Below are 115,343 nucleotides of genomic sequence, written 5' to 3' on the forward strand. Positions count from 1 at the left end.
CCCGTTTTACCGGACTGCAAAGATACAAATCTTTTTCTATCCCGCAAATCTTTTTTAATGAAATTTTAAAAGACCTGATGATTTATCTGTTCTTTTTTATTATTATAATTTATATGCTATTTGTAAAAGTCCGTTACATAAGTAAAAGGTTATTATTATATCATATCATCTATAAAATATAAAGTAGAATTAGTTCTAAATGTTTTCGCTTATCTAAAAGCTCTTCTGCGCTACCCCAAACAATCTCTCGTTTTAAGTGGGGCAAAAATACTAACTTATTACCTTACAATCCAAATACAGTTAACATAATATGAATCAACAGCTATGTTTTGTGGGAAACTTCCTTGTCTATTCGCCTGATTGTATTACCATTATAAAAAGGTAATAGTTATCCACAGGAAACCACAGATAACCCTTTCAATATGGAAAGATGTTGATAAAGTAAGGTTTTACGAGGATTTATATCGATTAAAGAGATTGAAGAAACATCTCTAATGATTATTAATTGATCTGATTATTATTTACAAACCCTGTAAATAGCCAAGCTTTTAATATTTATTGTATAGAATGACGCAATAAAACGATTTTACCTGAAAGAATTTGAAATGTGATGAAACCTTTGTAGGTTTTGAAAACTATCAGGGTTGAATGCTATAATATTAATGACATATTATATAATGTAAAGTTTGACTCAAACCACCCTGTCAAAATTTTTTGAATTTTAACACCACTCCAAAGGAGGGTAATTTTTGTATACGGTTATGATAACTGTGGAAGAAAATTATATGATAAAGTGGAGATGGGATAAAAAATGCCGGAATAGTAGATTGATGGATTATAAGATAGCTCCAGTGAAGTCTTCACGCAGAACCTTAGCCCCGATTGCAATGAAAATCCTTTTTTGAAAAAAAAGATTGTAATGGAAAGCGGGATCAAGCTTCAGATAAAAAAATTCTACAGGATGGATAATAAAAGATAGAAAGGAAAAACGATGGTAAAGGGATGAAAATAGATATTAAAAATGATAATAAAGAATTCTAAAATCAAAAAAATCTTTTGATCATCAATTTATATATAGAGTAACCGATCAGGCAGCCGATGGTATCCGCAACGACATCCATTGTTTCCATAGACCGTCCCAGCCCCATCGCATCTTGAAGGATCTCAGTAAGAAAAGCGTAGATGAGGATAATCTGAAAAAAATAAGAAAATCTGATTTTGGGAAAGGCAGCTATAAAAATAAAACCCAAGATGGCAAATATACTGACATGCAAAACCTTGTCAATCCCAGTGAACATAAACCAGTATTCATGGTTTTCTTCTCCCGGTCTGAGAAGCATATAAGTAAGAAATGCCCAATAAATGGGCAAAATCTTACTGAATATATTTGAAATTTTATCCAATTACTTCCTGATATTCTTCTGCAGAAAGTAATTCTGAATGATCTGCACCTTCAGCAACTTCTAATTTAATGATCCATCCGTTTCCATAAGGATCTGTATTCAAAAGTTCAGGCTGGTCTTCCAGGTCTGAATTGAATTCGATTACTTTTCCTGCGATAGGTAAGAATAAATCTGAAACTGTTTTCACAGCTTCTACACTTCCGAAAACGGCACCTCCTTCCAGCTCATCATCTACAGTATCTATATCTACATAAACGATATCTCCAAGCTCGCCCTGTGCGAAGTCTGTAATACCGATGGTAGCTACATTACCTTCGATCTTGATCCATTCGTGATCTTTCGTGTACTTTAATTCTGATGGTGTGTTCATTTTTAAATTTTATTTTGTACAAATGTATTCAAAATTCTACAAGCTTCAAATATCGGATATAAAAAATGTCCTCCAAAATTGAAGGACATCTAAATTTATTACGGTTCTGATTAAAAACCTCCTGAATCTCCGAATGTAAACGTAGCGGAAATTCCTGCTCTGACCGTTGACAGCGGGAATGCTGTAGAGATTTTATATTTAGAGGTCATCTGCTCATAGAATACTCTCAGGTTTAAGTTTTCAGAAACATTATAGTCTGCGGAAACTTTAATATTCATTAACCTCTGACCTCCAGTCACCTGTGAATCATCCAGCAAGATATTGGTAATACTGGTCCGGCTGTCCCGCAGTGAGAAGTCTCCTCTGATGTTCAGATCGGTACCTTTGGCTTTTCCTCTTCCCCTTACATTGGTCATCCCCAATCTGAAGTTTCTGATGATATATCCTACTCTTACAACATATTCATTGTTTGAATCTTCAGTAAGCGTATGGTTAACCAGCCCTAATAACAATGTACGTAATCTGTTGTACTGAATTCCCAGCTGGATATTGTTCCTCATCGTCATATCTACGCCGATCAATGGGGAGAAGTTTTCAACATACCCTACCTGAGCAAAAGTAAACGGATTAATATAATCATCATTAATATCTCTCTGCGTAGCATTAAAAGAGTTAAGCGAATTAAAATAATCGATACTTGACTGTACTCCCGATGCCGTATAGGTTGCCTGGTATGCATGCAGGATATCAAATTTAGAAAACTGTCCGTTAATGACAGGAACATTTCTTAATCCTGAATACGTGATTCTCCAGTTTGGAATCGGAAGTCCTGCCTTTTTAGGATTATCCATCATTTTTACCGTTTTGCCTTCTACTGCAGCCCTGAAAGCAGGAATCAAAATATAGGCATTTGAAATTCCGTATCCGTCTTTAAATCCGTCCGGCTGCAGAGCTCCCGGCATCTGCTGAGATAAAGTCCTTGCATTTTGCCGGATAGCCTGGTAAATGGCTGCACCATCCTGGAATGCTGTTTTAAGCAATACTACAGAATTGGTATAGGTAACCAGATCATTGGCAAAAGTATAATTCGGATTCACGATCCCCGTGACTTGATCCCGGTAATTGAATCCGGTATGGGTGAAATTTCTGTTATAATTATGGATCGCACTGATATCAATCCTCAGATCATTCATCGGAACGACCTGTAAGTTGGCCCGCAATTCACGTGTTGACATCCGGATATAAGGATCGGTCATAAATTGCGAATCGCTTACCCAACCGTTCTCCATCACCAATCTTCTGATATCTGCCTGTGAGCCCAGCAAGAATCCGACTGTAGGCCCTCCTAAAGTCTGTCCGTACCCATACCAGTTCGGAGCAGATAATAATCCAGGAAGAACCGTTCCATTATTTTCAGAATAATTAATGTCCAGTTGTCTTAGTGATGTCAACAGATATGCCATACTCTGGACCGGAGTCAGCCTGTTTTTAAATTTATATTTTTTATAGGCATATCTGTTTTTCTCCCATGCCTGCGTGTAGGCATTGTTCAATGAATCAATTTCCTGCTTACGTTTCTGAAGCTTTGCAGAAAGATTCTTAAAATATTTAAACTGCCCAAAGAATTTCGTAAAATCTGCTGTACCTGTTGCCTGAATCACGTTGGTATTCTGACCGATCGAACCTAAGCTTCCATCGGGACTCAGCAGTAAAACAGTGGATCTCGCATTCCAGTTATAGGTAAATCCATATCCTATTTCCGCATCAATAAAATCAAGATAAGGAAGATACTGGAACGGCAATTTATAATTCAACTGGACCCTGTGGTTATACAATACCGGTCTTCCTGCTCTGAAGACATTTCCGAAAATGGAATTGTTATCCATTGTATTGACATCCATATTGTCGTTCAGTGTTCTTGTTGCAGAGTTGATCTCAAGTTTTAAAGATTTTGTAAAATTAAATCCTAAACCGTACTGCCATCCGAAATAAAAATTCCTGTTCTTAAGTGCCCCGAAGTCGTCTGCGTAATTTCCACTTAAGATCGCATCAATATTTCTGAATTCCAGTTCATTGTAATTTCTGTCCACTTCCGTTCTGAAAGAAAATCGTGTTGGAACCGGATTAAAGTTAAATTCTTTTACCCATCTTAAGTATTTCGTAGACTTCGCAGTATCGCTGATCATTTTATTGAACGGACGGATTACCCATGGCTTGAAGGTATAATTGTAATCTATATATCCTCTTAGATACTGTCTGTAATTTCTTTTTGTATAAATATCCCTGTAGAAATCGTCATTGTAAACCGCCGTTACCGAAAGGTTTTCTACATCATAGAATTTCGGCTTTCTGTTCTGGTTCATTCTCTCTTTGTGCATATTTACAACACCGATGCTTCTTTGCTGTGTATAGGTTCTTGCTACTTTTTTAAGCTCTTCCCTGTTAGCTGCTTTCTTAAACTCAACATCGGTATCCAAAGGATTGTATTTCGGATCTTCTATCGTTTGAGAGTAAGAATAGTTTAACGGGATCTTAACACCGCTTTTTGCCGGTAAGAACTTATCTACATTTACGGCTGTATTGATACTGAACGCAGATTGAGTAGACTGGCTTCTTTCTGCCGGTTTGGAGTCAATATTTCCAAAGCCTACGGAGGTGTAGGAAGCACTTGTGTTCACAGTAGCAAAATCACCTAAGTTGAAATTCAAGCTTGCATTTCCTGCATAACCGCCATCATTTTCAATTTCAGAAAGACGGATTTCGTTGACCCAGAGAATTCTGTCTATTGAAACTGCAGGATCGGTTCTTGATAATCCGTTTCTAATTCCGATCATGATGGTCGTAATATTTCCTAAACTTGGACGACCTTTTATATACAGTTTTTTAAAAGTATCTCCAGGATCAAAAGTTGGATCCATTATTCTTTTTACAATATCATTCGGGAAATTTTTATCTCTCCTGATTTTTGCATCCACAAAATCCTGAATATTTAAATCCACATCATTTTCCATTGGCCATATTTCCATTGGAGCTGTTGCCGAAGTCGGAGTAATTTTTAACGAAGATTCGTACTCATAATAGTTATCCGTAGCATCACTACCTAACCGGATAAAGAATTTTGTTTTCTTATCAATTTGCCCACTAACCGGACCTTCAGTTCTAGGGTCAGTATGAGCATGCACAAAAAGTTTCAGCTTTTTATACCTTCTCATGTCAAGAGAAGTATTTTTGAACACTCCTTTTGCTTGACCAGCTAGTAGTCCATTAGCTTTTAAATATAATGAAGCCTCGTTTTGTCTTTGCGCTCCTGCATTTCCACTGAGAATCTGTCTGTCGATTCCCGGAGGCAGTACATAAGGGGGCTGATTCAAGGCATTTTCTTCAATATTTACACTTCCTACTTCCAGATTTCCAATAGTTGTATCATCAGTTAATCCTTCATCCGTTGCAGAATCAGCTTGTGCATCATTTCCAAATACAGCAATATTTTTCGGATATTTTCTCCAGTCTGATCTTACAAGATCCATGGTACCGAATCTTAACGTGGAAGTCTGGTCGAAACCTTTTAATAGCAATCTGGCAAATCGTACATTATTAAGAATGGAAGGATTGGCATCACCTGCAGTATTCACATACTTCGAAACCGGAATTCTGAACAAGTACCATTTTACCTGTGAAGTCTGACCATTTTGGAAGGTTGCCTGAACTGTTTTAATATCAACAATATTATTATCCGATCCTAAAGTTAAACTTCCGGGAGCCAAATCTACTTCATACTGGTTATAGCTTTCACTTTGATCTAAGTTATAATCTTTGTTAATGTCTTCCGCATCCGGCGTCTGGGAAGCTACCTCCAGAGAGTTGCTCCGTGAGTTTCCTTCCGGACCTCTGAAATATTTGTATCTCTGAACAAGAGACGAAGCCTGGTTTCCTGTAAACCGGTCAGACATATAGAATACAAAATCATCCACCGCAGGGTCAGACAAATTCGTCACCGGGTTAATAAATGTATTCCCAAACAAAGCTGCTTCCTGATCGGAACTTAAACCATCATATCCTAAATCCTGTGCCAACCGGTCTTCTCCTTCACTTGAGAAAGCATATAAAATCGGCGGCTGCTTAGGCTGGGTTCCCCAGTTTGAATTTGTTGTCGTAGACGGAGCCGAAGGCGTAGGCAATCCGTTTTCGTATTGCATCTGTCCGTCCTTCAAGACATCTTCGGATACATTTCCCAATTGTAATAAAAGCTTTGGAGCGGTTCCCAATGTATTTCCATCTGCATAAGGATCCATCATCCAGAATTCCACATATTCTATATTGGAACTTACAAAGTTGGAAACCGAGATCGGCCTCATAATACCAGCCCATCTTTGCGCCGTGCTTTCTGTAGCAGAATTTGAGTTATAAGGCCCTTTTTCTGCAGGATAATAAGAAATATCAAATGTATTGGTATAAGTCTGTTCTCCTGCCACGAAGTCCCTGTTATTAAAAATTTCAGAGAACTGGACTCTTCTTGATGCGTGGTTGGAGACAGATTGTGGTGTAATACCGGTCGGTGCCTTGCCTCCCACTCCCCAGAATCTCGGGTCAATGTTGTACCATGATAACAAACCTCTTCCATACCCTTCTGTAATATCGTTATTTTTACCGGCTCCTGCGAAAAGGGGGTCTGATTGGTTTCTTTCAGGTTTTGAAGCAAGGCTCCATGCCGTAGGTTCTTTTAAAGTAATTTTCGAAGTGGTTTGCTCAAAATCGTCAATGTATGACTGATCGTTAATTCCTTTATTCAGTCCCGGAAGCAGATAAGCGGTCTCCATTTTGAAGTTCAGATTAGAGGGAGCCTCAGTATTTACCAAAGGTATTTTATCCGTAAGCCTTGTCAGGAATGGCAACTGATTGTTATACATCAGGTTGATTCCAGCCATGGTATTGTTTACGGCTTCCTGGCCATAGTTTACTTTTTGGGTAAGCGGTGATTCGGAATAGTTGACAACAGTTCCCCCTAAGATAAAGTTTTCATTAAACCTCCTTTCTAAATTTAAGCCTAAGAAACGTTTTCTCTGGGTATTAAATGTTAGCTGGTTTTCCAATGAAATATTAATAGCCTGTCCGGACTGTTTTACCTGTTCATTAATGATTGTTACCGTTCCAAGCATATAATCTACAGTGTAGTCAATTCCTTCGGTCAGCTGCACTCCATTAGCCGAAACTTTTACCGAGCCCTGAGGGACATTTACTGCTCCCAGAGATATTCCCTGCCCCTGAGTCCCTTTATAACGTCCTTCAATAGTATATCTTTGTGACAGATTGCCATTTGTTGCGACCTGTTTCTGTTGGCTGTAAAGATCTGAGAACACATACTGCGGATCATTACTTCCGATAACAGACTGTATGTAACTACCGAATGGCTGAACTTTGGTGAAAATTACTTTTCCAGTTTCAGGTCTGATGGTAATCCCATTGACAAAGTCAAAAATACCATCTCCGGTTGTTCCTCCGTTACTTTGTAAGTCGCCATTCGCATTCAGTCGGTCCCAGTTTAACAACTTAATTAAAGGCTGACTGCGGATCTGCTCGTTGTTGTTTACAGGAAGATAATTGACCTTTCCTCCTGACTGTGGGTCTCTGTATAAAACATTCAAGATAAATCCGTCCTGGTTAACTTGCCCGGCATCCAGGGAATAGATGTTCTTCATCATCAGGTTCCACATCGGGGAAGATGTTTTTACCGTGGTATTAGGCTTCAAAAGCTTGGTCACCAAAACCGTACTCTCTTCAGAAAATTCCCCTACCTTATACACCTGGTTGCTTCCATTTACGGTATAAGAGAATGAAACTCCCAAAAGCTGGTTATCATTTAATCTCTGATTTAATGAAATATATCCCAGCTGGGATTGTATTGTATATTCATTGGAATTTAATCTCCTTGCTTTCTTATTGAAAATAAAATTCTCACCATCTACATAGGATTCTGCCCCTCCTGAAGCAACCGGAAGACTGGCCCCTTTAATAGCATCGTAAGCTGTACTTGCATCTCTTAATCCGGGTAAACCGTTTACCGAAGAGTAAAGATTTAAACCGGGCTGGTCATTATTCGGAAGAACTCCCGGAGCATCTCCCAAATCCCTGATCCCGACAATACTCTTCTGATACTGCAGGTTGCTATTCCCCTGATCCAGCACCCATACTTCCATTCTTGTGATACTTATCTTTGAGTTGATCTGAGGATAATTCAACAACGAGTTATCATAATTGTCTAAAAAGTAATGCCCGATAAAGTAGTGCTGGTTGTCTTCATAATCAATTGCATTCAGCTTAAAAGTATTCATAACACCACCGCCCTGAACCGTAATATTTCTTGCTTCACCCTGTTGCTGTGAAAGCACCACTGTTCCGTACGTCTTTCCAAGCTGAAATTCTGTTTTCACTCCAAATAAAGACTGGGAACCGCGTATCAGACTGGTTGACAGCGGCATATTCACATTACCGAATTCTACTCTTTTAATAATTTTATCCTCACCTCCCGCACTGGGCTTATCAACATCCTGAAGGCCTTTCTGCTGAAGGTCTTTCCAGCTTCCTTTTGCCTGCCATACCAGATTCATCCTGTTCTCAAAAGCGAAGCCGCTCTGGGTATCATAGTTTGCTTTTAGCTGAAGGTTTTCCCCTACCTTGCCTAACAATCCAAGCTGAATTCTCTGGTCAATATCGAACGAAAAGCTGGTTCTGTTTTGTGGTAAGATTAAAGGGTTATCAATTTTCTGGTATAGTCCTGCAAAGTCAAAAGACGCATATCCAGATGGAATAATTTCAATTTTGTTACTTCCGAAGATTGTTTCAAAAAGCCTGTTGTTAATCTGCAGCGAAGGAATCAAACCTTTTCTTGCCGCATCAGTCTTATCCTTCCGGAACATCAGGCTGTAACGGTCTGATTTTTCTTTGTAATAGGCACGTGTCTGTTCAGCCATCATAAACTCCTTGTAGTCTTCAGGAGACATGGCGGTCGGTGGCCCGGTTATTGTATTTCCAACCTTAGGATATACAAAATACATCCCGGTCTTTATATCATAATAGGCTTCATACTGCGTAGGATCGGCCAGCTGGTAATCCTTTTTGATGATTGCTGTGTCACGGACCGGTGGTCTTTGCTGTGCGAAAGTCATTACTGACACACATAAAAACGACAGGAACAAAAATAGGTTGAGGTACTTATTATTTGCCACCAAATGTTAAATATTTTTTAAAATCTGTTTTACCAATTCTTCTATTGAAATATCAGGGTTCTGCTTTATGATCCTGTCCGCCAGCTTCTCACTCATACGCTTCGGAATTCCTAAAACTTCTAATGCAGATAACGATTCTTCCTTCACTTTATTATTTGCAATGGTAGAAATATTTTCTTCCGAATTGCTGAATTTCTGCACTTTATCATTGAGGTCAACAATAATCCGTTCAGCGGTTTTTGCGCCGATTCCTTTTGCTTTCTGAATCAGTGCACTGTTCTTGGAAAGAATAGCCGAAGCAATCTCTTCAAGACTTAATGTCGATAATAAAATAAGGGCAGAAACAGCACCCACTCCGTTAACACTTATTAACAGATTGAAAAGTTCTTTTTCTGAACGGGTCTTGAATCCGAAAAGCAAGTGGGCATCTTCCCGGATAATCTGCTGGATGAAGAGAAATGTTTCCTGATTGGTCGTCAGTGTTTGCGATGTCATTAAACTAATACCGACATAGTAACCAACTCCCTGGACGTTGATCACTGTGTAGGCAGGCGTAAGTTCCTGAACAATGCCTTGTAGTGAAAATATCATTATTAATTTTTAAAACTCCCAAATATAGCAAATTAAACCAATTAATATTTTCATTTCACTCACGAATGGTTTTTAACTTAATTTTTGTTTGCGATTTTAATGATTCGCCATAAAAACAAAAGACTTCAAAAATTGAAGTCTTAATTTTGTAATTATTGGAAATAATTTTAATTATTTTTCTTTTTTCTCCCTTCTTTGGGCATCCAAAACGGCAATGGTAGCCAGATTGACAATCTCGTCAACACTGGAACGCATCTGCAGTACATGAACCGGCTGCTTTAATCCCATCAGGATCGGCCCGATCACCTGTGCTACTTTCATTCCCCTGATGATTTTGTATGATAAGTTCGCACTTTCAAGATTCGGAAAAATGAAGGTATTGGCAGGAGTAGTTCCTAATTTAGAAAAAGGATAATCACTCAGATGATCAGCATCCATGGCAAAATCCGGCTGGATTTCTCCGTCAACAACCATTTTTGGATGTTTCTCATGAAGAATGCTGACTGCTTTTGCCACTTTTTTTGAAGTTTCGGAAATTCCCGCAAAGTTTTCAAACCCAAGCATCGCAATCCTTGGTTCAATAGCAAAAGATTTTACGGTTAATTCTGCCATTTTAGCAATATTTACCAAATCTTCAGCAGTAGGATTCTGATGGATTGATGTATCTGCGAAGAAAATAGGTTTCTTCTCAGACAAGATCATCATCATAGCAGCTACCTTATCAACCCCTTTGTCTTTTTCGATAATCTCTAAAACCGGTCTTAACACGGAAACATAATTTTTAGAAAAACCGACAATCAAGCCGTCTGTATCCCCATGTCTCAACATTAACGGCCCGAAGTAATCTCTCTGACGAACAAATCTTTTAGCTTTATATTCATTCATGCCTTTTCTCTGACGAAGTTTCCAGAGCGTCTCGCGGTATTTTTTCCGGTTTTCTTTCTGATCATCATCACTCGGATCGATAATCGGAACATCCAGGCTGATCCCGAAGTGTTTCATCTGCTCCTGAATATATTTTTTATTCCCTAAAAGACTTGGATATGCAATTCCTTCTTCGTATAAAATCTGAGCTGCTTTAAGAACGTTATATTCTTCAGCATTTCCTAACGTAATTCTTTTCGGATTGGCTTTCGCACGGCTCTGCATCATCCTTACCAGCTTCTCATCCCTGCCCATTCTGTCCAGAAGGCTGTTTTCATATTCGTCGAAATCAGCAATTGTTTTCCCGGCAATTCCGCTTTCAATCGCTGCTTTTGCAACTGCACTTGATACTTTAGTAATTAACCGGTTATCAAAAGGTTTAGGAATGAAATATTCTCTTCCGAACTGTAAATTCTGAACATTATATGCCAGAATTACCGCTTCAGGAACCGGTTCTTTAGCAAGATCCGCAATGGCTTTAACCGCTGCCAGCTTCATTTCTTCATTGATGCCTTTCGCCTGTACATCCAATGCGCCACGGAAAATATAAGGGAAACCCAAAACATTGTTTACCTGATTAGGATAATCACTTCTGCCTGTTGCCATAATCACATCCTTACGGGTTTCAAGGGCCAAATCATATGCTATCTCCGGATCAGGATTTGCCAGTGCAAATACGATAGGGTTTTCATTCATCGTCAATAACATTTCAGCAGTCATCACATTTCCTTTGGATAAACCCACAAAAACATCCGAATTTTTTACAGCATCTTCTAACGTTTCAATATCCGTATTGGCAATGAAGTCCAGTTTTTCAGGAGTAAGATTCTCCCTTTTATGGTTAATCACCCCTTTGCTATCGCACATCAGTACATTTTCTCTTTTTAACCCTAAAGAAATATAAAGGTTGGTACAGGCAATAGCTGCAGCTCCGGCTCCGTTTACGACCATTCTAACCTCTTCAATATTCTTGTTTGCGATCTGAAGGGAATTAATTAATGCTGCAGCTGAAATAATTGCAGTTCCATGCTGATCATCATGCATCAAAGGGATATTCAATTCCTCTTTTAACCTCTGTTCAATATAAAATGCTTCAGGGGCTTTAATATCTTCAAGATTGATTCCTCCGAAGGTCGGAGCTATACCTTTTACAATATCAATAAATTTATCCGGGTCTTTTTCATCAATCTCAATATCAAAAACATTGATATCTGCAAAAATTTTAAACAGAAGACCTTTCCCTTCCATCACCGGTTTTGAAGCTTCGGCACCGATATCTCCCAATCCTAAAACGGCTGTCCCGTTAGAAATTACCGCTACCAGGTTTCCTTTTCCGGTATAATCGTATACGGTTTCCGGCTTATCATGGATTTCCATACAAGGTACGGCAACTCCCGGGGAATAAGCCAGTGATAAATCTCTCTGGGAAGAATGCGGTTTTGAAGGAATTACTTCAATTTTTCCTTTAGGTTCGGCTTTATGATAGTCTAACGCGGCCTGATTAAAATTTTTCTCGTCGCGTTGATTTCTGTTTGACATATGAAATGTTTTTTATTTATAGTATATATTGAATATGGTAACTGACTAAACTTTCTATAGGTTTCTGTACAATCTGTCCCACATTTAAATTGAGTTCCGCCGCTGCAGAGCGTAGAATATCTTCATAGTAATAAGCGATTGATCCTATAAAATTGATCTCCGCATGTTTTGATTCTTCGTATGGTAGTACCTGGTAATCGAAAAAATTCAGCATTTCGTCAAAAACCATTTGTTGAAAATAAGGATGATGCTTTCTTTCCACAACAAATTTATTGAAATCTGCTAAGTAGGCATTCGGCCGCGACGTATGATACATGTTTTTTAATGCTTCATCCACGGTCAGCTTATACGTTTCTTCAAATTCAGAAGAAAGGTCTGCAGGCAGTTTCTGCATAAAGAATCTTCTCACCAGCTGTTTTCCGATGGAGCTTCCGCTTCCTTCATCCCCAACCAGAAAACCCAGTGAAGGCAATTTAATTTTCACTTGTTCACCATCAAAAAAACAGGAGTTTGAACCAGTCCCTAAAATACAGACAATCGCAGGACTGCCTCTGTATGCTGAATAGGCAGCTGCCGTAAGATCTTCTTTTACTTCTGTCTCTGCATGGATGAAGATTTTTTTAAGCTCCCGCTCAATAATGGTACAGTTTTCAGGAATGCCACAGCCTGAACCATAGAAAAATATTTTTTTAATTGAATTTTTAACTGAGCCTAAACCGATATTTTTTTCAATCTCGGGAACAATAAGTTCTGCTGCAATATTATTAGGATTAAAACCAATGGTTTCAGTTTTTAAGAAGACCTTATTAAAGTCATCCAAAATTACCCAATCACATTTTGTAGAGCCACCATCGACAATAGCAACCATATTTAGATTTTAGTTTAAGGATGCTAAATTATGAATTTATCTTTAAACAGCCTTTACAAAGAGTCCGGAAGCTGTCTAAAATCATCAATGTTTTATATCAGTTTTGTTTTCATTAAACTGTACCAACCAGTCTTCAATTTCTTCCTCAAGATAAGAGGTCTGAAGGATCATGGCATTGATAAAATCATCCGGAACGGGTTTATCATCAGAATTTTCAAGGCTCCAAAGCTCATCAGACATATTTTCGTATTCGGAATAGACCCTTTTGAACCGGGAATTTTCTCTTTCAAGAGTTGCAATATTTTTCTGCTGGAGCTGAAATTTTCTGTATTTGTTTTGATGTTTCATACAAATATTATTAAAGTTTTGCCGTAAAATTTTAGATGATGTGCCTTTGACCAAGCATTACAAGATAGAAAAACCATCAACCCAAATAGTTGACAATGAATTTATTATCAGGTACAGTTTTCTTCGTTCAGAAAATTAAATTTAGAAATTATTTTGAACCTAAAAAAATTTTTAACATCTTTTTTCAGTGTTTAACATATAGTTATAAATTTGCATACCATAATCATTGAATGAGAGATTTACTATTACGTCAGAAACAGATTCTGTTCTTCATTATTGCAGGCGGACTCAGTGCTATTGTAGAAATAGGTAGCTTTAAGTTGCTAAGCTCCTCCCTTCCTCACTTTTTCCCACGAGAGACTGATTTTTACGGATTGCATTATCCCCTAAGTAATATTTTCTCGACCGGCTGCGGAATTATTACCAACTATTTCCTGAGCATCTGGTTTGTTTTTGAAAGAGGCAAACATTCTAAAAGAAAGGAATTCGTTTACTTTATGGTGGTATCCTTTATCTCCACCTTACTAAGCCTTGGTTTTTTCCAGGTTTTTTACAGTTATGTATTTAAAGAAAATATTGATCTTATTGTTTACACACTAAGCCCGGAAATAATCAGTAAGATTGCAGCTATTCTGCTGGTCTCTGTTCTTAATTATTCGATCAAGAAAAAAATAATTTTTAACGGATGATGGTGACAAAGATTTTAAATTATCTCTGGAGATTCTGGCTTTTGCTGCTTGCATTTGTTGTTACCATTTTTTTTGGAATTCCCGTTTACGTTTTATCCTTTAACAAAAAGCATTACCGATATGCTTACCGCTTCATCAGATTCTGGAGCTACTGCATGTTTTTCGGAATGGGCTTACGGTATGAATTGCAGAAGCTTTCCGCGCAGAAGCTTGATAAGAACCAGCAATATGTTTTCATCTCTAACCATACGTCTATCATGGATATCATGCTGATGTGTATATTATGTAAAGACCACCCCGTCTGCTTCGTAGGTAAAAAAGAACTGGTGAAGATCCCCATTTTCGGAACCATCTATAAGAGGATATGCGTGATGGTGGACCGTAAAAGTGCCAGAAGCCGAGCGGATGTTTACAGAAGATGTGCCGAGAAAATGGAGGAGGGAAACAGTATTGTGATTTTTCCTGAGGGCGGCGTTCCCGATGATACTTCTGTTATTCTGGATGAATTTAAAGACGGTGCATTTACGCTTTCTTCAAAACATAATTCCCCTATCGTTATTTTTACTTTTATCGGATTGAAAGAAATTTTTCCATTCAAGAGTTCAGAAGGTTATCCCGGCAAAGCAAAAGTTTTTTTTAACGGTATCCTCAACCCTTCATCTTCACCAAAAGAACTTAAAATGTCTTCTTTTGAGACAATAAAAAAAACCTTGCTGGAACACGATAATCGAAAGAAATAATATATATTTGTTTTTCTTAATTTTTATGATATGGATGCAAATCAACAGCAGACCAAATGGTCTCAATTTCTGTCTTTAATTGTTGTCTTCTTCTTTTGGGGATTTGTGGCAGCAAGTAATGATATATTAATCCCGGTATTTAAAAAATGGTTTGTCCTGTCACAGGTACAGAGCCAGCTTGTCGCATGGGCATTTTATGTGGCTTATTTTGTAGGATCCGTGATATTCTTTCTGATTTCTTTAAAAAGTGATATTCTTCAGAAGTTCGGCTACAAAAAAACCCTGGCTGTGGGATTAGGGCTTTCTTCTTTGGGAGCATTCCTATTTGTTCCGGCTGCCTCTGCTGCCAACTTTTGGTTTTTTCTAACCGCTTTATTTATTGTCGGCTTAGGCTTTTCTGTACAACAGATCGTTGCAAACCCATTAGCAATTAAGATGGGAAGCCCTAAAACAGGGGCTCACCGTTTGACCTTAGCTGGCGGGATCAATTCTTTGGGGACTACAATAGGACCAATCCTGGTAGGTATTGCACTTTTCGGTATGGGAAACAAAGAAGAATCAACTAAAAATGATAACCTATCTAAAATTGAGATCGTAAAAAACGAGTACATCACGCATAAAAATGAACTCAGCACCAATATTACAGAGTTAAGAAAAGACACGCAGGATGATCCTGCTTCTATTAACGAAACGATTACCAAACTGCAACAGAACATTTCTGAACTTGATAACCAGATTGTTTCAATAGATCAAAATCCTTCAGCTAAAGATTCGCAGGTTGACCTGTATTCATCCAAGCTTAGCGAAATCAAACAGAAATCAACTAATATTTCTTATCCTTTGGCATTTGTAAAGGAAAACCTTAAAATGGTTAAGATTCCTTTTATCGTCCTGGGAGTCGCTTTCATTTTTGTAGCAATTTTCATGCTTTTCTCTAAAATTGAAGATCCAGCAAAAGATGAAGAGGAAGTGAAAACAGACGAACCAGGCGGTAAGTTTAATATTTTTAATTATCCCCAGCTGTATCTGGGCATGCTTGCGATCTTTATCTATGTGGGTGTAGAAGTATCTATCATCAGTAACCTTCCTGCGCTCCTGCATACAAAAGAATTCGGCGGAATTTTAGAACATAATATTGCTCCATTCGTTTCTTTATATTGGGGAAGCTTAATGATCGGCCGATGGAACGGAAGTATCAACGTATTCAATATCTCAAAGGCAACCAATATGATCCTGAAATTTATTGTTCCTTTTATTGCATTCGGAATCATTATCGTTGCCAATGAATTAAGCGGTAAAGACGTGTCGTCATTTTATATTTATGCGATATGGATTGTAGCATTTATTATCATGAGCTTCATCGGCGGTAAAAATCCGGGAAGAACCCTTATGATATTCGGTGTAGCCGGTATTTTGATGATGCTTTTAGGACTGGTATATCCTGATAAGGAAATTGCAAAATACTTCTTTATCTCCGGAGGACTTTTCTGCTCTATTATGTGGCCATCCATTTTCGACCTTGCGATTGCAGGACTTGGAAAAAATACAGGAAAAGGATCTTCTTTCCTGGTGATGATGATTCTTGGAGGAGGTATTATTCCTTTGATACAAGGCTGGATCTGTGATTTTGACAAATCAAGTCCGGAAGGAATTATGGGTATTACATGGACACATTTTTCATATGTTATTCCTATCTTATGTTTTGTTTACCTTGCCTTCTATGGATTTGTCACCCCAAGAATCCTGAAAAAACAGGGAATAGAAATGGAAGAATCTACATCAGGTGGACACTAAAAAATATTTTTCACATAAAAGGTTTTGGGCAGGTTTATTACTTGCCCAATTTCTTTTGTTTTATGCTTTTTCAAAATCAGTGATAATGATTTCTTTTTTTGAACATTTCTTTGAGATTCAGAAAGCTGTTCATCAAAAAATATTCTCATGGATTCCCTTCTCTTCCGGAGATATTTTTTATATACTGCTGGGAATTATCCTTATTTATCTTATAGTAAAATGTTTTAAAAAGAAAACCAGAAACAGGAGTTTACTGAAGCTTCTTGTCCTTTTTAATTGTATTTATTTCATCTATCAGGTATGTTGGGGCATGCTGTATTTTCAGACTCCGATTATTAAAAAGCTGCCTGCTCAAAACAAACCGAGCATCGAACGAGCTAAGACCTTAGCTTTGAAATATCTTGAAAAATGTAAAGCAACAAGAAAGCTTGTCCATGAAGATCATCATGGGGTTTTTATTATTACTGACCTGAAGTCTGTTCAGGAAGAGATTCTTTTTCAGCAGAACCGGCTTCCCAAAAATATCACCCACAAAGAAGCTCCGGAAATTAATTCATTTAAGCCAAGCCTTTTCAGAAATATCATGAGCTACACCGGCATCCTGGGATATTATAACCCTTTTACTGCAGAGTCTCAATTCAACCCTCAATTGCCCGATACATTAATTCCGTTTACTTCTGCCCATGAGAGTTCGCATCAATTAGGTTTTGCCAGGGAACAAGAAGCCAATTTCATAGGTTATCTGATAGGCACCCGTTCTGATAATTATGACCTTCGCTATAGCACTGAATATTTTACTTTGAAAAGCCTTTTGAATTTTATTGCTGATAAAGATCCTGAATTTGTGAAAGGTATTCTAAACAACTATTCTCCCCAAATGAAAAAAGACAGATCATACGAGAAGTCATTTATCTTAAAACATCAAGGTTGGGTAGATGATTTTTTTGGATTCACCAATAATCTTTTTCTGCAGAGCAACCAACAGGAAGGTTCAATTACCTATTCTTATTTTATAGATCTTCTTATGAATTATGAAAAGGACTAAAATAAAAGAATCGCACCAAAAGATACGATTCTAAAAACACAAATGATGAAAAAAAATTTATTACCTTGATTTGTTCCCTCATTCAAGGCGTTGTAAAAATACAATATATTTTAAGAAAAAAAAACTATTTCTTAACATTTATAGAATTTTAAGAAAATTTTAAGACTTTTAAGTTAGAAATAAAATTCCTCTGTATCCCAGTATTTTTTTACTGATTATTAATTAGTTAAAATTTAGGCAAAATAATATAACTCTAATAAAGTATTAATAAAATTATCATGGATCAATCGTTTGTTTGAAATAAAATGAATCGAAGTTAGAAATAGGGTTTTATAAATATTAAATCAAGTTTAAAAAACAAAACTATTGTTTATAATACTATAATTCATCCTATTATATATTACCTCTTAGATAATTTTGTTACAATAGTTTAAATAAAAATCATAAATCACTTTAAATAGAAAAAAAATATTTGTTTTTTTCAAACATCTGCGTATTTTAGTTAAAAAAATAATATGCTTTTGGATAAACTCATCAACTATCTTAAACTTGACAAACAAGAGTTCCTGTTTCAGTTCAATTCGCATCCCAATTATCCTTCAGCATTAGCTTTTAGTGATACACTTAATTTCATGGGCGTAAGGAACGATGCATATGAACTGGATAAAGAATATTGGGATGAACTTCCGGAAGAATTCATTGCAATTGTAGACAATTCTTTTTCTTTGGTAAAAAAAACAGGTAACCAATATTCTGTTTATTCAGATAAAGCAAAAACATTAGGTAAAGAGGAATTGCACCAAAAATCCACAGATTTCGTGCTGTTATTTGAAAAAGAAAAAACAGAGAATCATACGGTTACTAGCTATAAACCTTTTATATATTCTGTTTTTGCAATAGTTTTAGTGTACTCACTTCTAACTCTGCAATGGTATGAGGCTGCATTCAATATACTTTCATTGGCTGGAGTCTATATCTCTTTAGAAATTTTCAATCAGAAATTCGGGAATACCTCTGCAGTTATCGGAAGTATTTGCGGGGATACGGCAGGAAATCAAAATGTAAATTCATGTAATAAGATTATCAGCCAGGATAAAACGAGTATTTTCGGATTGAAATTCTCAGATTTTTCTTTAATTTATTTTATCGGGCTTACTGTTCTGGGGTTGTTTTTGCCGGCAACCTCTTTTATCATTAAAGGATTTACATTAGTTTCGCTTATTGCAATCGGTTATTCGGTATATATCCAGGGTTTTGTAGAAAAAACGTTCTGTCGCGTATGCCTTTTAATTATTTCCGTTTTAGTGACTCAATTATTTATCGGTATATTTCTTTTCGAAAACATGTATTTCGATATAAAAATTGCCTTGTTGAGCCTTATTTTATGGGTTGCTGCTTTCTCTTTAGTTTTGTATTTAACCCATACACTTGAACAGAAAGAAAACCTGCAAAAATCAAATGCAAAAAATTTAAGATTTAAAAGAAATTATGATCTTTTTAAAAGAGAGCTTCTTGAAAATGAAAAAGTAAACTTTACCGACAATGAAACCTTTTTTGTTGGAAACCAGGATGCAAAACTTCGTCTTTCCATTGTTTCAAATCCATATTGCGGGTTTTGTAAAGATGCCCATAAAATCATGGAAAATTTGTTGGAGAGATATCCGAATAATATTTCTGTTCAGATGAGGTTCAATTATTCTCCGGACCAGAAAAATGAAAAATTAACCAACCTGATCTCTGACTTTATGTATGTTTACAAAAACAAATCAGCTAAGGAATTTTTACATTTTGTAGAGTATTGGTATGAAACCAGGGACGAAGACAAAATACGACAAAAAGCAGGCATTACTTCAGCCAACGAAAACCTTACTCCTTTAATTAATGTGTCTTCAGAAAACAGGAATGCCGGTCTTAACTTTACACCGATCATTTTAATTAACGGGTATCAGTTTCCTGACAAGTATGACCGTGAAGATATTTATTATTTTATTGATGAATTGACGGAAGATGAAGATATTTAATGAAAATAATTTTTGAAAGATAATATTCACTACATTAGGAAAAACCAAGCGGAATCCGAAAAGCTAAAGAGTAGGAATTTATTAAGCAACTTGTATTATGAAAAATTTAAAAAAGTTATCACGAGTAGAATTAAAAAAAATTGATGGTGGAAAAAAAATTATCATTGATGGAGGAGGAACAACATGTTATAATATCATCTACTGTTACAAAGATCCAAATATAACCATGGGAAGTACTGGCATCGTACCATGGCAAAGTGGATTTATGGGAGATATTCCAAGCGGTGCCACAAATGTTATGCCATGCAGCATGTCTCCTGTTCACCCTTTTCCGGCAGGCTGCCAAAATGTTTAGTAGAATTTAATTGAAAAATTAAAGTAATGTCGAGACATTGTATTTGATAGAATAACAAGACAATTACTAATTAAAGATGAACAAGTTGCCACCCATTCGGTAGCAGCTTGTTTATAAATAAAAGATATATTATTGAAATCCTTTCCTTTCTACCGCCAGCCCGACTCCAAAGACTGCGGCCCCACCTGCCTTCGCATCGTAAGTAAACATTACGGGAAGAGCATTTCCTTACAACAAATCCGTAACCTTTCGGAAACTACCCGTGAAGGAAGCAGTCTGCTTGGCTTGAGTGATGCCGCCGAAGATCTGGGATTCCGTTCGCTGGGTGTTCAGATTAATTTTGAGACTCTTGCTGATGAAGTTCCTTTCCCATGTATCGTGCACTGGAATAAAAACCATTTTGTTGTAGTATACAAAATAGACAAGACTAATAAAATATATGTTTCGGATCCTGGCTACGGCTTAATTACGTATTCACGGGAAGAATTCATCAAACTTTGGATCGGTGAAAATGCAGATGAAAAAACAGAGGAAGGAATTGTTCTCATTTTAGAAACAACCCCTGCCTTTTTCCAGTCTGAATTTGATGACCAGGAAAGTAAGGCCAGCTTCAGCTTCTTGTCAAAATATCTGCTGAAATACAAATCACTTGTTGTTCAGCTTGCCATAGGACTTTTAGCGGGAAGTTTATTATCGCTTATTTTTCCTTTTCTTACCCAAAGTATTGTCGATGTCGGCATCCAGAACCAGGATCTCAATTTCATTTATCTTGTTCTGTTAGCACAAATTATGCTTTTTATCGGCAGAATGGGAATCGAAGTTATCAGGAGCTGGATCTTACTGCATCTTTCGGCAAGGATCAACATCTCCATTATTTCCGATTTCTTTATCAAATTAATGAAGCTTCCGATCAGTTTTTTTGATACGCGGATGACGGGGGATATTATGCAGCGAATCAACGACCATCACAGAATAGAGCAGCTTCTAACGAGTTCATCTCTGAACACGCTCTTCTCATTGGTTAATCTCATTATCTTTAGTATTGTACTTTTACTCTATGATTACAGGTTGTTTATTGTTTATCTGGTAGGAGCTGCCGCATATATCGGGTGGATCAGCTTTTTTCTTGGAAAAAGGAAGGAGCTTGACTATAAAAGGTTCTCGCAGGTTTCACAAGAGCAGAGTAAAGTGATTGAACTGATCAACGGAATGCAGGAGATCAAAATGCACAATGCCGAAAAGCAGAAACGCTGGGACTGGGAATTCCTGCAGGTAAAATTATTTAAAATCAGAATTAAATCGTTATCTCTGGAACAATGGCAGTCTGTGGGAGGAAACTTTATCAACCAGATGAAGGATATCCTGGTAAGTTTCCTTTCTGCAAAACTTGTTCTCAGCGGAAATTTAACTTTGGGGATGATGCTTTCCGTTCAATATATTATCGGACAGTTGAACAGCCCTTTGTTGCAGCTTATTGATTTTATAAAACAGACTCAGGATGCCAAGATCTCCCTTGAGCGATTGGGAGAAATTCACGATAAAGAAGACGAAGAAAGCAAAGATGAGCAATATGCACAAGACCTTCCTCAAAAAGATATTGAAGTAGAAAATCTTTCATTCCGGTATATCGGATCAGACACATATGTATTTGAAAATTTAACCCTTACCATTCCTTATCAGAAAACTACGGCTATTGTAGGATCCAGCGGAAGCGGAAAAACGACCCTGCTAAAACTGCTGATGAAGTTTTACGAACCGACAGAAGGAGATATTAAACTTGGGAATACAAAACTTAAAAACATTTCGCCCAGATTCTGGAGAGATCACTGCGGTGTTGTGATGCAGGAAGGGTATGTATTTAATGATACGATAGCCAATAATATTGCAATAGGCGAAGATTATGTGGATAAAAATAAACTGAGAAGAGCTGTTGAAATCGCCAACATTAAAGATTTCATTGAAGAATTACCACTAAGTTACAACACAAAAATCGGGAATGAAGGATTGGGAGTAAGCGGCGGCCAAAAACAAAGGTTGTTTATTGCGAGAGCCGTTTATAAATCTCCGGAATATATTTTCTTTGATGAGGCCACCTCTGCTCTGGATGCCAACAATGAAAAAGTAATTATGGAAAACCTTGAACAGTTTTTCAAAGGCAAAACGGCCATTGTTATCGCACACCGGCTTTCTACAGTCAAGCATGCTGATAAGATCATTGTTCTTGATAAAGGCAAAGTGGTGGAAGAAGGAAACCATGCTGAACTGGTAGCACTGAAAGGTGAATATTACAGACTGGTAAAAAATCAGTTAGAATTAGGAAATTAATTGATATTTTTTATTAAATTTAAATAACCAACTCAAAATCTTACAGTTATGAAAAATTTAAGAAAAATTGAAAGAAGAAATTTAAAAGAAGTATATGGAGCAGGTCCAATTCCGGCATTCCCGTGTAATTGTTTCTGTTACATTAATAACGTTAAGCAGTGGAATGCCTGTAACCGATATTGTCCGGGTGGAGAAGTAATTCCGGGTGTAGAGGAAGGCAACGATCCCAAATGTGATTACACATTACCATTGTAAAGATTATTTTTAGAACCTGCTCAATCATTTTCAATGGTGAAGGTGATTGAGTTTTTAAGTATATGGAAAAAGACATTTTAGATAACATAGAGCTACGTTCAGAAAGCGTTCAGGATATCCTTACCCAACCTCCGCACTGGATGATCCGCTGGGGGAATACCATTATATTTTTAATTCTCATTCTCATCCTTATGATGAGCTATGTAATTAAGTATCCGGAATTTATTCCGGCTCCTATTGTGGTCACCTCACAAAATCCGCCGGAAAAACTGGAGGCAAGAACCAATTCCAAAATTGAAAAAATATTTATCAAAAATCATCAGCAGGTTAAAAAAAATGAAGTCCTGATGGTCATGCAGTCTACGGGTAATTACCAAGATATTTTAGCTCTTAAAAAAATTATTGATTCCATTAATCCCAATCAACTGTCTTCTTTTCCTTTATCTGAAACCTCCCATTTTAAATTGGGTGAGCTACAGGGAGATTACAACAGCTTCGCCAAGGCATTTCAGGATGAAGCCCTGTTTACAAGACTTCAGCCATACGCTCCGGAAAACGTTGCGGCTAATCAAAGCCTTTCGGAATACAGAGTAAGGATTGCCACTTTAAAACAGCAAAAAACCCTGGAACAGGCAAAATATGATCTTACCAGGAAAAGCTACCAGCGTTCCCAGGAATTGTACAGCCAGGGAGTGATTGCAGCTGTGGAACTGGAAACTGAAAAAATAAAGTATATCCAGGCTCAACAGAATCTGGAAAATATTACCCTTTCCCTTTCTCAGATCGAAGAAAGTATTTCCAATGTTAACAAAACAAAAAGCGGAACTGCTATCAATACGGAAAAAGATAAAATCAACTATTCTTCTCAGACATTACAGTTGTTTGAGCAGTTGAGAAAATCCTTAAAGCAGTGGGAGCAGAGCTATCTTATTGTTTCCAATACAAATGGTGTGGCAAGTTTCCAGCAGTTCTTTGGAGAGAACCAGTTTATAAAGGCCGGAGATGCTATTTTATCAATTTTACCCAAAGATAGGGATAAACTGGTTGGCAGAATGTCTGTTCCGGCTACCAATTCGGGGAAGATCGTGGCAGGAGAAAAGGTGTTAATCAAATTGGACAATTATCGCTATCAGGAATATGGAATTGTGGAAGGAAAAGTGCAGAATATCTCGCTTTCTCCGGATAAAGATGGAAATTATTACGTCGATGTAATTCTACCGAAAGGCCTGAAAACGTCTTATAACAAAAATCTGACTTTTGACAAGGAACTCAAAGGCAGTGCAGAAATTGTCACTCAGGATTTAAGGCTCATCGAAAGGTTCTTCTATCAAATGAGGAAACTTCTGGGATATCAAAGCTGATAACACATTAATTTATATATAAACCATCTTCATAAGAGGTGGTTTTATATTTACTCTGATTGAGTTTGACATGTTAACAACTTACATATTAGTATTATATGTTGATACAATAGATTAATAATCAATCTGTAGTAGTATTACTACAAATCCAAAGATTTTATTATGATTATAAATTTCAATACTATTTTTTATCTATCTTTAGTGAGATAATATAAAAATACACACGAAATTATGAAAAAAAGCATCTCCAATTCTGACCGGATTTCGGAAAATCATATTTCAGGAATCAACCGTGTGGTAAAACTTGATATTGTAATTAATGGAAAACTCATCAGCCATTTTAAATACTTCCTTCTCCAACAAAGTGCAAGAAGACATCATCACTTTGAACTTACTTTAGCTCATGATTCTTTAGGAGAAGCACAAAATCATAATCTGGAAGAGGCCAGACAATTTTTGGGAAAACGCCTGACCGTTACTTTTAGATATAAAGACGCTGAGAATGAAAGCCCCGAACGCACATTCGTCGGTGTGATTACAAAAGTGGCATTTAGTCAGGAAAAAATGAGTTTAGGAAATGTTGTACTGAAAGGAAAGAGCCCTACCATCCTGATGGATTCTGCGCCACACACCCAGAGTTTCGGGGGCAGCCAGACTGTGAATACCTCTATTATTGCTGACCGCATTATTAAAGAGACATTAGGAACAGGTAAGTTTGATTTTAGAATAGATACTCAGAATAAAAGCTTCATTAATTATAGTGCCCAATATTGCGAAACCCACTATAATTATCTTGCAAGAATCGCAGAAGCCTATGGAGAGCAGTTCTATTATGACGGTTACCTATTACATTTCGGAAAACTCCCATCCTGCGAGAAACCTATTCAGCTTATTGACGGCAGTAATGTTGATGATATAGCAATAGAATTGAAAGCTGTGCATATCAAGCCTCAATATTTTGGATATAACAGCAGTAGTCATTCAAAAATGCTAGGTTCAGATAATAGTATCAAGCATGTAGGAGACTTATCATCAAAGTCTTATGAACTTAATGACGACATTTTTAAAACACGATCGCTAATCCCGGCTCCGATTAATTCCAATATGGCTCTTGATGTGGATAATTCACAGAAGAGCGCAAGAGGAAGTGCTTCTGTAGAAGTTTTTACCGTATCAGGAAATACTTCAGTTCCTTTTCTTCATACGGGATGTGTTGCCGAATTGTCTATGAGAAAACCTAACAGTAATCACACTGCACATTTTACTACGCTTATGATTACAGAAGCCACTCACGAAGTAGATGCCAGAGGTTATTATAGAGGAAGTTTTGAAGCGATAGCAGAGGGAACAGGTTTTATGCCTAAGCCTGATTTCGTACTGCCAAAAGCAGAACCGCAGGTTGCAACTGTTATTTCTAATGTTGATCCTCTCAATCAGGGAAGAATACAGGTACAGTTCGACTGGCAGTTAAATGACACCACTCACTTTATCAGAATGATGAGTCCAGATGCTGGAGGAACAGATGCGGTGAGCCAGAACAGAGGATTTGTGGCTATCCCTGAAATTGGAGACCAGGTTATGATAGGTTTTGAATATCATAATCCAGATTTCCCTTTCGCAATGGGAGGAATGTTTCATGGAAAGGTTGGTTTGGGTGGAGGTGCTGACAATCATCTTAAATCCATACAAACCCGTAGCGGAATCAAAGTTTTAATGAACGATGCAGAAAGAAGCGTAACCATTGAAGACCCAAGTGGTAATATTTATTTTATGGACGGACACGGAAACATTAATGTTACCGCACCAAATAAAATAACAATGAATGCTACAGATGTTGAGATTAATGCCAACAATAATTTAGACATCAATGTTGCCAATAATATGACTTCAACAGTAGGAAATACTGCGTTAATGAATTATCTTCAGAAAACATTGGTAAATACTCCCATTATGCTGCAGATAGTATCTGAATTATTTCATACTCAGTCAGGGAAGGCAATCTTTAACTCAGAAAATGAGATCAAAATTGAAGCGCCAGAAACGAATGTATCCGGAACAAAGAAATTATTCATGCATTCTGATGAAAGCACTATTGTTAATAGTAAAGGTATCGTTGATATACATGGCAAGCAGGGAAATAATCAGACTAACAGTCCGCTGAATTATGAAACGGTTCCCTTAGAGATAACAGCAAAATGCATTGTCCATTTCCGACCGAAAAAAGATTGGAAAGGTTTAGGGTACGGTTTTGATTATATGAGAAAAGGAGATACTTCTCTTATTAATGGAGGAACTGCCGATTTCGGAGATATAGATTATGAAACAATTATTTCTAAACAATACACTGATGCCACATTTACTACATTAGTTACTGATGGTAATTATTATAAAGGTTCGTTTAAAAAAGATCCTGCAAAATATGCAGCTCTTAAATCAGAATACAGTGCTCATATCATTCCATGGAAAACTAAAAAAGATTCGTCTGGCGCCGATTTAAAAGATTCTGCCGGCAAAATAATTCCCGATGAATATTTTTGTTCATGGTTAGCCATTTACCCGCCTTTTCAAGCACCTGTACCTTTTGATGATTCTCTGGAAGGTTCTAAAACACCTGCTCCATTCAGACCAAATACCACAGCAGTTATAAGTATTATAATTGATATCGAAGAAGAGCCTGATGTATTGCGTTTTGAAGACAATCAATATTTTACAATTACGCCAAAAGAAATTAATGTAAAAGGAAAAGGGAAAGGGAAACACGTTTTTGCTGATCACATTACCATAGAATGCCTTAGGGAATTTTCATCTGATCAAACTCTTATTATTAATTCAATAAAAAAAAATATAGCTGGAACAGAAGAAAAACTACCTGCAGGAAAACTTAAAGTTTGGGCTAATGATTCTTCAAAACAGAAAAATAAAAATGTTGTATTTGTAAAAATTAAAACCAAACTGTCTCCTACATCTACTATAAAAGTACCTGTTGTTAATGACGAAAAAGATAGAATTAATAATTATTTATTACAGGCCTACATTAATTTATCTGACAATTCTGATATTGTCGAGCTTGATCTTACTGCTGAAACTGATTTCATAAATTTTGTAACCAGTAACGAGGTAGACCCAAGTAAAATTAGTGGATCTCATCAATTACATGATTATCTTAAAATTAAATTAGAAAGGGATTTTCCAGGTAAATATGGCAGCCATTTTAAAGCATTTTATTTTGAAGAAAACGGATATAGCTCTGGCGGTGGACATATTTCCGGATACTCGCGATTTCATGCAGATTATGTTGTGGTTTTCAAAAGTAAAAATAATCAAACTGCTGCTCACGAGTTTCTTCACTCATTCAACTTACCTCATACATTTGATAACAGTGGTAGTTTCACTTATGAATATAAAATGACTGATAATCTTTTGGACTACTCTCATCATCCTGACAATAACAATAAAAGATGCGCATTATGGCATTGGCAATGGAAACAAGCAAATTCTTCTGTATAATAAAATAATAATCGTATGAAAAAAATATTAATCTTGACCTTGTTTAGTATATTCACACAATGTCATTCTCAAAAAAACAGTAAAATTATGATCCCGACAGTAAATAAAGAATCTGAAACCATAACAAAAAAAATAGAGAATGGTAGAGCGGATGAAATAAATGGTAAAAATCGCATTATATATACTTCAGCAAAAATTGGTTTTGGAGAAGTAAAATATAATGAAGACTCTTATTTTTCAATTATCAAAAATTTTTATCCCACAAAAAAAATTCAGAATAAAGGAGTTGCCTTTAATGAAGGAGCACCTATCGGTATATGGTATTATTTTGATCAATCAGGGAAACTAATAAAAGAAGAAAATACAGATGAAAATTATGCATTTACTTACCAGGATATTATTGCATATTGTGAATTAAATAAAATTAATCTTTCAAAAGGATATAAAGATTCTGGATACCAGACAAGAGTATTGAAAATAAACTATGAAAATAAATATGCATGGCAGATTTCACATCAAATTACAGCAGATCAAATTCAGGAAATAATTCTGAACGGTAAAGACGGCAAAGAAATAACGAGAAAGAAAGTACCATTTATTAATAATTAAGTGATAACCAATTATTATACAAACTTACACTCGCAAATATATAAATGCCCAATTGTTAGGCTATAAAAAAGATTAGCAAAAGAAAAGCAGAGAATATATATTTACACATAAATAACGACGAAATGCCGCAGAAGATCACACATACCGCTCAATTATCATGCAGCCAAGGAACAACACCAAGTAATTTAAGTGTTACTAGCCAGAACTTCTCTACGGCTGAAGGAAAGCATATTGCTACGGAACAGGATAAACAGGCAAATACCAATATAAAACCTTTTGGACAATGTAAATTAAAGCCTACTTCGGGAGGTTACTTACCATGCATTCCTGCTCCAATAATCTGGCAAAAAACAACAGAAAAAGACACTATTAATAATTACAAAATTCTTACAGAAGATTCATTTTGTATGTGTGCAATAGGAGGTAAAATCGAAATTGCTCAAAAAGGACATGATGAAGAACATAACATTTCTTAATAGGGGCGGATTTGATGCTGATTCTAAGATCTCGGTTTTATATAAAAAGACTTATCATAAAATTAAAAACCGCAACTATTGAAATCAATTAGTTGCGGTTTAATATTGTAGCGAAGACGGGAATTGAACCCGTGACCTCAGGGTTATGAATCCTGCGCTCTAACCAACTGAGCTACCTCGCCGTTTTGGTGGTGCAAATATAGAAAATATTTACACATCACCAAAATTATTTTAGCTTAAAATATTCTAAAACATCGCCTACATGCTCGGGTTTGCTGATTATCTTATTGTTAGCATCCAAAATAAAATACGTTGGAGTTGCATGAACATTATAAGTATCCGCATAACTGCTGTTCCATCCTCTAAGTTCAGAATCATTTACCCAGGGAAAAGCACTGATTTTTTTGGAATAAGAATCTTTATCAACATCCAGGGAAAGACCAACCACCTGGATATTTTTAGCTTTTAAATCATTATATTTTGCTAATAACTGCGGAAGCTCAGTTTCACAGTGTGAGCAGGTAGAAGACCAGAATACGATAATTTTCTTATCAGCTTTAACATCATGAAGGGTTTTTGCCGTAGTGTTTACAGGTGCCTGGAACTTATAATTAGGAAATACAGCACCCATTTCAACATTGGCATTGGATTTCAGGGTTGTAGCCAGCCTATCCGTAATGGTGCATTTTAAGTTTTTTGCAAGTCCAAGATATTTATCTTTAAATTCCTGCATATCGTATACATCAAAAATGTCGATCAGTTCAGAAAGCACCGTCTGTCCTCTTGGCGTTTCAACTTTCAGCTTGTCCAGAAGTTTATCCACAGAGCCCGCTACATTGGTATTGCCCCCTGTATTAAGGTAGGATACTAAAACAGGTCTCAGCAGAGATGAAGTTTCAAGCATGTCATTGGACTTATCGATAAAACTGATGATGTCATCCTGACTTACTTTTTTGGAAGCATCGTTAGAAAGGAATTTGCTGTAATTGGTATTATAATAATAAATAAACGGATGCTGTACCTGATCAATTCCATGTGAATTCCCTGACAGCCTGTTTATTTCATTTATTAAAGCTTTGCCGAATTCTGTATTGTCTTTATAATATTCTTTAATTTGGGAAAGAGCCGGAAGGATAAGTTCTTTTTTCTGTGATCCTTCCTGAAGACCGTTCATCAGATTATTCGCTTCATCCAAATAAATGATATTCTTTATTTTATTAGCCTGTGTTTCCAGCTTAACATTGACATTTTTATTTTCAGAGATAAAATTGAAGGTATTATTAGATCCCGGAAAATAAACTTTCATCATCCCCATATAATTCTTAGGATACTTAAAAGTCCATGTATTGTTCTTACTTTGCTCTTTTGAGAAAATAATATCTTTGGAACCATTTAATGTATAGAGAATTGCATCGGGGTCTTTGAAATCGGCAGGTGCCTGGATAGTGACAGTAAACTGTGCCTGCAATGAAAATACAGCCAGGAAAGCTGATAATGTAAAAATCTTTTTCATATCGTAAAAATAAAAAAACTCCCTGACTAATCAGAGAGTTCAATGTTATTTTAATAAAATTTTATACTTTTCCGCATGTGTTCTTTTTAATAAAATAATCAGAATAAAAGCAATAGTATCTAATCAATATACTGTTTTAGTGAAATAAATATTTATTTACTGATAAACATATTTTCTTCAGACAAGATAATCTCTTTGTCTTCACCTATTGAAAACATATAGTCTTCAAGAACCTTTTCTGTTGTTCCTCTCAAACCTCTTGCCCCTAAACCTTTTTCCATGGTTTCCTCTACGATTTTTTCAATAGATCCTTCTGTAAAGACAAGGTTGGTTCCATCCATTTTAAAAAGCTCAATAAACTGATTGACAATGGAATTTTTAGGCTCCGTCATAATTCTTACCATCGTTTCTTTGGTCAGTTTCTCAAGATACGTGATGATGGGAAATCTTCCTAAAAGTTCAGGAATCAAACCGAATGACCTAAGGTCTATCGCATTGATATTGGTAAGTATATATTCATCCTCGCCGGTTTTATTAATTTTCTCCGAACTGAAGCCGATGGCCTGCTTATTCATTCTTCTTTCAATAATTTCCTTGATCCCGTCAAAAGCACCTCCGGCAATAAATAGGATGTTCTGCGTATTGACCTGAATATATTTCTGGTCCGGATGCTTTCTTCCTCCCTGAGGCGGAACATTGACAATACTGCCTTCAAGCAATTTCAGCAATCCCTGCTGTACCCCTTCTCCGGAAACGTCTCTCGTAATACTTGGGTTATCAGATTTTCTTGCAATTTTATCGATCTCATCAATAAATACAATTCCTCTTTCTGCCTTTTCCACGTCATAATCTGCTACCATCAACAGCCTGGAAAGAATACTTTCCACATCTTCTCCTACGTAACCGGCCTCCGTTAAAATAGTTGCATCCACAATACAGAACGGAACATTAAGTTCCCTTGCAATGGTTTTGGCCAGTAAGGTTTTTCCTGTTCCGGTTTCACCGATCATGATTATATTTGACTTCTCCAGCTCTACTTCCCTGTTTTCATCCTTCGCATGAAGCAGTCTTTTATAATGGTTGTATACTGCGATCGACAGCTGTTTTTTTGCCTGGTCCTGCCCGATCACATACTGGTCAAGGAATTCCTTTATCTGTTTAGGTTTTTTAAGTTCATCTATATTTTCCGCGGGGGAATATCCGGATTCCGAACTGCTGTCTTTTACAATGGCATGGGCCTGCTCAATACAGTTTTCACAAATGAAACCGTTTTGACCGGAAATCAGCATCTGAACTTCATTTCTCTTTCTTCCGCAGAAAGAACATTGGTTTGAATTCATTTTTTTATCTATAATATATAAGATATAGAAACTCGTAAAGTTTGTTTACGAGTTTCTGCATTTCTTAGGAATTAATAATTGAGTTCTGAATCTCTTTATATTCTTCGTCCGTTAATTTCAGTCTTTCATTTCTGAAATTCATCTCTTCTACTTTATTCAGGGGAATTAAATGGATATGGGCATGAGGAACTTCAAGTCCTACTACCGCAACTCCTACCCTCACACAGGGAATTGCATTTTTTATTTTCTTGGCCACTTCCTGGGCAAATCCCCAAAGGTTTTTATATTCTTCAGTTTCCAGATCGAAAATAAGATCTGTCTCTTTCTTGGGAACGACTAAGGTATGTCCTTTTACCAGCGGCATTGCATCCAGAAATGCAATAAAGTTTTCATCTTCGGCAATTTTATAAGAAGGGATCTCACCGTTAATGATTTTAGTGAATATCGTACTCATTTTTAAAATTAATTTGATACAGAAATCTGACTTGAATATTAAGTTATAACAGGGCTAAAATTACAGACTGATGTCCAATACCTGGAAGGATAATTTATTTCCATTCGGTAATGTGATATCTGCCGTCTCTCCGATGATTTTACCTAATAGGCCTTTTGCAATCGGAGTGTTCACAGAAATTTTTCCTGCCTTAAGATCACTTTCGTTATCCGGAACCAAGGTAAATACCTGCTCCTGATTGGTTGCATTGTTTTTAAGCTTTACCGTCGTAAGGATGGAAACTTTTGAAGTATCTAACTGACTTTCGTCTATAATCTTGGAAGTGGAAATGGCATCTTTAAGCTTGGAAATTCTCATTTCAAGCATGCCCTGAGCCTCTTTTGCCGCATCGTATTCTGCGTTTTCAGACAAATCTCCTTTGTCTCTGGCCTCTGCAATCTGCTGGGTGATTTTCGGTCTTTCCACAGTTTCCAACTGTTCCAGCTCACCTTTCATTTTCTCCAGCCCCTCCTTTGTAACATAGCTTGCCATAATTTTCAAAATTTAGTTTTAGTATAAAAAAATAATCCGACATTTGCCGGACAATGTTTTCGTGTTGTAATTGTTTACTTTCTACAAATATATAAAAATTTAAATTGAAATGAAAAAAACTTTTTCAATCCTATCCATAATAACATTATTGATTTTCAGTAATTTAGCTATACATTCCTGCGGAAGCCGGGAAGATACCGTAAGTTGTTTCCCGAACAATCCTATTAATGTTACCTTGAATCTTAATCTTCCTGCTTATTATGTTTTAAACCAGGTGGGAGGCTGGGCATATATCAACGAACAGCAATCCGGAACCAGAGGCCTGATCATCGTAAGATCTTCTGATACGACTTTCAAGATATATGACAGGAATGCCCCGCATATTTGCCCGGATAACAATACAACACTTGAAGTTCAGGATAATATCAGGGTATTTTGCCCGAAAGACAACGCCCAATGGATCTTATTGACCGGCCAGCCTACTGCCGTGGCCAATGTTCCCCCGAAAACCTATCTCTATAATTACGATCCTTCAGGGAAAATTTTAAACATTTATTTTTAGATGAAAGTTGTTATACAACGGGTTCTGGAATCCCATGTAAAAGTTGACGGAAAAACGGTTGGTGAAATCGGAAAAGGGTTAATGCTTCTGGTAGGTATTGATGAATATGATGAGAAGACCGATGTGGAATGGCTTGTCCAGAAGATTATTAACCTGAGGATTTTCGGCGATGCAGAAGGTAAACTCAACCTTTCCGTACAGGATATTAAAGGAGAAATCCTGTGTATCAGCCAGTTTACACTGATTGCTGATTATAAAAAAGGAAACCGTCCGTCTTTTATTAAAGCGGCCAGGCCGGAAAAAGCAGTTCCTTTATTCGAATACTTTAAAGAAGAAATAGCAAAATCCGGACTGAAAATACAGAGCGGAATTTTCGGAGCAGATATGAAAGTCTCTTTAATCAACGATGGCCCTGTAACGATTGTGATGGATTCTATAACAAAAGCTTAAATTTACAAACAGATTATAAAAAATGAAAAAAACATTCATTACTTTAGTTTTGCTGACAGCATTCAACGTTTCTTTCGCTCAAAAAACATATACGGACGATCAGAAAGCGTCCTATTATATTGGGTTGGATATTGCCCAGAATATGAAGAAGCAGGGATTCCCTGTAGACCCGGATCTTTTAGCCCAGGCGATGAAAGATGAGTTTTCCGATAAGCCGAAATTATTCCCGAAAGAGGAAATGGGAACCTTTTTACAGGGTTTCATGCAGAAGCAGAATGAAAAAAGACAGGTGCAGGCAAAAGCAAAAGCCGACGAAAATAAAAAAGCTGGCGCAGAATTTCTTGCTAAAAACAAGCAAAATAAAAAGATTGTCACTACCACAAGCGGGCTGCAGTATGAAGTACTGAAAGAAGGTGACAAAAAAGCCAGGCCAACCGCTTCAAGCACTGCAACGGTAGCCTATACAGGAAAACTGATGGACGGCACCGTATTCGATTCTACGGATAAAAACGGCGGAAAACCGGTGGAACTTAATTTATCCGGTGTGATAAAAGGCTGGACGGAAGGAATCCAACTAATGAGTAAAGGAGCTAAATACAGATTTTATCTGCCTTCTGACCTGGCTTACGGAGATAACGGGGCCGGCAATGTAATTCCTCCTGGTGCAACCTTGATCTTTGATGTCGAACTGGTAGACTTCAAATAGTAATCCCATCTTGATTATTAATACAAATAACAGTAGTGTTATCAGACCAAATAAAAACGTCTTTCAATAATCTGAAAGACGTTTTTTAAATAAATAAACTTTATAAAAAAATTAATTCGCAGGAATACTGCTGAAATTAAGGGCAATTCTAAGATTCATATCTGAACTGGTCTGATTTTTCAATTCATATACCGTTCTTACAGTAACACCGGTACTTTTTACTACACTGTCCAGAAAACCTGAGTTTTCAACATCAAGATTTAAGGTTGAAGCATCTGTTGAGATGTTTGATCTTGAAGCCACCAGTCTCTCTCCCGTACCACTTGATGAAATATATACTTTAATGGATTTGAAAGCATTTAGGCTTCCTCCAGACGGAGATACTACAGATACTTTTGCATCCGAAATCCTGACATCTTTAATCTGTGCATTGTTATTACCGCCAAACCAGGTCTGGACATTAGATGCCGTTGAGGATGATGAAACTTCTTTATTGGCAGGAACTCCGGTAGATACCAGAACATTAGCCGTATAGGGAAATGTATTCTGAACCAGAGACTGTACCGTTCCGCAGCTTACCAAAGCTGCTGAGGCCACTGCCGCTGATAAAAATATATTTTTCATAATGATAAATTTTAAATTGTATTTGCAGAAATTATACCAAATTATTTCATGCTTATTCTACACTTACGGTGAAGCTTCCTTTTGTATTCCCTGAAGCCATATTGCTTTTTCCAATGATCAGCCACACTTCACCATTCCCCTTTACATCATAGGCAATCTCTCTTCCGAAAGGTCCGTCATAATCACCATTTGGAAGCTTAATCTGGTTAAAGCGTATATTAAAATCCTTTTGTTGTGTTGCTATTTTAGCCTTGAGGTTCGGCTTGTTAAAATTGGTGATTTTAAGGATGAACTCCTGTCCGTCTTTAGTAAACTCTTCCCCTAAGGTAACGGGAAAGTGCTCCGCATCTACCGTTCTTATAATCTGTCCGTCTTTTACCTCTCTCATTACTCCTGTCCGTAAGACTTCTTTGGTTTTCGGGGCATTGTTAATGACCGAATCTTTCATCCTTAATGCGGAAGAATCTTTTCTTTCTGAAGAAACAGGTTGCTCTGCCACTACCGTTGAATCCCTTTTTGAAGTTTCGTAAACGGCCGGATCCTTTTTACATGAAATGATAATCAAAGGGATGAGCAATAGGGATTTTTTCATAATAATTCTTTTTGTTTAAAGTTTAAATGGTATACGTCATAAAATCAGCATAACATTACATTAATTGTGAAACGGCAGCATTACTGTAGTAAATATTTTAATGTAGACCGTGCCGATATTAAAACCATCTGACTTTGCGGATGTAAAAAGCTAAAACTGTTCCATCTGCTGTATTTTATCCTTAAAAAAATATTAGAATTTAATTTCATATCTCTGCAATCATATTGATTTTTCCATTGAATCCCCTTTTGATTATTTTAATTCTATAGCTTCATAATACATCAGTCTGGAAAAGAACCTTTCGTTTTGCTGCGCTTTTACCTTCTCCAGGATTTCTGCTTTCAGCTTCGGATTCTTTTTTTCTTCTGCATACTTTAGAAGCTGTGTCTCATTGAAATTGATTTCTCTTTTGTGATAATTAAAGACGAAGTCTTTACGCTTCATATTTTCCGAAGTGATGATGCCTCGCCAGTTGATATAGCTGCAGATCAGAATCACACCATATAGATACCAACTCATGGTATTGAAAAGAAAAGCATTTCTTTTCTGGAGCTGAATTTTAATAAATGCGGTGATTAGACCTGCCAATGATAACACCAGAAATACATATACTCCCAATCTTTTATATGTAAATCCATAGTTGATAATATATTCTGAATTTTTTACCATGGCAGAAATAACAAGTACTGCGTTCAGAAGAATCCAGGTTTTAGCCAGTATTTTAAGCAGTCCTGCTTTAGGATCAAAATTAAAACCGGATTTGAAATAAAACATAATGACCAGAATCGCCATAATAATAGACACGATAACGGCATTTACCCTTTCATGGGTTTCTTCTGAAAGCTGGACCGGAGTTTTTACCGTTTCATAAAACTGTTCATAATTATAGGTGATGATGAAAAAAATCAGCAGGATATTTAAGGTAAAGAAAGAAATCACGCCACTTGTTCTTTCAGTGTCCAGATCCAGAAATGAATAGGTTGGCTTTACAACCTTATCCCTTTCTTTAAAATCATTATCCAGAACCGTATTGTTTTTATAGATTAATTTTTCTACCGTATAATTCCAGTAATTGAATGCAATGAAAAATCCTAGAACAATCATTGCCAATAACTGCCAGAAATTAATATCAAATTGTACATTCGTAAAAAGTCCGGCAAAATGGTCGCTTCCCACTGAATAGATGCCAAAGAAAACAGAGACCAGGATCAGCGGAATTAAGAAAAAAGCCATGATTTTCTGACATAATCCCGGAATATTTTTTTTCGGCAGCCATTCATCAAAGCTGAAGAACCTGCAGAAAGAGGTAAATGCATTGACGATGATCACCGGAATAAGCAGAAGGATTTTCATTCTTCTGTTTTTTGACCGGTATCCTAATAATAAAAGTGAACTTACCACCGCCAGGAATGAGGCAAAATCCCCGAACCACGCAAATGCCACACTTGAAAGCACACTGGTTATAAAAAGAAACAGGAAGGTTTTTGTCCTGTTTTTTTCCGGAGTTCTGAAAAAAGTGAGCACTGAATAGATGATTCCGATGATCCCGAGATTCAAGCCTACATTCTGGTCGTAAAAAACGACAACAAACAAAGCAGTGGTAAGGAATATATAATGATGTGTTTTCATAGTATAGAATTTAAAATGGTAGATTAATATAGAACCTGAGTTTCTTTCTGACGGATAAAGTCTTTCAAATGCTCAAAGTTTTGCCACAAAAGCCTCTCGAAATCCCAGTGATGAAAAACCCTCATATTCTGACCTTTACGAAAGGCTTTTAAATATGTTTTGAAGTATTCAGGGAAAATAATGGTTCCCAAAGCCAGCACCCCGAGAAGATAGGCGCTGCGTTTTCCATTTCCGAAAAGCAGATACTGCATGGCAATTTCATCCTGAATATTGGTACTGAAATCTGTGATCAAATGGTAAACATCATGGTTTTCCATCTTGGGAATCATCCGAAAACCATGATTGTAATAGAATTCCCCCAGCATTCTTCCAAGAGAATCTTCTTTGAAACTTAACAGTTGCTCTTCATTGAACTGCCATTGTCTTTTTTTCTTTTTAAAATATTTCCTGTACTGTTTCTGAGAGTTTTCGTACATGAAAATGATGAATTTTGTGCGTAGTTTTTTCATAGATTTTAGTTAATTTTAGTGTAAACATGGTTCATATCTGCATTCAAAATAATTTTTGGCTCCTCAAAAAGTTTATTTGAAAAATAAGTATTGAATGAAGCTGACTTTTCATAACTTTTATAATGAAATTCAATTCGAGAACTGATTCCATTATAAACCTCAAATCGTCCTTTACCGAAAAATCTACTTTCAAAATTTCCATTGCTATATAAAATCAAAGTATCTGGTTCGTGAGGAGCTTCAACACAACAAATAAGATGTTGATAATTTGTATTTGCATACTTACCATATAACGTTTTGCCTTTTAATGAATAATCCATCGTGAAAATTATAATTATCAATAACCCAAAGATTGAAATACTTAATGCTTTTTTCATAATTTAAGCTTGAGTTAAAGTAAACACTGTAATTTCCGGGCGCACCATAAAACGTATCTGGAAAGAATGACCTAAAGCACGATTGATATACAGCATTCTTCCGTCTTGCAAATCGATTTCCCCGGAAATATAGTTTTTGTTTTCAACGGGCAGAATGGGTGTGACTACTCCTGGGATCCGGCATTGCCCACCGTGAGTATGACCGCTTAGAATCCACCCCTGATAACCATTCCAGACATCTTTATCACAGACATCGGGATTATGGCAAAGAACCAGATTCGCTTTTGCCGGATCATAATCTTTCATCACCTTCATCGGATCAAAATTAGGTGACCACAAATCATCAAAACCGATAATGTTTAACCCATTAGATTCTACCTGCTCATTTTTAAGCATCGTCACTCCATTTCTTTCAAGAATGCGGCAAATCTCTTCTGAAGAGCCCAGGTCTTTCCAGTTGGCTCCGTAATCATGATTACCGAGAATTCCAAAAGTTCCCAACTTTCCATATATTGCTTTTTCCATCACTTTTAACAGGTTTTTATGATCTTCGGAAGTTCCGTGATTGATATAATCTCCTGTGTACACTACAAAGTCAGGATTAAATTTTTGAGCTTTCTGAAAAGATTCAATCAGGAAATTCCAGTCGAAACGGTTTCCTACATGCAAATCTGAAATCTGAATTAAGATTTTTCCCTCCAATGCTGTTGGCAAATTTCTGATAGGCAGTTTTCTTTTGACAAATTCAACCCAAAACGGCTCAATCTGCCAGGCGTATAAAAATGGCAAAGTCCCAACGGCAGAAAGCTGTAAAAGCCTTTTAAGAAAATGTTTTCTGGTCATAATCAAAGTCTGCTTTGTTATATCTGAATTCCGGATATTTTAATGATTAAAAGAATCGGCTATGTTTAATTTCCTGAAAATGAAGTCCCGAAAATACCCACCGCCAATTCCGCCCAAACCAAGACCAGAGCTGCTAGGACTATGAGACTGATGATGAGTTTTGTTTTAAATGTCTTTGTAAAACGCCCGATCCAATAGATCAAAGATGCAGTTCCAAATAGAAGAATTCCTGCTATCAGAAAATCGGATCCCGACCAGTCCCATCCTGTCACAAAATGATTTCCGGCTAATGCGATTACCATCAAAAGAGAAGGAATGCCAAAGATTGCTGCTGTTGTTTGTTGTTGCGTGATCATAATTTTTAATTTAAATTTATAAAGTACTTTGTATTTCAAAGTAAAATTTTAAAAAAATATAGCTTATCTTCCAATCAGTTTTTCCAATGCATTTAAATGTTCCGTAAATGCAGTTCGCCCGGACTGCGTCACCCGGTAAGAAGTCTTTGGCTTTTTTCCTACGAATTCTTTTTTCACTTCAATGTAGTTCGCTTTTTCCAATGCATTGCTATGGCTGGCCATATTTCCGTCTGTAATCTCCAACAGGTTCTTCATCTCTGAGAAGTCAACCCAGTCGTTAACCATCAGCACAGACATAATGCCCAGTCTTACACGGCTTTCGAATTCTTTGTTGAGTTGATTTATATTGATCATAATCAGAGTTTGGTTTGCAGGTATTTCTAAAATTTCCCGGTCTGCAATTTATTATTTATATTTTTTATGCATAATCAGGCCGTACACAATATGCAGAATGCCGAATCCGATGGTCCAAAAGAGAAGCCCCCATCCCAGAATGAATAAAGAAATCAATCCTAAAACAATCTGGCAATACCCTAAGTATTTTATATCGGTCAGGGTGTATCTTTCAGCACTCACCAAAGCCAGCCCATAAAAGATCAGCGTTGCCGGAGCAATAAATACAAACAGATGATGATAAAGAAGCGCCAGGCAAAATATGCCGCCTGCAACTAATGGGACTGCAAAAGTAATTAAAAGCCGCCTTGTTGTAGCATCCCAGATCTTAAGTCCTTTCCTTTTGCTTTTGTTAGCGGTAAAAATATATCCGCTGAGTACAGCAAACACCAAAATTAAAATCCCTATAATCAGAAGTTCTTTGACAAGATAAATCCCGAAAATATTTCTGTCCCCATCAAAATAGTCAATTCCTTCCCTCTTGAATGCAAAATAAACGTAGACAGCACCGATAACCGCTGTCAGGCCTGCAACAACACCGGACAATCCGCTTAGTGAAATAAATCTGGAAGACCGCTCCATCATGGAACGGATATGCGATAAGTCTTCGTGATAGTTTTTTGAATCCATATAAAGAACTTTGAAATACAAAGTTATAATTATATTTTACATTTCAAAATATTTTTTTGCCATTTTTATTTATTTTTAATTCTGACTGTTTGATTAAGTATTATCTTTAGAATAAATCTGTTGCCCGGAATATGAAAAGATTTTTTAAAGTTGTCCTGATAGTATTGGCTATTTTTTTCGGAATTATAGCAGCCATCATCATTGCATGGAATGTTTCAAGCTGTCAAAGGAAAAAGAAAGCGGATGAAGATTCTATTACCTTTTCAAAAAAATGCGATTCTCTTCTATCAATAACCGAACAGCCGGAAATCGGGTTTTCAGATTTCAGCTATAAGGAAATAAGCACTCTCAGGTTTCAGATTTTACGAAATAATAAATTAATTGAAGATTCAGTTATTAAAACTCACTTCAAAGATAACTCATTGATGCGTGTGAAGATTCCGTACAGGGAATTCCTGAAGACCGATACCATTGTAGTCACAACGCCGAACAACCTTAAATATTACATCTCAGGTTATCAGCATGTGGCAAACCTGCATTACGGAATGATGGGCTATGTAGGGAGCCACGACTGTTCATTATCAGAAAGCTGTATCATTAATAAAAGCGAAACCGATGGAGTTATCTCAAAGACGCATGCATGGCTGGAATCAGAAAAAGAAAACAGAATAAAAATCATCAGCCCTCAAAGCGAAGAGTATGAGGAAATTTCAAAACGGTCGAAAATAAATAAGGATAAGGCAAGCAATATATTTCAGAACAACAGAAAAAATGAACATCTGATGTCTGAAATCATGTGTGGGATGGAAGTCCGGCTAGACGGAACGTTCTATATTTTTATGGAGGAAAGAGAAGATTCGAGGAAAAAAGATGTCATTAAAATCAATACCGAAACGGGAAGTTTCAAAAGATATACCGATTATCCTTTTCATTAAAAAACCGTTGATTGAGCTTCTCAACGGTTTTCACATATTTTTAAAAAACCTGTTATACTATTTTGCCCTCAGCTTTTCTTTAATGGAAGCTATATTTTTCTTGGCAGAATCCTCAAGAATTAAGCTGGCACTCATATGAATCCTGGCCGGCATCAGTTCATTGAAATGTTCGGTCCCTTCCCATGACACTTTTTTAATCAGAGCCAGAGCCTCGCTGCTTCTTGAAGACAAAGTTTCTAAAAATCTCTCAAGCTTCACATCCATTTCTGCAATATTCTCAGAAACGGAATGGTAAATATTATGCTGTTCTGCCCAGGCAGCAGATCTGAAATCGGCATCAATAGCCATTGCTGAAAACTGGGACTTCCCGATTTTTCTTTCCACATAAGGCCCGATCACGAATGGTCCGATCCCTAAATTAATTTCCGTTAAGGCCAAAGCTGAATCCTTTGTTGCAAAACAGTAATCCGCTCCGCATGCCAAACCTACTCCACCTCCGGTTGTTTTTCCCTGAACTCTGACCACAACAATTTTACCACAGTTTCTCATTGCATTCAAAACTTTTGCAAATCCTCCGAAAAACCGGGTTGACTTTTCCAGTTCTTCAATTTCTAACAGCTCATCGAAGCTTGCCCCCGCACAGAAGGCTTTTTCGCCTTCACTTTTTACAAGAATAGCTTTTACCTCATCGTTAGCACCTTCTTCCAGGATAGTCTGTGCCAGCTTTTCAAGAATGGCTCCGGGAAGTGAATTGCTCTTAGGGGTCCCGAAAGTAATCTCGGCGATATGATTTTTACGTTCAGATATTACGAATTCGTTCATTTTACTAATAGTTGGATTACTGCAAAAATAGTAAATTGAACCTGTTTCGGTAGTATAAAATTAATATAGTTCCCTCATAAATATAAAAATAACCAATCACTGGATTCAGTCATTAATAAACATAAGTTTTTTATATACCAACATGTCGCGAAGGTTGTGGTCATAAACTGAATAATAAATTCCCTGACAATTACTTTCAGGGAATTTATTTATCCTTCAGAGTTAAAAGATATTTGTCAATATATAATGTTTTCTCCTTTGATTTATACTGCTGAATGTATCTTGGATGCTCCAAGACTGTCATTTTTTCAAAAAGATCGGCTTCTTTATTTAATTTTGAAATAAAATCTGCATTCTTCTTTCCTAAAATAAAAACTTCGGAAGTATCAAGATTTAAACTGATATGTTTCTTCAAACAATCAATCATAAAATCTTTAACATCATTGAACAATTCTTTATCATCGTAATAATTAGCGTTGATCCATTTTCCTTTTGATTTTCTTACAATCGCCAGGGGAAAAGGTGAATTGATATAAATATCTTTATAAAACTCTTCTGCACCACCGTATTCTGCAATCATATCGTAGATAAAAACGGAAGAAACTTCATGAGTGTAGGCAGATTCCATCTTGATTCCGCAGACTCCCTCCAGACGTTTTGTATCGGTGAACGGAACACCGGTCACTCCCGCTCCATGGCGGCTTGGATTTATCCCGATTAAAAATTTTCTTTGATGGGAATCGTTGTAATATTTTTCATAAAACCTCTGCATAACAACTAATGTTTCAGGATTATCCAAATACGGATTTAAAACCTGAAACTCAGCCGGTAATTTACCGGAATATTTTAAATTCTGATTAAATTCTACAACTTTTTCGGCAAAAGTTTTATTCATTTCTAATTTTTAAGGAAAATAAGATTTTCAGGCTGATCATCATTATCATCTTCATTGTAATCCTCTTCGTCACCTTCTTCGTTTAGAGCCAATTCTATATCAATAAACTGAATATATAAACCACAAATGTTTTCATTGGCATCATACCCGAAATATACAGGATAAGTCCCATCACCAAAACCACTTGCAAACATCGGAATCTGATAATTCGTGCTGGGAACCGTCCAGTTGATCCAGTCTCCCGCATCTCTCTGATTGTTGGGATGCTCTTTATAGCTTTGGGCAAAAAGTTCTGCAAAATAGTCATCATACATATTGTCGACCTTTGATTCATCTACAAACTTTTCCACAAAAGGAAGTACTTCTGCATCGGTAATACAGCCTAAACCTGCATCCACACCAAATCCAAAAAAATCGTCTTCGGTTACGTCTTCCAGTTCTTCAATTCCGACTAAAGCTTCTCTGTAAATAACAGGTTTTTCTTTGGTAAATTCAACCTTTACTACAGCATAACGGTTGCCCCAATCTTCAGATTTCACCACGGCAATCGTAACCGGAAAATTCCCTTTTGGAGCCTGAATAAAATACGGAGATTGATTTCCGTTCAGAGAAACCAACGGATCTCTCACCACTACTTTTCCCGAAGGAAGAGAAACATTTCCGATTTCCATAGTCTCCAATTGCTGACCCTCGATTTCATCTGAAGTAAAATAAGTCTCCAAATCGGTCGGGCACACCAAAATATCTTTTACTTCCTCATACTTCTTCATCCAGTTTTCTTCCATAATAAATAATTTTAGAATTGATTTAAGCTGGAAAATAAGGAATTAAAATAAAAGACATCAAACGTAGTGAAGCTTTTAACAAAAGATTATAAAAAAACAGTGTAGCAAAATTGCTACACTGGTAAACTGTTATATTGATAAATTTAAAATATTAAATCAATCCAAACTGCTCAAAATGATGGGTAAAATGTTTTCTGTGCATCAGTTCCCACATTTCCTTATTCAGTTTTCCGAAAACAAAATTCATGTGTTCAGCCTGAGGGTTTTCTTTATAATAAATAGAGAATCTCTTCAGGTTATCCATAAACGACTGTTTTGCTGCTTCAAGATTTTTATGTCTTAATTCTAATAATTTTTCATCTTCAGCTAGATATGGTGCAGGAAAGTCTTTTGGCATTTTTCTGTGATTGTACAAAGAATCCTGCCATTTTTCCAAATGCTCTTCAGGAGTAAAGCATTTTTCGGCTTCAGGCTCACCCAAACTTACCAAAACGCCGTGCTCCAAATGCTCAATCATTTGCTGAGGAGACATTTTACCCCAGCTTGGCTGAGTGGATTCCGTTAAACCATTCAATGCTTTCTGAATGTTTTTTAAGTTTAAATCAATGAAAGGAGACTGCTTTGCCACTAATGTCAAAATTGTAGCTACACAAACGATCTCATCTCTTTGATTCACCACTTCAACCAACCATTTCACAACACCGGAAGGAATATTTCTTCCCTTAACTCCACGGTTGATCTTTTCTTTCGCCGTTAAATAAACCGTAATCGTATCTCCTGCATAAACAGGTTTGAAGAACGAACAGTTTTCCAATCCGTAATTGGCGATAACAGGTCCTTTTTTCCCTGAAACGAACAATCCTGCTGCGGCAGAAAGGATAAAATATCCATGAGCAACCGTTTTAGCGAATATAGTTCCCGTTAAACTTGTTGCATCGGTGTGCGCATAGAAATGATCCCATGAAACATTGGAGAAGTTTACGATATCCGCATCGGTAACCGTTCTTCCTGCTGTTTCCAAAGAATCTCCAACCTCAACTTCCTCGAAATATTTCTGGAAAGGATGTTTATCTGAATATTTTTTCTCAGCACCTTGCTGATAAATTTTAGTAACTGCCGTTAAAATATCCGGAGAACCTTGGATGGCTGTTTTCTGGAGGAAGAAATGAAGACCATTCAATCCCCCCATTTCCTCTCCTCCTCCTGCTCTTCCTGGACCACCGTGCATCAATGTCGGAAGCGGAGAACCGTGACCTGTACTTTCTTTCGCACTGTCCCTGTTCAATACAAAGATTCTTCCGTGCTGAGAAGCCATTTTCCAAGAAGTTTCTGCCACAAAATTGTTATCATGAGAAACAATGGAACCTACCAAACTCCCTTTACCTCTCTTTGCCAACGCTGCAGCCTCTTCCGCATCTTTATATGGCATCAACGTAGAAACCGGACCAAAAGCTTCGACATCGTGAGAAATATTTTTTTCGAAAGGCTTGTCATTTAAGAACAGTTTCGGACTCATAAATGCTCCATTTTCATAGTTGGCATCTACCAATTCGTGTTTTCCGTCGTAGATCAATTCATTTTCAGTTTTTAGAATATCAACTTTTCTTAAAACCTCATCGTACTGTTGTTTTCCAACCAAAGAACCCATTCTTGTTTCTCTGCTTAACGGGTTTCCGATTTTTGTCTGATCCAAAGCTTTAGACAACGCATTCTGAACATCTCCAATTAGATTTTCAGGAACGATGATTCTTCTGATCGCCGTACATTTTTGTCCCGCTTTCGTGGTCATTTCGTTACGAACTTCCTTGATGAACAAATCAAATTCCGGAGTTCCCGGTTTTGCATCCAATCCAAGAATTGAACAGTTCAAAGAATCTGCCTCCATATTGAAACGAACGGCATTTCCTGCAATTGACGGTAAAGATTTCAATTTTCTACCTGTTGTTGCAGAACCTGTAAACAATACAGAGTCTCCATCCTGAACATAATCCAGAATATTTCCCGGCTCACCACAAACCAGCTGAACGGCACCTTCCGGAAGAATTCCACTTTCGATCATATCCTGAAAAACTGCGTTTGTTAAATAAGAACCAAACGGAGAAGGTTTCACGATTGACGGAACTCCTGCCAATAAAGAGGTAGACAGTTTTTCCAACATTCCCCAAACCGGAAAGTTGTACGCATTGATCTGTACAGAAACTCCTTCACTTGGCGTTAAAATGTGAGTTCCCAGGAAAGTTCCGTTAGCCGAAATTTTCTGAGTATCTCCATCCACCCAGAACGGTGTGTTCGGAAGCATTCTCTTTGCCAATCCTGAATACGTAAAGAAAGTACCAAAACCCCCTTCGATATCTACCCAGGAGTCAACGTGAGTTGCTCCAGTTTTATATGATAAATCGTAATATTTTTTCTTTCTTTCTAATAAGTAAAGGGCTACTTTTTTTAACATTTCTCCACGGTCGTAGAACGTCATGGATGAAAGGTTTTTGTAACCTATCGTTCTTCCGTAATCCAAAGCCTGCTCAAAATTCAGACCTTCAGTATCGGAAATAGCAACCTGCTCTCCTGTCACAGCGTTGTACAAAGGAATTCCGTTTCCGGTACCTTCTATCCATTCGCCGTGAATGTAATTTTTTAACTTTTCCATATAGTTTTTTACTTTTTACTAATATTTTATCTTTAGACTTTTATTGACTTGAGAATGCTTATCCAACAAATAAAGAATTCTGTCAGATTTAGAAAAAGGAATATTATAAGTAATACAAGCCTTTTTTAAATCAATTAAATATTTTTTATATAATTCAATTTTCTTTGGTTTACTGAATGGAATTTTCAAATTTTCTCCATACAAGATTCTGTAAACTCTTTGATCAATAATTTGAAAATAATCCGAATCAATAAATCTTAAAAAAGTTGATGCCATCGGCAAATCAAAACCTTTTGAATCTAACAGTTTAGTTAAAATATGATTTGATAAACCTTCGTCATATTCTTTCCTTAACTCATTAATTTTTACAATTAAGTCCTCATCAATTTCGGGAAATCTATTAGTTTTCCAAAGAACAATTTCCAAAATAGTTTCATAAGTGAAATCGTTTTTTTTATTATCCAGTTTATCTGTTAATCCTTTTTGATATTTAAATTCGGGAAGTTCATTAAGAAGATCCTGAATATTTTCTAAATTCTTAATATTTTTAATTTCATCATTTTCCACGAAACAAAATTATTTAGGTTCCTGATACGGAAACAATTTTACCAAACCTTCATATAAACTTCTGTGAAGAATGGTTGCGTGATTGTCTGTTTCCATCATTTTATATTCTACTGTCCAGTTTTTCTTGTTTGATTTTTTCAGAACACCGAATAAATCTTCTGCATCTTTTACCATCACCGGATGCTCACCTTTTCCGACAGAAACATAAATAAATTTCTTAGTATCCGGAATTTTAGCCAATAATTGAGGAGCCTGTTTTAGAAGACTTTCATCATCCCACCATAAACTCGGACTAATGATAAAATAGTTATTGAACATTTCAGGTCTTTTCAACAAAATTTCCGTTGCTAACAGTCCGCCCAATGATTGTCCGAATACATATTTATCGGTAGTTTTAAACTGACTTTCAACATAGGGTTTTAATTCTTTTTCCAAAAAACTGATAAATTTATCCGAATGTCCCGTTGTAGGATAATCTTTCTGTAAATCTTTTAAATCGGTATGAAAAGTGAAATCTCTTTTTCTATCAATATTGGCAATTCCGACCACGATTGTTTCCGGCATGGAATACATTTGATTGAAAAATTGAACTAAACCTGTCACATGAATAAAATCTTCATTCATACTTCCATCCAAAAGAAAGATGATTGGGTAAGATTTTGTTTTGTCGAAATTTTGCGGAAGATAGATATTTAACGTTCTTTCTTCGTTTAAAATTTTAGACTTTATAGTTCTTATTTCTCCAATAGTCAGAGGTTTTACATTAGCAGTCTGGGCAAAAATTACCGATTGAAATGCAAACAAAATACTAAAGAAAATAATTAGCTTTTTAATCATATTTAATTTTGTGTGGAAAAATTATTTCACATCATCCCAAATGCTGTAATCAACAACCTTCGTAGGAATCTGCTGAACATATTCTGTAAAAGGTTCGCAAGGTAAAATCGCGTTTTTTCCTTCTCTTGCCAATTCCTGATACAATCTTGTTCCTTCTGTTTTCCATTTGATCATTTCATCAGAAACATCACGAATGATTTTTGCAGGGCTTCCAACAATCAATTTTCTTGCATCGCATTTGAAATTTGCAGGAACAAAAGCCAAAGCTCCAATAATGCATTCGTCACCGATAACGGCTTTATCCATTACAACAGCGTTCATTCCAACCAGACAGTTTCTACCGATATGCCCGGAATGAATAATCGCTCCGTGACCGATGTGGGCAGATTCTTCTAAAATGGTTTCAATTCCCGGAAAAACGTGAAGGGTACAGTTTTCCTGAACATTCGCACCGTCTTTGATGATAATTTTGCCCCAGTCACCGCGAATAACCGCATTGGGACCGATATAAACTTCTTCGCCAATTTCTACATTTCCGATAATCACCGCTTGTGGATGAACATAAGTGGAAGGTTTGATGATTGGGCGAATTCCGTGATATGAGTAGATATTCATAATTTTAATTTGAAAATTTAGAGATATGCTAATTTGAGAATGAAAGTTGTTTTGAATAACATTTTCAAATTCTCAAATTAGCTCATTCTCAAATTAGTTTAAACTCTTTCAATTACCATTGCATAACCTTGTCCGACACCGATACAAAGAGTACACAACGCATATTTTTTATCTTGTTTTTGGAGCTCCATGGCTGCAGAACCAACGATTCTCGCCCCGGAAACTCCAAGAGGGTGACCAATTGCAATAGCTCCTCCGTTTGGATTTACTCTTGAATCATCATCTTTTAATCCTAAAGTTCTCGTTACTGCTAAAGCCTGAGCTGCGAAAGCTTCGTTCAATTCAATGATGTCCATATCATCTAATGAAAGATTCAGTCTTTTTAATAATTTTTGAGTTGCTTCTACAGGTCCGATTCCCATAATTCTTGGCTCAACACCGGCAACTGATGAACCTAATATTTTTGCTTTTGGTTTTAAACCATATTTTTTTACCGCTTCTTCGCTTGCTAAAATTAGAGCAGCTGCTCCATCATTCATTCCTGATGCGTTTCCTGCGGTTACGGTCCCTCCTTCTTTTCTGAAAGCAGGACGCAGTTTTCCTAAGCCTTCCATTGAAGAAGTTGGTTTGATAAATTCGTCTTTATCGAAAATTTTAGGTTCTCCCTTTTTCTGCGGAATCCCGACTTTTACAATTTCTTCCGCCAGTCTTCCGCTTTCCTGTGCTTGTGTTGCTTTCTGCTGTGACCAAAGGGCAAATTTATCCTGATCTTCACGGCTGATGTCGTGCATATCCGCTAAATTTTCGGCCGTCTCTCCCATTCCGTCTACACCGTACATTTCTTTCATCTTCGGATTCACAAAGCGCCATCCGAAAGTCGTGTCAAACATCTGGCTGTCTCTCCCGAAAGCCGTAGCTGGTTTTGACATTACATATGGCGAACGTGTCATGTGTTCTACTCCACCGGCAATATAAATTTCTCCTTCTCCAGCAGCAATCGAACGGTAAGCATTTGCCACCGCTGACATTCCTGAAGCACACAATCTGTTTACGGTTTCACCTCCGATTTTATAGGGAAGCCCCGCCAGTAAAAGTCCCATCCTGGCTACATTCCGGTTATCTTCTCCTGCTTGGTTAGCACATCCGAAAATAACGTCTTCAATTTCCGCTACGGGAACGTCAGGATTTCTGGCTATGATTTCTTTTAAAACAATGGCAGCCAAATCATCGGCTCTAACTTCTGAAAGACCTCCGCTTAGTTTTGAAATGGGAGTTCTGATATAATCTATGATGTATACGTTGTTCATAATTTTTGCTTTAGGCTTTAGGCTGCAAGCAGCAGGCTTTGCCAGCTTCGAAAAAAGCTTATCGCCTATTGCCTGAAGCTTACTGCTTATTTATAATTCTGTTACTTTTTTTCCGATTTTATACACTGTTCCGACAAATTTTGCAATCAACTCTTCGTTTTGATTGGTAATTTTGATGTCGTAAATCGCTGTTTTTCTGGTATCGTTTACCAAAATGCTTTCTGCTCTGAATAGATCACCCTCTTTTCCTGCTTTGGTAAAATTAATGATACAGTTTAAGGCAACGGCTGCATCTCCTGAATTGTTAGACGAAAATGCCAGTGCAGAATCTGCAAAAGCGAATGTAACACCTCCGTGAACCGTTTTAAGCCCATTAATCATATCCTTTTTAATAGGCATTTCGATTAAACAATAATTTTCTCTCACTTCAATCATTTTGATATTCATCCATTGTGAAAAATAATCCTGATCGAACATGTATTCTGCAACCTGTCTTGGATTCATTCCTTAATTTACGTTGTTTATTTTATAGGTAGATATTTATTGTTTTTAGGTCATATATAATCTTCCTCATCAATATTAATCTTTACGAAACAGGGCAATTTCTTCATAGAGTTCATCAGCCAATTGGTCATAGATATTCATGGTTTTCCCAAAAATAATCTGCTCATAAGTAAGCTGTTCTGAATCTGAATCCGGTTTACTTTCATCATGATAAGGAGCATATAAATCAATTCCGAATTCATTGGCTAGTCTTTTGATCAGCTCCTTATATTTTTCATTAAATTTCCCTAACAATTCAAGCTTTTCTTGATCATCATCTATCAAAGAAAGTTCTTGAATCAAATATTCTTTTTCTATGAGAAGCCTTGTTTCTAATTCAGCTCTGAATGCGTCTATATCCATATTTTAATGTAAAAATGTAACAATATAACAGTTTACCAATGAGATTCTTCGCTTTGCTCAGAATGACAAATAAATTGCCACATTATTAGATTGGTATATTGTTACATTTTACGCAGTAACGGGCTTTGTCTGTATCTTTCTTCCTGATATTCTTCGTAAAGATTCTGTAACGTTTCGGAGATTTTAGCATATCCGATTTCTTTTCCCCATGCTAATAATCCTTTGGGATAATTTACGCCTTTCTGCATTGCCAATTCAAGATCTTCATCGTTGGCAATACCTAATCTTTTTGCTTCAACCGCTTCGTTGATCAACATTGATATAATTCTCAAAAATATTTGTTGAAAAAGAGTATCGTCTTTTTCGGCAACAGGTTTTTCTACACCTTCACTGTAATCGTAGAAACCTTTCCCTGTTTTTCTGCCATGAAGTTTTGCTTCAGACATTCTTTGCTGAAGAAGAGACGGTTTGTATTTCGGATCATAAAAATATTCGTTGTATACGGTCTTAGTCACCGAGAAATTCACTTCAACTCCGATTAAATCCATTAATTCAAAAGGTCCCATTTTGAAGTTTCCGATGGTTTTCATCGCTTCATCCACCTGTTCTACCGTTGCGATGTTTTCCTCAACAATCCTCAACCCTTCACCGTAGTAAGGACGGGCGATTCTGTTAACAATAAATCCAGGAATATCCTTTGCAATAACCGGAGTTTTCCCCCAATCTTTCATCAGACTGTAGATTTTTTCCGCTAAATATTTTTCGGTTAGTAAAGAAGGAATTACCTCAACCAATGGCATTAATGGTGCCGGATTGAAAAAGTGAATTCCGATGAAACGCTCCGGCTTCTGTAGCTCCGCACCAAGAGAAGTGATGGAAATGGATGATGTATTGGAACCAATTACGCAGGTTTCCGAAACGTGTTTCTCAAGTTCTGTGAAAACTTTGGCCTTGATTTCTTTATTTTCGATGATGGCCTCAATGATCAGTTCACAGTCTTTGAAGTCCTTCAATTCTGTAGCAATGGAAATATTAGATAAAATTTCAGTCATTTTTTCTGATGAAATTTTCTGTTTATCAACCAATTTGGTTAATGTTTTTTCCAAACCTACGGTTGCCGTTTCTACCTGTTTTGCGTTGGCGTCATATACCCAAACTTTGCATCCGTTCGTTGCTGCGACCTGTGCGATGCCGATTCCCATGGTTCCGGCACCGATAATTCCTACATTCATTTATTTGTAAAATGTATTTATGTAAAAAGTATTCATGTAAATATCAGATCCTAAGTTTAAATTTATTCAAAATCCACATCAGAATCATGAATACCATTTACATGAACACTTTAATACGAAGTTTATTTCCCTTTATATTCAGGTTTTCTTTTTTGTAAAAAGGCATTGACACCTTCAATAAAATCTTCTGTTTCTGCGGCTTCCTGCTGTAAATCTCCTTCTAATTCTAACTGTTCCTTCAAAGTATTGTTGTAAGAGGCTGCAAATGCTTTTTTAGTTAATTTAATGGCAGCAGTCGGCATATTTGACATTTTCTCCAAAATTTCCATTGATTTTGAATTGAATTCTTCCTCATTGAAAACTTCTGCCACCAAACCATACGATTTGGCTTCTTCTGCAGATAATTTTTTTCCGGTAAAAGCCAGATAATTGGCCAGCTGTCTTCCCAATAGTTTAGGCAAGAAATACGTTCCGCCTGTATCAGGGATTAATCCGATATTGGAAAATGCCTGGGAAAAATAGGCTTTATTGTTTGCTAAAACAAAATCACAGATCAAGGCAAGCATGGCACCAGCTCCTACAGCAGGGCCGTTAACCAAAGCGATCACAGGCTTTCTGCATTTTGTAATTTCCGTAACCAGCGGATTGTAATAATCTACTACAATTTTCCTGATGATATCCTGATCATGATGTTCTTTACCTGTTACAAAAGCATCATCCAGATTCTGGCCGGAACAAAAAGCTCTGCTTCTACCAGAAATTGCCACACACCTTACTGTTGGGTCGTTGCTGCATTCATAAACGAAATCTTTCAAATCGGCCAATGAAGGTTTTGTTAACGCATTCATAGTTTCAGGCTGGTTGAGGTAGGCAATTTTCAGCTTTCCGTCAAAATGCGATTCAATATCAAGTTGTGTATACATAGTTTTAATTTTTATAATAATGTACCAATTTACGCATAAAAATGCAGCAATATACCAGTTTACCAGTGTAACAATATTTACAGCATTTAAAATTGTTACATGATTACATTTTTAGATTGTTATATTAATTCTAATGGCATTTAAAATAATCAAACGGCTCCAGACAGTCTAAACATTGGTAAGAAGCCTTACACAAAGTAGACCCGAACCTGCTGATCTGTTTTGAGTTCATCGAGCCGCAACGGGGACATTTTTTCGGTTTACCGATGTGATGTTCGTCTGCGCCTTTTTCCGGCGGGGTAATTCCGTATATCCTAAGTTTTTCTCTCGCTTCATCCGTCAGCCAGTCTGTTGTCCAGATCGGAAACATTTTGGTGACTACTTTCGCCTCCCAACCATTTTCCTTCATGATCTTGATGATGTCTTCCTCGATGGTAAACATAGCGGGACAGGCAGAATACGTCGGCGTAATGGTAACCTCGACAGAATTCGAACCTGTCACCTTCGCATCTCGTACAATACCCAATTCCACGATATTGATCACCGGGATTTCCGGATCGGGAATGTGTTCTAATATTTCTAAAGGATTTTTCATAATTAATTTGAAAATTTGAAAATTTGGGTAATTTGAAAATTTAAAGCACTCGCCCATTTTCAAATTAGCATATTTTCAAATTAACTCATTGATTTTTACCAAGTACACCCCGGATATGCTCTCTGCATATATTGCAGTTCGCAAAGTATAAACCCGAAATATTCCGTATGGTAACCCGTTCTTGATTTTGGCTGCATAAAAGGATTGGCAGGATATTCTAATCCAAAATCTACAAAATCTTTTTTCGTGATGGATAGAAAATCGTCATACAAAGCCTCAACATTCGGAGCAATATTCAAAGCGATCAAATCATCTTCACCTTCTACCTTTGAGAAAAGACTTTTTGTATATTCCCAGATATTTTCTATTGATCTTTCTACACGCATTTTGCTTTCTTCAGTTCCCTGTCCGAAAATTTTCATCCAAGACGCAGCGTGCGTATAATGATACCTTACTTCTTTTAAAGATTTCTGAGCGATAGCAGAAAGTTCCTCATCTGCAGAATTTGATAATGCCTCGTACATCAGTTTCTGATACACAGAGAAAACATATACTTTCAAAATCGTCTGTGCATAATCTTCGTTGGGAAGTTCTGTCCAGTGCGCATTTACATATTCGTGTTCGTATCTTAAAAATGCCAAATCATCTTCACTTTTTCCGTTATCGATTACTCTTGAAGCATATACATAAAAGTTATTGGCCTGACCAAGTTCATCCAATGCAATGTTGGTCAATGCAATATCTTCCTCAAGGTAAGGACCTTCACCGCACCACGCAGACAAACGCTGTCCCATAATGAAACTGTCGTCTGCCAATTTTAATAAATAATTATATAATGGGTTCATTGTTTTTTAATTTGAAAATTTGAGAATTGGTTAATTTGAAAATTAAAGAATTGCCTTAATTGAAAGTTTGTGAATGATTAATGTGATTATGGTCATTTCCAAATTTTCAAATTAGCACATTTTCAAATTATTAATCTACATATTTTTTACATCATTCGGAATGTCGTAGAACGTCGGGTGACGGTACAATTTGTCGTCAGCAGGATCGAAGAATGCTTCCTTATCTACCCCTTCCGAAGTCACAATATATTTACTGGGAACCACCCAAACGGAAGTTCCTTCTTTTCTTCTGGTATACACATCTCTTGCATTCTGCAAAGCCATTTCTGCTGTTGGCGCCTGTACAATTCCAACATGTTTGTGGGACAATCCCGGTTTAGTCTGAATAAACACTTCCCACATATCTAAATTTGCCATAATTAATTTGAAAAATTAGGTAATTTGAAAATTTGAGAATTAGGCAATTTGAAAATTAATTATGGCATTTTCAAATTAGCATATTTTCAAATTAGCACATTATTATATTACTTCTTTTTGTTGTTTTTCTGCAAAAGCCACCGCCGCTTCTTTTACCCAAGAATTCTCCCTTTGCGCTTTTCTTTTGGTTTCAATACGTTTCTTGTTTGCCGGACCGTTTCCTTTTAAGATTTCCATGAACTCATCCCAAGGAAGTTCTCCGAAATCGTAGTGTTGTCTTTCCTCGTTCCATTTTAAATCTTTATCCGGAACGGTTAATCCTAAGAATTCAGCCTGGGAAACGGTAACGTCGATAAATCTCTGACGAAGACTGTCATTGCTTTCTCTTTTCACTCTATAATTCATCGAGATTTTAGAGTTTGGCGAACTGTCGTCATTTGGACCGAACATCATTAAAGCCGGCCACCAGAACCGGTTTAACGAAGCCTGAGCCATTTCTTTCTGCTGTTTTGTTCCACGGCAAAGCGCCATCAAAATCTCATATCCCTGTCTTTGGTGAAAAGATTCTTCTTTACAGATTTTCACCATCGCTCTTGAGTAAGGACCATAAGAATTCCCCATCAGCATGACCTGGTTCATAATCGCAGCACCATCCACCAACCAGCCGATGGCTCCGATATCTGCCCAACTTAATGTCGGATAATTGAAAATACTTGAATATTTTGCTTTTCCTTCCAACATATCTTCGTAAGTGGTGTCTCGATCCGCTCTGATTGTTCCGTTTCCTAACGTTTCAGTAGCGGAATACAGGTACAAACCGTGACCTGCTTCATCCTGAACTTTAGCCAAAAGAGCCATTTTTCTTCTGAGTGAAGGTGCTCTGGAAATCCAATTGGCTTCAGGCAACATTCCAACAATCTCGGAATGGGCGTGCTGTGAAATCTGACGAACCAATAATTTCCTGTAATCATCAGGCATTACATCTTTCGGTTCTACTTTATTTTCATCGTGTACGTATTGTACAAATTTTTCTAAATCCATTTTTTTTGTTTTTTGTACTAAAGTAAAATGTCGGTTGTACAATGTATTTTCGATGTACTTTTTACATTATACATTTTACATTTTACAAAAAATTAAACATCATAATTAAGCATCACCACATTCGTTGTCGGGTGGCACTGGCAGGTAAGAACATAACCTCTGGCTACTTCTTCTTCGGTAAGCGCGTAGTTTTTTTCCATGAAAACTTCTCCTTCGAGAACTTCCGCTTTACACGTACAGCACACTCCTCCTTTACATGCAAAAGGCACAGGAAGATTGTCTTTTAATGCTTTATCTAAGATACTTTCTTTTTTGGAATTCAGGTGGAACGAATATTCATCATCATCAATAATGACCGTTACCATACTTTCAATATTTGCAATGGCTTTAAATTCGTCGCTCATTTCCTCCGTATTTTCTTCATCCGGAGCGGTAAAATATTCAAATAAAACCTGAATGGCAGGTACTTTTTTGTCTTTCTTTAGATAATCAGAAATTCCTTTGATCATTTCAGAAGGTCCACAGATAAAATAAGTAGCTTCCTTAACGTCAATATCAGTATATCTTTCAAACAAATGATCTAATTTTTCAGGAGAAATCCTTCCTTCAAAAATAGGATCCTTATGCTTTTCACGGCTTACCAGATAAACCACTTTCAGCCTGCCGTTGAACTTTTCCACCAAGGCATCAATTTCAGCCCTCTTCATCACATGGTTCATGCTTCTGTTGCTGTAGAACAGATAAGCGTTGCTATCAGGCTCCTGATATAAACTCTCTTTAAGATTGGAAAGAATCGGGCTGATTCCGCTTCCTGCTGCCAGGCCTACATAGGTTTTCACATTCGTAGGATGATAAGACGTATTGAAACCGCCCATCGGAGGCATCACTTCCAGTACTTCATCCATATGGAGGTGCTCATTAAAATATCCGGAAACCTTTCCGCCTTCCAGAAGCTTAACCAATACTTCCAGCGTGTTGCTTTTTTCACTCGGTGCATTGCAGATCGAGTAAGAACGGCGTTCTTCATTCCCGTTAACCATGAGTTTAAAGTTAAGGTACTGACCTTGCTTGAACCTGAATTTGTCTTTCAGTTCTTCAGGAATTTCCAATGCAACATTAACGGCATCGTTGGTATCTTTCTGAACCTTTACCGTTTTTAATTTATAAAATGAATTCATTTTGCTTTTAGTATTCTGTTAATCTTTCCGCCTTCGCATTTAGGCAGACTGTCCTGAGCATGTATTTTTATGGTGGTAGTAATTCCTACTCTTCTTTTTATTTCGTTTTCGATGCTTTTACCAAAGTTCTCCGTAAAATTTAAATATTCACCGGAATTAATCGTTAAGTTTTCCGCTGTCACCAATTCATCATCAATTTCGACATCAATATGTAATGCCACGCACATCTGCTCTTTTTCAATCGGTGTTAAATAATAGTTCGGCACCACTCCTTTTATGTGAGAAAACACTTCTTCAATCTGGCTTGGATAAATATTTACCCCTCTTACGATCAGCATATCATCTGCCCTGCCAAGAATCGGTTTCATTTTAACCATAGTTCTTTTAGCATTTTTGTCGTAATACAAACTTGTGATATCGTTCGTCCAATACCGTAAAAGCGGCATTGCTTTTTTCGTTAAAGTCGTAATCACCAAGACACCTTCTTCTCCAAATGGAACTGGTTGTTTTGTAATCGGATCTAAAATTTCAGGGTAGAAATGATCTTCCCAAATGTAAGATCCTCCTTTTTCCTCAAAATCCTCCATGGAAACTCCGGGTCCTATAATTTCACTTAAACCATAAATATTGGTCGCATGAACTCCTAATTTTTTTTCAATATGATGTCTGATCAATTCCGTCCATGGTTCCGAACCTAAAACGGCATACTTCAAACTGATTTCGTCTGCGGAAATTCCTCTTTTAGAAAATTCATCAGCAATGGTCAAAGCATAAGAAGGTGAGCAGCAAAGAACTTCCGGCTGGAAATCGATAATTAAATCCACCTGTCTGGTGGTCATGCCTCCTGAAATAGGCAGAACACTCATCCCCAGTTTTTCAGCACCGTAATGAAGGCCGAGACCACCGGTAAAAATACCGTAACCGTAAGCATTGTGCAGTTGCATTCCAGGTCTTGCTCCGGCTGCATGTAATGACCTTGCCACAACTTCACTTAATAAGTCGACATCTTCTTTGGTATAGCCAACTACCGTCGGCTTCCCTGTAGTACCGCTTGAACAGTGAATCCTCTGCAATTCATTTTTAGGAACGGTAAATAATCCGAACGGATAATAATCTCTTAAATCCTGCTTGTACGTAATCGGAAGTCTGGAAATATCTTCTATGGATCTTATATCGCTGAGCGACAATCCGGATTCAGTAAATTTTCCTTTGTAAAAATCAGATTTTTCCTGAAGATAGACAACGAGGTTCACCAATCTTTCCGACTGGAGCTGTCTCAATTGATCCAATTGCAAATATTCAACAGAAAAATCCATAACCAACTAACTAACATTTGTTAGGTGTAAATTTAAAAAGATTCCGGGACCTGGCAAAATTTTTATGATTTTTATCACTTATCAATTTAAATATAAGAAATATTGCTTAAGCATTTTTTTGATTTCCCAAAAGCCCGAAAAGCACTTTATCTCTGATCTCATCGGTAATTTCAGTGGTGGATTCAGTATTTCTTTTGAACCAGAAATATGAATTATTTAAAGTATGAAGGATAAATCTTGTATTAAAAGCAGGAGATTTCAGTTCCCAGTCTTCTGCTGTATAGATCTGAGAAATCAGTTCTTCAACCTCCTGCTGATAGTTTTTCCTCAGTTCTATAAATTCAGGCAGCCGTTCTTCCAGGTGTTTCCATTCGTTGGAATAGATATGGGTTACATCACGGTTTTTAAGAACAACGGAAAGATGTTTATCAATAAATAAATTCAGCTTTTCTTTAGGGGGAATATCCGTAATCTTCACTTTCTGAAGCTCGGTAAAGAAATCATTGGCAATTCCGAAACAGATCCATTCCAGAATTTCTTCCTTGGAACGGATGTGTGCATACAAAGAAGCAGCTTTGATATTCAGCCTGGTTGCCAAATCCCGTACAGAACTGCCCATATACCCTTTCTCTTTAAAAAGTTCTACGGCAATCCCGAGTATTTTTTTTTGTTTTTCTTTTAATTCCATCAATGTCCGCAAAAGTAATTATTTTGATTTTAATATTCTGATTTTGAGCGAATGATTTTTAGAGATAAACCGTAAACCATGTTTCCTTATTGTTGTGACGATCTTTCAGTTAATTTCCATGTATTCTACAAAAAGAGGAAAATCTGTCTTTACAACATCATTTCAAAATACAGATTTCGGAAAATTTGTCCTTTATTTTTAAAAAATAGATAATTGAATACTTTTTGTAATTATGTATTTGAATTAAATGATTGAATCAGATCAAGGACATCAGGCTTCATACAATTTAATTTGATTTTAATATAAAGTCTTAGGTATGGTCTGGAATCTGATGTCTTAATCTGAAATAAACAAATAGCAAATCAAAAAAATAATACACATATGAATCTTAACCAATATACCGTAAAATCACAGGAAGCCATCCAGGCTGCGCAACAGGTCGCCATGGAATTCGGCAATCAGAATATAGAACCTCAACATCTTCTGGAAGGGATCTTTCAGATTGATGAAAATATATCACCTTTTTTATTAAAAAAATCTGAAGCCGATGCTGCTTTGGTAAGGGAGCGCAACCGGGAAAATCTGGAAAGACTTCCGAAAGTACAGGGTGGGAACATCTACCTTTCACAATCCGCAAACAAAGTATTGCTGAATGCCCCGAACATTGCAAAAAAAATGGGCGATGAATTTGTTACTATCGAACATCTGTGGCTGTCTCTTATAGAAACCAGTTCCGAAGTTTCAAAAATGCTGAAAGATATGGGCGTGACCAAAAGTCTTTTGGAAGGCGGAATTAAAGAATTAAGAAAAGGAAGCAAAGCAACTTCTGCCAGCTCAGAAGAAACATATCAGTCTTTAAACAAATATGCAAAGAACTTTAATGAGTTAGCTGCTGAAGGAAAATTGGATCCTGTAATCGGCCGTGACGAAGAAATCAGACGGGTTCTGCAAATTCTTTCAAGAAGAACAAAGAACAATCCTATCCTGATCGGGGAACCGGGTGTTGGTAAAACTGCCATCGCGGAAGGGATTGCCCACCGGATTATTTCCGGAGATATTCCTGAAAATTTAATGGATAAAACATTGTATTCATTAGATATGGGAGCTTTAATTGCCGGAGCAAAATATAAAGGTGAATTTGAAGAGAGATTAAAATCCGTTGTGAATGAAGTTATAAAATCTAACGGACAAATTATTCTTTTCATTGACGAGATCCACACGTTAGTAGGAGCCGGAGGCGGCGAAGGTGCAATGGATGCCGCTAATATTTTGAAACCGGCACTGGCAAGAGGAGAATTAAGGGCTATTGGTGCCACTACATTGAATGAATACCAGAAATACTTCGAAAAAGACAAAGCTCTGGAAAGACGTTTCCAAAAAGTGATGGTGGAAGAACCGGATACGGAATCTGCTATTTCAATTCTACGGGGTATTAAAGATAAATATGAGGCTCATCACAAAGTAAGGATCAAAGATGAAGCGATCATTGCAGCGGTGGAGATGTCCCAACGTTATATCTCAGACCGCTTCTTACCTGATAAAGCCATTGACCTTATTGATGAGGCATCAGCTAAGCTTCGAATGGAGATTAACTCGAAACCGGAAGAGCTGGATGTTCTCGACAGAAAATTAATGCAACTGGAAATTGAGCTCGCAGCCATTTCAAGAGAAGGGAACCAGACGAAAATTGAACATTTAAAAGAAGATATTTCTAAAATTTCCGAAGAACGGAATGAAATTAACGCCAAATGGTTAAAAGAAAAACAGAAATCTGAGGACTTAACCCAGATTAAAAAGGATATTGAATCCCTTAAACTGGAAGCTGAGCGTGCATCAAGAGCAGGAGATTATGCGAAGGTTGCCGAAATTCAATACGGGAAAATAAAAGAGAAAGAAGACGCTTTGCAGACCCTTGAAATAGAAATGCAGAACCATCAGAACGAATTAATTAAAGAGGAAGTAACCTCAGAAAATATTTCGGAAGTCATCGCCAAATGGACAGGAATTCCTGTTACAAAACTTCTTCAGTCCGAAAGGGAAAAGCTGTTACACCTTGAAACCGAACTTCATCACAGAGTAGTAGGTCAGGATGAAGCCATTCAGGCTGTCGCAGATGCGATCAGAAGAAACAGGGCCGGATTAAGCGACGAGAAAAAACCTATAGGATCATTTTTATTCTTAGGAACAACAGGGGTCGGTAAAACGGAACTGGCTAAAGCGTTGGCTGAGTTTTTATTTGATGATGAAAACAACATGACGAGAATCGATATGAGTGAATATCAGGAAAGACACAGCGTGTCTAGGCTTGTTGGAGCACCTCCGGGATACGTAGGATATGATGAAGGTGGACAATTAACCGAAGCTGTGAGAAGAAGGCCTTATTCCGTCGTGCTTTTAGATGAGATTGAAAAAGCGCATCCCGACGTCTTCAATACCTTATTACAGGTTTTGGATGACGGCCGCCTGACAGATAATAAAGGAAGAGTCGTAAACTTTAAAAACTCGATCATTATTATGACTTCGAATTTGGGTTCACATATCATCCAGGAAAATTTTGAACATATTACAGAAGAGAATCAGGACAAGATTGTTGATAAAACTAAAATTCAGGTTTTTGATTTGTTGAAACAAACCCTTCGCCCGGAATTCCTGAACAGAATTGATGAAACGGTATTGTTCCAGCCTTTACGCAAAAAAGAAATCGGAAAAATTGTTACGTATCAACTGAGAGGATTTAATGATATGCTGGCCAAAAGAAATATTATCATGACGGCAACGCAGGATGCTCTGAATTATTTGACCGATAAAGGTTACGACCCTGTTTTCGGGGCAAGGCCACTGAAAAGAGTGATCCAGCAGGAAGTCCTCAATAAACTGTCAAGAGAAATTCTTGCAGGGACAGTAAATGACGGTGACAGAATCACGCTGGATTATTTTGAAGAAACAGGTTTGGTTTTCAGGCCTGCTGAATTATAAGTAGTTTTTTTCATATATATTATTTTGTAATAAGTGCCGCAGACAAAACCTGCGGCACTTATTTTATTTATAAACGTATCACAAAAGGATAATATCCTAAACAGCAGTTTCAATCAATCATACGTTTTGTACAAAAATCATCAGAATAAGGCATTATTTCATAACATATAATCACATAAAACATAAAAGTATTATTGAATGAATAATAAAATAATTCAACAATTAAGTGAAATACTTGCATATGAAGTTCAAATAATTTAATTTCATCATCGTAACAAAATATATGTATATGAAAAAATTATTGTTCGGAGCTCTTATGCTGAGCTTCATGTCTGCCTGCACCAGCGACAACATTTCAAACCAAAATGAAGAACCGGATAATCTTACTGCGGTACCAGTAGGATCCGCATTACAGAGAGGCTGTGCTTCCGAAGAAGTCAGGAAGATAGCCCTTCAGAAAAGCTCTGAGCTCAGACAGAAATATTCAGAATTGGAATCTAACACTGAGAAATTTGAGAATGACCTTAAACTCGGAAAAGTATTGTCTGATGGTACTGTAGAGATTCCTGTAGTGGTGAATGTGTTATACAGGACTTCCACTGAAAATATTTCAGATTCCCGTATAGCAGAACAGATTGCTGTTTTAAATGCAGATTATGGAGGCACTAATAGTGATGCTTCTAAAATTCCTACTGCATTTCAAGGAATCAAAGCCGGTGACGTTAAGGTAAGGTTCAGATTGGCAAATACGGTAAGAAAATCGACTACCAAAACCAGCTGGAGTACTAATGATGCGATGAAGAAAGCATCCAGCGGAGGGATTGATGCCACCAGCCCATCCAATTACCTGAATATCTGGGTCATAGGGAACATGGGACAAACATTAGGTTATGCGACGTTTCCTGAATCTTCCGGATTATGGAATGACGGAGTCGTGATTGCAGCTCCATATTTCGGGAAAACAGGCGCTTCATCTCCTTTCAACCAGGGAAGAACAGCTACCCATGAAGTAGGGCACTATCTGAACCTTAGACATATCTGGGGAGATGCCAACTGCGGAAATGACCTGGTATCGGATACCCCTACCCAAACTTCAGCCAATTACGGAAAACCAACCTATCCGCTTTATAACACCTGCAGTGGCGTGCAGAGATCCGTTATGTTCATGAATTATATGGATTATGTAGATGATGCTGCCATGTTTATGTTCTCTGCAGGACAAAAAACAAGAATGCAGTCTGTCGTAGCTTCATCGGGTGCCAGATCAGGACTAAGAATTTATTAATCTTTTCATTTTTATAATTAAAATTGCGGCTGTTTCAAAATTGAAACAGCCGTTTTTAATTAAAGGATTTTCTTATTGTCTGCCGGAGTATAATCCATAAAAAGGCCGCCGTCAAGATTCACAGACTTTACTTTTTTCCTGATCGGGACCGTCAGCATGGCTTGCTTCTGATCTTTTTCCCAGACAGATGGTGAAAAATGCAGTTTTTCAGTTGCTCCGTCGTCATAAGTAATTTCTGCATCGAAAGGAATAGCAAAACCTCCCACATTATCAATGTGCACGGTAAGAAGATCATTCATCTGGGAAGTGCCTGAAATTTTAAGGTCAATATAATTATTGGTATAAAACCAATTATTAAAGAACCAATTCAAATCTTTTCCCGATCCTGTATTCATGGAATTAAAATAATCCCAGGGCACAGGATGCTTTCCATTCCAGTTATTCATATAATAATGCAGTGCTTTTTTAAACAGCTCATCTCCCAGATAATCTTTTAAAGCCAGATATGACAACGAAGATTTCACATAAGAATTGTTACCGTATCCTGCTCCGCTCACCTGGGTACTCATGGTAATGATCGGCTGGTCCTGCTCTGCAGAAGGATCATTGATCCATCTTTTCACTCTGAAATTCTGATAAAATTCTTTTGCTTTTGCCTCGCCGTTTTCATCAATTCCGATCAGATATTCCAGCGTAGTCGCCCAGCCTTCGTCCATAAAAGCATATCTTGTTTCATTGATTCCCATATAGAAAGGGAAATAAGTATGTGCAATTTCGTGATCTGCCGTAAGTCTCGAATCCTGAAAGTCATCAGGAATACTGGTATCATTGATCATCATCGGATATTCCATATCTGCATATCCCTGAATAGCCGTCATTACATTGTATGGATACTCCACGCCGGGCCAGTTTTTAGAAAACCAATCCAGATTATACCGCATCCACTCTACATAATGTTCAAAATCTTTGGCTCCGGCTTTATATCCGGCCTGAACGCTTGCTCTTTTGGTCTTGAGCTGTACACTTGCTGCATCCCACACATAATGATTGCTCAAAGCAAAACAAAAATCGGTAATATGGCTGGCTTTGAATTTCCATACATTCCATTTATTTTGTTTCGTCACCTTTCCTGACTTCATTTCATGCTCAGAAGCCACATGAATAACTTTATCGCTTTTTAATGAAGCTTTATATCTTTTTAAAAATTCAGGCTGAAGTACGGCATCAGGATTCAGGAAATCTCCTGTCGACCAGACAACATAATTTTTCGGAGCGGTAATGGCAAAATTATAATCATTAAAGTCATTATAAAATTCCTGCCGGTCCGAATGAGGGATCATATCCCAGCCGTTGTAATCATCATATACTGAAATTCTCGGGAATGAATATGCAACAAAAAAGGTTTCAGGATCGATCTGTCCTTCGCGCCCGCTTTGTACGGAAAGCGGATATTCCCATTCTATTTTGACTTCCGCTTTTGTCTTGGATTTTAAAGCGGTATTAAGCTTTACTTTTTCTACGGTTCCCCAATCATCCGTATTTACTGTATATTTTTCACCATTCACAATGAACGATTTAATATGTAAACCTGATGACAAAAAATCTTTTGAGACCATTCCTGATCTCGGAGCCTGCGGCTTATGCAGATTGTTGACAAACCTGATTGCCAGTTCATTCAGGTTGTCAGGGCTGTTATTGCTGTATATGATCGTTTCTTTTCCTGAAACGGTTTTTGAAGCAGCATCGACCTTTACCTCAACATTATAAATCCCTTTATTCTGCCAATATTTTTTTCCCGGTGTTCCTGACAGGTCGCGTGTTCCGTTTTCATATGCTTTTTTGATATTTCTGGGCATATACAGTTCCTGAGCGAACGAATGCCATGAAGTAAAGAGCAATAAACCCAAAGCCAATTTTCTCATTGAAATCTTTGTTATAATATGTATTTAATTTAACATAAAAATAAGAAAAAAACGGCAATGCAATAACGGCCGCTTTCAATTTTTATCTTGTCTAATTTAAGAAAACAATATGGTTAGTTTTTAAGTTGAAGTTCTGCCAAAACCGGAAAATGATCCGACGGATACAGCAGGTTCTCACGCCTGTCATTAATGTGCCTGTGAGACTTAATGGTAAATCCTTTCGTAAAAATATAATCAATCCGGTCTTTTGGAATTTCATTGATATTGAAACCGGTGAATGTTCCTTTTGGACCGTAATGTTTGGTTTCCGAATGGTAAAATGTATCCTGTAGATTTTGCGACATGATTTTAATAGGTTCTGAATCTTCAGTTAAATTAAAATCGCCGCTTACGGTTACCGGCAGATTCTTAGGATTGATTTCTCTGATTTTTTTTAAAATCAGTTCTGAAGATTTTACCCGGGCCATCTTTCCGATGTGATCAAAATGAAGATTCAGCGCCATGAATTCTTTTTTTGATTTTTTATCTTTAAAAACGGCATAGGTGCAGATTCTGTTTAAAGCGGCATCCCAGCCTCTTGAAGGTTTTTCAGGGGTTTCCGAAAGCCAGAATGTTCCTGATTTCATCACCTGAAGCCTGTGTATGTCATAAAATATCGCTGAAAACTCTCCTTTTTCTTCACCATCATCTCTGCCGACACCGATGTAATCGTAATTTTTCAATCCGTTTTTAAGATCTTTCATCTGCTCAGGAAGTGCTTCCTGAACGCCAAAATAATCCGGGTGATAATACGTGAGCAAATCTGCAACATCCTGTTTTCTGTTTGTCCAGGAATTTTCCTTGTCAGAATCTACATTCAGCCTGATATTGAAACTCATTACCTTTAAGTCCTGTGAAAAATTCAATACAGAAAACATCAGGAATACAATTGAACATCTCAAATTCATACTCTTTATTTTAATTAATAAGAAAGCAAAAATAAGGCTTCTGCATCAGAGGATCATAATGAATATGCCGTTTATTATTAAGTTAAGTTCATAATAAACTCCGGAATTTCTGGAGTTTTCAGTAATTATCTCAAAGAAAATCTATTCTCTGGTAAATTTAAACGATCTTCCTCCCTGCATAAAAGTAATGGTTTTTTTATCCTGGCTGAAGGTCATTGAAATCTGTGCCTGGTCGAACGTAAAAGTATTGTTTCCGTTATATTCCAAAGGAAATTCGGGCTGCCCCGTTCCCTGTCCGAAAAGCTGATTATTCCTTTCTGAAAAAGTGATTTTCAAAGGAATTTCCTTACTGGCGAATGTTCCTGTGAAATCTTTGGCATTAATTTTCTCTACGGGTTTTGCATCTGCAGAAGTCCATTTATTGTTCTGGATATTGACATCCGGAATCTGCGAATCAGGATCAAGCTTCACCTGCTCAATCTCTTTGGCAGAATCGATTTTGAATGTCCATTCCGTATTTCTTTTCCAGATTTCGATCGGAAGTTTTACAACCTGTTCTGTACCATCTCTGAATTTTATCTGAACCGTAGTAGGCATAGGCAGCTGGCCGATATTTTCAACCGTAATCTGAGCTCCGTTTTTAAAATCTCCATTGACATATTTTACATTTTTCACAGCCTGGTCGATCTTCCATTTATTGATAAACCATCCTCTCCAGAACCAGTTCAGTTCTTCTCCGGAAACATTCTCCATGGTATGGAAGAAATCCCAGGGAGTAGGATGCCTGAAGGCCCAGCGCTGAATATAGGTTCTGAATGCTTTATCAAATTTCTCCGGTCCTAAAATAGATTCTCTCAACATTCCAAGCCCAAGCCCCGGTTTATAATAGGCCAGAATCCCGATGCTGCTTTCCTTCATATTGTCCGGGCCGACCATGATCGGCTCAAAGCCGTCGTTCATCAGAAAAGCTCCGGTCTGCGCTATATTTTTCTTCCGGTAATATTCTCCTTTGTTAAATGCTTCTGTTGAAAGTTCATTGATAAAAGTATTAAACCCTTCATCCATCCATGCGAAAAGCCTTTCATTAGACCCTACGATCATCGGGAACCAATTGTGTCCGAATTCGTGATCTGTAACACCCCAAAGTTCTTCGCCTTTAGAAGTCATATGGCAGAAGACAATTCCCGGATATTCCATTCCGCCTTCGTTACCGGCAACATTGGTCGCCGCGGGATAGGTATATTCATACCATTTCGACGAGTAATGTTCGATGGCTGCTTTTGTATATTCTGTTGATCTTCCCCAGGCTTTTTCCCCCGCACTCTCTGCAGGATAAGCTGAAACTGCCAATGATTTTTTTCCGCTCGGGAGATTAATTTTTGCAGCATCCAGTATAAATGCTGCTGAAGACGCCCAGGCAAAGTCCCTTGCCTGAGTAATCTTAAACTTCCATGTCTTTGTTCCTGACTGCTGATTTTTGCCTATTTCAGATTCAGAACGGATCATGACTGTTTTATCACTTTTTTTCGCCTGTTCCCAACGGTTATTTTCTTCTTTGGTATACACTTCTTTTGCATTGAGCAATTCTCCTGAAGCCACCACATAATGGCTGGCCGGAACTGTGATGTTTGCCGTGATATTTCCATATTCCAGGTAAAATTCAGAAGCGCCCAGATAGGGCATCGTATTCCATCCCGATACATCATCATATACACACATTCTGGGATACCATTGCGCTATCGTGAAAATTTTCCCGTTTTTTGTATCTTCTATTCCCATCCTGTCGGAACCGTATTTCGGGGAAAGAAACGAATATTCTATTTTAATTTTCGTCACGCCGCCCTGCGCTTTCAGCTCAGAAGGAAGATCGATCTGCATTCGGGTATCAGTAATGGTATATTTAGCTTCTTTACCGTCAAGCTTAACTGATTTTATCTTATATCCGCCTTCGAATTCCTCTCCATGTGATCCGTTACGGCTACCGGACATGGGAACTACAGCATTTCCTCTTGAATCTTTTTCAAATAAGTTCTGATCCAACTGCAGCCATAAAAATCCCAGCTGATCGGGACTGTGGTTTGTATATGTGATTTCAGTGGTTCCTGTAATTTCATTTTTAGCCTCATTGAGGCTTACATTCAGATTATAATCTGCAGAATTCTGCCAGTACGCATGTCCCGGCTGGCCGCTTGCGGAACGTGTAGCTGTGCCGGTCTGGGTATAAAAAAATGGCTTAAAAGCTTCTACATAATCATATTTAGGAGCTTCCTGTGCATATGCGGCCTGTGAAAAAAACATTACGGCACATGCTGAGACAAGGATTGGGAATTTAAATTTCATTAAAATTATTTTATATTTGTGTCATAGCTGAAGAGGCTACCGCAATCAGTACATCACGGCAGCTTTAATGGTATAAAAAGAATCAGTTTGATTTTTTCGCTTTAATCATGGTTTCCAGTGCATCCCACATTTCCTGCGGAATATCTTCCAGCATATTAAATTCGCCGGCTCCCTGTAACCATTCCCCGCCATCAATCGTTACAACTTCACCATTGACGAAGGATGAAAAATCTGAAACCAGATACGCAGCAAGATTGGCCAGTTCCTGATGTTCCCCGACTCTTTTGAGCGGATTTTTTTTAGCTAAATCGAACTGGTCTTTCATATCTCCGGGAAGCAATCTGTCCCATGCTCCTTTTGTAGGGAAAGGCCCCGGTGCAATGGCATTAAAACGGATATTGTATTTTCCCCATTCCACAGCCAGAGATCTTGTCATAGCCAGAACTCCCGCCTTGGCACATGCTGACGGAACTACATATGCAGAACCTGTCCAGGCATAGGTAGTAACAATATTTAAAACGGTTCCGGGAGTTTTTGAATCGATCCAGTGTTTCCCAATGGAAAGCGTACAGTTTTTAGTTCCTTTCAGTACAATATCCAAAATGGAATCAAATGCAGAATGCGTTAACCGTTCTGTCGGTGAAATGAAGTTTCCTGCTGCATTATTTAAAAGAATATCAATTTTTCCGAATTCCTTTAAAGTGGCTTCCTTCATGGCTTCCACTTCATCCCAGTTTCTTACGTCACATGCCACACAAAGAACTTTTCCACCGGTCTGTTCTTCCAGTTCTTTCGCAGTTCCCTGTAATTTATCCAGATTCCTGGAGGTAATTACTACTTTTGCTCCCAATTCCAGGAAATATCGGGTCATGGCTTTTCCCAAACCGCTTCCTCCTCCTGTAACAATTGCTACTTTATCTTTAAGTGCGTCTTCTCGCAGCATTGGCTGTGTATATACATTCATACTATTATTGTTTTAGTAAAAATAGGGTTTTTAGTTATTCAGAAAGTTATAAATCATATGTATAAAATAAAAAATTGGGTTATCATTTTGGGTTTCGGCGGCGAAGTCGCCGAAACCCAAAACGAAAATAAACAGGAATGCATTTTAAATTTAACTAAATTTAAGACTTAAAAAATTGATCATTCATGAAAAGGCCTTCAATTCCTGTATTTATATTTCTTTTATTTTTAAGTGTGTATGGAAAAGCCCAGCGCTTTGAAAAACTCTGTCAATATGTAAATCCGTTAATCGGCACTGAAAAAATGGGACATACGTATCCCGGAGCAACGGTTCCTTTTGGAGCTGTACAGCTAAGTCCGGAAACCGATACGATTTCTTATGAAATGAACGGAAAATACAATGGTGAGGTTTATAAATATTGTGCAGGTTATCGGTATGAAGATAGAACAATTGTTGGATTTAGCTCAACGCATTTCAGCGGGACAGGACATTCTGATTTGGGGGACTTCCTCATCATGCCTACGGCAGGAAAATTACAATTAAACCCCGGAACGGCAGGTCATCCTGAAAGCGGCTACAGAAGCATGTTTTCCCATCAAAACGAAAAAGCTGAAGCCGGACATTACCAGGTAAAGCTGGACGACCACAATATCCTGGCAGAATTAACCGCAACAACCAGGGTCGGTGTACACCGGTATACATTTCCGAAGTCGGACCAGGCACACATCATTCTGGATCTTATGTCAGGAATTTACAATTACGACGGTAAAAATATCTGGACCTATGTACGTGTCGAGAATGGGAATACAGTTACCGGCTACCGGCAGACTAATGGCTGGGCAAGAACAAGGACAGTATATTTTGCCATGAAATTCTCGAAACCCTTCAAATCATACGGACAGAAAAGCTATGATGGGAAACAGGTATACAACGGATTCTGGAGAAAATTTGACCAAACAAAAAACTTCCCTGAAATCGCAGGAAAAAATCTGAAAATGCATTTTGATTTTGACACCTATGAACATGAACCAATTGAAATCAAACTGGCTATTTCTCCCGTAAGCCAGGCCAATGCATTGGAAAACTTAGAACAAGAAACCGGAAATTTATCTTTTGATCAGGTTAAAGCAAAAGCCCAGGAAGACTGGGACAGGGAACTAAATAAAATTGTTATTAAAGGCTCTGACAGCCAGAAGATAAATTTCTATACGGCGATGTATCATACTTTTATCAATCCGACAACTTACATGGATGTTAACGGAGAATATAAAGGCTTAGACCAAAACATTCACAAAGCAGAAGATTTTACGAACTACACAACATTCTCTATTTGGGACACCTATCGTTCGCTCCATCCCTTTTTTAATATCATTCAGCCGAAAAGAAATAATGACATGGTAAAATCGATGATGGCCCATTACAATCAGTTTTCGATGAAAATGTTACCGATCTGGTCCCATTATGCCAATGATAACTGGTGCATGAGTGGCTATCACAGTGTAAGTGTGGTTGCCGATGCAATCATTAAAGGAAATTATACCGGCAATGCAAAAGAGGCATTACTGGCCTGTATTGAAACTGCTAACAAACGTGATTATGAAGGCATCGGACAATACATAGATTCAGGCTATATTCCTGCGGAGAAAAACGGAACGTCGGTATCCAATACATTGGAATATGCCTATGATGACTGGGCAGTTGCACAGCTGGCAAAGCATTTGGGTGAAATGGAAATTTATAATCAATTCATCAAACGTTCTGAAAACTGGAAAAATAATTTTGATAAAACAATAGGGTTTATGCGGCCTCGTTTAGCAGACGGAAGTTTTAAAAAAGACTTTAATGCCTTAAGCACACATGGACAGGGCTTTATTGAAGGGAATTCGTGGAATTACAGTTTCTTTGTTCCTCATAACCCGGACGAGCTGATCAAAATGATGGGCGGAAAGAAAAAATTTGCTTCAAAACTGGACAAATTGTTTACCATGCATTTGCCGGACGAGTTTTTTGCAGACACTGAAGACATTACGCGGGAAGGAATTATCGGTGGATATGTTCATGGGAACGAACCGGCCCATCATGTAGCCTATCTCTACAACTGGGCAGGTCAGCCCTGGAAAACCCAGTCACAGATCAGAAAAATTTTAGACATGCAGTACAAAGAAGCACCTGACGGTTTGGGTGGAAATGATGACGCAGGGCAAATGAGCGCCTGGTATATTTTAAGTTCGCTTGGTTTTTATCCGGTGGCTCCTGGCTCTGAAGATTACGCCATTGGAAGTCCGGCAATTGAAAATACTGTTTTACATTTGGAAAACGGGAAAATATTTGAAATTGAAGCCATTAATCAAAGCCCGAAAAATGTTTATGTAGAAAAAGTTCTTTTGAATGGAAAAGAAATTAAAAACTTTATCCTAAAACATACTGATCTTATGAATGGTGGAAAATTAAGCTTTTACATGAGTTCAAAGCTTAGGAAATAGATATTAAAAACAGCAATCCGTATTTTGCATACGACAATCTTTGTTTTGCATACACCCGGTTTTTAAATTCTTCTGAATTTTGACTTATTAAAATCAATACTAAAAAGATGAATAAAGTAAAATTAGGAAATCAGGGTTTAATCATTCCGAATATCGGTTTGGGATGCATGGGAATGACCGGTTTTGGGGATGCTGATATGTATGGCAAATCTGACGAACAAGAAGCGATTGCCACCATTCACCGTTCTTTGGAATTGGGTGGTAATTTTCTCGACACGGCTGATTTGTACGGTCCTTTTAAAAATGAACAGCTTATTGCGAAAGCCATTGAAGGAAATCGTAACGAGTATATTCTTGCCACGAAATTCGGTTGGGAGATTGATGACAATGAACAAATCACCTGGAAAATCAATGGACAAAAAGATTATGTAAAAAAATCGATTGAACGTTCTCTGAAAAATCTGAAAACCGATTACATTGACCTGTATTACATGCACCGCCTCGATAAAAATGTTCCTGTTGAGGAAACGGTAGGCGCGATGAGTGATTTGGTGAAAGAAGGGAAAATCGGGTACATTGGCTTGTCGGAAGTTTCTTCTGAAACCGTGAAGAGAGCGCACGCGGTTCATCCGATTTCTACGGTGCAAAGTGAATATTCTTTATTTGAAAGGACGGTGGAAGAAAAAGGGGTGATTGAAACTCTGAAAGAATTGGGGATTGGTTTTGTAGCATATTCTCCGCTGGGAAGAGGATTTTTATCAGGACAGATTAAATCGATTGACGATCTGCCTGAAAATGATTTTCGAAGAGGAATTCCGCGTTTTCAGGAACAGTATTTCCACAAGAATATTGAATTGGTGGAAGCGATTGAGAATTTGGCTAAAGAAAAAGAAATTACACCTTCACAATTGGCTTTGGCTTGGATTATCAGTAAAGGAATAATTCCTATTCCGGGAACGAAGCGCAGAAAATATCTTGAACAGAATATTGAAGCCAGCCAAATTGTTTTGAGTGAAAGCGATATTGCAAAACTGGAAAGTATTGTACCTTTAGGAACGGATACGGGTAATCCTTATGATGAGTTCAGTATGGGACTTTTGGATTATTAATTTTTATCTGAAATTAAATTATTGTAGTTGGTCATTCTGACGATGGAAGAATCTCAGCTTTATGGTAGGGATTCTTCACTCCATTTCTGTACTGTTCTTAAACGCAATTCCATTGTGTCCCGTCTTGATCGAACTTCTTTTTATACAGAGGTATGAAGAATAAAAAAGCGAGAATGGAAGAAGGATAAAGGCGACCAAAACTACGAAATGGTTCGCCGTCAAATAATTATTACTTTTACTATTTAGAATTTCAAATTATGAACACGATACAATCTATTTCCCAGTTTCACAGGTTATTATCGCTTCCGGAACCGAAGCACCCGATGGTAAGTGTGATTAATCTTTCGGAAGCCGTTTTCTCTGAAGATGAGGTTTGGAAAGGCTTCGTGAGCCGTTATTACTGCGTTGCGCTGAAACGTACTGCGACCGGAAAAATAAGATACGGACAACAACATTACGATTATGATAAAGGTGTTCTGAGTTTTACGGCGCCCAATCAGGTTCAATATCTCGATGTGACCGCTATGGATTGCAGGAACACAGGCTATTTGCTGATTTTTCACGAAGATTTTTTGCTGAAACATTCTTTGGCGACTACGATTTCAAATTATGGATTTTTCTCCTATGCAGTGAATGAAGCCTTACATCTCTCTGAAGATGAGGAAAATGATTTACTTGAAATTCTGAATAAAATTGACAAAGAATGTAGTCATATCGATAAATATACGCAGGAAATTATCCTTTCGCATATTGAAACTTTGCTCCAGTACTCCAACCGCTTTTATGAGCGGCAGTTTATTACGAGGAAAAACAGCAACCATCAGTTACTGGTAAAATTTGAAAAGTTTCTGAATAAATATTTCGATAAAGAATCGTCTGAAAAAGGATTATTGACCGTTCATCAAATTGCTGAAGCAATGAATCTCTCTCCGAATTACCTAAGTGACCTTCTGCGTGTTCACACCGGACAAAATACGCAGCAACACATTCACGAAAAACTGATCAGCAAAGCGAAAGAGAAACTTTCCACGACTGAACTTTCAGTAAGTGAGATCGCTTATGAACTGGGATTTGAGCATTCGCAGTCTTTTTCTACCCTGTTTAAAAAGAAAACAAGTGTGTCGCCTTTGGAATTCCGGCAGTCGTTTAATTAGGTTTTATGCTCTCGCAGGTTGAACTGATGACGCAGATTTTTTAATTATCTGTTTGATTTGCTCAATCTGCGAGATTTTATTTATTTTCAAAAACATCTTCTCTGATATTTTTTTTATGCGTTCTTCCCCATTCTGAAAGTGCCATAATCACATGTTTCAATGTTCTGCTGTAATCTGTGGAAATATATTCTACGACCACAGCTATCTGTTTGGAATCTACTACTTTTTGACGAAACTATTGAGTTCTAAATTCTTCAACTCATTTGAAATTAGTTTTCTAATTTTACTTTCCAAAACATCTTTCTTTATATAGTTTCATGCCTTCTGCCTGCTCCAATTCATTTAACTTTTTCAAAGCGACACAAGCAACATCTGTTTTGTTTTGAGAAAGTGAAATAGAAACTACATTATACAAGGCATCAGTATTAGTATTATCATATTCAAAAGCCTGATTGAAAAAGTGAACGGCATTATCAAATTTTTGACTTTCAATCGCTTTATAACCTTTACCGAAATTTTCTGAAGAAGTAAATTTATTTTTTATCACAGGAATAAATACTTTGGTTTCTTTTAAAGGAATTCTGCCGGAAAAAGAAATACTGGCAGTACCTTCATCCTGTTTACTGTGAAAGCGATATGGAATAATTATTTTTTCAAATCGCTCAAATCCCATAACATTCCAAGCTTTGAAGTTTTCCTGTAAAGCTGTTTTGAATACATCAACAGTGGCTTGATTGTTTTTACTTAGCTTTTTATTATCCGTTATTACCTCAACTTTCTGTGCTTTGGGAAAAATAAAAATCTGCCCTTCCAAAGTAACATCGTGATTAAGATCTTTTTTCATAAGAATACTGGTAATGTCGGAAATAAGATCTTTTTTCAAAGCAGGAGTCATATCCCGAGCAGTAATTACGATTGAATCACTCTTTTCGTTCTTCACAAAATCGTTCATAAGAATCTCCGTATTTACAAACCGCATTCTTTTTATTTTGTCAGGAGAAGTTTTTACCTCCCAGCTTTCTACTACAACTAATGAATCTGCTGTAAGCTTTTCAATCTGATAAACTGTCTTACCAGACATCTTTATAAAACTGTTTTCAACTTTAATGTTATTGCATTTATTTGCTGCTAAAAACCACGGATCAATATTTTCACACAATTTATTTCCATTAAACTTCCACACTAAAGGTCGATAAGATTCTTGCGACAGATCTCTACTGCCATCCACCATTTTAGACTGTATCCGTGTCCATGATGAGTTTGAAAGAGAATTCGTGTTATCTTGCGAGCTGACAGATAATGAAATGGAAAGAAATAAAATCAATAAAACTTTAAACATAAACATGGATTTTTTCAGCACAAAACTACACAAAATTGTGATTTGAAAATTAGATATTGTGTGTTTTTTAGATTTTATCTGACACTTTTACCCAAATAAAAAGCGGGTAAAAAACCCGCGCCTATTGATATTTATTATTCCACTTCAAAAAGCAACCGCTCTCCGAATTTTTTTTCGTTGATGTTTCCGTTTTCATAAACCAGATTTCCATTGACGAAAGTATGCGTCACTTTAGAATGAAATTCAGTTCCTTCCAGCGGGCTCCAACCGCATTTGTAAAGAATATTTTCTTTTTCAACCGTCCAGTTTTGATTCAAATCAACCAAAACCAAATCTGCTTTATAGCCTTCTCTGATAAAACCGCGTTTTTCAATTCTGAACAAAATCGCAGGATTATGAGCCATTTTTTCAACGATTCTTTCCAGAGAAATTTTGCCGTTTATATAGTTTTCCAACATCACCATTAAAGAATGCTGCACCAAGGGTGCTCCGGAAGGACATTTTGTATACACATTCTGTTTTTCTTCCCAAGTGTGAGGTGCGTGGTCAGTTGCAATCACATCGATTCGGTCATCCAGCAACGCTTTCCAGAGTGCGTCTTTGTCTTTTTGAGTTTTTACAGCTGGATTCCATTTGATCAACCCGCCTTTTGTTTCATAATCTTCATTGGTAAAAGTCAAATGATGCACACAAACTTCTGCTGTAATTTTTTTGTCTTTTAAAGGAATATCATTTCTGAAAAGTTCCATTTCTTTCGCAGTCGACAGATGGAAAACATGAAGTCTGGCTCCTGTCTTTTTGGCCAGCTCCACCGCTTTCGAGGAGGATATATAACAGGCTTCTTCACTTCTTATCAAATGATGAAATTTTACGGGAATATCTTCACCATATTCATCCAGATATTTCTGAGTATTTTCTCTGATGGTCGCTTCATCTTCGCAGTGAACCGCAATCAGCATTTTGGTATTACTGAAAATATTTTCCAGAGTTTCAGGGTTATCAACCAGCATATTTCCTGTTGATGAGCCTAAAAACAATTTAATTCCGGGAACATTCCTCGGGTTGGTTTTTAAAACTTGCTCTAAGTTATCATTGGTTCCACCCATCATAAAACCGTAATTGGCAAAAGATTTTTGAGAAGCGATTTCATATTTATCAGCCAATAATCCCTGCGTTACCGCGTTCGGAACGGTGTTCGGTTGTTCAATAAAACTTGTAGTTCCACCTGCAATCGCAGCACGGGACTCCGTTTCAATATCACCTTTATGTGTCAGACCTGGTTCACGAAAATGTACCTGGTCATCAATAACTCCGGGTAAAATATATTTTCCTATTCCATCAATAACCTGGTCTGCCTCTTCAGAAATATGAGGACTTATTTTAGAGATTAAATCATTTTCAATAAGAATATCGCTTTCAAAAGTTTGTCCTTCATTAACGATTTTTACATTTTTGATTAAGGTCTTCATTTTAACTTAGAAATTAGATGTTAGATCTTAGAAGTTAGTTTTGATATTGAAAATTAAAAAGTGTAATTACTAATTTCTAACTTCTAATCTCTGACTTCTATAATAAAACAAAATTAACGTTTATGAATGAATTTTAATGACGGTGATCAAAATCAATTTCTAAATATTTACATTTGCAGAAAATTTCACATTTTGAAATCAGAGATTCCATCTGACTGAGAAAAATAAAATAACAGATGAAAAAACTGCTGAACGAAACCATTATATATGGAATTGGGGCCATTATGCCCAGAGTGATTCTATTTATTTTAAATCCCTTATATATTGACCAGATTGATAAAAAGGATTTTGCCATATTCTCAAATCTTTATGCATTAATTTCTTTTGTCAATATTCTTTTATCTTTTGGGTTTGAGACCGCTTTCTTTCGGTTTTCATCCGATAAGGATAATCAAAAGAAAACATTTAATACCTCATTTTGGTTTTTGTTTGGATTATCAACACTTTTCCTGCTAAGCTGTCTTATTTTTGCACAACCAATTGCAGACACTTTAAAATACTCTTCGAATCCGGAATACATCATATGGTTTGCATGGATTGCATTTTTTGACAGCCTTTGTGTGATTCCTTTTGCCTGGCTCCGTTATAACAATAAGCCAATAAAATATTCATTGGTAAGAGTATTACAATCTCTCTTCCAGACTGTTTTAACACTTGCATTATTTTTATATATCCCACTGCACCTATCCCAAAATTTTGGTTTAAAGGAAAAAGTTTCTTTTCCTTTCTACAGTAACCTGGCAGCAAGCTTTTTAGGCGTTGTTCTGTTAATGCCTGTGATTTTCAAAGTCAGATTTGAGTTTTCCGCTGATCTTTTCAGGAAAATGATAAAGTATTCATGGCCCATTATGATTGCCGGATTAGCTTTTATGTTTAATGAAAACTTTGATAAAGCCATTCAAATCTGGTTCATTCCTGAAGAAGATGCCGGAGCTTATGGTGGTTGTTATAAATTAGCCGTCTTGATGACCTTGTTCGTAACAGCCTACAGAATGGGAATTGAGCCTTTTTTCTTCAAACAGATGAATAATGAAAATGCGAAGATAACCTATGCCAAAGTTACTGAGTATTTTACATTTTTCGCATCAACCGTTGCCATGGCAATCATTGCCAATATCTCATGGTTAAAACAAATACTGATCCCCAACAGCTCATATTGGACAGCAATTGATATTATCCCGATTATTGTAATTGCCAATTTGTGTTTTGGGATTTATTACAACTTTTCAACCTGGTATAAAGTAACGGACAGAACTAAAATAGGAACTGTTATTTCCTGGCTGGGAGCCGGTTTAACCATTGTATTAAATTTAATATTCCTGACAAAATTCGGATTTATGGTCTCAGCTTGGGTAACTTTTATCGCATATTTTGTCATGATGATAACATCTTATTTATTAGGTCAAAAATATTATCCTATTCCTTATCGCATTAAGAAAATGACATTGTTTTTAGGAATGCTGATGATATTCAGCTTTGTACTCGTAAGGTATTTTGACTATAATTTATGGATTGGAAACCTGTTTTTCCTAATCTATTCCGGAATTTTAATGTACTCCGAAAAAGACATGCTCTTATCAAGAATCAAGAGATAGATACCTGACTCTTACAATCCATTAAAAAATATAGATTAAAAGAAATATAATCGATCGGTAATCCATCGTTTTATCACTATCTTTATCAGAAATTAAGACTGACTAAACAAAAACATACTTACATATTTATGAAAATTATTGTTCCAATGGCTGGACGGGGTTCCAGATTACGTCCCCATACATTAACCGTTCCTAAACCCCTTATCCCTATTGCCGGGAAACCGATTGTACAGAGATTGGTAGAAGATATTGCGAAAGTTGCAGGAGAGAGCATTGAAGAAGTTGCATTCATCATTGGGGATTTTGGTCCTGAGATTGAAAAATCCCTCCTTCATATTGCTGAAAAATTAGGAGCGAAAGGGAGTATTTATTACCAGAATGACCCTCTTGGAACAGCACATGCCATTAAATGTGCCGAACAGTCAATGAGCGGAGATGTGGTTATTGCCTTCGCCGATACACTTTTCCGTGCAGATTTCGTTTTGGACAAAAATTCAGACGGTGTTATCTGGGTAAAAAGCGTTGATGACCCTTCCGCTTTCGGCGTGGTAAAATTGGACAACTATGGATTTATTACAGATTTTGTTGAAAAACCCCAGACTTTCGTTTCAGATCTTGCCATTATCGGCATCTATTATTTTAACAGTGCTGAAACCCTGATGAATGAAATCAACTATATCATGGATAATGATATTAAAAACGGAGGAGAATATCAGCTGACAACCGCATTGGAAAACCTCAGGGCAAAAGGGGCAAAGTTCTCTCTTGGTAAGGTAAACGACTGGATGGACTGCGGAAATAAAAATGCAACTGTAGAAACCAACAGTAAAATCCTGGAATATGAAAGAGAAGAAATGTCAACATATCCTACGTCTGCCCATATTGAAAATTCCCTGATTATTCAACCATGTTTTATCGGAGAAAACGTAAAGATTTCCAATTCAAAAGTGGGACCCGGCGTTTCTCTGGGAAATAATACCATTGTTATCAATTCAAACATTGAAAACTCTTTGATTCAGGAAAACACAAAAATCAATCACGGAAACCTATCCAATTCCATGATCGGGAATTCCGCACAGTATTTTGGAGTATCCAGAGAAATTTCTTTAGGAGATTATTCTGTACTTGATTTTTTGTCTAAATAGACTGATCTATAAAAATTTAATTCAGATAAGTATAACAAACCACACAAAACATTTTGTGTGGTTTGGCGTTAATATTGCAACATTTTTTAATTTGAAAGATAATAAGATAAACAGATGAAAAACTGGATTATAGCACTGTCATTGATTCATTTGGTAACTTCCTGTAAAACGAGAAATTCTGCTAAGAAAAATGACAGGAGCATCAAAGCGGATAGTGCTTTCGTTTTAGATGATAATAAGAGCCCTAAAGTTGTAAGTGAGCCGGTGAGAGATAAATTCACATTCTTTGAACATGTACTAATACCGCCTGCATTTGAACAGATTAAAATCAGCAGTAAAGTAAATGTGCAGACGGGAAGTTTTGTTCCTGCACTGGATGCTACGATTTATATTGAGAAAGATAAAAAAGTATGGATGAATCTTCAGGCTTTTATAATAACAGTTGCCCGGGGAATAGCCACCCCTGAAGGCATCAAAGGGCAGGATAAAACCAGTAAAACCTATATTGATTCCGACTTTGATTATCTAAATAACCTATTAAATGTTAATTTCATCGATTACAAAGCTCTTGAAAAAATTTTAATAGGAAGAACTTTTGTTAAAATTAATGACTCACAATTTACCCTGACTAAAAATGCCCAGGGCTTTAAAATGGAATCCAATGTCAATCAGAAAATCGTGACTGATGAAAAAACGAGGGAATATAAAATTATACTGCAGTATGATACAAACTATGATTTGTTATCAGTAAGTCTGAAAGATGTTTTAACGCCTGATGAACTTGAAATATCATACAGCAATTGGGAAGAAATCAATACAATCCGTCTGCCTAAAAATGTTAAAATAATTATAAAAGGCTCAAAAAGCAGCCAAATTCTACTGGAAAATACGAAATTTGACTTTTCCAGGATAGATACACCTTATTCTGTCCCATCCAGTTATAAGAAAATTGAGATTCGATGATTAAAAAATTTAGCTTTTTAATAGGTATTTTATTGTTCGGGCTGCATCATGGACAAAGCGGTAAAAAGGAACAGTTACAAAAACAAAATGCCGAATTAAAAAAACAAATTGCTCAGATAAATACAGATTTAGCAAAGACGAGAAATGAATCTAAACTTTCGGTAGCTTATCTTGATAATGTTAATAAAAAATTGGCGTTGAGAGAAAAAGTGTACACCAATACCCAAAAAGAAAAAAGATTTATTGAAGACGAAATCTATCTTCGTCAGTTAGATATTAACCATCAGAACAAAGAGCTTAAAATACTTAGGGAAAATTATGCCAGGGTTTTGGTAAATGCTTATAAAAACAAAGGAGTCCAGAACAAAGTGACTTTTATTCTTTCCGCTAAAAATATGGGAGAGGCCATCCGAAGAGTTCAGTATCTGAAGCAGTATTCTGACTACCAGGATAAAAAAGCAGCAGAAATCTCCAATGTTGCAGCAAAAATAAAACAGAGTATCGCTCTAAAACAGAATTCTGTTAAAGCAAAAGCCAATTTGCTGGTCAATCAACAAAAGGATCTTACTACTATTAATGCCGAAAGAGCTCAAAAAGAGCAATTGGTATCGGATTTCAAAAAGAACGAATCCAAACTGACTTCAGAACTTAGGCAGAAACAAACCCAGTCTAAGACATTAGAGGGGCAGATCAGAAGTATTATCGCGGAAGAGATAAGGATTGCAAAAGCTGAAGAAGAGGCCAGAAAAAAGGCAGAAGCAGAAAAGATCCGTTTGGCAAAAATAGCTGCCGAAAGAGAAAAAGCAAGAATAGAAGCAGAAAATAAAATCAGGGCTGAAGCACTGGAAAGAGAACGTCTGGCTGCTGAAGCTGAAGCCAAAAAAGCAGCAGAACTCGTTGCAAAAAGAGCAGCGGAAGAACGCAAACGTAATGAAGATGCTGCTAAAGCTGAGGCTACCACCAGAGACGAAGCCCGAAAGGTGGCTGCTAAAAAGGCTTCCGATGAAGCAACTATGAGAGCCAAAGAAGCGACCGAAAAATTAGCAGCTGCCAGAGCTGCAGAGGCTGCACTTACAAGAAAAAAAGAAGATGACAAAAAAGCAGCTGAATCCAAAGCCATGACAAGCTATGGTGTTACAACGGTTGCCGGAAGCAATTTTGCTGATAATAAAGGGCGCTTAGGATATCCTGCAGATAAAATAGGGCAGATTACCCACCGTTTCGGAAGACATCCTCACCCGGTTTTTAAAAATATTGATGAGGAAAATAACGGTATTAAGATTTCAGTTCCTTCCGGAACACGTGCAAAATCTGTATTCCCAGGAACTGTTTCTTCAGTACTCGCAAATAGTGACGGTACCAAAACGGTTATTTTAAAACACGGGAATTACTTTACAATTTATTCCAATCTGGGAAGTGTAAATGTATCCAAGGGACAACAGGTTTCGGCCGGAACTCCGGTTGGAGTGATCGGACAGGATTTTGACGGTACTTATACACTTGATTTCCAGGTATGGAACGGAAGCACACCAGTAGATCCATTAGGTTGGGTTTCCTATTGATAAAAAGATTAACTTTGTAAAAAAATTAAGATGAACACATTAACAATACTTTCCTTATCGTGGCAGCATATCCTGATTGTAGCCATACTTCTTTTATTACTTTTCGGAGGTAAAAAAATTCCTGAATTGATGAGAGGCGTAGGTTCCGGTATTAAAGAATTCAAGGATGCGGTAAAAGAAGAGGACAAACCGGGCTCTGAGAACAAAACAACCAACAATAACTCTTCAGGCAACTAAAAATTCTCTATACCGAATGAATTTTACAGAAACTGCATGGCAAGTTTTCAATCGATCTATTGAAGATTATCATGTGTATGATGACGTTAATACTTTAATTAATAACCCGTTCGAAAAAGATACTTTGGAACGGATTTTGTATGCAAAGAACTGGATTGATACCGTTCAGTGGCATTTGGAAGATATAATTAGAGATGAAAATATTAATCCGGCTGAAGCTCTTCAACTGAAAAGAGCGATTGATGCTTCCAATCAGAAAAGAACTGATCTGGTAGAGTTCATAGACAGTTGGTTTTTAAATAAATACAAAAATATAATTCCTAAACCTGAAGCAAAGATCAACACCGAGACTGTCGCATGGGCGGTAGACCGGTTGTCTATTCTTGCACTCAAAGTTTATCATATGTCATTAGAGGCCAACAGAGATTCGGCATCAGAAGATCACAGAGCCAATTGTCAGGCAAAGCTGGATGTTCTTCTTGCCCAGCATATGGATCTTTCAACTTCTATTAATCAGTTGCTTTCTGATATTGAGAACGGTGATGTTAAGATAAAGGTGTACAAACAAATGAAAATGTACAACGATGAAAGTCTTAATCCAATCCTCTATCAAAAGGGGCAAAAATGAAAAGACTATTTTTTTATGGAATTATACTGATTATAACATCCTGTGCAACGGAAAAACCTAATTTTTCTCCGCTGTCAGCCAGTTTCTATAGTGAATCCAAAGGATCTGATTCCGACAGAAGTACAAAAAACAACATCGACATCAGCATAAAAGGAAATGTAAATGCATCTGAGATTTCCAATCTTATTGCTACCTTTCCGAATTTTAAGAATAATGCTTTAAATAATGAAATCACTACATTAAAATATAGCCTGCAGAATTATTTGTATGCGATTGACATAAATAATCCAAGCGGAAAGAAAAAGGCTATCCGTGATTTTGAAAAGTCTTATAAAAAAATTCAGCAGTTGAGAAAAAATATTGACACTGATGATAATGAAGTACTTAACCGATATCTGGTAAGGTTAAAAACCAATATTTCTGTGATTGAAGATTATATTAAAGAAAATCAAAATTAATTAAGAGGTATTAATCGATGATTAAAATTCAGGCAGAATCCAATGTGCCTACTGAATACGGTACGTTCCGAATGATTGCATTATCCGAAAACGAAAATGACTGGATGCCTCATATGGCCATCGTTGCTGAAAATACAGATTTCTCAAAACCTGTTAACGTACGTTTCCATTCAGAATGCATTACCGGAGAAGTTTTCCATTCAAAAAAATGCGAATGTGGTCAACAACTCGATGCAGCAATGAAATATGTCCATGAAAATGGAGGCATTATTATCTACCTGCGCCAGGAAGGAAGAAATATTGGTATCATTAATAAGCTTAAAGCATATTCTTTGCAGGAACAGGGCTTTGATACTGTAGAAGCCAATTTAAAACTAGGACTTCCCGCTGATGACAGGAACTTTAATGTGGCTATTGAAATTTTAAATTTACTTGGTATTAAGGAGATCAATCTATTGACCAATAATCCTGAGAAAGTAAAATTTGTTGAGGAAAGCAATATCCATCTTAACTCAAGAATCCCTTTACAAATTCCGGCAAATGAAATCAGCAGAGGATATCTTCAGACCAAGAAAGATTATTTCGGTCATTTTTTAATTGAAGATAATAATAAATAGCCAAAATATAATTTAAATAAAAAAGCTCCGAAATCACTTCCGGAGCTTTGTAATTATAAAAAATTGAAAGGATATTCTTAATTAACTTTTACATTTTTTACATTAGAATCATTAAGATTATAATATTTGATTACTGCATTGTAATCACTTGTATCAACTGCAGAAGTCCCTTTTGCTGCACTTGCAGGAACAAGAACTATTCTGAATCTTTGGTTGCTAAGATATTGAGTAGCTTCAGAAGCGTTTAATGTAGCCAAATCAAAATTTTCATCATCTATTCTTACCTGTACATTTTTACTGTCAAAAACAAAGTTATACTGAAACTCTCTGTTACTTGAAAGATACATCATTTTAGGAATCTGTTGCCATGAATCACCTAACCACCTGTATACAAGTACCACATCTGTACCCTGAATATTAATACCCTGCGTAAATGCATAGCCATTTCCATTATTGAAAGACCCTGTAACGTCAGCAACTTTTGAGTAGGTATCGAAATCCTCATTATCATCTTTACAGCTGAATATAAATAAGCTAACAAAAGCCAGCAACAGCATTGGAAGAAATTTTTTCATTTTATAAAAGTTTGTTTATTATATAGATCGTATTCAAATCATATACCAAAAATTAAAAAAACATTGTTTTCATCCTTTTTTTAATTGTATTTTTGTTATTATTGAATATTATGAAGAAACTGGTTTATACTCTGGTCTTTGTTTCCTTATTCTTAAGCCTGAAACTCATGGCTCAATACCAGCCAGCAAACCTTTCCAAAAAAGATGTAAAGAAGGCACATCACTGGGTCGAAAAAACGTATCAAAATCTTTCACAGGATGAAAAGCTCGGGCAATTGTTCATTGTAGCTCTTTATACCAATAAAGGAGAAGCTGAGATCAATGCAGTCAGGAATATTGTGAATAATGATAAAATAGGAGGATTAATTCTCATGCAGGATGATGCAGCAAGAGAGATTAACCTTGTTAACGAATTCCAGCAAAAATCAAAAGTCCCTATGATGATCGGGATGGATGCAGAATGGGGCGTGTACCAAAGAATTCCCACAGCCCATAAATTTCCTTGGGCAATGACTCTGGGAGCCATACAGGATAAAAGCTTAATTCAACACATGGCTGCTAAAATCGCCGAAGACTGCCACCGTATGGGAATAAACTGGGATTTTGCACCTGTAGTAGATGTCAATACCAACCCAAACAATCCGATTATCGGCAACCGCAGTTTTGGATCAGATGTTGATAATGTGATCACTTCTGCTTTGTCATACTCAAATGGGCTTCAGAATAGCAATATCTTAGCGGCAATCAAGCACTTTCCGGGACATGGTGATACAAGCACCGATTCTCATTTGGACCTACCGGTCGTTTCGCATAATTCAGAAAGATTAAATACGGTAGAATTAGCACCTTTTAAAGCCTTGATGAACAAAGGGATCGGCGGCGTCATGGTGGCTCATTTGTATGTACCTGCCCTGGAATCAGGAAAGGGGATTCCGGCTTCGGTTTCAACAAATATCGTTACAGGATTACTGAAGGAAAAGTTGGGTTATAAAGGCCTGATTATTACCGATGCCCTGAATATGGGAGCGGTAGCCAATAAATATAAACCCGGTGAACTTGATGCCATGGCTTTTAAAGCAGGCAATGATATTATGCTGTTTTCACAAGGAGTTTCAGAAGGAAAAAAATTAATTCAGAAAGCGATAGATAACGGAGAAATCCCACAATCAAGAGTAGAAGAAAGTGTAAAGAAAATTCTTCTTACCAAATATTTTTTAGGACTGGATCAGTATACACCAAGAAATCCGGAAAACATCAATACGGATCTGAATAATGATTCACATCAGATTTTGGTGCAGAATTTATATTCAAATGCTTTAACTTTATTGAAAGATGATAAGAAACTGCTTCCTTTAGATGGAAAAGAAGTCTATTATGTTCCGTTAGAAGAAGCTCCTTATCAGACTTTTGCCAGCCGGTTAGGCTCTGGTATACTCATTAAAAAAGCAGGTGAAATTAATACCATCCCTGTTAATTCTACTGTACTTGTCGGTTTCCATAAAGATAATTCCACCGCATATAAGCCCTATAAAATTTCTGAAGCGTCTAAAAAGATACTATATGACCTGGCAAAGAACCAAAATGTCATCCTGAATGTTTTCGGCAGCGCGTATGCATTAAAAGACATTGATATCTCTAAAATTTCTACGGTTCTTGTAGCTTATGAAAACAATGATGACTCGATGAAAGCAACAGCCGATGCCCTTAACGGAAAAACAAAAATAAGGGGCAGGCTTCCTGTTTTGGTCAATGATCATTTGAAAGCGGGATCCGGGATAGACTTTAATCCGAAAGCTATAAAATAAAGTGAGTACACAGCAGTTACATCAAAAAACAATTATATAGTAATGAAAATAGGTATACTTTGCTATCCGACCTACGGAGGAAGCGGAATTGTAGCAACGGAGCTGGGAATGTCCCTGGCAAATAAAGGCTACGAAGTTCATTTTATAAGTTCCGCCCTTCCTGCAAGACTGGATATTACCAATCCGAACATTTTCTTTCACCGCGTGAATGTTCAGACCTACCCTCTTTTCCAATACCAGCCCTATGATATTGCATTGAGCTCAATGATCTACCGGGTTGTTAATCTTTATAAATTAGATTTACTACATGCCCACTATGCAATTCCTTATGCATATGCTGCTTTTACGGCAAAACAGATGCTGAAGGAAGACAATACCGATATTCCTCTGGTTACCACCCTTCACGGAACGGATATTACGCTGGTAGGACAGCATCCAAGCTATAAACATGCAGTAGAATTCTCTATCAACCAGTCGGATGCAATAACGTCCGTATCAGAAAGCCTTAAAAGAGACACGCTTCAGTTTTTCAAAATAAAGAAAGAGATTCAGGTCATCACCAATTTCATTGATAATTCGGAATTTGAAGAACGCAGCGATTGCCAGCGGACCCAGTTTGCGAATCCTGATGAAAAAATCCTTATTCATGTTTCCAATTTACGCCCGGTAAAACGTGTAGACGAAGTGCTTCAGATTTTTAAAAATGTCCAGAAAAAGGTAAAATCAAAACTTATCATCATCGGCGAAGGGCCGGATATGGAAAAAGTAAACCAGTTCCTGGAAGAAAATCCTGAACTGATTTCTAAAATCCGCTTATTGGGTAAGGTCAATGACCTTTATAAAATCCTTCAGCTTTCAGATGTGTTTTTATTACCCTCTGAACAGGAAAGCTTTGGTCTGGCTGCACTGGAAGCAATGGCCGCCAATACACCTGTAATCAGTTCCAATGCAGGAGGAATTCCTGAAGTGAATATTCAGGGTGAAACAGGATTTCTGGCAGAAATAGGAAACGTGGAAGCGATGAGCAATTATACCATTAAGCTGTTGAGCAATGAAGAACTTTTGGTCCAGATGAAGAAAAATGCAAAAGAACAGGCCATTAGATTTGATCTGCAAAATATACTGCCCGTGTATGAGGAAATGTACAGAATAACGATAGAAAAGTTTAAAAAGGAAGTTACCCTTATGTAGTTATACAATAAGTTTTCTAAAGTATATAATAAAGCATCCTTTTGGATGCTTTTGCTATTGTAATTTCTGAAATCTTAAAGATAGCATCCTTAATTTAGCAGCTTAGCTTTGTTTTTAAAATAACTTATTAATAGTAACTACTAAGAAATGAGCAAAATATCTTGAATCTTGAATTAAAAAATTTCCTAAATTAGTTGTAACACAAAAACACAACTGATGACCGAAAAATTATTACAGTATCTCTGGAATTTCAAGATATTCAGCAATTTCGACTTTAAAGATGTTAAAGGCAATGATGTTGAAATTATAGAATATGGAAAATGGAATACCAACGCCGGCCCGGATTTTCTAGATGCGAAAGTGAAAGCCCGTAATATCCTGTTGGCCGGTCATGTTGAGCTGCATGTAAAATCTTCCGACTGGATTTTCCACAACCATTCCCAGGATCCCAATTACCAAAATATTATTCTGCATGTGGTTTTTCATCATGATACTGAGATTGACGAGCTTACTGACAATCATATTCCGACCTTGGAACTTAGAGATTATATTGATGAAAATATCCTGCGGAAATATGAAAAGCTGACAGCCGGCAGTCAATTTATCCCTTGTGAACCTATTTTTAGCACTTCTAAAATATCCATTAATTTCCATGAGGGAAATGTCCTTAAAAAACTGGAAGAGAAATCCATTGAATTTGAAAAAAGTTTAGAGCAGTTTAAAAATAATTTTGAAGCCGTCTTATTTCAAAGTCTTGCCTATTCTTTCGGATTAAAGGTGAATGCATTTATTTTTAAACAGATTGCAGAAAGCATTGATTTCAGTATCATCAATAAAATCAGGCAAAATCAGCTTCAGTTGGAAGCCTTATTATTCGGAATTTCCGGTTGGCTTGAACATCCTGAAGACGAACAAATGACTTTATGGAAACGGGAGTTTGACTTTATCAGAGCGAAATTCAGCATTCCGGATGTACAATTCCGTCCCAAATTTTTAAGGCTCAGGCCGCCAAATTTTCCCACCATCCGCCTGTCCCAGTTAGCAAGCCTTTACAACAGGCATCAAAACCTGTTTTCAAAAATCATTCATATCAAACATGCTGATGGTTTGTCTGAATTATTTAAAGAGGTAAAAGCTTCGGAATACTGGAACAATCATTTTAATTTTGGAAAAGTTTCAAAGGTAAAACAACCTAAAACCCTGACGAAAGATTTTATGGAACTGGTTATTCTTAACACTGTCCTCCCACTGAAATATACTTATCATAAATACCATTATGAAGAAACGGCAGATGAAATAATCCGTTTTTACCAAAGCCTGTCTGCAGAAAAAAATTCAATAACAGATGAATGGAAAAGATTAGGCGTACCGGTAAAAACCGCGCTGGAAAGCCAGAGCCTCATTTTTCATTACAACCACTCATGCGAAGAAAAAAATTGCTTAAATTGCAGCATCGGATTCAAACTTTTAAAAGATTCTTCAGATGCTTGACAATATGCGCCATAAAATGGAAAGAGAATGGTTTGGTGTTCTTACGAGAACAGGTGCCAAATTGGGAATTCCTGTATCTAAACTGAGGATTTTCTTTATATACTCCACATTTGCAACCGCCGGTTTTTTCTTCCTGATCTATCTTGGGCTGGCATTTACCCTTTGGGTAAAAGATATTTTTATTACCAGAAGGCCCAATGTTTTTGATTTATAAGTATGGAATTCTTACAAATTACATCACCTGAAGACTATAGATTCCAGGAAATCTATGATTCTTATTGCTCTTCCTTCACTGAAGATGAGAGAAGAGACAGAGATAAGCTGGCTTTGCTTTTTTCAAATCCGAAAGTAAAAATAATTTCCGTTTTACATGAAACAAAAAATATAGGTTATCTGATCCTATGGCAACTGAGTACCTATAGCTTTGTAGAACATTTTGAAGTATTTGAGAAATTCAGAAGCCAGAAATTAGGCTCTCACATCACCCGGTATTTATTTGAGAATCATCCCCGGATTATTCTTGAAATCGAGCCTGAATATTTAGGAGAAAATGCCAAAAGAAGATATTCTTTTTACCAGAAAAACGGATTCAGCCTGATTGATGAAATGTATGTACAGCCAAGCTACGGAAAAGGAAAAAGACCTTTAAATTTATGGTTATTGGCAAATTATACTCCTGAAAATCTACAGGAAGTGAAGGATGAAATTTATGATATTGTATATCACTAAAAATAAAACCGAAGCCTATAACTTCGGTTTTACTTTATAAACTGAATTGATTTTAGCAGATGATGCAAATAAGCCTCTTAAATCAATCCACTTCATATTCCAGTTTAATGGTAATGTTTGCTTCTTTTTCTTTAGAAGAAGTATTAAAAGTTCCGCCATAAGAATACTCTTCATTTGAATTGGGTGCCGTAATCTGAATCACGCCTGTGGTTGCTTTCTTAAGACTTCCAAGATGACTTCCGGAATTTTCCGCTATTTTTTCGGCACGCTCTCTGGCATCTTTTGTTGCAGAGGCAATCATTTCCTGTTTAACAGTAGCCAGTTTTGTATAAAAATAATTTGGAGAGGAAGAGGTAAATTCAATACCACGATTAATAATTTCAGTAATATTTCTGGAAAGATTTTCAATTTTTGCCACTTCCTTACTTTCAATCGAAACTTTCTGAGTCAGATTATATCCCGAAAATTCACCCTGAACATAATTTCCGTTTGTATCATTATAACTTCTGAACTGCTTTTGAATATCAACTGAAGAAAAAACAATTTCGCTTTGCCTGATCCCTTTGGAGACGAGATAATCATTAATTATTTTCCTATCCAAAGCCAGTTCATCATAAGCCGCCTTCAGATCAGGATTATTTTTAGAAAAGCTTCCTGACCAGGTAATCAGATCGGAAGTGAATTTCTTAGTACCCAAACCTGTTACCGAAATCGTATTTTCAGATTTATTCCTGTTTTTAATCGCATTCCCTAAGAAAGCAAGACCGATGATAAATCCGAGGGCTCCCGTAGCAACGGCAATAATATTCTTATTCATAAATCATTGATTTTAAATACCTAATAATGATTGATTAATTTTTCAATGCATCAAATTTTATTCCAGTCTTCATGTATATTACCGTTTACTTTCGTTAAGCCTTGTGGTAAATACCTTAATCATTCCATCCATTCTGGACAAAGCACCCGCCAGGTTTTTCGCTCTTACAAAAGTTCTTGTCTGTGGTCGTGTAAGAAATGAAAACCCGATGAATTCTGAAATTCTTTCTTCAGGAATTCCTTCCTTTGTAAAATATTCATCATCTACCCTGTTTCTTATCCATGCAATATCTTCCTGAAGATCATCATATCTATATTGCCGCTTCTGTCTTCTGGCCTTTCCGCTGATGAGATCATACATTCCCTGAACATTCAGCTGGCCCAGAATTATCGGCACTAAAACTTCTTTTACTTCGGCAGGCTTTTCACGCATTTTTCCGACAGGCTGCGGAAGTCCCACTGCATCCTGAACCATTTTTCTCTGGTCGGTTCGAGCCGCAGCTTTAGCATCCTTGTTAAGGTCTCCTGTTATCTTGGTTACCTTTACTTCTTCAATATCACGGGCCACTCTAATCAACCTGATCAAAAGAAATTTCCCGACACCATGACTTGCTTTTATGGAAGCTCTTTCATAACCGGTTTTTACAAACCTGATTTCATCATCATGCAAAGCCGCTATAGAAAAAGTACCGTCAGCTAATGTAGATACCTTTTCATCGGTAGACATATTGATTACTGCAACAGCAGGAAGATCAATTCCCTCTTCATCGGTAATCTTCCCTTTGATAATTTGTGAAAAAGCAGGACTAAACAATACCGTAAAAAGCAGGATTATTAAAAACCTTAATTTTTCCATTGGTCAGTATTATTGATCATTCAGGTTATCTTTGCGTTTGCGGTGCTCTGTAGGATGAAATTCTCATGAGAACCGCTCTCTGAAACCTCATCAGATCGGCATCACTGCAGAAACCATATTTCAGGATTTTCTTTCTCTCGAAACCTCCGGCTAAAACATAATGAATAAAATGCGGGACCAGTACTTTGTCAATTTTCAAATCTATAAAATACTGTTCTCCGAGAGCATTGGCCAGGTAATTGGTAAGATCTATATCATCCCACTTGTTTTTTACTTTTCCGATGGAAAATCCCTGCCCTTTCGGCTGAACAAATTCGCCGGGCCTTGCAGCCATTATTCTCGGATCAGATTTTTGTGACATATAAACAGCCAGATCACTTTTCAGTTTCTGAACTTTCTTCGGCGGATTCATATTTCTGGAATCAATCCTGATGTCTCCCGTTATTTCTTTTTTGATTTCAACTTCGGCAATCAGCGTGGCCGCCCTTACTAAGGTGACATTGACGGGAGCGCTTATTGTTTCTTTTGTTATTTTCCGGTTAGAACGCTCGTATCCGTTTTTTACGAAACGCAGTTCATCTCCTGCCCTTCCCGAAATCATGAAATGTCCGTCACGGTTGGTGAAGACCCTTTCGTCTGTCCGGATATTGATAACGGTTACATCGGGAAGCTCATTTTGGTCTTCAGAAGTAGTTTTCCCGAAAATATAATCCTGGGCATTGGTGTGGACGAAAAAAAAAGTAAATAGAATAAAGAATAGTTTAAGTTTCACAGGCTGTTTTTTATGAGACAAAACTAAAGTTATTTTTTACTTTTTCCACAAGTTTAACCACAGTTAACGTGTTTTAGGATTTCTTTTAGAGTTTTGGTTTTAAAACTGTTAAATAGCCTTTGCAAATTGTTAAAGTTTCATTTAAAAATTAGCTAACTTGCATTCTCAATTCCTTCTCAAATGCAAAATTCTTACACTGTCATCAATGCTTCGGCTGGTTCGGGGAAAACATATGCGCTCGTTCAGCGTCTTCTGATGATCTGCCTGCGTTATCCGAATCAGCAGCATTCGATCAGGAATATTCTGGCGCTGACGTTTACCAACAAAGCGGCAAATGAAATGAAGGAAAGGATCTTGACCTGGCTGGGCAACTTTTCCGCGGATAATTTTGCAGAAAACGGAGATCTGAAAAACATTCAGAAAGCTTTTGAAGAACAGGGCTTAAAAATTACCATTGATGAGCTGCACCACCGTGCAAAAAAAATGCTGGATTATGTGCTCCACAATTATTCTACACTGAACATCGGAACCATAGACCGCTTTAATTCCCGGCTGGTAAGAAGCTTTTCACATGAGCTGGGTCTGGCTAAAAATTTTAATCTTGAGATTGAGGCAGAGCCGTTTTTGATTGAAGCGGTTGACAAAATGCTGGACCAGATCGGGGAAAATGAAATGATCTCCGATTCATTTATGGATTATGTGGATTACAGCCTGGAGAATAATGAAAGGATCAATTTAAATAAAAGCCTCTACGGCTCAGCAAAAGAATTTGTAAAAGATATTCATTATGAACATCTTAAAAACAACAAAGACTTTGATACGGCCAATTATGAAAATATAAAAAATACATTGCGGAAAGAAATTTCAGCCGGCAAAAAACAAGCTGTAGAATTGGCTCTAGAATCCATAGAGCTATTCAAATCCAGAAATATTGAAATCGAGGATTTTGCGCAGGGAAAAAACGGGATAGGCGGTTTTTTCACAAAAGTCATCGACTTTTACCAGCAAAAAAGGCCGGGGTTTCCTTTCCCGACAACAGCAGAAGAATCAGTGGTGAATAATTACCGGAAAGGGGCTTCTTCCAAAGCAAAAAATAAGGAATCTGATATTTTTGAAATCCTGGATCAGCTGCTGGATAACAGGATGAAGCTGATTTTGCTGTATATTGAAACACAGAAAAAAGAGAAAATCTTATCGGCGCTTCTTCCCCTGAAAGTAAACAAGGACATCCAGGATGAGCTTAAAAAGATTGAAGAGGAAAATGATCTCGTTTTACTTTCAAAATTCAATATTCTTATCAATGAGAATCTCAGGAACGAGCCGTCTGCCTTCATTTATGAGAAAGTGGGTTCACAGTTCCAGCACTATTTCTTTGATGAGTTTCAGGATACTTCTGAGCTTCAGTGGCAGAATTTCCTTCCGCTGAGAGATCATTCCGTATCCACGGAGAATACTTCTTTTACCCTGGTGGGCGACCCCAAGCAGAGTATTTACCGTTTCCGTGGCGGAGAAAGCAAACTGATGCTCGATATCATCAACAAAAAAGAGATTTCTCCTAAAGAAGCCGAACTGTTTGTGCTGAAAGACAACTGGCGAAGTGCAAAAAACATTGTAGCATTCAACAATGATCTGTATCGGTTTCATTCAGATACTTTGGAGGAAGAGCATAAAAATATTTTCGGGACAGATGCTGAGCAGAATCCGAAATCCTCAATTGAAGGCCGGGTAAAAGTAAATCTGATTGAAAACTTAACTAATGAAGATTTTTATACTGATACTTCTGAAAGGATGCGGAAAGATATCCAGGAAATTTTAGACAACGGTTTTAAATTTTCAGACATCACCATTCTCTGCCGCGGCAATTTTGATATTTTCAGTTATTCACAGAAGCTGGGAAATCTTAAAGTAACTTATAAAGGAGAGAAAACCAACATCAAAACCATTTCAGACAAAGGTCTTACTTTGGAATTGTCCAATACCTTGAAAGCGGTGATTGAGTTTTTAAAATGGGAGACCAATCCGAAAAACAGGCCCAATCTGATTATGATGATGTATTATCTGAATAAATTGGGAAGAATCCACATGGCAGATTTTACCTTGGAAATGAAAGAAATCCTGAATATTGAATCACATGAAGATGTATTACAGTTTATTCACCATACGTATGCATTACGTCTGAAACAGGATAATTTTCCAAGGTTCAATTTGTATAATTTTGTGGAGTATTACATCAATGAATTTTCAGTAGAGCATAAAGAAACGGATTTTCTTCTCAACTTTTTGGAAATGCTCTTTAACTTTACCCAAAATGCAGGGGCCAGCACAAAAGAATTTCTAAAATATTGGGATGAAGAAGCTTCGACCTATACGATTCAGGCTTCAGAAAATATTGATGCAGTACAGATTATGACCATCCACAAGGCAAAAGGATTGGAATTCCCGGTTGTCTTTATCCCGATGATGAATAAAAACCGTGATTCAGAATTCACCAATTGGTTTGACACCACACAGGATACTGCATTAAAATCGGTAAATATCAATCATTTCAGCAAAAATCTGGAAGTATATGATGAAGAAATACAACACTTTAACAGGCAGAATTCCTATAAAAATTTTGTAGACAGGCTTTGCCTTCAATATGTGGCTACAACACGTCCGGTTGAGCAGCTGTTTTTTTATATCCAGAAAGCCAATAAAACCTCGAATAATTTAGAGCTCTTAGAATTTCTGCAATCTAAAAATACAGACAACCTGGATGAGTTCGACCTGTATGACACCCATCCTGATATGCTGAAAAAGCGTACAAAGGATAAAACCTCATCCTTCAAAACAAAAGACATTCGGATCCTGAAAAATATAGATGAAAAAAGCACATCGATAAAAATTGCTACTCCTTCAAAAAACTACCAGGTAAAGAATAAAAAGGTAAGAATAGGCCTTTTTGTACACGAACTGTTGTCACAGATCAATACGGCTGCAGATATCAGAAAGGTATTGGAATGTTATGTACTGGAAGGACAGATCAGTGTTGAAGAGAGCTTGCAGATCAGTCACGATTTACATCAGATCATCGAAACATATGCTGAATTCTTTGACGGAAAATGGGAGATTATCAATGAAAGGGACATTATGATTTCAGAGAACGGCGAGAGCCGGGTTTACAGGCCTGACCGCCTGCTGAAGAATAATGAAGGCTACATTATTGTTGATTTCAAAACCGGAGAAGAAAACCGCAAAGATGAAAGGCAGATTGAAAACTATAAAAATATTCTGGAAAAATTAGGAAGAAAAGTTCTTAAAACACAGCTCATTTACTTATAATACATTCTACGTAAAGTCCAGACATTCATTTATTATCTGCTATTGACCTATATTTTGATGTGATTAAAATATAAAGGTCTTATTACTGAATGACGAACAAAACCCAACTTAGAAAATCCTTTCATTTCTGAGTGTTACACTTATCCTGATATTTCCAACACTTACACATTATTTCCTCGCATTTAATTAATGCTGCTATCTCTTGTGATTTATTTCCAATAACTTTATTTATCAATCTTTACTTATTGACTTTGAGCAATTTAAAACATAAAACTAATTATTAAAACATGATAACAAATTCTATGCATCCACCCTGATTTTTTCATTTTCAGATTTTTAAAACAGTTAACCATTAAACAAAAAAAATATGAAAACTAAACTACTATCCTTTATCCTGTTGCTTCTTATGTTTATAAGCGTAGACGCGCAGTCCAAATACTTTTATTACTACAATGGAAAGAAGTATAATCTACAATTGGATAAATCTTCAATTGCCATTACATCCACTACTACCGATGCCGCAAAAGTATTTAAGGCTAAGACCCCCGTTGTAGAAACCTTTGCCAGCAACTCACTTTTAAAAGAAGGGAAAAAGGCAGATGACCACACCAAAACATTTTATGTGGAAATAGAATCTGATCCCACGATTTCAGATGATCAATACATTGCCAGCATAGCAGAAAAAAACATACATAAAGACATTATTATCGCTTCTCCTTGCTTCTTGACTTCTGAAGGCCAGAAGATGGGTCTGTCTAATAATTTTTACGTAAAACTCAAATCAAAGAATGATATAAACCGATTAAATGAACTGGCCGAAAAACATAATGCAGAAATATTAGGATATAATGAATACATGCCTTTATGGTTTACTGTATCCTGTACGAAGAACTCAACTTTTGCCAATGCAATAGAAATGTCCAACCTATTCTATGAAAGCGGTTACTTTGAAGTTGCGGAACCTGAATTTATGTATCATAATCTTGAAGCATCTGCCGATCCCTCATTCGGGAGCCAGTGGTCGCTTAAAAATACAGGACAATACGGATCAGCTTACGCAGGAATAGACATCAAGGCAGAACAGGCCTGGACTTTATCTACAGGCGCTAATGTAAAGACTGCTATTTTTGACCATGGCTTTGAAATGAATCATCCTGATCTTGCCGCTAATGTTTTCGGAACAGGATATGACGCACAGACCAATACCTCGCCATCTGTAGTAAGAGGAAATCACGGGACTGCGTGTGCAGGAATCACAGGAGCTGTCCAAAACAACAATCTAGGAGTAAGTGGCGTGGCTCCGAAAACAAAGCTCATATCCATAAGCATCAACCTTACTTTTGCAGATACACCCCAGCAGCTGGCGAACGGCTTTAACTGGGCAACAGCCAATGGTGTTGAGGTCATCAGCAACTCATGGGGAGGATATGCTCCGTCTGTTATTATTGAAAATGCGATTACCAATGCTTTGGTTAATGGAAGAGGCGGAAAAGGAATGGTAGTTGTCTTCGCAGCCGGCAATGAAAACAACACCAATATCCGATATCCAGGAGGTTGGGATCCCAGAATTCTTGTGGTAGGAGCAATGAGTCCTTGTGGACAGAGAAAGAGTCCTACTTCATGTGATGGAGAAGGCTGGGGAAGCTGTTACGGAACACAACTTGACATTATGGCTCCGGGAGTAAAGATGCCGACAACAGACCGGCAGGGAAGCAACGGCTATACTTCTTCCGATTATACTCCGGATTTTAACGGAACTTCATCTGCATGTCCTGTTATCGCAGGGGTTGCTGCACTGATCCTATCTGTTAATCCGTGCTTAACCGCTCAGCAGGTTCGTGATATTATTGAGCAGACTGCCCAAAAAGTAAGAACCGACCTTTATTCTTATGCAAGCACTTCCGGAAGATCCAACGGTACATGGCATAATCAGATGGGTTACGGATTGGTAAATGCCTATGCTGCTGTTGTTAAAGCAAAAAGCATCTACAGTCTTGCTGCATTTGACAGTGCTGCAGATATAGGTTTGGAGCCCAACCCTTCTGCTACGACCTGGGCCAATATTTACCAGAGTCCGGATCTTTGGAACAGACGTACCAACAGCGCTTTCCTGAACCTGACACATCAGGATCCGGGATATATTGGGCCTGGACATAATGTGATGAGATTCAGGGTAAGAAATATCGGATGTACAACCTCAGCACCAGGCTTTGCAAGACTGTACTGGACAATGGGATCAACAGGTGAAACATGGCCTAATTCATGGAACGGAATCCAGCTAATAAACGGATTTTCTGCAGGCGGAGAACTTACGACTCCATACACAGGATTCAATTCTTCAAATACCTATGCTACAGGACAGGGATTCAAAATTCCGGCATTGGCTCCGGGACAGACCTATATTATTGATGCTAAATGGACTCCTGTCAATCCTGCAATCTATGGCGGCCTGACTGATAACGTAGTATGCTTCCTGGGAAGAATTGCAATGCCGGGCGATCCTATGTACAATGAAAACCCAGGCCCTAATGCTCCGATACAGCCTAATGTAACCAATAACAATAATGTGGTGACCAGGAATACCAAACTGGTGAGCCTCAGCGGGACTTTCCCTAAAAAATCAGGATTTTTCTTCGGAAATTATCTTGAAAATGATAAGCCGTTTGATATCAGGTTTAACCTGATAAAAGATTCCAACGTACCGTTTAAAAGTATAACGCGTATTATTATCAAACTAAATCAGCTAGGATGGGAAAGATGGGAAAGCGGTGGTAAAAAGCTCGATGGCATGGAAATATTTAATTACGATGAACGTGAACTGATGATCCTTGATCCTACAAACGCCGTTATAGGAAACATCATGTTGAAGTCTGATGAATATCTGCCTGTTGAAATAACCTTCCAGACCTCGGCAAGCATTTCAAGCACTGAAGAGTATGATTTAGCCGTGACCCAGACTCTTACAGATAATTCAGATGAACTGTATGGAAGTGTATGCCATTTTCTTGTCACAATTAATGAGAAAGATGTTGAAGAAGGTGAGCCATACTGTGATGAAAAATGCAGACAGGCAAAAATGCAGTCTTTGGTATTACAGGATATAAAATTATCTCCAAATCCTGCTTCTTCTCAAGCGGCTTTAGAATTTCACCTGAGAGAAGATGCAAAAGTTACCGTTCTGTTAGCAGATTACAATGGAACAACGCTTAAAACCATTTCGAACTCGGAAATGATGAGAAAAGGAACCAGTAAAAAGAATTTTTCCATCTCAGAACTTCCAAATGGAGTATATGTAATCAGTATTCTGGCTAATTCTGAAAAGAAATCCATCCATCTGATTGTAAAGCATTAATCAGTTTTTATTAAACAAAATAAAATCTGTCTCAATATGAGGCAGGTTTTTTTGTGAAAAAATCAGACTTATTATCAATGCTGGATATTTTTAATTCTTTCTCTATAACATTACAAGCCTCTTTTATAATAAAGTTTCGGGAATTATAGATATTCCCGAAACTTTTTTAACGTGAAAATAAATGTATATTGATAATTTAAGCTTTCGGGTCCGGAACAAAAGTCCGCTGTGCAAGCTCCTGGTCAAAAAGATATAAAGCGGAAGGGTTATCACTTACCATTTTTATTTTTGTTACCAGCTGGGAAGCACTTGCCTCTTCTTCTACCTGCTCATTAATAAACCATTGTAAAAAAGAAGTCGTGGCAAAATCACCTTCATCATTAGCATTTTTTACAATATTGAATATGCTTTTTGTTACTTTTTTTTCGTGTTCAAGTGCTTTCTCAAAAATATCAATGGCCCCGATGAACTCATGTGGAGGTTTCGGAATTTCCCCGATAATAATTTCCCCGCCTACATCATTAAGATAATCAAACATTTTATCAGCGTGCATCAGCTCCTCTTTGCTTTGAACCCTGAAATAATTGGCAATTCCGTCAAGATCCTTTGCTGAAAACCAGGCAGACATTGACAGATAATATTGTGCAGCATATTGTTCGTGAGCTATTTGTTCGTTAATTAACTTTGCAATTTTCTCGCTAACCATAAGTAATAAATTTACAGTCAAAATTAGGGAATAAAACCCTAAATCAAAAGTTTTAATACAAGTTTAATAAGAAAGGACGGAATAAATCCCGTCCCTTAACACACTAAAAACACTTAAACTATAAACTACTTATTTTTATCCGGAGCTGCCATATCCATTGGTTTATGCCTTTTTTCTCCCTTCAATCCTTTTTCTTTCATCGCCATTCTCCGTTGTTCCATTTTAGCTTTTCTGTCAGCCTGCCATTTATCATATTGCTGGGGAGTTAAAATTTGCTTCATATCTGCATCCATCTGCGCTCTTTTCGCTTTCATCTCCTGCATTTTAGCTTGTCGCTGATCTTTGTTTTTCTCAAAATCAGCTTTCATCTCAGCTTTTCTCTTATCATGTAGTGCTTTGATCTGTGCTACCTGAGATTGATTTAAATTGAGATCCTTTTGCAGCTTGTCCAAATGTTCCTTTTCTCTTTCCTGAAATCTCTGGTGCATCTCCGCTCTTCTTTCTCCTTTATCCTGTGGCGGAGTTTGTTGAGCCATTACAAAACTTCCTGTTCCGATAAACGCTATTGCTAAAACTAACTTTTTCATATTTTTAAAAATTAAATTAATTGTCATATATCTTTTTGATTATAAGTTAAAATAAAAGTTAAACAACAAAATTCACAAAATATGTTAAAATTTATTATTAAATAACCAAAGCACAAAAACAAAAGAAGAGCAGATCATAAGACCTGCCCTTCACACCACTTAAATATAATATATGAAAATTAATTTTTTGCAAATCCGGTTCTGAAACCACGGTTACCATTTCTTTCTCCATTACTATTCTGCTGTCTCGGTGCTGAATTTTCACTTCTTCTGAAACCTCCTTCATTCCTAAAGCCGCCGCCGTTATTCTCTCTTCTCGGGGCTTCCTCTCTCCTTACTTCGCCATTCCCTCGAAATCCTCCTCCATTATTATTTCTTATGCCTCCGTTATTTTCAGCACGCTCTGTCCTGAAGCCTCCGCTGTTTCTTATCCCACCGCTATTCCGAATCCCGTTGTTTTCATTTCTGAAACCGGTATTGTTATTCCTGTTCTCAGCCTGTCCACGGAAACTTCCGCCGTTATTTCCATCTCTCACCGGTCCTCTGAAACCGTTATCAGGTCTCTGGCTTCTTACAATATTAATCGTCGGGTTATCCATTCTGCGAAATCTGACCCGGTCTACCCTGTATAAATTGATGTTAATATTTCTGTAGCGCGGCATTGGTCTGCAGATGGCAGCATAATGTGATCTTCTGTAATTCTGGAAATACACTACCGGGCTGTATCCTCTGTAATAATTATTCTGGAAAATCACAAAGACCCTTGGCCCCATAATTCTTTCCAGTGCATAGAATCGGTCATAATACCATCTGTCAGGGTTGTATCTGTAAAAATTATTCCAGGTGGAAAAACCTGAATACAGATTGTTCAGCCTTATAATCTGATCGATCTGCCATGGCGCCAGTCTGTTTTGATTAAAGAACAAATTCCAGTTGATGCTTGAAATACTGTTCCTGTAGTCATTGTAATTGCTTTGATAATAAGTATTAGGATAATAATCCTGAGGATAGTTGTAATAATAATCATCAGGGAAGTAATTCTGGTCATCCTGGTCACTGTAATATCCTCCATCATTCTGATAATATCCTCCATCATCCCATCCGTTATCCGGATACTGCTGAGCAAGAGCTAAAGTCGCTATGCCCAAAGCAAAACTGATTAATATTTTTTTCATTTTATAGCCGTTAATTGGTTAGTATATAATAGAATATCCTATTTCTATCTTTTTGATATAAATAAAAAAAAGAAGTTAAATCCTATGATAAAACTTCTTTATATTTGTTATTAATTAATTGATAATCAAATGTTAAATTTACGATCTTCCACTGTTGATCACCCAGTCTGCGATCTTTCGGTTAAAATCTGACCGTCCTTTCAGATCTTCCAATTTAAGGTGCATTCTATACCTCCAATAGTGTGGAAAAACCGCCGGGTTATTGATTCTTTCATTATGCATTTCGATATTCGTAAGTTCTTTATCGGTTGTCAGGAACTCCTGGATCGGGAAAATAGCCAGCATGGCATCATTATAAAGATGCTGTTTCATAATGATTTCAGCGAGACGGGCATCCATTTCCTCAGGAGCTTTTCCGTACTGAACCAGTTGCTCATTAAAGTAACGTTGCGTTAAAATCGGATTTTCCTGCCACCATTGCCTCAATGTAGAGCTGTCATGAGAAGAAGCAGTCACTACATTCATATAACCGGCCTTTTCAGGACTGTAAAAAGGAAGGTGATCTGAAGGCATACGCTGCACTTTAAGCGCAATAATAGCCAGCTCATCCATCACTACCGGAACACAGTCCGGAACCAGGCCAAGATCTTCACCACAAATCAGCATTTGGGTTGCGTTAAGGATAACCGGAAGTTTCTCCATGGCTTTCTCATACCATAGCTGGTCCTGCCGTACGAAGAAATAATCCTGATAAAGATCGTAGATGGATTTCTTTTCCCAGTCTGAAAGATGCTGGTAAGAATCCGTATGATAGACATTGAATCTCGGATGATATACAATCTGCCCGTTTCTTTCTTCAATTAAGAATAATACATTTGCGCACAATGCAATCAGCTGCTCTTCAATCGGGCCGTGCGGATTTTTCTTAAAGAAGTCAGTCAATTTCCGTTGGGTGTTGAATTCTTCTTTAAATACGTAGGTTCCATTCTGATGATCGTCCATAAACACCAGCGCATCCTCCTTATTATCCCCAAAATAATTCAATAAGATCTGATCATTAATAAATGGTTGGCAGTATCGGTCAAAATTAAACGGAATATGGCGGGCGTTGAATTCTTCAAGCGTTACAGGAACGGCAGGATAAAAATATCCTAAAATTCCCTGTGTAGCGGAAACCGGCATTCTCCAGATTCTGAAAAATCCTAGAATATGATCAATCCTCATCGCATCAAAATACTGTTCCAATGCTTTGAACCTGTTTTTCCACCACTGGTAATCATTGGCTTTCATGGCTTCCCAATTGTACGTCGGAAATTCCCAATTCTGCCCGAGCTCCGTGAACTGGTCCGGTGGTGCTCCTGCCTGAAAATCCATCCCGAATAATTCCGGCTCTGTCCATGCTTCCACAGAATACCTGTAAATACCAATCGGCAGATCTCCTTTCACAGAAACTTCTAAACTATGAATATAGTCGATAGCATCTTTAAGCTGCTGATGAAGCTGGTACTGCACCCATGCATGAAGCATAGAAGTTTCGTACTCTTTACTTTTAATGTTAAAAAAAGGAGCGATCTTTCCTGCTACGTATTTTTTATGGGTTTTCCATTCGGTAAAATTCGGCGTTTTATATTTATCCCTCAATACACAAAATGCAGCATACGGGATGAGCCAGCTTTCATTGTCTTTAATAAATTTCTTAAAGTTCCTGTCTTTATAAATTTTATCCTTGTTGGTCGTAAAAACCGTCTTCAGGTATTTCCACTTTCCGGAAATCATTTTTTCGTAATCAATTAATTCCAGGGCATTAAGCTCTGCTTTTTCTTTTTCATATTCCTGAAGAATATCTTCCGGTAATTTAAAATCAAGATTCTCTAAAGAAATATACTGTGGATGCAGCGCGTATACAGAGACTGCTGCATAAGGATAGGAATCCGTCCATGAATAATTGGCCGTGGTATCATTAATAGGTAAAATCTGAATGATCCCAAGCTGCGTTTCTTTTGTCCAGTCTGCAAGCTTTTTAAGATCAGAAAATTCCCCGACTCCAAAGCCATCCTCTGTTCTTAATGAAAACACAGGAATAGCCACTCCCGCATCATGATACATCTGGTAGAGCTTAAATTTAAAATAGTGATCTGAAACGATCTGTAAAGCATCTTTTGAGGAGTTGGGTAAAGCAAAGCGGTTTTCACCTGTTTCAATATCGATTACTTCCTGTTTTTCAATATCATAAAGCCCATATTTATACTGGATGAGCTCATTTTCAGGAATTTCTACAGAAACTTCCCAGACCCCAATACGGGTCTGATATAAATGAAGAACATTTTCATATTGCCAGCTTCCTAAAGAAGGCGTGCTTCCAAACAGCACAATTTTCCAGTTAGGGTTATAAACAGGAGCTTCAAGCCTGAATAAATGGGTATGCTTTTTTAACACTGAAATTCTCTCAGGTTTAAATGCATTCAGCTTATTGTGAAGGATTTTATTATTTAAATAGTTCTCCGGGAAATTTTTATTATTCCACTTGTCAAAAATTACAAATTCCTTATAGTTATGGGGAAAATTAAGATAATGATGAGCAAATTCTTCTCTCAGGACATTCCCTTTTTCACCGACCAGCTGATACCGGTAAGAAACGGATTTTGAAAAGTAATCGATCTCGCATTTCCATAAATCATTTTGGGTATAAAACATAGGATAAGTCTTGAATACAGCACCTTCTTCAGTGACTATCAACTGTAGTTTTTCTCCCGCTTTCACGCTGTAACCTACATTAAAGTATAGCTTCATTATCTATTTTTTTATAAAAATACATCTTAATATTGAAAAATAAAACTTCATGAATATCAAATATTTATTAAAAAAACCTTCTCAATACTGAAAAGGTTTCATTTTTTAATTGAAATGACAGATTATTCTGTCACCATAATTTTTTTGTTTAACAATATTTTTCCTGATTCATCCGTAATATTGACTAAATATGCTCCGCTCACCAGGCCTTTAAGATGAACCTGCTGATTTAACAATCCTCCTTTTACGGATAAATTCTGGCTGGTTACCTGTTTACCGGACAAATCAAAAACGGCAAATTTAATATTTCCCTTTACTGATGTATCATTAACGCTAACATTGATCATCTGTTCATTTACTCTTGTCGGATAAACGTCAATATTAGCAAAAACGCTGCTTGAAACAGATTTATCATTCACAAAATACTTACTTGCCAAATCATAGATATGAAGATTTTGTTCACCTGCCAATTGAACAGCCTGTAAAGTATTCATTTCTACCTCGTATAAAGGAGCTCCTTTGGCACTGGCAATTACGACTTTCCCTTTTGAATTCACGGCAGAACCGTTGACTGAATAATTATCCGGAATCCCTGTAATTTTACCTATAAATTTAGCGTTAAGCTCTTTCGTTGAAATTTTAAAAACATTTCCTGAAGTGGAAAAAACATAGAAATTATTTTCTGCATCCGCAATCATATCTCCTCCGAAACCGCTTTCAATAGTGGTAAAAGAATTTTTCCCATTGGAAGCGTCATCCCTAATAATACCAAGATCATTTACCGTATATTGGTTTCCTTTTCTGCTGATCTGCAGAAATTGGGTTCCGGCATTGTTAAGAGCATAAATACGTCCGTCATAACCTGTTGCCATTCTGGTCATATGAGAACTGATGTCACACGGACTGATCCGGGCCACATTGTTTTCCACCAAAGTAATTTCTTTGGTTTTTGAATTTAAAACATAAATATTTGAAGAAAACATCGGCATATAAACCAGGTTATTATTAAAAGGATCATAAGCCAGTGTTGCCATATTGACTGCCTGGGAATTATTATAGGTATTTTTATCTTCCGTAACTGTCGCGCCCCGGTTTTGCGAAAATACTTTTGCAGGCGTATCAGCGGTAAATACCTTGTCTCCGGAAACACCGGTAGTTCCGTCAATAACCCTGAAATCACTGAAGATTATACTGGGCGTATCTTTTCCTGTGAGCGCAAAAAAATCTTGCTGTGCATAGATATTAGCGGCTGATAACATTAAAAATAAAGGAAGTAAATGTTTTTTCATAGTACAGTTATTTGGATTCGTAATGATTTTACTATGACTAAGTTACGCATTTTTCAGATCGCTTGATAGAAATTTTCAGATTTGAACTCTAATTTTTCAATTAATCATAAAGAAGAATCTTAAGTGAATATTAACGCAAATTAAATAACTTATCCATCATGCAATTTTATGAACTTTCTTTCAATAAAGAAAAAACTCCCACAGATTTGCGGGAGTTGATATTATCAATCGTTACTATTTTTAGTTCAGAATGTAAAACGTTCCGTCTCTTCCGTCTTTCAGCTCGATCCCTTCAGCAAGAAGCTTATCACGGATCTGATCTGAAAGCTCGAAATTCTTAGACTTTCTTGCCTGGTTTCTTAATTCAATGAGAACTTTCAGCGTCTGGTCCAGCTTTTCATTGTTATTTTCTTCGATGGTCTGTAAACCTAATACATCGAAAATAAGAGCATGTAAGGTTGACCTTAAATCTTCGAGGTCTTTCGTCGTAATAGTTTCTTTTCCGTCCTTTAAAGCAAAAATGTATTTTACTGCCTCAAATAAATGCGCGATCAGTACCGGAGAGTTGAAATCATCCGTCAAGGCATCATAGGCTTTATTTTTCCATTCTTCTATACTGAAACCGGATTGCTTCTCATCAGCAGGGGTTACGTTTCCAAGCACTTTAACAGCCTCCATTAATCTGACAAACCCTTTTTCACTGGCAATCATTGCATCATTAGAAATATCCAGTACGCTTCTGTAATGCGCCTGCAAAAAGCAGAAACGCACAATCGACGGATGGAAAGGCTTTTCAAAGAAATCATTTTCTCCGGTTACCAGCTGCATCGGCAAGATATAATTTCCTGTTGATTTACTCATACGCTGGGAATTCATGGTCAGCATATTCGCATGCATCCAGTAATTTACCGGAGCAGCATCATTGCAGGCTTTTCCCTGGGCAATTTCACATTCATGATGGGGAAATTTTAAATCCATCCCGCCTCCGTGGATATCAAAAGTTTCGCCCAGATATTTAGTGCTCATCGCAGTACATTCCAGGTGCCATCCCGGAAAACCTTCTCCCCAAGGGGAATTCCATCTCATGATATGCGCTGGAGACGCTTTTTTCCAAAGGGCAAAATCCTGAGGGTTTTTCTTTTCACCCTGCCCGTCCAGATCACGGGTATTTGCGAAGAGCTCCTCGATATTTCTTTTTGACAATTCACCATAGTTCAATCCTCTGCTGTTGTATTCCAGCACATCAAAATAAACGGAACCGTTGCTTTCATAAGCAAATCCTTTTTCAATGAGCTTTTGAGTCAATTCAATCTGCTCAACAATATGCCCCGTTGCTGTGGGCTCGATATTCGGAGGCAATAAATTAAACATCTCCAATACTTTATGAAAATCAACCGTATATTTCTGTACGATTTCCATAGGTTCCAGTTTTTCCAGACGGGTCTGCTTCACAAACCTGTCATTATTAACATCTCCATCATCGGTAAGGTGGCCGGCATCAGTAATATTCCTTACATACCTTACTTTGTAACCCAAATGCGTCAGACTCCTGTAAATAAAATCAAAAGAGAGAAATGTCCGTACATTTCCCAAATGCACGTTGCTGTATACGGTAGGCCCGCAGACATACATTCCAACGTTTCCTTCAAGAATGGGTTTAAATATTTCTTTTGCTCCTGCGAGCGAGTTATATATTTTTAATTGCATTGATTTAAAATTAAAAGATTAATGATTATAAGATTTAAAATTAATTGAAACAAATTGTGTCGCAACAAATAATTGTCATTACAAAAATCTTATATGAAACTTTTTTAAATTTTATCATCAGTATTGAATTTAATAGTCCAGTTTCGCATGGCTTCCCACATAATGCAGGAATTCCTGACGGGTGATAGGATTGGTCCTGAAAATGCCGCTCAACTCTGCCGTAATCGTAGAACTTGCGGTGTCTTTTATTCCCCTGCAATTTACACAAAGGTGTTTTGCATCGATGATACAGGCCACATCTTTTGTTCCCAACGCTTCTTTTAACGCATCTACAATCTGCATGGTCAGCCTTTCCTGAACCTGCGGTCTTTTTGCATAATAATCAACGATTCTGTTGATTTTTGAAAGACCGATCACTTCACCGTTCGAAATATAAGCAACGTGTGCCCTTCCGATAATCGGCAAAAAGTGATGTTCACAGAATGAATATACGGTAATATCTTTTTCTACCAGCATCTGCCGGTATTTATATTTATTGGAAAAGGTAGAAATTCCCGGCTTATTTTCCGGAAGAAGGCCTCCGAAAATTTCATTGACATACATTTTGGCAACACGCTTCGGTGAATCCTTCAAGGAATCATCAGTCATATCAAGGCCTAATGTTTCCATGATTTCGCTAAAAAGCCCTGTAATTTTCTCTATTTTCTCCTCTGGCGATTTATCAAAAGCATCTTTCCTGATAGGCGTATGTTCCTTTCCCGTGAAAATATCATCGTCGTTATCCGTAAAATCAACCATTTTTATTTAATTTGCAGCAAAAATACGGATAATATCTGTTTTGTTTATTTCAAATTAAATTAAAAATCACCTTTCAATCTACGCCTTATGATTATTGCTGAAGAAGTACAGAATGAAAATCAGAAAAAGGAATTTTTAGAGTTCCCGTTAAGGCTTTATCAGCATGATAAGAATTATATCAGACCCTTGAATAAGGATATTGAAGAATTCTTTGATCCTGAAAAAAACAAATTCTTCAAAAGCGGGACCTGTACACGGTATTTATTTAAAAACAAACAAAATCAGATCGTTGGAAAAGTCGCTGTTTTTGTGAATCCTCTATATAAACAGGCTCAGCCAACCGGAGGGATCGGTTTTTTTGACTGTATTAATGACCAAGAAACAGCAAACTTTATTTTTGACCACTGCAAGGCATGGCTTCAGCAGCGGGGAATGGAAGCAATGGACGGCCCGATTAATTTCGGAGAACGTGACAAGTTCTGGGGATTGCTGACCGAAGGTTTTATCGAACCCCTGTATGGAATGAATTATAATTTCCCTTATTATAAAGATCTTTTTGAACACTATGGATTCAATATCTATTTTGAACAACTGTGTTTTTCAAGACCTATTTTTGCTGAAGTATCAAGGGTATTTACCGTAATGCATTCCAAGCACACAAAAAACCCGAATCTTTCAGCAATACCCATGCAGAAAGACCGTCTGGAAAAATTTGCAAAGGATTTTACGGAAATTTATAATAAGGCATGGGCAACACACGGGGAAGGGAAGCAAATAGAAGAAGCAAAGACCATAAAAATGTTTAAAATGATGAGACCTATTATCAATGAACATATTTCCTGGTTTGTCTACGAAAATGAAAAACCTGTTGCGATGTGGATAAATATCCCGGACCTGAATCAATGGTTTAAATACCTGGACGGACAATTCGGGCTTTGGGAAAAACTGAAGCTTTTATGGCTTAAAAAATTTAAGAAAAACGAGAAGATGATTGGTCTTGTTTTTGGTGTTGTTCCTGAGTGGCAGAAGAAAGGCCTTGAAGGCTATATGATCTGGGAAGGGACGCAGCATCTGAGAAAGCATACGGATTTTAAGGTAACCGAGCTGCAATGGATCGGCGACTTCAATCCTAAGATGATTAAGATTGCGGAAAGCCTCGATACCACCGTAACGCGCAAGCTAGCCACTTACCGTTATCTTTTTGACAGAAATAAAAAATTTGAGAGACATCCTGAATTATAATATTAAAAAAAACAGCAACTTATGGATTCATTAATTATTTTACTGATTTTATTTCTCTTTATCGTCTTCTCTATTCCAGCGCTTATTTTCCTAATTGCCTATCTTGCCGCCAGAAGCAGGAAGAAAAAGCAGCAACTCCTGCTGGAGCAGATCGGTACTCCCGAATATTATGCTTTTGTACGCTATAACATGGGAAATGCGCAAAATGAGTTCTTTAAGATTAAGGCATTCCAGGGAAGCGGAATGATTTATGTAGAAGGCCGCAATATTCATTTTGTAGATACTTTGCATAGAAACCCGCATGTATTTGCTATGGATGAAAGCTTTATAAAATGGGAAGACATCAATATCGTCAATGGCCTTTTAAAATGGTTTTCCATAGCAGATCAGGAGAAAAAATATTATTTCAATATTGAGAGCGGGATGTTTATTTTCAACACCAATTCTTCAAAGCCTACGACAAAAAGTGTTTTCGACAGGCTGGTTATGTATCAGAATGAAATGCCTGTCACGCATCAGATTTAAAGCAATTCGGCGGGGCCTTTGGCTCCGCCGAATTGCTAAAACATCCTTTATTATTAAAAAAGCCTTGTTAAGAACAAGGTTTTACAATTAAATATCATTTTACGTTATCAGAATAGCTCACCGGCTACTTTTTTAATATTGTCGCTTTTCCCCATTGAGTAAAAATGTAAAACCGGAACTCCGAAATCCAGCAGTTCCCTGCACTGGCTGATCGCCCATTCTACCCCAATCTGCTTTACAGCATCGTTATTCTTTGCTTTCTCAACTTCATTGATCAATTCTTCAGGCAGATCGATCTTAAAAATCTGAGGTAATATTTTCAAATGTTTTTTGGTAGCAATCGGTTTAATTCCGGGGATAATCGGAACAGAGATTCCCATCTCGCGGGCTTTCTGTACAAATTCAATAAACCTTTTATTATCAAAAAACATCTGTGTTACGATATAATCGGCCCCTGCATCCACTTTCTGCTTGAGCCATTTTAAATCATAATTCATAGACGGTGCTTCCATGTGTTTTTCAGGATAGCCGGCTACGCCGACACAGAATTTATTATGCTCTTCACATTCTTTTTCTTCATTGTGCAGATACTTACCTCTTCCCAGATCATTGATCTGATTGACCAGTTCCATGGCACTTCCATGGCCGCCAACACTGGGCTCAAAATACTGGTGCCCTTTCATGGCATCTCCTCTTAAAGCCATCACATTATCAATTCCCAGATACATACAGTCGACCAAGAGGTATTCTGTTTCTTCTTTGGTATATCCTCCGCAAAGCAGATGGGGAACGGTATCTACATTGTATTTATGCTGAATCGCAGCGCAAATCCCCAAAGTTCCGGGGCGCATTCTGGTGATCCGGCGTTCCATTAAACCATTTCCTTTATCGATGTAGATATATTCTTCTCTGGAAGTCGTCACATCAATAAACGGCGGCTTGAATTCCATCAGCGGGTCAATATTTGTGTACAGATCTTCAATCCCGATCCCTTTCTGTGGCGGAACCACCTCGAGGGAGAATAATGTTTTTCCGTTTGCTTTTTTTATATGGTCTGTGATTTTCATTATTTATTTTATGATAATATCTTTAGTTATTTTAAATATATCTTTAAAAACTTCAACTAAATCCAAAGTTTCTATTTTGAAATTATCGGTGATTTCATAGTCTCCATAATTGTTTGATTTCATATTTATGCCTTTTACACTAAAAATAGTATTAGCTTCACTTACTACTTTCAATTCAGAAAACATAAGAAAAGAAATTAAGATTTCCTTTAAGTAGATTAACTGTTGCTTTTCAATTATATTAATAAAATTTAAGATTATTTTTTCATCTCCAAAAAAATACAGCAATGTCTTCGCTAAAGAATATGGATTCCTAAAACTTGAAAAATTATTTATTTTCCTGCCGTTATAATAGGTTCTATTTAGATCTACATTAGAGAAATCATCACATTTATTCAATATATTTTGGAATGAAAAATCATTACTAAATAATTGCCTTGCTGTAATAAAATTATTCTCAATTGCATCACTAAAAATAAATTTAAAGAATTCTTTCTTGTTTTCATCCCTAAAATTACTTCTGCTTAATTCAAAATCATCAGCGAATGCAAGTAAATAATCCGTATTTTTATAATGATAAACTTCTGAAGAATAAAATTTATTTATGTATCCAAAAAAGTCTACATTTTCGCCATAAAAATGATGATAAATATGTTTAATATTATTTATATCACAAACTAAAATAACTTTCTCAAATCCAAATTTATTCTCACCTAATTTATCGTGTGCAGAAAAGATATTTAAAATTCTAAAAATATGTTCAGGATCAATTCTATCTAAATCATCGATGACCAAAGTCATTTTTTTCTTAGTTTCTTGTTCAATATTTTTAATAAGCTCAAATAATAATTGGGTAATAGCATTATTTTCATAAAAACTTCCAATTTTTCCTTCATGCTTTTTGAAAAAATTATTTATAACCTCTAATTCTGGATTTTTTTGAATTTCATTTTCAAAATTTTTGAAATCCCGTGCACTCAGTTGTGTAAGTTTTGCTATTAATTTCCCTAAGTTTTTAAGTATTCCATATGAACCAGATGCATTATCCTCAACAACGCTTTCTCCAATTAAATCAGAGGCTGAAACAAAGTCTTCTAAAAATTTATTCGAGAAATATTGATGAATAAGATTTCCTTTTGAAAAGTTTAAATTTTCAAAAATAATTACATCTTGACTTAAGATTTGGAATAAAATATCAAATTTTATTAGCTCAAAAATATCTTCGTTTGAAGCAATTGAGTAATTTACCGGATTTATAAAAATTGGAAAATACTCATCGTTATATTTTTCATCATTAAAAAATTCATTTAAAAAATAAGACTTACCAATTCCAAATTTCCCAGAGAAAACAATTCTATTATTATTCTCAATATTTAAATGATTTTCAAATTTTTGAAAAACCTTTTCTATTAATTCTCTTCCCATAATTAAAGTTTTTAATCCGCTAAATTCGGTGACAGCCATTTCCTTGCTTCCTGAAGAGAAATGCCTTTTCTTTTTGAATAATCTTTCAGCTGATCTTCTGCGATTTTTCCCAGTCCGAAATACTTGGCGTGCGGACTTCCGAAATAATATCCCGAAACTGAGGCAGTGGGAAACATGGCAAGACTCTCTGTTAAATATACCCCGATATTTTCTTCCACTTTCAGAAGATCCCAGATCGCATGCTTTTCCAGATGATCAGGGCAAGCGGGATAACCGGGTGCCGGGCGGATTCCTTTATACTTTTCGGCAATCAGTTCTTCGTTGCTTAGGTTTTCCTTGTTGGCATAGCCCCAATATTCAGTCCTGATTTTTTTATGCAAAAATTCAGCATAGGCTTCGGCAAAACGGTCTGCCAGAGCTTTTACCATAATGGCATTATAGTCATCATGGGATTTTTCATATTCAGCAGCCAGTTCATCGGTTCCGAAGCCTGTCGTTACACAGAAAGCTCCCATATAATCCGTTTTCCCTGAACTCTGAGGGGCGATAAAATCACTTAATGCCAGATAATCTTTACCTTTTGACCTTTGGGCCTGCTGCCTTAATGTTAAAAACTTAATCTGTTCATTACGGTGCTTATCAAAGATGATAATATCGTCCGTTTCATTAGAGTTCGCTTTGAAGATTCCGAAAACAGCTTTGGCCGTGAGTAATTTTTCATCAAGAATCCTTTCTAAAATAACCTGAGCATCTTTGAACAGTTCTTTTGCCTGGGTCCCAACTACCTCATCTTCCAAAATAGCCGGGTATTTTCCGTGCAGATCCCAGCTTCTGAAAAACGGTGACCAGTCGATAAAAGGCAGCAATTCATTTAAATCCTGATTTTCAATAACGGTAATACCTAACTGATTGGGAGTAAAAATCTCTTCATTTTCCCAGTCTATCTTAAAATGGTTATTGCGAGCTTCTTCAAGGGTTGCATAATCTTTGTCCACCTGCCGGTTCAGGAATTTTTCCCTGAAATCCGAGTAGTCATTCTTTAACTCCGAAACATATTCTTTGTTACGGTCTCCCAGCAATGAACTTACTACATTTACTGCTCTTGAGGCATCATTTACATGAACAACGGCATTTCTATATTTCAAATCAATCTTTACTGCCGTATGGGCTTTTGAAGTGGTTGCACCACCAATCAATAAAGGAAAGTTCAGGTTTTGCCTTTCGAGTTCTGAAGCAATATACACCATCTCATCCAGGCTTGGCGTAATCAATCCGCTTAAGCCGATTACATCAACGTTATGCTCAACAGCTGCCTGAATAATTTTTTCGGCAGGAACCATTACGCCAAGATCTACGATTTCATAATTGTTGCAGCCTAACACCACACTCACAATATTTTTACCGATATCATGAACATCACCTTTTACGGTTGCCATTAATATTTTTCCGTTGGCCGGCCTTGAACCGTCTTTTTCCGCTTCAATGAAAGGCTGAAGATAAGCAACTGCTTTTTTCATCACCCTTGCTGACTTTACGACCTGTGGCAAAAACATCTTTCCGCTTCCGAAAAGGTCACCGACAACACCCATCCCGGTCATTAAATTAATTTCAATAACATGCAACGGCTTTGTAGCAGCCTGTCTTGCTTCCTCTACATCATCTTCAATAAAACGGTCGATTCCCTTTACCAAGGCATGTGTGATCCTGTCCTGCAAAGGTTTGGTTCTCCATTCAAGGTCTTCGGCTTTTTCTTTTTTAACGGATTTATGCTTTTCCGAATAATCCAGCAGCCGTTCTGTGGCATCCTCCCTTTTATCCAGGATAACATCTTCAACCAATCCGAGAAGTTCTTTATTAATCTCATCATATACTTCCAGCATTGCAGGATTTACGATTCCCATATTCATTCCCGCCTGAATCGCATGATACAGAAATACGGAATGCATCGCTTCTCTAACCGTATCATTTCCACGGAACGAAAAAGAAACATTGCTTACGCCGCCGCTAACAGAAGCATATGGAAGATTCCGGCGTACCCACCTGGTGGCTTCGATAAAATCGACGGCATTTCTTCTGTGTTCATCCATTCCTGTAGCCACAGGAAATATATTTAAATCGAAAATAATATCTTCAGCAGGAAAGTTCAGCTGATTGACCAAAATATCATAAGACCGTTTTGAAATCTCAATTCTGCGCTGGAAAGTATCAGCCTGCCCTTCTTCATCAAATGCCATGACAATTACTGCCGCACCATATCTTTTAATGGCTTTTGCCTGTTTGATGAACTCTTCTTCACCACCTTTCAAACTGATGGAATTGACCACACATTTTCCCTGCGCTACCTGAAGTCCGGCCTCCAGAATTTCCCATTTTGAAGAATCGATCATGATCGGGATCCTTGCGATATCGGGTTCGGAAGCAATCAGGTTTAAAAATTTAACCATGGAAGCTTTTCCATCGATCAATCCGTCATCAAAATTAACATCGAGAATCTGCGCACCGCCTTCTACCTGATGGCGGGCAATATCCAATGCTTCACCAAATTTTTCCTCTTTAATTAATCTTAAAAACTTTTTAGAGCCGGCGACATTGGTACGTTCTCCAACGTTGATAAAATTACTTTCCGGCGTAATAATCAGAGGCTCAAGCCCTGACAATCTTAAATATTTCATTAATTTTTTATTCTTCTAAAATATAATAGGCATTATTTGCATTCTGCTTCAGCAGATCAACATGTTTACCTAAAGCGGTAACCATCGGAAACCGTTTGTAGCCCAGGTTGTGTTCCCGGGCAAATTCCTCAATCTCCTCGGTGATTTCATTATAATAAGCGTAACTGTAATTCGGGAACAGGTGATGGGCCACGTGGAAATTAAAATTCCCCAGCACATTTCTTACGAACCAGTTGTTTTCCTTCAGATCATTGGTTACTTCCAGCTGATGACGCAGCCAGCTGAACGGAAGTCCGTTTTTCTCATTCAGTTTCGGAAAAGCATTGTCAGGAAGCGGATGTAAAGGCAGCAGTACAAAAAGAGCAAAAATACTTGCCGCAATGACCTGCAAAAACCATGCTCCCAAAGCCAAACCAACAGATATTTTAAAAAACAAAACCGGAATTCCGACCTGATAGAAAAAATAAAACAGCTTATAGGTTACCATTTTTACCTTTTCTCTTAACGGAATAGCACCCTGTGTTTTCAGAATCACTCTGTCTTTATCAAAAAAATCCCTGAAATCCCTGATAAACATCCAGTTGAACAGATATAAAGGATAGACCAGAAAGAAAAAATAGTGCTGGTATTTCTGAATGCCTTTTGCTTTGATCCAAGGAACAATTAATAGGAGGCCACTCTGTTCAATATCCGTAT

At 37.1% G+C, this 115,343-nt stretch carries 99 protein-coding genes and 1 tRNA gene (1 of these 100 running past the window's edge); 38 read left to right on the forward strand and 62 right to left on the reverse strand.

From position 1 onward, the window contains the following. Positions 1-1,043: 1,043 nt before the first annotated feature. The 7 genes from MKJ01_RS10465 to MKJ01_RS10495 form a co-directional block, all read right to left on the reverse strand. Positions 1,044-1,370 (reverse strand): VanZ family protein, encoded by a 327-nt coding sequence (locus tag MKJ01_RS10465; RefSeq protein WP_241614036.1) that lies wholly within the window; start codon positions 1,368-1,370, stop codon positions 1,044-1,046. A gap of 25 nt (positions 1,371-1,395) precedes the next feature. Next, a complete protein-coding gene (gene gcvH, locus MKJ01_RS10470) occupies positions 1,396-1,773 on the reverse strand; it encodes a glycine cleavage system protein GcvH (protein WP_241614035.1) in 378 nt (125 codons plus the stop codon). A 110-nt stretch (positions 1,774-1,883) separates the two neighbouring features. Next, positions 1,884-8,936 carry a cell surface protein SprA gene (sprA, locus tag MKJ01_RS10475; protein WP_241614034.1) on the reverse strand — a complete coding sequence of 2,351 codons (7,053 nt, stop codon included), beginning with the start codon at positions 8,934-8,936 and terminating at the stop codon, positions 1,884-1,886. 66 nt (positions 8,937-9,002) lie between these two features. Further along, complete coding sequence (gene ruvA, locus MKJ01_RS10480; protein ID WP_241614033.1) at positions 9,003-9,587, reverse strand: Holliday junction branch migration protein RuvA; 585 nt, start codon at positions 9,585-9,587, stop codon at positions 9,003-9,005. 171 nt (positions 9,588-9,758) lie between these two features. After that, the gene (locus MKJ01_RS10485; protein WP_241614032.1) at positions 9,759-12,050 is read right to left on the reverse strand and encodes an NADP-dependent malic enzyme; all 2,292 of its coding nucleotides are present in this window, start codon (positions 12,048-12,050) and stop codon (positions 9,759-9,761) included. A 16-nt stretch (positions 12,051-12,066) separates the two neighbouring features. Next, a complete protein-coding gene (locus MKJ01_RS10490) occupies positions 12,067-12,918 on the reverse strand; it encodes a BadF/BadG/BcrA/BcrD ATPase family protein (RefSeq protein ID WP_241614031.1) in 852 nt (283 codons plus the stop codon). 84 nt (positions 12,919-13,002) lie between these two features. After that, positions 13,003-13,266, reverse strand: a complete 264-nt coding sequence (locus MKJ01_RS10495) for a hypothetical protein (RefSeq protein ID WP_241614030.1) — start codon at positions 13,264-13,266, stop codon at positions 13,003-13,005. Between the two features lie 230 nt (positions 13,267-13,496). Here MKJ01_RS10495 and MKJ01_RS10500 point away from each other — a divergent pair, with 230 nt between their 5' ends. The 12 genes from MKJ01_RS10500 to MKJ01_RS10555 all read left to right on the forward strand — a co-directional run bounded on the left by MKJ01_RS10500 (position 13,497) and on the right by MKJ01_RS10555 (position 28,443). Continuing rightward, positions 13,497-13,955: a GtrA family protein gene (locus MKJ01_RS10500; protein WP_241614029.1), complete on the forward strand. Its 459-nt coding sequence runs from the start codon at positions 13,497-13,499 to the stop codon at positions 13,953-13,955. Next, positions 13,955-14,695, forward strand: coding sequence for a 1-acyl-sn-glycerol-3-phosphate acyltransferase (locus MKJ01_RS10505; RefSeq protein WP_241632609.1), 741 nt, complete (start codon positions 13,955-13,957; stop codon positions 14,693-14,695). Before MKJ01_RS10500 ends, MKJ01_RS10505 begins: the two co-directional genes overlap by 1 nt. 30 nt (positions 14,696-14,725) lie before the next feature. Continuing rightward, positions 14,726-16,489: an MFS transporter gene (locus MKJ01_RS10510; RefSeq protein WP_241614027.1), complete on the forward strand. Its 1,764-nt coding sequence runs from the start codon at positions 14,726-14,728 to the stop codon at positions 16,487-16,489. 85 nt (positions 16,490-16,574) lie between these two features. Continuing rightward, the gene (locus MKJ01_RS10515) at positions 16,575-17,534 is read left to right on the forward strand and encodes a DUF3810 domain-containing protein (protein WP_241614026.1); all 960 of its coding nucleotides are present in this window, start codon (positions 16,575-16,577) and stop codon (positions 17,532-17,534) included. A gap of 515 nt (positions 17,535-18,049) precedes the next feature. Beyond that, positions 18,050-19,555, forward strand: a complete 1,506-nt coding sequence (locus MKJ01_RS10520; RefSeq protein WP_241614025.1) for a vitamin K epoxide reductase family protein — start codon at positions 18,050-18,052, stop codon at positions 19,553-19,555. Positions 19,556-19,652: 97 nt separating this feature from the next. Continuing rightward, entirely contained in the window at positions 19,653-19,910 is a 258-nt protein-coding gene (locus MKJ01_RS10525; RefSeq protein ID WP_241614024.1) for a hypothetical protein, read from the forward strand. 132 nt (positions 19,911-20,042) lie between these two features. Then, positions 20,043-22,235: a peptidase domain-containing ABC transporter gene (locus tag MKJ01_RS10530; RefSeq protein ID WP_241614023.1), complete on the forward strand. Its 2,193-nt coding sequence runs from the start codon at positions 20,043-20,045 to the stop codon at positions 22,233-22,235. A 48-nt stretch (positions 22,236-22,283) separates the two neighbouring features. Further along, on the forward strand, positions 22,284-22,490 hold the full coding sequence (locus MKJ01_RS10535) for a hypothetical protein (RefSeq protein WP_241614022.1): 207 nt from the start codon (positions 22,284-22,286) through the stop codon (positions 22,488-22,490). Between the two features lie 62 nt (positions 22,491-22,552). After that, complete coding sequence (locus MKJ01_RS10540; RefSeq protein ID WP_241614021.1) at positions 22,553-23,851, forward strand: HlyD family secretion protein; 1,299 nt, start codon at positions 22,553-22,555, stop codon at positions 23,849-23,851. Between the two features lie 231 nt (positions 23,852-24,082). Then, a complete protein-coding gene (locus MKJ01_RS18955; RefSeq protein WP_241614020.1) occupies positions 24,083-27,358 on the forward strand; it encodes a phage baseplate assembly protein V in 3,276 nt (1,091 codons plus the stop codon). Between the two features lie 15 nt (positions 27,359-27,373). Then, positions 27,374-27,967 (forward strand): hypothetical protein, encoded by a 594-nt coding sequence (locus tag MKJ01_RS10550; protein ID WP_241614019.1) that lies wholly within the window; start codon positions 27,374-27,376, stop codon positions 27,965-27,967. Positions 27,968-28,089: 122 nt separating this feature from the next. Next, a complete protein-coding gene (locus tag MKJ01_RS10555) occupies positions 28,090-28,443 on the forward strand; it encodes a DUF4280 domain-containing protein (RefSeq protein WP_241614018.1) in 354 nt (117 codons plus the stop codon). 108 nt (positions 28,444-28,551) lie between these two features. On the opposite strand, the gene MKJ01_RS10560 is transcribed toward MKJ01_RS10555, so the two are convergent. The 5 genes from MKJ01_RS10560 to greA form a co-directional block, all read right to left on the reverse strand. Continuing rightward, positions 28,552-28,625, reverse strand: a tRNA-Met gene (locus tag MKJ01_RS10560). A gap of 44 nt (positions 28,626-28,669) precedes the next feature. Further along, the gene (locus MKJ01_RS10565; RefSeq protein ID WP_241614017.1) at positions 28,670-29,956 is read right to left on the reverse strand and encodes a peroxiredoxin; all 1,287 of its coding nucleotides are present in this window, start codon (positions 29,954-29,956) and stop codon (positions 28,670-28,672) included. A 152-nt stretch (positions 29,957-30,108) separates the two neighbouring features. Beyond that, positions 30,109-31,296: an ATP-dependent Clp protease ATP-binding subunit ClpX gene (gene clpX / locus MKJ01_RS10570; protein ID WP_241614016.1), complete on the reverse strand. Its 1,188-nt coding sequence runs from the start codon at positions 31,294-31,296 to the stop codon at positions 30,109-30,111. A 64-nt stretch (positions 31,297-31,360) separates the two neighbouring features. Then, positions 31,361-31,750: an HIT family protein gene (locus MKJ01_RS10575; protein ID WP_241614015.1), complete on the reverse strand. Its 390-nt coding sequence runs from the start codon at positions 31,748-31,750 to the stop codon at positions 31,361-31,363. A 60-nt stretch (positions 31,751-31,810) separates the two neighbouring features. Next, positions 31,811-32,281: a transcription elongation factor GreA gene (greA, locus tag MKJ01_RS10580; protein ID WP_241614014.1), complete on the reverse strand. Its 471-nt coding sequence runs from the start codon at positions 32,279-32,281 to the stop codon at positions 31,811-31,813. A gap of 109 nt (positions 32,282-32,390) precedes the next feature. On the opposite strand from greA, the gene MKJ01_RS10585 reads away from it, so the two are divergent. From MKJ01_RS10585 to MKJ01_RS10595, 3 genes are read left to right on the forward strand one after another with little or no spacing between them, the layout of a single operon-like run. After that, positions 32,391-32,843 carry a hypothetical protein gene (locus tag MKJ01_RS10585; protein ID WP_241614013.1) on the forward strand — a complete coding sequence of 151 codons (453 nt, stop codon included), beginning with the start codon at positions 32,391-32,393 and terminating at the stop codon, positions 32,841-32,843. Further along, positions 32,844-33,293, forward strand: coding sequence for a D-aminoacyl-tRNA deacylase (gene dtd, locus MKJ01_RS10590; protein ID WP_241614012.1), 450 nt, complete (start codon positions 32,844-32,846; stop codon positions 33,291-33,293). A gap of 22 nt (positions 33,294-33,315) precedes the next feature. Further along, positions 33,316-33,999 (forward strand): FKBP-type peptidyl-prolyl cis-trans isomerase, encoded by a 684-nt coding sequence (locus MKJ01_RS10595; RefSeq protein ID WP_241614011.1) that lies wholly within the window; start codon positions 33,316-33,318, stop codon positions 33,997-33,999. A gap of 111 nt (positions 34,000-34,110) precedes the next feature. On the opposite strand, the gene MKJ01_RS10600 is transcribed toward MKJ01_RS10595, so the two are convergent. The 9 genes from MKJ01_RS10600 to MKJ01_RS10640 all read right to left on the reverse strand — a co-directional run bounded on the left by MKJ01_RS10600 (position 34,111) and on the right by MKJ01_RS10640 (position 39,952). Continuing rightward, on the reverse strand, positions 34,111-34,623 hold the full coding sequence (locus MKJ01_RS10600) for a hypothetical protein (RefSeq protein WP_241614010.1): 513 nt from the start codon (positions 34,621-34,623) through the stop codon (positions 34,111-34,113). A gap of 52 nt (positions 34,624-34,675) precedes the next feature. Next, positions 34,676-35,215 (reverse strand): hypothetical protein, encoded by a 540-nt coding sequence (locus MKJ01_RS10605; protein WP_241614009.1) that lies wholly within the window; start codon positions 35,213-35,215, stop codon positions 34,676-34,678. A 252-nt stretch (positions 35,216-35,467) separates the two neighbouring features. Next, positions 35,468-36,844: a DUF4153 domain-containing protein gene (locus MKJ01_RS10610; RefSeq protein WP_241614008.1), complete on the reverse strand. Its 1,377-nt coding sequence runs from the start codon at positions 36,842-36,844 to the stop codon at positions 35,468-35,470. 23 nt (positions 36,845-36,867) lie between these two features. Beyond that, positions 36,868-37,353 carry a ubiquinone biosynthesis protein COQ4 gene (locus MKJ01_RS10615; RefSeq protein WP_241614007.1) on the reverse strand — a complete coding sequence of 162 codons (486 nt, stop codon included), beginning with the start codon at positions 37,351-37,353 and terminating at the stop codon, positions 36,868-36,870. 5 nt (positions 37,354-37,358) lie between these two features. Beyond that, positions 37,359-37,730: a hypothetical protein gene (locus MKJ01_RS10620; protein ID WP_241614006.1), complete on the reverse strand. Its 372-nt coding sequence runs from the start codon at positions 37,728-37,730 to the stop codon at positions 37,359-37,361. A gap of 3 nt (positions 37,731-37,733) precedes the next feature. Next, positions 37,734-38,573: a metallophosphoesterase gene (locus MKJ01_RS10625; protein ID WP_241614005.1), complete on the reverse strand. Its 840-nt coding sequence runs from the start codon at positions 38,571-38,573 to the stop codon at positions 37,734-37,736. Positions 38,574-38,638: 65 nt separating this feature from the next. After that, positions 38,639-38,929, reverse strand: coding sequence for a hypothetical protein (locus tag MKJ01_RS10630; RefSeq protein WP_241614004.1), 291 nt, complete (start codon positions 38,927-38,929; stop codon positions 38,639-38,641). Between the two features lie 63 nt (positions 38,930-38,992). Further along, a complete protein-coding gene (locus tag MKJ01_RS10635; protein ID WP_241614003.1) occupies positions 38,993-39,283 on the reverse strand; it encodes a transcriptional regulator in 291 nt (96 codons plus the stop codon). A 51-nt stretch (positions 39,284-39,334) separates the two neighbouring features. Further along, positions 39,335-39,952 carry a hypothetical protein gene (locus MKJ01_RS10640; protein WP_241614002.1) on the reverse strand — a complete coding sequence of 206 codons (618 nt, stop codon included), beginning with the start codon at positions 39,950-39,952 and terminating at the stop codon, positions 39,335-39,337. 131 nt (positions 39,953-40,083) lie between these two features. Between MKJ01_RS10640 and MKJ01_RS10645 the strand changes: the two genes are divergently transcribed. After that, the gene (locus tag MKJ01_RS10645; RefSeq protein WP_241614000.1) at positions 40,084-40,887 is read left to right on the forward strand and encodes a hypothetical protein; all 804 of its coding nucleotides are present in this window, start codon (positions 40,084-40,086) and stop codon (positions 40,885-40,887) included. A gap of 57 nt (positions 40,888-40,944) precedes the next feature. Here MKJ01_RS10645 and MKJ01_RS10650 read toward each other — a convergent pair whose 3' ends face one another. From MKJ01_RS10650 to MKJ01_RS10740, 19 genes are all read right to left on the reverse strand, one after another. After that, positions 40,945-41,709, reverse strand: a complete 765-nt coding sequence (locus MKJ01_RS10650) for an enoyl-CoA hydratase/isomerase family protein (protein ID WP_241613997.1) — start codon at positions 41,707-41,709, stop codon at positions 40,945-40,947. A gap of 205 nt (positions 41,710-41,914) precedes the next feature. Continuing rightward, the gene (locus MKJ01_RS10655) at positions 41,915-42,604 is read right to left on the reverse strand and encodes an SMUG2 DNA glycosylase family protein (protein WP_241613995.1); all 690 of its coding nucleotides are present in this window, start codon (positions 42,602-42,604) and stop codon (positions 41,915-41,917) included. A gap of 2 nt (positions 42,605-42,606) precedes the next feature. Further along, on the reverse strand, positions 42,607-43,389 hold the full coding sequence (locus MKJ01_RS10660; RefSeq protein ID WP_241613993.1) for a DUF4241 domain-containing protein: 783 nt from the start codon (positions 43,387-43,389) through the stop codon (positions 42,607-42,609). A gap of 151 nt (positions 43,390-43,540) precedes the next feature. Then, positions 43,541-46,036, reverse strand: a complete 2,496-nt coding sequence (gene paaZ, locus MKJ01_RS10665) for a phenylacetic acid degradation bifunctional protein PaaZ (protein ID WP_241613991.1) — start codon at positions 46,034-46,036, stop codon at positions 43,541-43,543. Positions 46,037-46,054: 18 nt separating this feature from the next. After that, entirely contained in the window at positions 46,055-46,603 is a 549-nt protein-coding gene (locus MKJ01_RS10670; RefSeq protein ID WP_241613989.1) for a hypothetical protein, read from the reverse strand. Between the two features lie 9 nt (positions 46,604-46,612). Next, positions 46,613-47,440: an alpha/beta hydrolase gene (locus tag MKJ01_RS10675; protein ID WP_241613987.1), complete on the reverse strand. Its 828-nt coding sequence runs from the start codon at positions 47,438-47,440 to the stop codon at positions 46,613-46,615. Positions 47,441-47,461: 21 nt separating this feature from the next. Next, complete coding sequence (locus tag MKJ01_RS10680; protein ID WP_241613985.1) at positions 47,462-48,055, reverse strand: transferase hexapeptide repeat family protein; 594 nt, start codon at positions 48,053-48,055, stop codon at positions 47,462-47,464. 98 nt (positions 48,056-48,153) lie between these two features. Further along, on the reverse strand, positions 48,154-49,362 hold the full coding sequence (pcaF, locus tag MKJ01_RS10685) for a 3-oxoadipyl-CoA thiolase (protein ID WP_241613983.1): 1,209 nt from the start codon (positions 49,360-49,362) through the stop codon (positions 48,154-48,156). A gap of 90 nt (positions 49,363-49,452) precedes the next feature. Further along, a complete protein-coding gene (locus tag MKJ01_RS10690; RefSeq protein WP_241613981.1) occupies positions 49,453-49,866 on the reverse strand; it encodes a PaaI family thioesterase in 414 nt (137 codons plus the stop codon). A gap of 75 nt (positions 49,867-49,941) precedes the next feature. Beyond that, the gene (locus MKJ01_RS10695) at positions 49,942-50,268 is read right to left on the reverse strand and encodes a hypothetical protein (RefSeq protein WP_241613979.1); all 327 of its coding nucleotides are present in this window, start codon (positions 50,266-50,268) and stop codon (positions 49,942-49,944) included. A gap of 101 nt (positions 50,269-50,369) precedes the next feature. Further along, complete coding sequence (locus MKJ01_RS10700; protein ID WP_241613977.1) at positions 50,370-51,500, reverse strand: 3-hydroxyacyl-CoA dehydrogenase NAD-binding domain-containing protein; 1,131 nt, start codon at positions 51,498-51,500, stop codon at positions 50,370-50,372. Positions 51,501-51,622: 122 nt separating this feature from the next. Beyond that, a complete protein-coding gene (locus MKJ01_RS10705) occupies positions 51,623-52,423 on the reverse strand; it encodes an enoyl-CoA hydratase/isomerase family protein (protein ID WP_241613974.1) in 801 nt (266 codons plus the stop codon). A gap of 130 nt (positions 52,424-52,553) precedes the next feature. Beyond that, on the reverse strand, positions 52,554-53,018 hold the full coding sequence (gene paaD, locus MKJ01_RS10710; protein ID WP_241613972.1) for a 1,2-phenylacetyl-CoA epoxidase subunit PaaD: 465 nt from the start codon (positions 53,016-53,018) through the stop codon (positions 52,554-52,556). 95 nt (positions 53,019-53,113) lie between these two features. Next, positions 53,114-53,863 carry a 1,2-phenylacetyl-CoA epoxidase subunit PaaC gene (paaC, locus tag MKJ01_RS10715; protein ID WP_241613968.1) on the reverse strand — a complete coding sequence of 250 codons (750 nt, stop codon included), beginning with the start codon at positions 53,861-53,863 and terminating at the stop codon, positions 53,114-53,116. Between the two features lie 135 nt (positions 53,864-53,998). Then, entirely contained in the window at positions 53,999-54,280 is a 282-nt protein-coding gene (gene paaB / locus MKJ01_RS10720) for a 1,2-phenylacetyl-CoA epoxidase subunit PaaB (RefSeq protein ID WP_039364405.1), read from the reverse strand. A gap of 102 nt (positions 54,281-54,382) precedes the next feature. Next, on the reverse strand, positions 54,383-55,321 hold the full coding sequence (paaA, locus tag MKJ01_RS10725) for a 1,2-phenylacetyl-CoA epoxidase subunit PaaA (RefSeq protein WP_241613956.1): 939 nt from the start codon (positions 55,319-55,321) through the stop codon (positions 54,383-54,385). 92 nt (positions 55,322-55,413) lie between these two features. Next, positions 55,414-56,499: a 2Fe-2S iron-sulfur cluster-binding protein gene (locus MKJ01_RS10730; RefSeq protein WP_241613953.1), complete on the reverse strand. Its 1,086-nt coding sequence runs from the start codon at positions 56,497-56,499 to the stop codon at positions 55,414-55,416. Beyond that, positions 56,496-57,815 carry a phenylacetate--CoA ligase family protein gene (locus MKJ01_RS10735; RefSeq protein ID WP_241613951.1) on the reverse strand — a complete coding sequence of 440 codons (1,320 nt, stop codon included), beginning with the start codon at positions 57,813-57,815 and terminating at the stop codon, positions 56,496-56,498. Before MKJ01_RS10735 ends, MKJ01_RS10730 begins: the two co-directional genes overlap by 4 nt. Before the next feature lie 106 nt (positions 57,816-57,921). Further along, entirely contained in the window at positions 57,922-58,503 is a 582-nt protein-coding gene (locus MKJ01_RS10740) for a TetR/AcrR family transcriptional regulator (protein ID WP_241613942.1), read from the reverse strand. A 381-nt stretch (positions 58,504-58,884) separates the two neighbouring features. On the opposite strand from MKJ01_RS10740, the gene clpB reads away from it, so the two are divergent. Further along, complete coding sequence (gene clpB / locus MKJ01_RS10745; RefSeq protein WP_241613931.1) at positions 58,885-61,479, forward strand: ATP-dependent chaperone ClpB; 2,595 nt, start codon at positions 58,885-58,887, stop codon at positions 61,477-61,479. Positions 61,480-61,768: 289 nt separating this feature from the next. Then, complete coding sequence (locus MKJ01_RS10750) at positions 61,769-62,764, forward strand: zinc metalloprotease (RefSeq protein WP_241613930.1); 996 nt, start codon at positions 61,769-61,771, stop codon at positions 62,762-62,764. Positions 62,765-62,823: 59 nt separating this feature from the next. Here MKJ01_RS10750 and MKJ01_RS10755 read toward each other — a convergent pair whose 3' ends face one another. The 4 genes from MKJ01_RS10755 to MKJ01_RS10770 form a co-directional block, all read right to left on the reverse strand. Then, a complete protein-coding gene (locus tag MKJ01_RS10755) occupies positions 62,824-64,686 on the reverse strand; it encodes a M1 family metallopeptidase (protein ID WP_241613928.1) in 1,863 nt (620 codons plus the stop codon). 113 nt (positions 64,687-64,799) lie between these two features. Beyond that, a complete protein-coding gene (locus MKJ01_RS10760; RefSeq protein ID WP_241613926.1) occupies positions 64,800-65,633 on the reverse strand; it encodes an endonuclease/exonuclease/phosphatase family protein in 834 nt (277 codons plus the stop codon). 141 nt (positions 65,634-65,774) lie between these two features. Then, positions 65,775-67,973, reverse strand: a complete 2,199-nt coding sequence (locus MKJ01_RS10765) for a M1 family metallopeptidase (protein WP_241613924.1) — start codon at positions 67,971-67,973, stop codon at positions 65,775-65,777. A gap of 82 nt (positions 67,974-68,055) precedes the next feature. Further along, positions 68,056-68,937 carry an SDR family oxidoreductase gene (locus MKJ01_RS10770; protein ID WP_241613923.1) on the reverse strand — a complete coding sequence of 294 codons (882 nt, stop codon included), beginning with the start codon at positions 68,935-68,937 and terminating at the stop codon, positions 68,056-68,058. Positions 68,938-69,122: 185 nt separating this feature from the next. Here MKJ01_RS10770 and MKJ01_RS10775 point away from each other — a divergent pair, with 185 nt between their 5' ends. From MKJ01_RS10775 to MKJ01_RS10785, 3 genes are all read left to right on the forward strand, one after another. Next, on the forward strand, positions 69,123-71,420 hold the full coding sequence (locus MKJ01_RS10775; protein ID WP_241613921.1) for a GH92 family glycosyl hydrolase: 2,298 nt from the start codon (positions 69,123-69,125) through the stop codon (positions 71,418-71,420). Positions 71,421-71,527: 107 nt separating this feature from the next. Beyond that, a complete protein-coding gene (locus MKJ01_RS10780) occupies positions 71,528-72,529 on the forward strand; it encodes an aldo/keto reductase (RefSeq protein WP_241613919.1) in 1,002 nt (333 codons plus the stop codon). Between the two features lie 257 nt (positions 72,530-72,786). Continuing rightward, positions 72,787-73,683, forward strand: coding sequence for an AraC family transcriptional regulator (locus tag MKJ01_RS10785; RefSeq protein ID WP_241613917.1), 897 nt, complete (start codon positions 72,787-72,789; stop codon positions 73,681-73,683). Between the two features lie 76 nt (positions 73,684-73,759). Here MKJ01_RS10785 and MKJ01_RS18835 read toward each other — a convergent pair whose 3' ends face one another. The 3 genes from MKJ01_RS18835 to MKJ01_RS10795 form a co-directional block, all read right to left on the reverse strand. Next, positions 73,760-73,882 carry a hypothetical protein gene (locus MKJ01_RS18835; protein WP_302850485.1) on the reverse strand — a complete coding sequence of 41 codons (123 nt, stop codon included), beginning with the start codon at positions 73,880-73,882 and terminating at the stop codon, positions 73,760-73,762. A gap of 84 nt (positions 73,883-73,966) precedes the next feature. Further along, positions 73,967-75,022 (reverse strand): hypothetical protein, encoded by a 1,056-nt coding sequence (locus MKJ01_RS10790; RefSeq protein WP_241613916.1) that lies wholly within the window; start codon positions 75,020-75,022, stop codon positions 73,967-73,969. A 134-nt stretch (positions 75,023-75,156) separates the two neighbouring features. Continuing rightward, positions 75,157-76,491, reverse strand: a complete 1,335-nt coding sequence (locus tag MKJ01_RS10795; protein ID WP_241613914.1) for a dihydroorotase — start codon at positions 76,489-76,491, stop codon at positions 75,157-75,159. A 236-nt stretch (positions 76,492-76,727) separates the two neighbouring features. Here MKJ01_RS10795 and MKJ01_RS10800 point away from each other — a divergent pair, with 236 nt between their 5' ends. The 8 genes from MKJ01_RS10800 (at position 76,728) to ribA (ending at position 83,756) form a co-directional block, all read left to right on the forward strand. Then, the gene (locus MKJ01_RS10800) at positions 76,728-78,146 is read left to right on the forward strand and encodes an oligosaccharide flippase family protein (protein ID WP_241613911.1); all 1,419 of its coding nucleotides are present in this window, start codon (positions 76,728-76,730) and stop codon (positions 78,144-78,146) included. A gap of 128 nt (positions 78,147-78,274) precedes the next feature. Next, positions 78,275-79,291 carry a sugar phosphate nucleotidyltransferase gene (locus MKJ01_RS10805; protein ID WP_241613909.1) on the forward strand — a complete coding sequence of 339 codons (1,017 nt, stop codon included), beginning with the start codon at positions 78,275-78,277 and terminating at the stop codon, positions 79,289-79,291. A 114-nt stretch (positions 79,292-79,405) separates the two neighbouring features. Next, entirely contained in the window at positions 79,406-80,254 is an 849-nt protein-coding gene (locus MKJ01_RS10810) for a DUF4292 domain-containing protein (protein WP_241613907.1), read from the forward strand. After that, positions 80,251-81,816, forward strand: a complete 1,566-nt coding sequence (locus MKJ01_RS10815; protein WP_241613905.1) for a peptidoglycan DD-metalloendopeptidase family protein — start codon at positions 80,251-80,253, stop codon at positions 81,814-81,816. The genes MKJ01_RS10810 and MKJ01_RS10815 overlap by 4 nt, the downstream gene beginning before the upstream one ends. 30 nt (positions 81,817-81,846) lie before the next feature. Continuing rightward, the gene (locus tag MKJ01_RS10820; protein ID WP_241613903.1) at positions 81,847-82,053 is read left to right on the forward strand and encodes a twin-arginine translocase TatA/TatE family subunit; all 207 of its coding nucleotides are present in this window, start codon (positions 81,847-81,849) and stop codon (positions 82,051-82,053) included. Between the two features lie 16 nt (positions 82,054-82,069). Beyond that, entirely contained in the window at positions 82,070-82,681 is a 612-nt protein-coding gene (locus MKJ01_RS10825) for a DUF4254 domain-containing protein (protein WP_241613901.1), read from the forward strand. Beyond that, a complete protein-coding gene (locus MKJ01_RS10830; protein WP_241613899.1) occupies positions 82,678-83,139 on the forward strand; it encodes a hypothetical protein in 462 nt (153 codons plus the stop codon). The genes MKJ01_RS10825 and MKJ01_RS10830 overlap by 4 nt, the downstream gene beginning before the upstream one ends. A gap of 17 nt (positions 83,140-83,156) precedes the next feature. Then, on the forward strand, positions 83,157-83,756 hold the full coding sequence (gene ribA / locus MKJ01_RS10835; protein ID WP_241613898.1) for a GTP cyclohydrolase II: 600 nt from the start codon (positions 83,157-83,159) through the stop codon (positions 83,754-83,756). Positions 83,757-83,833: 77 nt separating this feature from the next. On the opposite strand, the gene MKJ01_RS10840 is transcribed toward ribA, so the two are convergent. After that, positions 83,834-84,331, reverse strand: coding sequence for a hypothetical protein (locus tag MKJ01_RS10840; RefSeq protein ID WP_241613896.1), 498 nt, complete (start codon positions 84,329-84,331; stop codon positions 83,834-83,836). Positions 84,332-84,441: 110 nt separating this feature from the next. On the opposite strand from MKJ01_RS10840, the gene MKJ01_RS10845 reads away from it, so the two are divergent. The 5 genes from MKJ01_RS10845 to MKJ01_RS10865 all read left to right on the forward strand — a co-directional run bounded on the left by MKJ01_RS10845 (position 84,442) and on the right by MKJ01_RS10865 (position 89,547). Further along, on the forward strand, positions 84,442-86,136 hold the full coding sequence (locus tag MKJ01_RS10845; protein ID WP_241613894.1) for a glycoside hydrolase family 3 protein: 1,695 nt from the start codon (positions 84,442-84,444) through the stop codon (positions 86,134-86,136). Between the two features lie 42 nt (positions 86,137-86,178). Beyond that, a complete protein-coding gene (gene bshA, locus MKJ01_RS10850) occupies positions 86,179-87,327 on the forward strand; it encodes an N-acetyl-alpha-D-glucosaminyl L-malate synthase BshA (RefSeq protein WP_241613885.1) in 1,149 nt (382 codons plus the stop codon). A gap of 216 nt (positions 87,328-87,543) precedes the next feature. Continuing rightward, the gene (locus tag MKJ01_RS10855) at positions 87,544-88,818 is read left to right on the forward strand and encodes a DUF2851 family protein (protein WP_241613876.1); all 1,275 of its coding nucleotides are present in this window, start codon (positions 87,544-87,546) and stop codon (positions 88,816-88,818) included. Next, complete coding sequence (locus MKJ01_RS10860; RefSeq protein ID WP_241613874.1) at positions 88,811-89,032, forward strand: hypothetical protein; 222 nt, start codon at positions 88,811-88,813, stop codon at positions 89,030-89,032. The genes MKJ01_RS10855 and MKJ01_RS10860 overlap by 8 nt, the downstream gene beginning before the upstream one ends. Positions 89,033-89,034: 2 nt before the next feature. After that, a complete protein-coding gene (locus tag MKJ01_RS10865; protein WP_241613872.1) occupies positions 89,035-89,547 on the forward strand; it encodes a GNAT family N-acetyltransferase in 513 nt (170 codons plus the stop codon). A gap of 82 nt (positions 89,548-89,629) precedes the next feature. Here the strand turns inward: MKJ01_RS10865 and MKJ01_RS10870 are convergent, their stop codons facing one another. From MKJ01_RS10870 to MKJ01_RS10880, 3 genes are all read right to left on the reverse strand, one after another. Next, a complete protein-coding gene (locus MKJ01_RS10870) occupies positions 89,630-90,364 on the reverse strand; it encodes an SIMPL domain-containing protein (protein ID WP_241613869.1) in 735 nt (244 codons plus the stop codon). Between the two features lie 78 nt (positions 90,365-90,442). Then, positions 90,443-91,219 (reverse strand): carboxypeptidase-like regulatory domain-containing protein, encoded by a 777-nt coding sequence (locus tag MKJ01_RS10875; protein ID WP_241613867.1) that lies wholly within the window; start codon positions 91,217-91,219, stop codon positions 90,443-90,445. Between the two features lie 25 nt (positions 91,220-91,244). Next, entirely contained in the window at positions 91,245-91,991 is a 747-nt protein-coding gene (locus MKJ01_RS10880; protein WP_241613865.1) for a hypothetical protein, read from the reverse strand. 180 nt (positions 91,992-92,171) lie between these two features. Between MKJ01_RS10880 and MKJ01_RS10885 the strand changes: the two genes are divergently transcribed. Next, on the forward strand, positions 92,172-95,312 hold the full coding sequence (locus MKJ01_RS10885; RefSeq protein ID WP_241613862.1) for an exodeoxyribonuclease V subunit beta: 3,141 nt from the start codon (positions 92,172-92,174) through the stop codon (positions 95,310-95,312). Between the two features lie 367 nt (positions 95,313-95,679). Beyond that, positions 95,680-98,664, forward strand: coding sequence for a S8 family serine peptidase (locus MKJ01_RS18840; RefSeq protein ID WP_302850486.1), 2,985 nt, complete (start codon positions 95,680-95,682; stop codon positions 98,662-98,664). A gap of 196 nt (positions 98,665-98,860) precedes the next feature. Here the strand turns inward: MKJ01_RS18840 and MKJ01_RS10900 are convergent, their stop codons facing one another. From MKJ01_RS10900 to folE, 7 genes are all read right to left on the reverse strand, one after another. Then, positions 98,861-99,370 (reverse strand): ferritin, encoded by a 510-nt coding sequence (locus tag MKJ01_RS10900; RefSeq protein WP_241613860.1) that lies wholly within the window; start codon positions 99,368-99,370, stop codon positions 98,861-98,863. A gap of 125 nt (positions 99,371-99,495) precedes the next feature. Beyond that, entirely contained in the window at positions 99,496-99,957 is a 462-nt protein-coding gene (locus MKJ01_RS10905; RefSeq protein ID WP_241613858.1) for a hypothetical protein, read from the reverse strand. Positions 99,958-100,136: 179 nt separating this feature from the next. After that, complete coding sequence (locus MKJ01_RS10910; protein ID WP_241613856.1) at positions 100,137-101,132, reverse strand: hypothetical protein; 996 nt, start codon at positions 101,130-101,132, stop codon at positions 100,137-100,139. A gap of 138 nt (positions 101,133-101,270) precedes the next feature. After that, positions 101,271-103,922 carry a 4-alpha-glucanotransferase gene (locus MKJ01_RS10915; protein WP_241613843.1) on the reverse strand — a complete coding sequence of 884 codons (2,652 nt, stop codon included), beginning with the start codon at positions 103,920-103,922 and terminating at the stop codon, positions 101,271-101,273. A 122-nt stretch (positions 103,923-104,044) separates the two neighbouring features. Continuing rightward, complete coding sequence (locus tag MKJ01_RS10920) at positions 104,045-105,211, reverse strand: T9SS type A sorting domain-containing protein (RefSeq protein ID WP_241613841.1); 1,167 nt, start codon at positions 105,209-105,211, stop codon at positions 104,045-104,047. Between the two features lie 240 nt (positions 105,212-105,451). After that, on the reverse strand, positions 105,452-106,918 hold the full coding sequence (gene cysS / locus MKJ01_RS10925) for a cysteine--tRNA ligase (RefSeq protein ID WP_241613838.1): 1,467 nt from the start codon (positions 106,916-106,918) through the stop codon (positions 105,452-105,454). A 129-nt stretch (positions 106,919-107,047) separates the two neighbouring features. After that, on the reverse strand, positions 107,048-107,716 hold the full coding sequence (gene folE, locus MKJ01_RS10930; protein WP_241613836.1) for a GTP cyclohydrolase I FolE: 669 nt from the start codon (positions 107,714-107,716) through the stop codon (positions 107,048-107,050). An 87-nt stretch (positions 107,717-107,803) separates the two neighbouring features. Between folE and MKJ01_RS10935 the strand changes: the two genes are divergently transcribed. Then, a complete protein-coding gene (locus MKJ01_RS10935; RefSeq protein WP_241613835.1) occupies positions 107,804-108,958 on the forward strand; it encodes a hypothetical protein in 1,155 nt (384 codons plus the stop codon). Positions 108,959-108,979: 21 nt separating this feature from the next. Next, on the forward strand, positions 108,980-109,483 hold the full coding sequence (locus tag MKJ01_RS10940; protein WP_241613834.1) for a hypothetical protein: 504 nt from the start codon (positions 108,980-108,982) through the stop codon (positions 109,481-109,483). A 107-nt stretch (positions 109,484-109,590) separates the two neighbouring features. On the opposite strand, the gene metF is transcribed toward MKJ01_RS10940, so the two are convergent. The 4 genes in view from metF to MKJ01_RS10960 are tightly spaced (at most 11 nt apart) and all read right to left on the reverse strand, a layout consistent with a single transcriptional unit that may run on beyond the window. Continuing rightward, positions 109,591-110,550 carry a methylenetetrahydrofolate reductase [NAD(P)H] gene (metF, locus tag MKJ01_RS10945; protein ID WP_241613833.1) on the reverse strand — a complete coding sequence of 320 codons (960 nt, stop codon included), beginning with the start codon at positions 110,548-110,550 and terminating at the stop codon, positions 109,591-109,593. A 3-nt stretch (positions 110,551-110,553) separates the two neighbouring features. After that, positions 110,554-111,975 (reverse strand): P-loop NTPase fold protein, encoded by a 1,422-nt coding sequence (locus tag MKJ01_RS10950; RefSeq protein ID WP_241613832.1) that lies wholly within the window; start codon positions 111,973-111,975, stop codon positions 110,554-110,556. Between the two features lie 11 nt (positions 111,976-111,986). Then, complete coding sequence (gene metH / locus MKJ01_RS10955) at positions 111,987-114,647, reverse strand: methionine synthase (RefSeq protein ID WP_241613831.1); 2,661 nt, start codon at positions 114,645-114,647, stop codon at positions 111,987-111,989. 7 nt (positions 114,648-114,654) lie between these two features. Next, positions 114,655-115,343, reverse strand: the 3' portion of a protein-coding gene (locus MKJ01_RS10960) for a fatty acid desaturase (protein ID WP_241613830.1). It continues 403 nt past the right edge of the window; only the last 689 of its 1,092 coding nucleotides appear in the window; its start codon lies beyond the right edge, outside the window; the stop codon is at positions 114,655-114,657.

Source organism: Chryseobacterium sp. SSA4.19 (assembly GCF_022601875.1).
Lineage (GTDB): Bacteria > Bacteroidota > Bacteroidia > Flavobacteriales > Weeksellaceae > Chryseobacterium.

Excerpts from the sequence above, each read along its gene's own strand:
- gcvH (WP_241614035.1), bottom strand. The coding sequence starts at position 1,773 with ATGAACACACCATCAGAATTAAAGTACACGAAAGATCACGAATGGATC.
- sprA (WP_241614034.1), bottom strand. The coding sequence starts at position 8,936 with ATGACTTTCGCACAGCAAAGACCACCGGTCCGTGACACAGCAATCATC.
- ruvA (WP_241614033.1), bottom strand. The coding sequence starts at position 9,587 with ATGATATTTTCACTACAAGGCATTGTTCAGGAACTTACGCCTGCCTAC.
- MKJ01_RS10485 (WP_241614032.1), bottom strand. The coding sequence starts at position 12,050 with ATGTCAAACAGAAATCAACGCGACGAGAAAAATTTTAATCAGGCCGCG.
- MKJ01_RS10490 (WP_241614031.1), bottom strand. The coding sequence starts at position 12,918 with ATGGTTGCTATTGTCGATGGTGGCTCTACAAAATGTGATTGGGTAATT.
- MKJ01_RS10495 (WP_241614030.1), bottom strand. The coding sequence starts at position 13,266 with ATGAAACATCAAAACAAATACAGAAAATTTCAGCTCCAGCAGAAAAAT.
- MKJ01_RS10500 (WP_241614029.1), top strand. The coding sequence starts at position 13,497 with ATGAGAGATTTACTATTACGTCAGAAACAGATTCTGTTCTTCATTATT.
- MKJ01_RS10505 (WP_241632609.1), top strand. The coding sequence starts at position 13,955 with ATGGTGACAAAGATTTTAAATTATCTCTGGAGATTCTGGCTTTTGCTG.
- MKJ01_RS10510 (WP_241614027.1), top strand. The coding sequence starts at position 14,726 with ATGGATGCAAATCAACAGCAGACCAAATGGTCTCAATTTCTGTCTTTA.
- MKJ01_RS10515 (WP_241614026.1), top strand. The coding sequence starts at position 16,575 with ATGATTTCTTTTTTTGAACATTTCTTTGAGATTCAGAAAGCTGTTCAT.
- MKJ01_RS10520 (WP_241614025.1), top strand. The coding sequence starts at position 18,050 with ATGCTTTTGGATAAACTCATCAACTATCTTAAACTTGACAAACAAGAG.
- MKJ01_RS10525 (WP_241614024.1), top strand. The coding sequence starts at position 19,653 with ATGAAAAATTTAAAAAAGTTATCACGAGTAGAATTAAAAAAAATTGAT.
- MKJ01_RS10535 (WP_241614022.1), top strand. The coding sequence starts at position 22,284 with ATGAAAAATTTAAGAAAAATTGAAAGAAGAAATTTAAAAGAAGTATAT.
- MKJ01_RS10540 (WP_241614021.1), top strand. The coding sequence starts at position 22,553 with ATGGAAAAAGACATTTTAGATAACATAGAGCTACGTTCAGAAAGCGTT.
- MKJ01_RS18955 (WP_241614020.1), top strand. The coding sequence starts at position 24,083 with ATGAAAAAAAGCATCTCCAATTCTGACCGGATTTCGGAAAATCATATT.
- MKJ01_RS10550 (WP_241614019.1), top strand. The coding sequence starts at position 27,374 with ATGAAAAAAATATTAATCTTGACCTTGTTTAGTATATTCACACAATGT.
- MKJ01_RS10555 (WP_241614018.1), top strand. The coding sequence starts at position 28,090 with ATGCCGCAGAAGATCACACATACCGCTCAATTATCATGCAGCCAAGGA.
- MKJ01_RS10565 (WP_241614017.1), bottom strand. The coding sequence starts at position 29,956 with ATGAAAAAGATTTTTACATTATCAGCTTTCCTGGCTGTATTTTCATTG.
- clpX (WP_241614016.1), bottom strand. The coding sequence starts at position 31,296 with ATGAATTCAAACCAATGTTCTTTCTGCGGAAGAAAGAGAAATGAAGTT.
- MKJ01_RS10575 (WP_241614015.1), bottom strand. The coding sequence starts at position 31,750 with ATGAGTACGATATTCACTAAAATCATTAACGGTGAGATCCCTTCTTAT.
- greA (WP_241614014.1), bottom strand. The coding sequence starts at position 32,281 with ATGGCAAGCTATGTTACAAAGGAGGGGCTGGAGAAAATGAAAGGTGAG.
- MKJ01_RS10585 (WP_241614013.1), top strand. The coding sequence starts at position 32,391 with ATGAAAAAAACTTTTTCAATCCTATCCATAATAACATTATTGATTTTC.
- dtd (WP_241614012.1), top strand. The coding sequence starts at position 32,844 with ATGAAAGTTGTTATACAACGGGTTCTGGAATCCCATGTAAAAGTTGAC.
- MKJ01_RS10595 (WP_241614011.1), top strand. The coding sequence starts at position 33,316 with ATGAAAAAAACATTCATTACTTTAGTTTTGCTGACAGCATTCAACGTT.
- MKJ01_RS10600 (WP_241614010.1), bottom strand. The coding sequence starts at position 34,623 with ATGAAAAATATATTTTTATCAGCGGCAGTGGCCTCAGCAGCTTTGGTA.
- MKJ01_RS10605 (WP_241614009.1), bottom strand. The coding sequence starts at position 35,215 with ATGAAAAAATCCCTATTGCTCATCCCTTTGATTATCATTTCATGTAAA.
- MKJ01_RS10610 (WP_241614008.1), bottom strand. The coding sequence starts at position 36,844 with ATGAAAACACATCATTATATATTCCTTACCACTGCTTTGTTTGTTGTC.
- MKJ01_RS10615 (WP_241614007.1), bottom strand. The coding sequence starts at position 37,353 with ATGAAAAAACTACGCACAAAATTCATCATTTTCATGTACGAAAACTCT.
- MKJ01_RS10620 (WP_241614006.1), bottom strand. The coding sequence starts at position 37,730 with ATGAAAAAAGCATTAAGTATTTCAATCTTTGGGTTATTGATAATTATA.
- MKJ01_RS10625 (WP_241614005.1), bottom strand. The coding sequence starts at position 38,573 with ATGACCAGAAAACATTTTCTTAAAAGGCTTTTACAGCTTTCTGCCGTT.
- MKJ01_RS10630 (WP_241614004.1), bottom strand. The coding sequence starts at position 38,929 with ATGATCACGCAACAACAAACAACAGCAGCAATCTTTGGCATTCCTTCT.
- MKJ01_RS10635 (WP_241614003.1), bottom strand. The coding sequence starts at position 39,283 with ATGATCAATATAAATCAACTCAACAAAGAATTCGAAAGCCGTGTAAGA.
- MKJ01_RS10640 (WP_241614002.1), bottom strand. The coding sequence starts at position 39,952 with ATGGATTCAAAAAACTATCACGAAGACTTATCGCATATCCGTTCCATG.
- MKJ01_RS10645 (WP_241614000.1), top strand. The coding sequence starts at position 40,084 with ATGAAAAGATTTTTTAAAGTTGTCCTGATAGTATTGGCTATTTTTTTC.
- MKJ01_RS10650 (WP_241613997.1), bottom strand. The coding sequence starts at position 41,709 with ATGAACGAATTCGTAATATCTGAACGTAAAAATCATATCGCCGAGATT.
- MKJ01_RS10655 (WP_241613995.1), bottom strand. The coding sequence starts at position 42,604 with ATGAATAAAACTTTTGCCGAAAAAGTTGTAGAATTTAATCAGAATTTA.
- MKJ01_RS10660 (WP_241613993.1), bottom strand. The coding sequence starts at position 43,389 with ATGGAAGAAAACTGGATGAAGAAGTATGAGGAAGTAAAAGATATTTTG.
- paaZ (WP_241613991.1), bottom strand. The coding sequence starts at position 46,036 with ATGGAAAAGTTAAAAAATTACATTCACGGCGAATGGATAGAAGGTACC.
- MKJ01_RS10675 (WP_241613987.1), bottom strand. The coding sequence starts at position 47,440 with ATGATTAAAAAGCTAATTATTTTCTTTAGTATTTTGTTTGCATTTCAA.
- MKJ01_RS10680 (WP_241613985.1), bottom strand. The coding sequence starts at position 48,055 with ATGAATATCTACTCATATCACGGAATTCGCCCAATCATCAAACCTTCC.
- pcaF (WP_241613983.1), bottom strand. The coding sequence starts at position 49,362 with ATGAACAACGTATACATCATAGATTATATCAGAACTCCCATTTCAAAA.
- MKJ01_RS10690 (WP_241613981.1), bottom strand. The coding sequence starts at position 49,866 with ATGAATCCAAGACAGGTTGCAGAATACATGTTCGATCAGGATTATTTT.
- MKJ01_RS10695 (WP_241613979.1), bottom strand. The coding sequence starts at position 50,268 with ATGGATATAGACGCATTCAGAGCTGAATTAGAAACAAGGCTTCTCATA.
- MKJ01_RS10700 (WP_241613977.1), bottom strand. The coding sequence starts at position 51,500 with ATGAATGTAGGAATTATCGGTGCCGGAACCATGGGAATCGGCATCGCA.
- MKJ01_RS10705 (WP_241613974.1), bottom strand. The coding sequence starts at position 52,423 with ATGTATACACAACTTGATATTGAATCGCATTTTGACGGAAAGCTGAAA.
- paaD (WP_241613972.1), bottom strand. The coding sequence starts at position 53,018 with ATGAAAAATCCTTTAGAAATATTAGAACACATTCCCGATCCGGAAATC.
- paaC (WP_241613968.1), bottom strand. The coding sequence starts at position 53,863 with ATGAACCCATTATATAATTATTTATTAAAATTGGCAGACGACAGTTTC.
- paaB (WP_039364405.1), bottom strand. The coding sequence starts at position 54,280 with ATGGCAAATTTAGATATGTGGGAAGTGTTTATTCAGACTAAACCGGGA.
- paaA (WP_241613956.1), bottom strand. The coding sequence starts at position 55,321 with ATGGATTTAGAAAAATTTGTACAATACGTACACGATGAAAATAAAGTA.
- MKJ01_RS10730 (WP_241613953.1), bottom strand. The coding sequence starts at position 56,499 with ATGAATTCATTTTATAAATTAAAAACGGTAAAGGTTCAGAAAGATACC.
- MKJ01_RS10735 (WP_241613951.1), bottom strand. The coding sequence starts at position 57,815 with ATGGATTTTTCTGTTGAATATTTGCAATTGGATCAATTGAGACAGCTC.
- MKJ01_RS10740 (WP_241613942.1), bottom strand. The coding sequence starts at position 58,503 with ATGGAATTAAAAGAAAAACAAAAAAAAATACTCGGGATTGCCGTAGAA.
- clpB (WP_241613931.1), top strand. The coding sequence starts at position 58,885 with ATGAATCTTAACCAATATACCGTAAAATCACAGGAAGCCATCCAGGCT.
- MKJ01_RS10750 (WP_241613930.1), top strand. The coding sequence starts at position 61,769 with ATGAAAAAATTATTGTTCGGAGCTCTTATGCTGAGCTTCATGTCTGCC.
- MKJ01_RS10755 (WP_241613928.1), bottom strand. The coding sequence starts at position 64,686 with ATGAGAAAATTGGCTTTGGGTTTATTGCTCTTTACTTCATGGCATTCG.
- MKJ01_RS10760 (WP_241613926.1), bottom strand. The coding sequence starts at position 65,633 with ATGAATTTGAGATGTTCAATTGTATTCCTGATGTTTTCTGTATTGAAT.
- MKJ01_RS10765 (WP_241613924.1), bottom strand. The coding sequence starts at position 67,973 with ATGAAATTTAAATTCCCAATCCTTGTCTCAGCATGTGCCGTAATGTTT.
- MKJ01_RS10770 (WP_241613923.1), bottom strand. The coding sequence starts at position 68,937 with ATGAATGTATATACACAGCCAATGCTGCGAGAAGACGCACTTAAAGAT.
- MKJ01_RS10775 (WP_241613921.1), top strand. The coding sequence starts at position 69,123 with ATGAAAAGGCCTTCAATTCCTGTATTTATATTTCTTTTATTTTTAAGT.
- MKJ01_RS10780 (WP_241613919.1), top strand. The coding sequence starts at position 71,528 with ATGAATAAAGTAAAATTAGGAAATCAGGGTTTAATCATTCCGAATATC.
- MKJ01_RS10785 (WP_241613917.1), top strand. The coding sequence starts at position 72,787 with ATGAACACGATACAATCTATTTCCCAGTTTCACAGGTTATTATCGCTT.
- MKJ01_RS10790 (WP_241613916.1), bottom strand. The coding sequence starts at position 75,022 with ATGTTTAAAGTTTTATTGATTTTATTTCTTTCCATTTCATTATCTGTC.
- MKJ01_RS10795 (WP_241613914.1), bottom strand. The coding sequence starts at position 76,491 with ATGAAGACCTTAATCAAAAATGTAAAAATCGTTAATGAAGGACAAACT.
- MKJ01_RS10800 (WP_241613911.1), top strand. The coding sequence starts at position 76,728 with ATGAAAAAACTGCTGAACGAAACCATTATATATGGAATTGGGGCCATT.
- MKJ01_RS10805 (WP_241613909.1), top strand. The coding sequence starts at position 78,275 with ATGAAAATTATTGTTCCAATGGCTGGACGGGGTTCCAGATTACGTCCC.
- MKJ01_RS10810 (WP_241613907.1), top strand. The coding sequence starts at position 79,406 with ATGAAAAACTGGATTATAGCACTGTCATTGATTCATTTGGTAACTTCC.
- MKJ01_RS10815 (WP_241613905.1), top strand. The coding sequence starts at position 80,251 with ATGATTAAAAAATTTAGCTTTTTAATAGGTATTTTATTGTTCGGGCTG.
- MKJ01_RS10820 (WP_241613903.1), top strand. The coding sequence starts at position 81,847 with ATGAACACATTAACAATACTTTCCTTATCGTGGCAGCATATCCTGATT.
- MKJ01_RS10825 (WP_241613901.1), top strand. The coding sequence starts at position 82,070 with ATGAATTTTACAGAAACTGCATGGCAAGTTTTCAATCGATCTATTGAA.
- MKJ01_RS10830 (WP_241613899.1), top strand. The coding sequence starts at position 82,678 with ATGAAAAGACTATTTTTTTATGGAATTATACTGATTATAACATCCTGT.
- ribA (WP_241613898.1), top strand. The coding sequence starts at position 83,157 with ATGATTAAAATTCAGGCAGAATCCAATGTGCCTACTGAATACGGTACG.
- MKJ01_RS10840 (WP_241613896.1), bottom strand. The coding sequence starts at position 84,331 with ATGAAAAAATTTCTTCCAATGCTGTTGCTGGCTTTTGTTAGCTTATTT.
- MKJ01_RS10845 (WP_241613894.1), top strand. The coding sequence starts at position 84,442 with ATGAAGAAACTGGTTTATACTCTGGTCTTTGTTTCCTTATTCTTAAGC.
- bshA (WP_241613885.1), top strand. The coding sequence starts at position 86,179 with ATGAAAATAGGTATACTTTGCTATCCGACCTACGGAGGAAGCGGAATT.
- MKJ01_RS10855 (WP_241613876.1), top strand. The coding sequence starts at position 87,544 with ATGACCGAAAAATTATTACAGTATCTCTGGAATTTCAAGATATTCAGC.
- MKJ01_RS10860 (WP_241613874.1), top strand. The coding sequence starts at position 88,811 with ATGCTTGACAATATGCGCCATAAAATGGAAAGAGAATGGTTTGGTGTT.
- MKJ01_RS10865 (WP_241613872.1), top strand. The coding sequence starts at position 89,035 with ATGGAATTCTTACAAATTACATCACCTGAAGACTATAGATTCCAGGAA.
- MKJ01_RS10870 (WP_241613869.1), bottom strand. The coding sequence starts at position 90,364 with ATGAATAAGAATATTATTGCCGTTGCTACGGGAGCCCTCGGATTTATC.
- MKJ01_RS10875 (WP_241613867.1), bottom strand. The coding sequence starts at position 91,219 with ATGGAAAAATTAAGGTTTTTAATAATCCTGCTTTTTACGGTATTGTTT.
- MKJ01_RS10885 (WP_241613862.1), top strand. The coding sequence starts at position 92,172 with ATGCAAAATTCTTACACTGTCATCAATGCTTCGGCTGGTTCGGGGAAA.
- MKJ01_RS18840 (WP_302850486.1), top strand. The coding sequence starts at position 95,680 with ATGAAAACTAAACTACTATCCTTTATCCTGTTGCTTCTTATGTTTATA.
- MKJ01_RS10900 (WP_241613860.1), bottom strand. The coding sequence starts at position 99,370 with ATGGTTAGCGAGAAAATTGCAAAGTTAATTAACGAACAAATAGCTCAC.
- MKJ01_RS10905 (WP_241613858.1), bottom strand. The coding sequence starts at position 99,957 with ATGAAAAAGTTAGTTTTAGCAATAGCGTTTATCGGAACAGGAAGTTTT.
- MKJ01_RS10910 (WP_241613856.1), bottom strand. The coding sequence starts at position 101,132 with ATGAAAAAAATATTAATCAGTTTTGCTTTGGGCATAGCGACTTTAGCT.
- MKJ01_RS10915 (WP_241613843.1), bottom strand. The coding sequence starts at position 103,922 with ATGAAGCTATACTTTAATGTAGGTTACAGCGTGAAAGCGGGAGAAAAA.
- MKJ01_RS10920 (WP_241613841.1), bottom strand. The coding sequence starts at position 105,211 with ATGAAAAAACATTTACTTCCTTTATTTTTAATGTTATCAGCCGCTAAT.
- cysS (WP_241613838.1), bottom strand. The coding sequence starts at position 106,918 with ATGCAATTAAAAATATATAACTCGCTCGCAGGAGCAAAAGAAATATTT.
- folE (WP_241613836.1), bottom strand. The coding sequence starts at position 107,716 with ATGGTTGATTTTACGGATAACGACGATGATATTTTCACGGGAAAGGAA.
- MKJ01_RS10935 (WP_241613835.1), top strand. The coding sequence starts at position 107,804 with ATGATTATTGCTGAAGAAGTACAGAATGAAAATCAGAAAAAGGAATTT.
- MKJ01_RS10940 (WP_241613834.1), top strand. The coding sequence starts at position 108,980 with ATGGATTCATTAATTATTTTACTGATTTTATTTCTCTTTATCGTCTTC.
- metF (WP_241613833.1), bottom strand. The coding sequence starts at position 110,550 with ATGAAAATCACAGACCATATAAAAAAAGCAAACGGAAAAACATTATTC.
- MKJ01_RS10950 (WP_241613832.1), bottom strand. The coding sequence starts at position 111,975 with ATGGGAAGAGAATTAATAGAAAAGGTTTTTCAAAAATTTGAAAATCAT.
- metH (WP_241613831.1), bottom strand. The coding sequence starts at position 114,647 with ATGAAATATTTAAGATTGTCAGGGCTTGAGCCTCTGATTATTACGCCG.